This window comes from Acidovorax sp. Root217 (genome assembly GCF_001428645.1).
Classification (GTDB): Bacteria; Pseudomonadota; Gammaproteobacteria; order Burkholderiales; family Burkholderiaceae_C; genus Acidovorax.
The window spans coordinates 177,868-289,747 of record NZ_LMIH01000005.1 but is presented as its reverse complement, the minus strand read 5'-3'; the positions used below and the strand labels follow the sequence as shown (position 1 = coordinate 289,747).

109 protein-coding genes and 2 tRNA genes (1 of these 111 cut by a window edge) are annotated in these 111,880 nt (G+C 67.8%); 65 read left to right on the top strand and 46 right to left on the bottom strand.

Translation table 11 applies throughout. The features are described 5' to 3' along the window. From ASE31_RS02930 to ASE31_RS02905, 6 genes are all read right to left on the bottom strand, one after another. A protein-coding gene (locus ASE31_RS02930) for a M48 family metallopeptidase (RefSeq protein ID WP_057200241.1) crosses the window boundary here: on the bottom strand, positions 1–585 show its 5' portion. The gene continues 360 nt to the left of window position 1, outside the view; 585 of the gene's 945 nt are visible here — the first part of the coding sequence; the start codon lies at positions 583–585; its stop codon lies beyond the left edge, outside the window. Between the two features lie 18 nt (positions 586–603). Then, positions 604–1,362, bottom strand: coding sequence for a 1-acyl-sn-glycerol-3-phosphate acyltransferase (locus ASE31_RS02925; RefSeq protein WP_057200240.1), 759 nt, complete (start codon positions 1,360–1,362; stop codon positions 604–606). 69 nt (positions 1,363–1,431) lie between these two features. Continuing rightward, entirely contained in the window at positions 1,432–2,001 is a 570-nt protein-coding gene (gene gmhB, locus ASE31_RS02920; protein WP_057200018.1) for a D-glycero-beta-D-manno-heptose 1,7-bisphosphate 7-phosphatase, read from the bottom strand. Between the two features lie 35 nt (positions 2,002–2,036). Continuing rightward, positions 2,037–4,169: a glycine--tRNA ligase subunit beta gene (gene glyS / locus ASE31_RS02915; RefSeq protein WP_057200017.1), complete on the bottom strand. Its 2,133-nt coding sequence runs from the start codon at positions 4,167–4,169 to the stop codon at positions 2,037–2,039. Between the two features lie 23 nt (positions 4,170–4,192). Continuing rightward, positions 4,193–5,113 carry a glycine--tRNA ligase subunit alpha gene (gene glyQ / locus ASE31_RS02910; RefSeq protein WP_057200239.1) on the bottom strand — a complete coding sequence of 307 codons (921 nt, stop codon included), beginning with the start codon at positions 5,111–5,113 and terminating at the stop codon, positions 4,193–4,195. A 449-nt stretch (positions 5,114–5,562) separates the two neighbouring features. Beyond that, on the bottom strand, positions 5,563–6,633 hold the full coding sequence (locus ASE31_RS02905; RefSeq protein WP_057200016.1) for an asparaginase: 1,071 nt from the start codon (positions 6,631–6,633) through the stop codon (positions 5,563–5,565). Between the two features lie 154 nt (positions 6,634–6,787). On the opposite strand from ASE31_RS02905, the gene ASE31_RS02900 reads away from it, so the two are divergent. After that, positions 6,788–7,699: a LysR family transcriptional regulator gene (locus ASE31_RS02900; protein WP_057200015.1), complete on the top strand. Its 912-nt coding sequence runs from the start codon at positions 6,788–6,790 to the stop codon at positions 7,697–7,699. Between the two features lie 51 nt (positions 7,700–7,750). On the opposite strand, the gene fabB is transcribed toward ASE31_RS02900, so the two are convergent. The 9 genes from fabB to ASE31_RS02855 form a co-directional block, all read right to left on the bottom strand. Next, positions 7,751–8,965, bottom strand: a complete 1,215-nt coding sequence (gene fabB, locus ASE31_RS02895; RefSeq protein ID WP_057200014.1) for a beta-ketoacyl-ACP synthase I — start codon at positions 8,963–8,965, stop codon at positions 7,751–7,753. Beyond that, the gene (gene fabA / locus ASE31_RS02890; RefSeq protein ID WP_057200013.1) at positions 8,962–9,492 is read right to left on the bottom strand and encodes a 3-hydroxyacyl-[acyl-carrier-protein] dehydratase FabA; all 531 of its coding nucleotides are present in this window, start codon (positions 9,490–9,492) and stop codon (positions 8,962–8,964) included. The genes fabB and fabA overlap by 4 nt, the downstream gene beginning before the upstream one ends. A gap of 168 nt (positions 9,493–9,660) precedes the next feature. Then, positions 9,661–11,292: an apolipoprotein N-acyltransferase gene (gene lnt, locus ASE31_RS02885; RefSeq protein ID WP_057200012.1), complete on the bottom strand. Its 1,632-nt coding sequence runs from the start codon at positions 11,290–11,292 to the stop codon at positions 9,661–9,663. Beyond that, on the bottom strand, positions 11,292–12,167 hold the full coding sequence (locus ASE31_RS02880; RefSeq protein ID WP_057200011.1) for an HlyC/CorC family transporter: 876 nt from the start codon (positions 12,165–12,167) through the stop codon (positions 11,292–11,294). Before ASE31_RS02880 ends, lnt begins: the two co-directional genes overlap by 1 nt. 122 nt (positions 12,168–12,289) lie before the next feature. After that, positions 12,290–13,021, bottom strand: a complete 732-nt coding sequence (locus ASE31_RS02875; protein WP_057200010.1) for a GNAT family N-acetyltransferase — start codon at positions 13,019–13,021, stop codon at positions 12,290–12,292. Positions 13,022–13,299: 278 nt separating this feature from the next. Then, positions 13,300–14,256: a hypothetical protein gene (locus ASE31_RS02870; protein ID WP_057200009.1), complete on the bottom strand. Its 957-nt coding sequence runs from the start codon at positions 14,254–14,256 to the stop codon at positions 13,300–13,302. Beyond that, entirely contained in the window at positions 14,253–15,086 is an 834-nt protein-coding gene (locus ASE31_RS02865) for a hypothetical protein (RefSeq protein ID WP_057200008.1), read from the bottom strand. The genes ASE31_RS02870 and ASE31_RS02865 overlap by 4 nt, the downstream gene beginning before the upstream one ends. Continuing rightward, positions 15,083–15,982: an ABC transporter ATP-binding protein gene (locus ASE31_RS02860; RefSeq protein ID WP_235514241.1), complete on the bottom strand. Its 900-nt coding sequence runs from the start codon at positions 15,980–15,982 to the stop codon at positions 15,083–15,085. The genes ASE31_RS02865 and ASE31_RS02860 overlap by 4 nt, the downstream gene beginning before the upstream one ends. A 43-nt stretch (positions 15,983–16,025) precedes the next feature. Continuing rightward, entirely contained in the window at positions 16,026–16,508 is a 483-nt protein-coding gene (locus tag ASE31_RS02855) for an Lrp/AsnC family transcriptional regulator (RefSeq protein WP_057200007.1), read from the bottom strand. Positions 16,509–16,674: 166 nt separating this feature from the next. Here ASE31_RS02855 and ASE31_RS02850 point away from each other — a divergent pair, with 166 nt between their 5' ends. The 3 genes from ASE31_RS02850 to ASE31_RS02840 all read left to right on the top strand — a co-directional run bounded on the left by ASE31_RS02850 (position 16,675) and on the right by ASE31_RS02840 (position 19,730). Further along, a complete protein-coding gene (locus tag ASE31_RS02850) occupies positions 16,675–17,616 on the top strand; it encodes a triacylglycerol lipase (RefSeq protein ID WP_157412315.1) in 942 nt (313 codons plus the stop codon). 19 nt (positions 17,617–17,635) lie between these two features. Further along, on the top strand, positions 17,636–18,631 hold the full coding sequence (locus ASE31_RS02845) for a lipase secretion chaperone (protein WP_057200236.1): 996 nt from the start codon (positions 17,636–17,638) through the stop codon (positions 18,629–18,631). Between the two features lie 130 nt (positions 18,632–18,761). Then, positions 18,762–19,730 (top strand): tripartite tricarboxylate transporter substrate binding protein, encoded by a 969-nt coding sequence (locus ASE31_RS02840; RefSeq protein WP_057200006.1) that lies wholly within the window; start codon positions 18,762–18,764, stop codon positions 19,728–19,730. Here the strand turns inward: ASE31_RS02840 and ASE31_RS02835 are convergent, their stop codons facing one another. After that, positions 19,731–20,627 carry a triacylglycerol lipase gene (locus tag ASE31_RS02835; RefSeq protein ID WP_057200005.1) on the bottom strand — a complete coding sequence of 299 codons (897 nt, stop codon included), beginning with the start codon at positions 20,625–20,627 and terminating at the stop codon, positions 19,731–19,733. Positions 20,628–20,727: 100 nt separating this feature from the next. Between ASE31_RS02835 and ASE31_RS02830 the strand changes: the two genes are divergently transcribed. The 11 genes from ASE31_RS02830 to ASE31_RS02780 all read left to right on the top strand — a co-directional run bounded on the left by ASE31_RS02830 (position 20,728) and on the right by ASE31_RS02780 (position 33,969). Further along, positions 20,728–21,468 (top strand): hypothetical protein, encoded by a 741-nt coding sequence (locus ASE31_RS02830; protein WP_057200004.1) that lies wholly within the window; start codon positions 20,728–20,730, stop codon positions 21,466–21,468. Between the two features lie 64 nt (positions 21,469–21,532). Further along, positions 21,533–23,221, top strand: coding sequence for an AMP-binding protein (locus tag ASE31_RS02825; RefSeq protein WP_057200003.1), 1,689 nt, complete (start codon positions 21,533–21,535; stop codon positions 23,219–23,221). Between the two features lie 283 nt (positions 23,222–23,504). Then, positions 23,505–24,458 (top strand): sugar ABC transporter substrate-binding protein, encoded by a 954-nt coding sequence (locus ASE31_RS02820; RefSeq protein WP_057200002.1) that lies wholly within the window; start codon positions 23,505–23,507, stop codon positions 24,456–24,458. Between the two features lie 39 nt (positions 24,459–24,497). Beyond that, complete coding sequence (locus tag ASE31_RS02815; protein ID WP_057200001.1) at positions 24,498–26,096, top strand: sugar ABC transporter ATP-binding protein; 1,599 nt, start codon at positions 24,498–24,500, stop codon at positions 26,094–26,096. Continuing rightward, positions 26,093–27,088 carry an ABC transporter permease gene (locus ASE31_RS02810; protein WP_057200000.1) on the top strand — a complete coding sequence of 332 codons (996 nt, stop codon included), beginning with the start codon at positions 26,093–26,095 and terminating at the stop codon, positions 27,086–27,088. The genes ASE31_RS02815 and ASE31_RS02810 overlap by 4 nt, the downstream gene beginning before the upstream one ends. 43 nt (positions 27,089–27,131) lie before the next feature. Next, complete coding sequence (locus ASE31_RS02805) at positions 27,132–28,145, top strand: LacI family DNA-binding transcriptional regulator (protein ID WP_057199999.1); 1,014 nt, start codon at positions 27,132–27,134, stop codon at positions 28,143–28,145. Then, positions 28,142–29,095 carry a ribokinase gene (gene rbsK, locus ASE31_RS02800; RefSeq protein ID WP_057199998.1) on the top strand — a complete coding sequence of 318 codons (954 nt, stop codon included), beginning with the start codon at positions 28,142–28,144 and terminating at the stop codon, positions 29,093–29,095. The genes ASE31_RS02805 and rbsK overlap by 4 nt, the downstream gene beginning before the upstream one ends. Then, complete coding sequence (rbsD, locus tag ASE31_RS02795) at positions 29,092–29,481, top strand: D-ribose pyranase (RefSeq protein WP_057199997.1); 390 nt, start codon at positions 29,092–29,094, stop codon at positions 29,479–29,481. Before rbsK ends, rbsD begins: the two co-directional genes overlap by 4 nt. A gap of 121 nt (positions 29,482–29,602) precedes the next feature. After that, positions 29,603–30,538, top strand: coding sequence for an MBL fold metallo-hydrolase (locus ASE31_RS02790; RefSeq protein ID WP_057199996.1), 936 nt, complete (start codon positions 29,603–29,605; stop codon positions 30,536–30,538). A 327-nt stretch (positions 30,539–30,865) separates the two neighbouring features. Then, the gene (locus ASE31_RS02785; protein ID WP_057199995.1) at positions 30,866–33,205 is read left to right on the top strand and encodes a catecholate siderophore receptor Fiu; all 2,340 of its coding nucleotides are present in this window, start codon (positions 30,866–30,868) and stop codon (positions 33,203–33,205) included. A gap of 86 nt (positions 33,206–33,291) precedes the next feature. Beyond that, positions 33,292–33,969 carry a Fe2+-dependent dioxygenase gene (locus ASE31_RS02780; RefSeq protein ID WP_057199994.1) on the top strand — a complete coding sequence of 226 codons (678 nt, stop codon included), beginning with the start codon at positions 33,292–33,294 and terminating at the stop codon, positions 33,967–33,969. 30 nt (positions 33,970–33,999) lie between these two features. On the opposite strand, the gene ASE31_RS02775 is transcribed toward ASE31_RS02780, so the two are convergent. Beyond that, positions 34,000–35,982: a lytic transglycosylase domain-containing protein gene (locus tag ASE31_RS02775; protein ID WP_057199993.1), complete on the bottom strand. Its 1,983-nt coding sequence runs from the start codon at positions 35,980–35,982 to the stop codon at positions 34,000–34,002. Positions 35,983–35,996: 14 nt separating this feature from the next. On the opposite strand from ASE31_RS02775, the gene ASE31_RS02770 reads away from it, so the two are divergent. Further along, on the top strand, positions 35,997–36,569 hold the full coding sequence (locus ASE31_RS02770) for a 5-formyltetrahydrofolate cyclo-ligase (RefSeq protein WP_057199992.1): 573 nt from the start codon (positions 35,997–35,999) through the stop codon (positions 36,567–36,569). A gap of 34 nt (positions 36,570–36,603) precedes the next feature. Here ASE31_RS02770 and ASE31_RS02765 read toward each other — a convergent pair whose 3' ends face one another. Together ASE31_RS02765 and ASE31_RS02760 are read right to left on the bottom strand one after the other, a co-directional pair. Beyond that, positions 36,604–37,788 carry a hypothetical protein gene (locus ASE31_RS02765; protein WP_057266405.1) on the bottom strand — a complete coding sequence of 395 codons (1,185 nt, stop codon included), beginning with the start codon at positions 37,786–37,788 and terminating at the stop codon, positions 36,604–36,606. Positions 37,789–37,901: 113 nt separating this feature from the next. Further along, a complete protein-coding gene (locus ASE31_RS02760) occupies positions 37,902–39,626 on the bottom strand; it encodes a diguanylate cyclase (RefSeq protein ID WP_235514235.1) in 1,725 nt (574 codons plus the stop codon). A 270-nt stretch (positions 39,627–39,896) separates the two neighbouring features. Between ASE31_RS02760 and ASE31_RS02755 the strand changes: the two genes are divergently transcribed. Then, entirely contained in the window at positions 39,897–40,583 is a 687-nt protein-coding gene (locus ASE31_RS02755; protein WP_057199989.1) for a glutathione S-transferase family protein, read from the top strand. A gap of 10 nt (positions 40,584–40,593) precedes the next feature. Further along, positions 40,594–40,902 carry an NIPSNAP family protein gene (locus ASE31_RS02750; protein WP_057199988.1) on the top strand — a complete coding sequence of 103 codons (309 nt, stop codon included), beginning with the start codon at positions 40,594–40,596 and terminating at the stop codon, positions 40,900–40,902. On the opposite strand, the gene ASE31_RS02745 is transcribed toward ASE31_RS02750, so the two are convergent. Next, the gene (locus ASE31_RS02745) at positions 40,899–41,354 is read right to left on the bottom strand and encodes a hypothetical protein (RefSeq protein WP_057199987.1); all 456 of its coding nucleotides are present in this window, start codon (positions 41,352–41,354) and stop codon (positions 40,899–40,901) included. The two genes, ASE31_RS02750 and ASE31_RS02745, sit on opposite strands and share 4 nt — an antisense overlap. Before the next feature lie 85 nt (positions 41,355–41,439). Between ASE31_RS02745 and ASE31_RS02740 the strand changes: the two genes are divergently transcribed. Then, positions 41,440–42,681 (top strand): multifunctional CCA addition/repair protein, encoded by a 1,242-nt coding sequence (locus ASE31_RS02740; RefSeq protein WP_057199986.1) that lies wholly within the window; start codon positions 41,440–41,442, stop codon positions 42,679–42,681. 9 nt (positions 42,682–42,690) lie between these two features. On the opposite strand, the gene ASE31_RS02735 is transcribed toward ASE31_RS02740, so the two are convergent. Both ASE31_RS02735 and ASE31_RS02730 read right to left on the bottom strand, forming a co-directional pair. Next, the gene (locus ASE31_RS02735) at positions 42,691–43,332 is read right to left on the bottom strand and encodes a DUF1109 domain-containing protein (RefSeq protein ID WP_057199985.1); all 642 of its coding nucleotides are present in this window, start codon (positions 43,330–43,332) and stop codon (positions 42,691–42,693) included. Beyond that, a complete protein-coding gene (locus ASE31_RS02730; RefSeq protein WP_082604000.1) occupies positions 43,329–43,874 on the bottom strand; it encodes a sigma-70 family RNA polymerase sigma factor in 546 nt (181 codons plus the stop codon). Before ASE31_RS02730 ends, ASE31_RS02735 begins: the two co-directional genes overlap by 4 nt. Before the next feature lie 205 nt (positions 43,875–44,079). Between ASE31_RS02730 and ASE31_RS02725 the strand changes: the two genes are divergently transcribed. From ASE31_RS02725 to ASE31_RS02710, 4 genes are read left to right on the top strand one after another with little or no spacing between them, the layout of a single operon-like run. Further along, entirely contained in the window at positions 44,080–44,367 is a 288-nt protein-coding gene (locus ASE31_RS02725; RefSeq protein ID WP_057199983.1) for a DUF2282 domain-containing protein, read from the top strand. A gap of 27 nt (positions 44,368–44,394) precedes the next feature. Continuing rightward, positions 44,395–45,234, top strand: coding sequence for a DUF692 domain-containing protein (locus ASE31_RS02720; protein ID WP_057199982.1), 840 nt, complete (start codon positions 44,395–44,397; stop codon positions 45,232–45,234). After that, on the top strand, positions 45,225–46,007 hold the full coding sequence (locus ASE31_RS02715; RefSeq protein ID WP_057199981.1) for a DNA-binding domain-containing protein: 783 nt from the start codon (positions 45,225–45,227) through the stop codon (positions 46,005–46,007). Before ASE31_RS02720 ends, ASE31_RS02715 begins: the two co-directional genes overlap by 10 nt. Beyond that, positions 46,004–46,486, top strand: a complete 483-nt coding sequence (locus tag ASE31_RS02710) for a DoxX family protein (RefSeq protein WP_057199980.1) — start codon at positions 46,004–46,006, stop codon at positions 46,484–46,486. Before ASE31_RS02715 ends, ASE31_RS02710 begins: the two co-directional genes overlap by 4 nt. A gap of 24 nt (positions 46,487–46,510) precedes the next feature. On the opposite strand, the gene trxC is transcribed toward ASE31_RS02710, so the two are convergent. Further along, positions 46,511–46,948: a thioredoxin TrxC gene (gene trxC, locus ASE31_RS02705; protein ID WP_057199979.1), complete on the bottom strand. Its 438-nt coding sequence runs from the start codon at positions 46,946–46,948 to the stop codon at positions 46,511–46,513. A gap of 236 nt (positions 46,949–47,184) precedes the next feature. On the opposite strand from trxC, the gene otsB reads away from it, so the two are divergent. From otsB to otsA, 3 genes are all read left to right on the top strand, one after another. Further along, the gene (otsB, locus tag ASE31_RS02700; RefSeq protein WP_057199978.1) at positions 47,185–47,922 is read left to right on the top strand and encodes a trehalose-phosphatase; all 738 of its coding nucleotides are present in this window, start codon (positions 47,185–47,187) and stop codon (positions 47,920–47,922) included. Beyond that, on the top strand, positions 47,919–49,739 hold the full coding sequence (locus ASE31_RS02695) for a glycoside hydrolase family 15 protein (RefSeq protein WP_057199977.1): 1,821 nt from the start codon (positions 47,919–47,921) through the stop codon (positions 49,737–49,739). The genes otsB and ASE31_RS02695 overlap by 4 nt, the downstream gene beginning before the upstream one ends. A gap of 61 nt (positions 49,740–49,800) precedes the next feature. Next, complete coding sequence (gene otsA, locus ASE31_RS02690) at positions 49,801–51,180, top strand: alpha,alpha-trehalose-phosphate synthase (UDP-forming) (RefSeq protein ID WP_057199976.1); 1,380 nt, start codon at positions 49,801–49,803, stop codon at positions 51,178–51,180. Between the two features lie 6 nt (positions 51,181–51,186). On the opposite strand, the gene ASE31_RS02685 is transcribed toward otsA, so the two are convergent. The 6 genes from ASE31_RS02685 to hisN form a co-directional block, all read right to left on the bottom strand. Then, positions 51,187–51,381 carry a DUF2905 domain-containing protein gene (locus ASE31_RS02685; protein ID WP_057199975.1) on the bottom strand — a complete coding sequence of 65 codons (195 nt, stop codon included), beginning with the start codon at positions 51,379–51,381 and terminating at the stop codon, positions 51,187–51,189. Positions 51,382–51,411: 30 nt separating this feature from the next. After that, complete coding sequence (locus ASE31_RS02680; RefSeq protein WP_057199974.1) at positions 51,412–52,287, bottom strand: ABC transporter permease; 876 nt, start codon at positions 52,285–52,287, stop codon at positions 51,412–51,414. Continuing rightward, a complete protein-coding gene (locus tag ASE31_RS02675; protein WP_057199973.1) occupies positions 52,284–53,297 on the bottom strand; it encodes an ABC transporter ATP-binding protein in 1,014 nt (337 codons plus the stop codon). The genes ASE31_RS02680 and ASE31_RS02675 overlap by 4 nt, the downstream gene beginning before the upstream one ends. A 9-nt stretch (positions 53,298–53,306) precedes the next feature. After that, entirely contained in the window at positions 53,307–54,347 is a 1,041-nt protein-coding gene (locus ASE31_RS02670; RefSeq protein ID WP_057200235.1) for an ABC transporter substrate-binding protein, read from the bottom strand. Between the two features lie 57 nt (positions 54,348–54,404). Continuing rightward, positions 54,405–55,331 carry a TauD/TfdA family dioxygenase gene (locus ASE31_RS02665; protein WP_057199972.1) on the bottom strand — a complete coding sequence of 309 codons (927 nt, stop codon included), beginning with the start codon at positions 55,329–55,331 and terminating at the stop codon, positions 54,405–54,407. 135 nt (positions 55,332–55,466) lie between these two features. Further along, positions 55,467–56,270, bottom strand: coding sequence for a histidinol-phosphatase (gene hisN, locus ASE31_RS02660; protein ID WP_057199971.1), 804 nt, complete (start codon positions 56,268–56,270; stop codon positions 55,467–55,469). A gap of 212 nt (positions 56,271–56,482) precedes the next feature. Here hisN and ASE31_RS02655 point away from each other — a divergent pair, with 212 nt between their 5' ends. Genes ASE31_RS02655 through eutC form a run of 6 tightly spaced genes read left to right on the top strand, consistent with a single transcriptional unit; the run spans position 56,483 to position 63,245 of the window. Beyond that, a complete protein-coding gene (locus ASE31_RS02655) occupies positions 56,483–57,508 on the top strand; it encodes an ABC transporter substrate-binding protein (RefSeq protein WP_057199970.1) in 1,026 nt (341 codons plus the stop codon). Positions 57,509–57,562: 54 nt separating this feature from the next. Further along, positions 57,563–58,561, top strand: a complete 999-nt coding sequence (locus tag ASE31_RS02650; RefSeq protein ID WP_057199969.1) for an ABC transporter ATP-binding protein — start codon at positions 57,563–57,565, stop codon at positions 58,559–58,561. A gap of 20 nt (positions 58,562–58,581) precedes the next feature. Next, positions 58,582–60,207 (top strand): ABC transporter permease subunit, encoded by a 1,626-nt coding sequence (locus ASE31_RS02645; protein WP_235514234.1) that lies wholly within the window; start codon positions 58,582–58,584, stop codon positions 60,205–60,207. Positions 60,208–60,235: 28 nt separating this feature from the next. After that, on the top strand, positions 60,236–61,012 hold the full coding sequence (locus ASE31_RS02640) for a DeoR/GlpR family DNA-binding transcription regulator (RefSeq protein ID WP_057199968.1): 777 nt from the start codon (positions 60,236–60,238) through the stop codon (positions 61,010–61,012). A 23-nt stretch (positions 61,013–61,035) separates the two neighbouring features. Beyond that, a complete protein-coding gene (locus ASE31_RS02635) occupies positions 61,036–62,436 on the top strand; it encodes an ethanolamine ammonia-lyase subunit EutB (protein WP_057199967.1) in 1,401 nt (466 codons plus the stop codon). Next, positions 62,433–63,245, top strand: coding sequence for an ethanolamine ammonia-lyase subunit EutC (eutC, locus tag ASE31_RS02630; protein WP_057199966.1), 813 nt, complete (start codon positions 62,433–62,435; stop codon positions 63,243–63,245). The genes ASE31_RS02635 and eutC overlap by 4 nt, the downstream gene beginning before the upstream one ends. Before the next feature lie 3 nt (positions 63,246–63,248). Here eutC and ASE31_RS02625 read toward each other — a convergent pair whose 3' ends face one another. Beyond that, positions 63,249–64,364, bottom strand: coding sequence for a class I SAM-dependent methyltransferase (locus tag ASE31_RS02625; RefSeq protein ID WP_057199965.1), 1,116 nt, complete (start codon positions 64,362–64,364; stop codon positions 63,249–63,251). Positions 64,365–64,372: 8 nt separating this feature from the next. Here ASE31_RS02625 and ASE31_RS02620 point away from each other — a divergent pair, with 8 nt between their 5' ends. Next, positions 64,373–65,161 carry an SDR family oxidoreductase gene (locus tag ASE31_RS02620; RefSeq protein ID WP_057200233.1) on the top strand — a complete coding sequence of 263 codons (789 nt, stop codon included), beginning with the start codon at positions 64,373–64,375 and terminating at the stop codon, positions 65,159–65,161. Between the two features lie 28 nt (positions 65,162–65,189). Then, positions 65,190–65,567, top strand: a complete 378-nt coding sequence (locus ASE31_RS02615) for a dihydroneopterin aldolase (protein ID WP_057199964.1) — start codon at positions 65,190–65,192, stop codon at positions 65,565–65,567. A gap of 92 nt (positions 65,568–65,659) precedes the next feature. On the opposite strand, the gene ASE31_RS02610 is transcribed toward ASE31_RS02615, so the two are convergent. From ASE31_RS02610 to ASE31_RS31415, 5 genes are all read right to left on the bottom strand, one after another. After that, complete coding sequence (locus tag ASE31_RS02610) at positions 65,660–66,274, bottom strand: HNH endonuclease (RefSeq protein ID WP_057199963.1); 615 nt, start codon at positions 66,272–66,274, stop codon at positions 65,660–65,662. A gap of 166 nt (positions 66,275–66,440) precedes the next feature. Further along, on the bottom strand, positions 66,441–66,626 hold the full coding sequence (locus tag ASE31_RS02605) for a hypothetical protein (protein WP_057199962.1): 186 nt from the start codon (positions 66,624–66,626) through the stop codon (positions 66,441–66,443). 59 nt (positions 66,627–66,685) lie between these two features. Continuing rightward, positions 66,686–66,756: transfer RNA gene (locus ASE31_RS02600), tRNA-Gln, on the bottom strand. 132 nt (positions 66,757–66,888) lie between these two features. Then, a tRNA-Trp gene (locus ASE31_RS02590) sits at positions 66,889–66,964 on the bottom strand. Positions 66,965–67,421: 457 nt separating this feature from the next. Then, on the bottom strand, positions 67,422–67,652 hold the full coding sequence (locus ASE31_RS31415; RefSeq protein WP_157412313.1) for a hypothetical protein: 231 nt from the start codon (positions 67,650–67,652) through the stop codon (positions 67,422–67,424). 140 nt (positions 67,653–67,792) lie between these two features. Between ASE31_RS31415 and ASE31_RS02585 the strand changes: the two genes are divergently transcribed. The 6 genes from ASE31_RS02585 (at position 67,793) to ASE31_RS02560 (ending at position 73,703) form a co-directional block, all read left to right on the top strand. Further along, positions 67,793–68,215 carry a hypothetical protein gene (locus tag ASE31_RS02585; RefSeq protein WP_057199961.1) on the top strand — a complete coding sequence of 141 codons (423 nt, stop codon included), beginning with the start codon at positions 67,793–67,795 and terminating at the stop codon, positions 68,213–68,215. Positions 68,216–68,379: 164 nt separating this feature from the next. Further along, entirely contained in the window at positions 68,380–69,366 is a 987-nt protein-coding gene (gene ttcA, locus ASE31_RS02580) for a tRNA 2-thiocytidine(32) synthetase TtcA (protein ID WP_235514230.1), read from the top strand. Between the two features lie 56 nt (positions 69,367–69,422). Continuing rightward, positions 69,423–70,046 carry a DUF4136 domain-containing protein gene (locus tag ASE31_RS02575; RefSeq protein ID WP_057199960.1) on the top strand — a complete coding sequence of 208 codons (624 nt, stop codon included), beginning with the start codon at positions 69,423–69,425 and terminating at the stop codon, positions 70,044–70,046. Between the two features lie 10 nt (positions 70,047–70,056). Next, complete coding sequence (locus ASE31_RS02570; RefSeq protein WP_057199959.1) at positions 70,057–70,695, top strand: histidine phosphatase family protein; 639 nt, start codon at positions 70,057–70,059, stop codon at positions 70,693–70,695. Beyond that, positions 70,679–71,851 carry a DSD1 family PLP-dependent enzyme gene (locus tag ASE31_RS02565; protein WP_057199958.1) on the top strand — a complete coding sequence of 391 codons (1,173 nt, stop codon included), beginning with the start codon at positions 70,679–70,681 and terminating at the stop codon, positions 71,849–71,851. The genes ASE31_RS02570 and ASE31_RS02565 overlap by 17 nt, the downstream gene beginning before the upstream one ends. A 37-nt stretch (positions 71,852–71,888) precedes the next feature. Continuing rightward, positions 71,889–73,703, top strand: a complete 1,815-nt coding sequence (locus tag ASE31_RS02560) for a lysoplasmalogenase family protein (protein ID WP_082603999.1) — start codon at positions 71,889–71,891, stop codon at positions 73,701–73,703. Here ASE31_RS02560 and ASE31_RS02555 read toward each other — a convergent pair. Together ASE31_RS02555 and ruvB are read right to left on the bottom strand one after the other, a co-directional pair. Continuing rightward, a complete protein-coding gene (locus tag ASE31_RS02555; RefSeq protein WP_057199957.1) occupies positions 73,636–74,544 on the bottom strand; it encodes a hypothetical protein in 909 nt (302 codons plus the stop codon). The genes ASE31_RS02560 and ASE31_RS02555 overlap by 68 nt on opposite strands. Positions 74,545–74,563: 19 nt before the next feature. Then, complete coding sequence (gene ruvB, locus ASE31_RS02550) at positions 74,564–75,625, bottom strand: Holliday junction branch migration DNA helicase RuvB (protein ID WP_057199956.1); 1,062 nt, start codon at positions 75,623–75,625, stop codon at positions 74,564–74,566. A 116-nt stretch (positions 75,626–75,741) separates the two neighbouring features. Here ruvB and ASE31_RS02545 point away from each other — a divergent pair, with 116 nt between their 5' ends. Further along, on the top strand, positions 75,742–76,881 hold the full coding sequence (locus ASE31_RS02545; RefSeq protein WP_057199955.1) for a carbonic anhydrase family protein: 1,140 nt from the start codon (positions 75,742–75,744) through the stop codon (positions 76,879–76,881). A 14-nt stretch (positions 76,882–76,895) separates the two neighbouring features. Here the strand turns inward: ASE31_RS02545 and ruvA are convergent, their stop codons facing one another. Further along, positions 76,896–77,471: a Holliday junction branch migration protein RuvA gene (ruvA, locus tag ASE31_RS02540; RefSeq protein WP_057199954.1), complete on the bottom strand. Its 576-nt coding sequence runs from the start codon at positions 77,469–77,471 to the stop codon at positions 76,896–76,898. 82 nt (positions 77,472–77,553) lie between these two features. On the opposite strand from ruvA, the gene ASE31_RS02535 reads away from it, so the two are divergent. Both ASE31_RS02535 and ybeY read left to right on the top strand, forming a co-directional pair. Continuing rightward, positions 77,554–78,510 (top strand): PhoH family protein, encoded by a 957-nt coding sequence (locus tag ASE31_RS02535; RefSeq protein ID WP_057199953.1) that lies wholly within the window; start codon positions 77,554–77,556, stop codon positions 78,508–78,510. Positions 78,511–78,538: 28 nt separating this feature from the next. After that, a complete protein-coding gene (gene ybeY / locus ASE31_RS02530) occupies positions 78,539–79,036 on the top strand; it encodes an rRNA maturation RNase YbeY (RefSeq protein WP_057199952.1) in 498 nt (165 codons plus the stop codon). Here the strand turns inward: ybeY and ASE31_RS02525 are convergent. Further along, positions 79,033–79,629, bottom strand: a complete 597-nt coding sequence (locus ASE31_RS02525; protein ID WP_057199951.1) for a histidine phosphatase family protein — start codon at positions 79,627–79,629, stop codon at positions 79,033–79,035. The two genes, ybeY and ASE31_RS02525, sit on opposite strands and share 4 nt — an antisense overlap. Before the next feature lie 211 nt (positions 79,630–79,840). Here ASE31_RS02525 and ASE31_RS02520 point away from each other — a divergent pair, with 211 nt between their 5' ends. The 6 genes from ASE31_RS02520 (at position 79,841) to ASE31_RS02495 (ending at position 87,544) form a co-directional block, all read left to right on the top strand. Then, positions 79,841–82,393, top strand: a complete 2,553-nt coding sequence (locus tag ASE31_RS02520) for a hypothetical protein (protein WP_057199950.1) — start codon at positions 79,841–79,843, stop codon at positions 82,391–82,393. A gap of 77 nt (positions 82,394–82,470) precedes the next feature. Then, positions 82,471–83,346, top strand: coding sequence for an AEC family transporter (locus ASE31_RS02515; protein WP_057199949.1), 876 nt, complete (start codon positions 82,471–82,473; stop codon positions 83,344–83,346). A 150-nt stretch (positions 83,347–83,496) separates the two neighbouring features. Further along, positions 83,497–85,866: an ATP-binding protein gene (locus tag ASE31_RS02510; protein WP_057199948.1), complete on the top strand. Its 2,370-nt coding sequence runs from the start codon at positions 83,497–83,499 to the stop codon at positions 85,864–85,866. Continuing rightward, entirely contained in the window at positions 85,863–86,588 is a 726-nt protein-coding gene (locus tag ASE31_RS02505; RefSeq protein ID WP_057199947.1) for a methyl-accepting chemotaxis protein, read from the top strand. Before ASE31_RS02510 ends, ASE31_RS02505 begins: the two co-directional genes overlap by 4 nt. Positions 86,589–86,598: 10 nt before the next feature. Beyond that, positions 86,599–87,153: a hypothetical protein gene (locus ASE31_RS02500; protein ID WP_057199946.1), complete on the top strand. Its 555-nt coding sequence runs from the start codon at positions 86,599–86,601 to the stop codon at positions 87,151–87,153. Positions 87,154–87,175: 22 nt separating this feature from the next. Further along, positions 87,176–87,544, top strand: a complete 369-nt coding sequence (locus ASE31_RS02495; RefSeq protein ID WP_057199945.1) for a response regulator — start codon at positions 87,176–87,178, stop codon at positions 87,542–87,544. Between the two features lie 6 nt (positions 87,545–87,550). On the opposite strand, the gene dtd is transcribed toward ASE31_RS02495, so the two are convergent. Then, the gene (gene dtd / locus ASE31_RS02490; RefSeq protein ID WP_057199944.1) at positions 87,551–88,009 is read right to left on the bottom strand and encodes a D-aminoacyl-tRNA deacylase; all 459 of its coding nucleotides are present in this window, start codon (positions 88,007–88,009) and stop codon (positions 87,551–87,553) included. Next, positions 88,006–88,941: a cation diffusion facilitator family transporter gene (locus tag ASE31_RS02485; protein ID WP_057199943.1), complete on the bottom strand. Its 936-nt coding sequence runs from the start codon at positions 88,939–88,941 to the stop codon at positions 88,006–88,008. Before ASE31_RS02485 ends, dtd begins: the two co-directional genes overlap by 4 nt. Before the next feature lie 60 nt (positions 88,942–89,001). Here ASE31_RS02485 and ASE31_RS02480 point away from each other — a divergent pair, with 60 nt between their 5' ends. From ASE31_RS02480 to ASE31_RS02465, 4 genes are all read left to right on the top strand, one after another. Further along, the gene (locus tag ASE31_RS02480; protein ID WP_057199942.1) at positions 89,002–90,546 is read left to right on the top strand and encodes a sensor histidine kinase; all 1,545 of its coding nucleotides are present in this window, start codon (positions 89,002–89,004) and stop codon (positions 90,544–90,546) included. After that, positions 90,543–91,175 (top strand): response regulator transcription factor, encoded by a 633-nt coding sequence (locus ASE31_RS02475; RefSeq protein ID WP_057199941.1) that lies wholly within the window; start codon positions 90,543–90,545, stop codon positions 91,173–91,175. The genes ASE31_RS02480 and ASE31_RS02475 overlap by 4 nt, the downstream gene beginning before the upstream one ends. A gap of 117 nt (positions 91,176–91,292) precedes the next feature. After that, positions 91,293–91,784 carry a heme-binding protein gene (locus ASE31_RS02470; protein WP_057199940.1) on the top strand — a complete coding sequence of 164 codons (492 nt, stop codon included), beginning with the start codon at positions 91,293–91,295 and terminating at the stop codon, positions 91,782–91,784. A gap of 28 nt (positions 91,785–91,812) precedes the next feature. Next, positions 91,813–92,535 carry an ankyrin repeat domain-containing protein gene (locus ASE31_RS02465; RefSeq protein WP_157412310.1) on the top strand — a complete coding sequence of 241 codons (723 nt, stop codon included), beginning with the start codon at positions 91,813–91,815 and terminating at the stop codon, positions 92,533–92,535. On the opposite strand, the gene dbpA is transcribed toward ASE31_RS02465, so the two are convergent. Then, on the bottom strand, positions 92,525–93,928 hold the full coding sequence (dbpA, locus tag ASE31_RS02460; protein ID WP_057199939.1) for an ATP-dependent RNA helicase DbpA: 1,404 nt from the start codon (positions 93,926–93,928) through the stop codon (positions 92,525–92,527). The two genes, ASE31_RS02465 and dbpA, sit on opposite strands and share 11 nt — an antisense overlap. A gap of 127 nt (positions 93,929–94,055) precedes the next feature. On the opposite strand from dbpA, the gene ASE31_RS02455 reads away from it, so the two are divergent. The 4 genes from ASE31_RS02455 to ASE31_RS02440 all read left to right on the top strand — a co-directional run bounded on the left by ASE31_RS02455 (position 94,056) and on the right by ASE31_RS02440 (position 100,038). Then, positions 94,056–96,137: a bifunctional diguanylate cyclase/phosphodiesterase gene (locus tag ASE31_RS02455; RefSeq protein WP_057199938.1), complete on the top strand. Its 2,082-nt coding sequence runs from the start codon at positions 94,056–94,058 to the stop codon at positions 96,135–96,137. A 111-nt stretch (positions 96,138–96,248) separates the two neighbouring features. Next, positions 96,249–97,730 (top strand): AMP nucleosidase, encoded by a 1,482-nt coding sequence (locus ASE31_RS02450; RefSeq protein ID WP_057199937.1) that lies wholly within the window; start codon positions 96,249–96,251, stop codon positions 97,728–97,730. 33 nt (positions 97,731–97,763) lie between these two features. Further along, on the top strand, positions 97,764–98,897 hold the full coding sequence (locus tag ASE31_RS02445; protein WP_057199936.1) for a GGDEF domain-containing protein: 1,134 nt from the start codon (positions 97,764–97,766) through the stop codon (positions 98,895–98,897). A 199-nt stretch (positions 98,898–99,096) separates the two neighbouring features. Continuing rightward, positions 99,097–100,038, top strand: a complete 942-nt coding sequence (locus ASE31_RS02440) for an ATP-binding cassette domain-containing protein (protein WP_057199935.1) — start codon at positions 99,097–99,099, stop codon at positions 100,036–100,038. A gap of 6 nt (positions 100,039–100,044) precedes the next feature. On the opposite strand, the gene purT is transcribed toward ASE31_RS02440, so the two are convergent. Then, on the bottom strand, positions 100,045–101,247 hold the full coding sequence (gene purT / locus ASE31_RS02435) for a formate-dependent phosphoribosylglycinamide formyltransferase (protein WP_057199934.1): 1,203 nt from the start codon (positions 101,245–101,247) through the stop codon (positions 100,045–100,047). Between the two features lie 138 nt (positions 101,248–101,385). Between purT and ASE31_RS02430 the strand changes: the two genes are divergently transcribed. The 8 genes from ASE31_RS02430 (at position 101,386) to ASE31_RS02395 (ending at position 109,459) form a co-directional block, all read left to right on the top strand. After that, positions 101,386–102,999: a sigma 54-interacting transcriptional regulator gene (locus ASE31_RS02430; RefSeq protein WP_057199933.1), complete on the top strand. Its 1,614-nt coding sequence runs from the start codon at positions 101,386–101,388 to the stop codon at positions 102,997–102,999. Positions 103,000–103,234: 235 nt separating this feature from the next. Next, positions 103,235–104,134 (top strand): sulfurtransferase, encoded by a 900-nt coding sequence (locus ASE31_RS02425; RefSeq protein ID WP_057199932.1) that lies wholly within the window; start codon positions 103,235–103,237, stop codon positions 104,132–104,134. A gap of 69 nt (positions 104,135–104,203) precedes the next feature. Further along, positions 104,204–104,773, top strand: coding sequence for an OsmC family protein (locus tag ASE31_RS02420; protein ID WP_057199931.1), 570 nt, complete (start codon positions 104,204–104,206; stop codon positions 104,771–104,773). A 56-nt stretch (positions 104,774–104,829) separates the two neighbouring features. Continuing rightward, positions 104,830–105,984 (top strand): acyl-CoA dehydrogenase family protein, encoded by a 1,155-nt coding sequence (locus ASE31_RS02415; protein ID WP_057199930.1) that lies wholly within the window; start codon positions 104,830–104,832, stop codon positions 105,982–105,984. Further along, positions 105,981–107,261 carry an FAD-dependent oxidoreductase gene (locus tag ASE31_RS02410; RefSeq protein WP_057199929.1) on the top strand — a complete coding sequence of 427 codons (1,281 nt, stop codon included), beginning with the start codon at positions 105,981–105,983 and terminating at the stop codon, positions 107,259–107,261. Before ASE31_RS02415 ends, ASE31_RS02410 begins: the two co-directional genes overlap by 4 nt. 141 nt (positions 107,262–107,402) lie before the next feature. After that, entirely contained in the window at positions 107,403–107,981 is a 579-nt protein-coding gene (locus ASE31_RS02405; RefSeq protein WP_057199928.1) for a DUF3455 domain-containing protein, read from the top strand. A gap of 159 nt (positions 107,982–108,140) precedes the next feature. After that, entirely contained in the window at positions 108,141–108,707 is a 567-nt protein-coding gene (locus ASE31_RS02400; RefSeq protein WP_057199927.1) for a sigma-70 family RNA polymerase sigma factor, read from the top strand. Further along, on the top strand, positions 108,704–109,459 hold the full coding sequence (locus ASE31_RS02395) for an anti-sigma factor domain-containing protein (RefSeq protein WP_057200230.1): 756 nt from the start codon (positions 108,704–108,706) through the stop codon (positions 109,457–109,459). Before ASE31_RS02400 ends, ASE31_RS02395 begins: the two co-directional genes overlap by 4 nt. A gap of 27 nt (positions 109,460–109,486) precedes the next feature. Here ASE31_RS02395 and cynS read toward each other — a convergent pair whose 3' ends face one another. The 3 genes from cynS to ntrB form a co-directional block, all read right to left on the bottom strand. Continuing rightward, positions 109,487–109,930 carry a cyanase gene (gene cynS / locus ASE31_RS02390; RefSeq protein ID WP_057199926.1) on the bottom strand — a complete coding sequence of 148 codons (444 nt, stop codon included), beginning with the start codon at positions 109,928–109,930 and terminating at the stop codon, positions 109,487–109,489. 105 nt (positions 109,931–110,035) lie between these two features. After that, positions 110,036–110,911, bottom strand: coding sequence for an ABC transporter ATP-binding protein (locus tag ASE31_RS02385; RefSeq protein WP_057199925.1), 876 nt, complete (start codon positions 110,909–110,911; stop codon positions 110,036–110,038). Beyond that, on the bottom strand, positions 110,901–111,770 hold the full coding sequence (gene ntrB / locus ASE31_RS02380) for a nitrate ABC transporter permease (protein ID WP_057199924.1): 870 nt from the start codon (positions 111,768–111,770) through the stop codon (positions 110,901–110,903). The genes ASE31_RS02385 and ntrB overlap by 11 nt, the downstream gene beginning before the upstream one ends. Positions 111,771–111,880 lie beyond the last annotated feature (110 nt).

Genomic DNA, 111,880 nt, shown 5'->3' with positions numbered 1-111,880 from the left:
GCTGTGCGGCAGGCCGATGTGCAGGCGTGAGGCCATCGGTGCATCCGGGTCATCGGCCGCGGCCATGGTTTTGAGTTGCCCACCACGGCCGCTGAAGCCGTGCGCGGGGTCCAGCACCACAGTGACCGGCCTGCCCAGGTAGGGCAGCACGGCGCCGTCGGCCCAGACGATGCGCCCGCCTTCCATGCGCTGCTGGCGTTCACGCGCCTCGCCGAGCTTGCGCACGATCCACTCGGACTTTTCGCGCAGCGCCGCGTCGATGGCGCCCAGGGTGACCCAGCTGGGGGCGCGCACCGAGAGGCCGTCTGGGCCCACGCTGAAGCCGATGGTGCGCCGGCGCGCGCGCTGCAGCGCATACGCCACCACGGCGTCACCCAGCAGCAGTTCGCGTTTGGCCTCGGGGTGGCGGAATTCGGCGGGAGACAGCAGCGAAGGCAGCGGGACCGCAGGCGGACCCACGGGCCGGGGCGGTGCGGCCACGGGAACCCTGGCCGCCGGCGGTGGCTCGACCGCCTTGGGCGCCGGTGCGGGGCTGGCAGGCGGAGTGTCGAAGAAGTCCAACGCCAGTTGCACGAGCCGCTGCATCATGGGAATGGGGTCCGATCAGGGCGCCGTCAGTGCGGCTGCGGGATAGGCCTCGGGGTCGAGGCGGCGCATTTCGGCCTCGATCCAGTCCTCGACCTCGCGCATCAGCTCTTCCGGCTCGCGCCCCACGCTGGAGATCGGCTTGCCGATGGACACATCCACCACACCGGGGCGCTTGACGAAGGCCTTGCGCGACCAGACCTTGGCCGAGGTCACGGCAATCGGCACCACCGGTGCACCGGTGTCGATGGCCAGGCGGGTGCCGCCGGTCTTGTAGGTGCCCTTCTGCCCGCGCTCGATGCGCGTGCCTTCGGGGAACATGATGATCCAGATGCCCTTGGCCAGCAGGTCCTTGCCCTGCTCCACGACCTTGTTGAAGGCCTGGGCGCGCTGGCTGCGGTCGATGTGGATCATGTCCAGCCGGCCGATGGCCCAGCCGAAGAAGGGGACGTACAGCAGCTCCTTCTTGAACACGTAGGCCAGCGGGTGCGGCATGATCGTGGGCATCAGAAAGGTCTCGTAGGTCGACTGGTGCTTGACCAGCAGGATCGCCCCCTCGTGCTCGCCCTGCGGCAGGTTCTCCATGCCCGTCACCCGGGTGCGGATGTCCAGCAGCACGCGTGCGCCGCTGATGCACAGCGACAGCCATGCGGCCGCGATGCGGTACAGCGGCAGGCCGCGCACGCCGAAGAGCGTGCCCAGCATGATGGCCAGCGCATAGGGCATGACGGTGGTCGCCATCCAGAGCAGGTGAATGATGGAGCGGATCAGGGCCATGGTGAAAAGGTCTTGCGATGGGTGCCGCCGCAGCAAAGGCGTGTGGCAGGCACCAAGGGGCGCTGAGGGTCAGACCGCCATCAAAGGGATGGCGGCCGGCAGCAGCTGCTCGACGAAGGCCGCCAGGCTCGCATGCACCTGCGTGCCGGGGGGATAGCCGGGCGGCAGCGCCTGGCCCGGCACCACGCCGGCGGAGCTGCCCGTGCACACCAGGTGCAGTTGCGCACCGAGCGCGGCGCCGGCCTGCAGGTGTGCCAGGCAGCTGCCCACCACCTGCACGTCATTGCGCTCCACGCCATAGCGGTCGCTGATCTGCTCAAGCAGGCCCGGGCCGGGCTTGCGGCAGGCGCAGTCCTCGTCGGGGGCATGGGGGCAATAGAACACGGCGTCGATGCGCCCACCCACGGCCGAAAGCTGTTTGTGCATCTTGGCGTGGATGGCATTGAGCGCCACCACGTCGAACAGCCCGCGCCCCAGACCCGGCTGGTTGGTGGCCAGCGCCACATGCCAGCCGGCGTGGTTCAGGCGTGCAACGGCCTCGAGCGCGCCGGGAACGGCCGTCCACTCCTCGGGCGAAGTGACGAAGTCCTCACCCAGCGGGTTCAACGTGCCGTCGCGGTCCAGGATGGCGAGTTTCATGGGGGTCCCCTTGTGACAGACGCCAGCCTAGCAGGTCAGGCCGCCAGGCGGGAGAGGTCGGCTACCCGGTTCATCGCATCGTGCAGGCTCTTGAGCAGGCCCTGGCGGTTCAGGCGCAGGTCCATCTGCTCGGCGTTCACCATCACGTCGTCGAAGAAAGCGTCCACCGGGGCGCGCAGCACGGCCAGGGTCTGCAGCGATGCCGTGTAGTCGCCCGCGTTGAACTGCGCGTTGGCTTCGGGCACGAAGCGCTGCAGCGCCGCATACAGATCCTGCTCGGCCTTTTCCTGCAGCAGCTCGGGGTTGACGTGGGCGTCCACCTCGCCGGCCTTCTTGAGGATGTTGGCCACGCGCTTGTTGGCGGCGGCCAGGGCCGGGCTTTCGGGCAGCGCGGCAAAGGCACGCACGGCGGCCAACTGCTTTTCGACCAGTGCCAGGCGCTGCGGGCGCAGGGCCAGCACGGCGTCGACTTCCTGGGCGCTGTAACCCTGCTCGCGCAGGCTGCCGGCCAGGCGGTCATAGATGAAGTCGGCCAGGGCGGCCGAGGCATAGGTGATCTTGTCGCCGAAGGCCGGAACGGCGCCGGCCAGCAGGGCGTTCAGGTCCAGCGGCAGATTCTTTTCGACCAGCATGCGGATCACACCCAGCGCGTGGCGGCGCAGCGCGAACGGGTCGCGGTCGCCCGTGGGCAGGTTGCCGATGCCGAACATGCCGACCAGGGTTTCAAGCTTGTCGGCCAGGGCCACCACCACTCCAGCGGTATTGCGCGGCAGCGTGTCGCCGGCAAAGCGCGGCTTGTAGTGGTCTTCGATGGCATCGGCCACTACCTCGCCCAGACCGTCGTTGAGCGCGTAGTAGCGGCCCATGGTGCCCTGCAGCTCGGGGAACTCGCCCACCATGTCGGTCACCAGGTCGGTCTTGGCCAGCATCGCGGCCTGGTCGGCCTGCGCCACCAGGGTGGCATCGCCCAGTTGTTCGGCAATGGCCTTGGCGATGGCGCGCACGCGCTCCACGCGCTCGCCCTGCGTACCGAGCTTGTTGTGGTAGACCACCTTGGACAGGCCGTCCACGCGCGAGGCCAGGGTCTTCTTGCGGTCCTGGTCGAAGAAGAACTTGGCATCGGCCAGGCGCGGGCGCACCACGCGCTCGTTGCCGCCGATCACGAAGCTCGCATCCTCGGGGCTGATATTGCTCACCACCAGGAACTGGTGCGTCAGCTTGCCTGCGGCGTCCAGCAGCGGGAAGTACTTCTGGTTGGCCTTCATGGTGAGTATCAGGCACTCCTGCGGCACGTCGAGGAACTCCCGCTCGAACGCGCAGGTCAGCACGTTGGGGCGCTCGACCAGGGCGGTCACTTCGTCGAGCAGCGCATCGTCCTCGATGGGGCGGGCACCGTTGCCCACATTGGCGGCGGCGGCCGCCAGTTGGCGCGCGATCTCGGCCTTGCGCTCGGCGAACGAAGCGATCACCGCTCCGTCCTTGTGCAGCGTGGCGGCATAGCTGTCGGCGTCCTCGAACACCACGGGCGACACGGCCGCCTCGAAGCGGTGGCCCAGGGTGCTGTTGCCGGCTTTCAGGCCCAGCGCCTTCACGGGCACCACGGTGCTGCCATGCAGCGCCACCAGGCCATGCGCGGGGCGCACGAAGTTCACGCTGGTCCAGCCGGGCAACTCGCAGTCGGACTCGAGCTGGTAGCTCATGACCTTGGGAATGGGCAGCTTGGCGATGGATTCCAGAAGTGCCTTCTGCAACCCCTCTTCCAGCGTGGCGCCAGGCACCACGCTGTCATAGAACAGCGCCTCGGCCTTGCCGTCGGGGGCGCGCTTCAAGGCGGCCACGGCCGCTGCCGGGTCGGACAGGTCCGCGCCCAGGGCTTGCAGCTTCTTGAGCAGTGCGGGCGTAGGGTTGCCGCTGGCATCCAGGCCCACCGTCACGGGCATGAGTTTTTGCTGCACGGCCTTGTCGGCGGCCTTGCCGGCCACGGCCGTCACGTGCGCGGCCAGGCGGCGCGGCGAAGCGAATGCCGTCACGGCGGATGCGGGCGTGGCCAGGCCCAGGGCCTTGAGCTGCTCGGCCAGCACGCTGGCGAAGGCATCGCCCAGCTTCTTGAGCACCTTGGGAGGCAGCTCTTCCACAAACAGTTCGACCAGAAGATTTTGCGTTGTCATTTTTCAGGGGCTCCGGCGGTGGCTCAGGCGGCTTTCTTGGGCATTTGCTCCACCCATTCGCGGGGGGCCATGGGAAAGCCCAGGCGCTCGCGGCTCTCGTAGTAGCTTTGCGCCACGGCGCGCGCCAGGTTGCGGATGCGGCCGATGTAGGCAGCGCGCTCGGTCACGCTGATGGCACCACGCGCATCCAGCAGGTTGAAGCTGTGCGCGGCCTTGAGCACCTGCTCGTAGGCCGGCAGGGCGAGTTGCTGCTCCATGAGGTGCTTGGCCTGCTTTTCATGCGCATTGAAGGCGGTGAACAGGAAGTCGGCGTCGCTGTGCTCGAAGTTGTAGGTGGACTGCTCCACCTCGTTTTGCTTGTAGACGTCGCCATAGCTCAATTTCGAGCCGTCCGCTCCCTCGGTCCAGGTCAGGTTGTAGACGTTGTCCACGCCCTGCAGGTACATGGCCAGGCGCTCCAGGCCATAGGTGATCTCGCCGGTGGCGGGCTTGCAGTCGATGCCGCCCACCTGCTGAAAGTAGGTGAACTGCGTCACTTCCATGCCGTTGAGCCAGACTTCCCAGCCCAGGCCCCAGGCACCCAGGGTCGGGTTCTCCCAGTCGTCTTCGACAAAGCGGATGTCGTTCTTCTTGAGATCGAAACCCAGCGCTTCGAGCGAGCCCAGGTAGAGCTCCAGGATGTTGGCCGGTGCGGGCTTCAGAACCACCTGGAACTGGTAGTAGTGCTGCAGGCGGTTGGGGTTCTCGCCATAGCGGCCATCCTTGGGGCGGCGGCTGGGCTGCACGTAGGCGGCCTTCCAGGGCTCGGGGCCGATGGCGCGCAGGAAGGTGGCGGTGTGCGATGTGCCAGCGCCCACTTCCATGTCGTAGGGCTGCAAAAGGGCGCAGCCCTGCGCGTCCCAGTAGGACTGCAGCTTCAGAATGATTTGCTGGAATGTCAACATGGCGTCTGTGGCGCTGGCGGACCAGGGCCGGGCAAAGGGGGATGAAAAAGCCGAAGGCGCAGCGGACAGGCCCGGGGGGCTTTGCAGCATGCGCGCAAAACCCGTGATTTTACGGCGCTGCAGCAAGCCTTCGCTCACAAGGCTCCAGTAAGCCACGGCAGAGCAACAAAACCCCGCACCAAGTACAAAGGCCGGGGCCCTTTTGGAGCCCCGGCCTTTCCAACCAGTTGCGCGGGCAGTCTGCCGGTGCGCACCGGTGGCCGCCCCTTGGGGCGACCGGTCGGCGCACGCGTGGTGCGCCAAGTCAAGTATCAGCACTTCAATGCCGCGCCACATCCCAGGCTGCGAAACTGGCACGGCGAAAGCCAGCGCCCCCGCGCAAGGGCCGCCCCGCCGCGCTGGGGGCGTCCCCCTTCCAGGGGGAAGACGCGAAGCGGCTCAGGGGGTTGTCAATATTCCCAGAAGATGCGTTGCAGCTCTTTGCTGTCGTTTGTTTTCGTCAAAGCGACCATGGCCAGGATGCGGGCCTTCTGTGGGCGCAGGTCGTGGGCCACCACCCAGTCGTACTTGTCGTCGGGCTGCTCGGCGTTGCGCAGCACAAAACCATCGGGCACGCGGGCCGAACGCACGATCTGCACGCCCTGGGCGCGCAGCGCCTGCAGCGAGGCCACGGCCTGCGCGGCCACCGAGCCGTTGCCGGTGCCGGCATGGATCAGCGCCTTCACGCCGGCCTTGCCGTAGGCCTCGATGCCGGTGCTGTTCATGTTGCCGTAGCCATAGACGATGTCCACTGCGGGCAGGGCCTGGATCTCGTCGATGTTGAACTCGGACGCCGTGGTGTGGCGCTTGACCGGCGCGCGGAACCAGTAGTTCTTGCCTTCCACCACCATGCCCAGCGGGCCCCACTGGCTCTTGAAGGCCTCGGTCTTGATGTTGATGGTCTTGCTGACGTCGCGGCCGCTCTGGATCTCGTCGTTCATGGTGACCAGCACGCCCTTGCCGGCGGCGTCCTTGCTGGCGGCCACGCTCACGGCGTCGTACAGGTTCAGCGCGCCGTCGGCCGAGAGGGCCGTGCCGGGGCGCATGGAGCCGACGACCACGATGGGCTTGGCGGTGCGCACCACCAGGTTCAGGAAGTACGCCGTTTCTTCGAGCGTGTCGGTGCCATGCGTGACGACGATGCCGTCCACGTCGGCCTGCTTGGCCAGGGCCGAGACGCGCTTGCCGAGTTGCAGCAGGTGCTCGTTGGTGAAGCTTTCCGAGGCGATCTGGAACACCTGCTCACCCGTGACACGGGCCACGCCCGTCAGTTCGGGCAGGCCGGCCAGCAGCTTGTCCACCGGCACCTTGGCCGCCGCATAGGTGGCGCTGTTGGCCGCCGACGCGCCGGCACCGGCGATGGTGCCACCGGTGGCCAGCACCACGACATGGGGGCGGGCGGCCTGGGCCATGGCCACAGCCGAGGCAGCGGAGAGCAGCAGGCCGGCAAGCCAGCGGTGCATGGGGTGGGAAATGCGCATGACGGAAATCTCCAGACAGTTGTTTTGAAGAGGCTTGCCAACAGACTTTGCTGCTGCGCCCTCACCCGCTCGTTGGCGGTGCCGGATCGTATGAGAGACTTGCGCACACCAACAGGGAATAATCAGTCATTCCTTGTGAATTTCACTCATACCCATGAACCTGCGCCAACTCGAGGTGTTCCAGGCCGTGCTGCAAACCGGCAACATGAGCGCGGCAGCGCGCCTGCTGTGCATCACCCCCTCGGCCGTGAGCAAGGCCGTGGCGCACACCGAGCTGCAGCTGGGCTACCGCCTGTTCGTGCGCACGCCGGCTGGCCTGACGCCCACACCCGAGGCCCAGGTGCTGGCAGCCGAGTCCAGCGGCATCCACCGCCAGCTCGACGCATTGCGCCGCACCGCGCGCAACCTGGGCACCAGCGACACCGGGGACGTGCGCCTGGCGGCCATTCCCTCCATCACGCACGAATTCCTGCCCCTGGTGCTGCAGGAGCACGCGCTGCGCTACCCGCAGGTGGGTGTGGAGGTGCGCACCATCCACCAGGACCAGATGACGCAGGCGCTGCTCACGCGCAGCGTGGACTTCTGCCTGGGCTTCTACAAGCACCCGCATCCGCAGGTGCGCAGCGACCTGCTGGTCAGCGGCCGCATGTACCTGGCCGTGGCACAGTCGGTGTGGACGCGTGCGCCGCGCGCTGTGACGCCCGCAGCCCGGCTGGCCCAGGTGCCGGTGATCCGGCTCGTGGGCGACGATCCCATGCGCCAGTCCATCGACGAGATCGCCCAGCGCCTGGGCACACCCGCCGGCCCGGGGCTGCAGGTGCAGACCTCGCGCCTGGCGCTGGACCTGGTGCGCCGGGGCATGGGCTGGACGGTGGTCGACTTCCTCACCGCCACCCAACTCGACCCAGAGGCCATGGTGGCCGTGGAGCTGCACGAACTGCCGCCCATGTCGCTGTACTGCTACCACGCACGCGCCCTGCCCCCAGGCCTGCAGGCCACGCGCATGCTGGCAATGCTCCCCGGCTTGTTGCACCAAGCCCTGTCATCCCAGAACCAGAGGGCATGAAAAAACCCGCCCATCCCTTGCAGGATGGCGGGCTGCCGGAGATCGCGCGGATCAGTTATCCCACCGGCGCAAAACGAGGCTGGCGTTGGTGCCACCAAAGCCGAAGCTGTTGGACAGCGCGGTGCGGATCGGCGCATCGCGCGTCTCGCGCACCAGGGGCATGCCCTCGGCGGCGGGCTCCAGGTTGTCGATGTTGGCCGAGCCGGCGATGAAGCCCTGGCGCAGCATCAAAAGGCAGTAGATCGCCTCCTGCACACCGGTGGCACCCAGCGAGTGGCCGGTGAGCGACTTGGTGGACGAGAACGGGGGAATGGCGTCACCGAAGACTTCGCGGATCGCACGCAACTCGGGCACGTCGCCCACGGGTGTGGAGGTGCCGTGGGTGTTGATGTAGTCGATGGAGCCGTCCACCGTGGCGATGGCCTGGCGCATGCAGGCGATGGCGCCGTCACCCGAGGGGGCGACCATGTCGGCGCCGTCCGAGGTGGCGCCGAAACCGACGATTTCGCCCAGGATGGTGGCGCCGCGTGCCTGTGCATGTTCCAGGCTTTCGAGCACCACGGCACCGCCGCCGCCCGACAGCACGAAGCCGTCGCGGTGGGCGTCATAGGCGCGCGAGGCTTTTTCGGGCGTGGCGTTGTAGGCGCTGGACATGGCGCCCATGGCGTCGAACAGCAGGCCCATGCCCCAGCTGACTTCTTCGCCGCCACCGGCGAACATCACGTCCTGCATGCCCCAGGCGATCTGCTGGGCGGCTGCGCCGATGCAGTGCGCCGAGGTGCTGCAGGCCGAGGTGATGGAGTAGTTGATGCCCTTGATGCCGAAGTTGGTCGACAGGCAGGCGGACACGGTGGAGCTCATGCAGCGCGTGACCTGGTAAGGCCCCACGCGGCGGATGCCCTTGCTGCGCAGGATGTCGGCGGCCTCGATCTGGTTGGCGGGCGAGCCGCCCCCCGAGCCCATGATGAGCCCGGTGCGCGGGTGCGAGACCTGCTCGGGCGTGAGGCCCGATTCGGCAATGGCGTTGGCCAGCGAAATGTGGGCATAGGCCGCCGCATCGCCCATGAAGCGCAGCTGCTTGCGGTCGATCAGCTCTTCGAGGTTGATCTGCGGCACGCCGGCCACCTGGCTGCGCATGCCCAGCTCGGTGAACTGGGGCATGGCGCGGATGCCCGGACGGCTCTCGCGCAGCGACTCGGTGACGCTGGCATTGTCATTGCCAATGCACGAGACGATGCCCGTGCCCGTGATGACCACGCGTTTCATGCTGCCTCCCCTGGGGCTGCGCCGGCTTCCTCGCGCTTGAACAGGCCCACGCGCAAGTCGCTGGCCACGTAGATTTCCTTGCCGTCAGCATACAGGCGCGCGTCGCCGATGGCCATGACCAGTTTGCGCTTGATCACGCGCTTGATGTCGATCTCGTAAGTGACCAATTTGACGTCCGGGCCCACTTCGCCGGTGAACTTGACTTCGCCGGCGCCCAGGGCGCGGCCCTTGCCCGGCAGGCGCAGCCAGGTCAGGTAAAAACCGATCAGCTGCCACATGGCGTCCAGGCCCAGGCAACCGGGCATGACCGGGTCACCCTGGAAGTGGCAGGCAAAGAACCAGAGGTCAGGACGCACGTCCAGCTCGGCGCGGACCTTTCCCAGCCCGTGCTCGCCACCATCGCTATCGATGTGCGTGATGCGGTCGAACATCAGCATGGGCGGCAGCGGCAGGCGCCCGCTGTCAGCGTCGAACAGCCGGCCCTCGCCCGAGGCGATCAGTTGTTCGTAGGAAAAGGAATCTGCCATTTTCAGTCGTGCTCCAGAACAGCGGCCACACCGCTTCAAATCATCGTTGTATCCAACACAAGCCCCCGCTTGCGGGCTCTATTATCAAGGCACGGCGAGCCTGTGCCGCGCATTGGCCTGCCAGGGCACTGGGGCACCCCTGCCGCAGCTGACCAGGATCAAGGCCCGCTACTCCCGAAAACCACCGTTTTTCGACCGCACCGCCCGGCCACGCCGACCCGCCCCGAGGGCCGCCACCAGCACGATGGCGGCCGCCAGCAGTGCCAGGGGAACCAGGCCCCAGCGCGACACCCAGAAGGCGTAGGGCGTGATGGCCCAGCCCTGCTGCGCATCCATTCCCCGGCCGTGCACCGCGCCCAGCAGCACGCCACGGGTGTGGCGCTCCAGCTGGTGCGTGACCACGCCCCGATGATCGATGATGGCCGTGGCACCGGTGTTGGTGGCGCGCACCATCGGGCGTTCGAACTCCAGCGCGCGCATGCGGCTGATGTGCAGGTGCTGGTCGATGGCCACCGTATTGCCGAACCAGCCGATGTTGCTGAAATTGACGAACACCGTGGGGGCGCCGGCCGGATCGGCAAAGCGCGCTCCCAGCTCCTCGCCAAACAGATCCTCGTAGCAGATGTTGGGGGCGATGCGCTGGCCCGCAAAGGCAAACGGCGCCTGGCCCAAGCCCCCCCGGTTGAAGTCCCCCAGGGGGATGTTCATCATCTGCGTGAACCACTTGAAGAAGGGCGGGATGAACTCGCCGAACGGCACCAGGTGGTGCTTGTCGTAGCGGTAGGGTTCGGCCAGCCCCGCCCGTGCACCCAGCACCGAGTTGGTGTAGCCCTCGCGCTCATCCCCCAGCGGAATGCCCAGCAGTACCGCCTGCGAGCCGCTGGCGTAGCGCTGGGCGATGCCTTCGAGGTAGCCCGGTATCAGCTGCTGCGGCAGCAGGGGAATGGCCGTCTCGGGCGCCACGACCAGGGGCGCGGTGGCACGCTCCAGTTGCTCGCGGTACCACTGCAATGCCATGGGAACACCCGAGCCCGGCTGGAATTTCTCGTCCTGCGGGATATTGCCCTGCAACAACGCCAGTTGCAGCGGGGCCGGTGCGCGCGCCGCAGGGGTGTGGCACAGCTCCACGGCGCAGTGGCGGTCCACCGTGGCCAGACCCAGCACCGCCAGCCCGCCCGCCACCAGGGCCCAGGCGCGCAGGCGGAGCAGATCGCTGGCGCGCGCCTGCACGAGCAGCATGGCGATGGCGGCCGCGACGAAGCACAGGCCGTAGACACCCACGTAGCGCGCCAGCGCCGCCAGCGGGCCATCCACATGGGCATAACCGCCGGCGCCCCAGGGAAAACCGGTCCAGAGCCAGCCGCGCGCCATCTCGGCCAGCGTCCAGAGCGCTGCGAACAGCAGCGCAGCGCCTACACGGTGCACCACGGCCAGCCGGCAGAAGACGCCGAGCGCGAGCGCGTAGTAGCTGGCCAGAAAGGCCGCCAGCCCCAGGATGGCAGCCACCGTGAGCGGCGCAGCCAGCCCGCCATAGGTGTGCATGGAGATATAGAGCCACCAGAAGGTGCCGCACAGCCAGGCGGTGGCAAAGGCAAAACCCAGCAGCGCGCCACGGCGCCCCGTGGGGACTCCCGCGCGCACTTGCCAGGCCAGCACGGCCAGCGATGCGATCTGCAGCCACCATTGGGGCTGCCCATTCCAGGGCAAGGCCAGCGAGGCCGCCTGCGCGAGCCCCGCCAGCACGGCGATCAGCACGGGCAAGGCAAGTCCGGATCCCTGCGTTCGGCGCGCCAACCCCATCAAGCGCCAGCCTGGCTCTCTTCGATCCGCGATACCTTGAACCAGCGCACGGCGCCGCCCTTGGTATGCAGCACCACGAAGTGCAGGCCACCGAGCTCCAACTGTTCGCCACGCTTGGGCACATGGCCCATCTCGTGGGCGATGAGGCCGCCGATGGTGTCGAATTGTTCCTCGGCATCGCTGCCCTGCAGCGTGACCTCGAAGGACTCGGCGACGCGTTCGATGGGCGTGTCGCCGCTCACGCGGTAGGTGCGGTCGGCCAGGGCGAAGATGTCGCCCGCATCCTCGGGGATGTCGAACTCGTCCTCGATCTCGCCCACGATCTGTTCGAGCACGTCTTCGATGGTGACGAGCCCTGCCACGCGGCCGAACTCGTCGATCACGATGGCCAGGTGGTTGCGATTGCCGCGAAACTCGCGCAGCAGGTCGTTGAGGCCCTTGCTCTCGGGCACGAACACGGCCGGGCGCAGCAGCGCGCGGATGTTCAGCTCGGGCGCCCGCTGCAGCTTGAGCAGGTCCTTGGCCATCAGGATGCCGATGATGTTCTCGCGCTCGCCCTGGTACACCGGAAAGCGCGAGTGCGCCGTGTTGATGACCAGGTACAGGAGCTCATCGAACGGCGCATCGATGTTGACGAGGTCCATGCGGGGCGCGGCCACCATCACGTCGCCCGCCGTCATGTCGGCCATGCGGATCACACGCTCGAGCATCACGCGCGACTCGGCGCCAATGACGTCGTTGTCCTCGGCCTCGGCCAGCGTTTCGATCAGCTCTTCGGTCGAGTCCGGTCCGGGGTGGATGAACTCGGCGACTTTCTGCAGGAAGGTGCGCTTGTCTTCCTTTTCGGGCAATCGCCCGGGGTGCGGGTCAGACACTGTCTTGGAGTGCAGGACGTGCGGTAGTGGAACAGGCCCCTAGGATAGCGGATTGTTGTGACATCGCCTGTCGTCCTGAGGCCAATCGGCGGTTGCAGGACCGCCTGCCCACGCTGTCCGGCCTATTCGGCGGACTGGTGGCGCGCATGCTGCACGCCGCTGCGCACTTCCTGCACGCTGGCCAGGAAGTCCCAGAACTGCTTGGCCTGGCGCTTGAGCTGGTAGTCCACCTCGGCGAACTGCTGCTCGACCAGTTCGGCCATCCGGGTGTCCAGGCTGGCCGGTGCGATCTGCAGGTAGGCCTCGGACTCCGAGCCGTCGCGGCGCACCTGAGCGCCGGCATTGCGGGCGATCTTGAGCATGGCGGTGTTTTCGGACAGCGCATGGATGAACACCATGTTCACCCCCTCGTTGCGGGCGTGCATCACGGCGCGCTCGAACAGGCGTGCACCGAAGCCTCGGCCCCGGGCCTGCTTGAGCACGGACACGCCGAACTCGGCGCAGTGCTTGTACTCAGGGTGCTCGGAGAACGCCAGATGCGCCATGGCGATGAGCTCCAGGCGCCGGTTGTAGATGCCGAAGATCTCGTCGCGGTTGAAGTCGAGCTGGTCCGCATAGCGGCGGATCTGCTCGTCGTTGGCAGCGTAGCCGAAGCGCAGATAGCGGTCAGCGGGCTCCAGCTGCAGCAGGTGGGCCGTGATGCGCTCGCGGTAAGAAGGGCCGAGCGAACGGATGGGAACCATCACCGGTGGAGACATTTTGTCCTCGCTCTCATGCGGACGCCCCGTGACCGGGCGCAGCATTCCCCGGCCTGCGTCCCAGGATGCCTTGAGCCAGTTTTTGGTAGCGGTCATGCTGCAAATATAAGGGTTTTCCCTAGGAATTTCCAGTGATTTTTGCTGCATTGCAGCAAAATAGTGAGGTGCGTCGAATTCCTTCGAAAAGTGGGATGACATGAAACACAGCCGGCACGGGATGCTCTCCATTTAATAGCAAAACGACCGGCATGCCGGTTGCGCACCAGCCCTGCGAGCCATCCGCCCGGCAGCGCCACGTTAAGCCTGTGGCGCACAGGATGCAAGAGCAACACCCCTGGCCACACGGGGACTGCCCGCTGTTGGCAGCTCGCCGTTCAAGGCATTTGGCGGGCCGGTGTGTCCTCGGCCTGCGATGTATAGGCCGACGACACGGGCACGGGCCTGGGCGCCGCAGCCGGCACGCCGCAGGCGTCAGGCAGGCCAAGGGCATCATCCCTGGCGCTGCCGCGCGCCTTCTCCAGCACGCTCGCACGGTCGACCGACACTGCGACGGAGTCCCCCAGTTGCAGAACCGCGCTTTGCAGGCCCTGGGTCTCCGATAGATCCAGTTTCCCGGCGAGGGCGTCCACCCGCAGTGAACGCATGCCGGCCGCTTGCACCTCCATCGACGCCGTGCCCCGGCGGGTGCGTTCCGCGCACTGGGCCGGGTCCTCGGCCACTGCGGGCACCACCCAGGTGCCACAGGGCCGGCACTGCGTGGACCACAGGTCCAGGTGTGTGACGGTGCCGCGTACGGCGATAGCCTGCCCGGCCACTTCCAGCCGCTCCACGGGGGCTTGCGCTTCGATACGGGCGCGTGCGAGTGCCAGGTGCCTGAACTGGGTGGGCAGAACGATCTGTTCCATCCACACGGCGGGTTTCCCAGGCCGTCTGGGCTGCGCACCGGCAGGCGCCGGCACGTCAGTCCAGTGCAGGACCAGCGTGTCGCCTTCGCGGGTGGCGGTGAGCCCCGGGAATTTTCCGGGCAGCGTCTCCGGACCATCGCCGTCCCCATGGCGCGACTGCACTGTGATCCGCACATCGGGCACATCGTCCAGCACCACGCGCACCGACAACCGCGAGGCATTGTCGCCCGCCTCCTCCAGCCGCAGACCGTTCACGCCCACCAGCGCCCGGGCCTCGACGGTGTAGGCGACGGCGGTGGGCTCCGGCCTCTTGAAGCGATCCATGCCGCTCGTGAACAGCAGCGTCCAGAACAGCAGCAGGGTTCCCAGAAAAAGCCAGCGCCCGCGCCGGGGCGGGGCACGCCGTGTGGCCACGGGGGTGCTCACCGCAGCTCCTTTTCTTTCAGGTGCACATAGGCCTGCAGCCACAGCAGCGCGGGCAGGCCGATCCACAGCAACGCGTTGATGGCATGGACGCCCGCATCCCGGGGCACGGCCCCGCTCGAAGACCACCAGGCAAACAGCACCTCACCCCGCACACCCGCCACGGAGCACACCAGCGCCGTGAGCACGAACAGCGCAAAGCCCAACGCCAGGGTCTTGAGCAAAGAGGCGCGCGCATAGTAGAGCGAGCCCGCCACGGCAAAGGCCTGCAGGGCCCAGAAAGCGACCAGAAAGCCTGCCTGCTGGGGCACCGGCATGGCCTGCCGGGCGGCCATCTTCGCCAGCGGCACGAAGAGCGCATAGTCCTCGGGCTTGAAGGTCTGCGGCTCCAGGGCCGAGCGCACTGCGATGACCATCTGCTGCACGGGCCAGGAGATCGCCAGGAACAGCAGGCTGTAGGCCAGCGGGTAGGCCATGGCCACCACCACGGCGCACAGCAGCCATTTCTCGAACACCGACGCGGGCCGCATCAATGCCAGCAAGGCCGACTCGCGCTGCGCCATGGCCCCGAAATAGCGCCCGGCGAACACGAAGCCCGTGAGAAACAAGCCCCCAAAGTACAGCGAGACCTGCACCGCGGTTTGGAACGCAGAAAAGCCTGAAACCCCCAGCAAGAACAGCAGCAGCGCGATGTAGAGCATTCCGCACACCAGCAGGTGCGCCAGGTACTGGGGCCGCTGCTCGGCCCACTGGGCCCGCGCAAGGCGCCACCAGCGCGCCCACGAAAAAGTGGGCGATTCCGGGGCGCGCACAGGGATGAATTCGATGTTCATGCCTGCTCCACGGACAAGCCCGTCTGCTGCGCCGGCACCAGCGCCGCCAGCATGCCATCGCGGTTGAGGCTCAGTGCCTTGTAGAGCAGCTCCAGCTGCATCGCCCCGCCAGCCAGCGGAGCCTCTGCATCGGATCGGGAATGCCGCGCCACATAGGCAGTCTGCTGGCCGATGCGCTCCTGGTACAGCAGGTCCTGCGCGGCAGGCAAATCCTGCGCGCCGCTCGCCACGCCGGTGCGCAGCACGCCGGCGAGATCGGCCATGCGCGCCGACAGGGCCAGTTGCCCCTGGTCAATGAACCAGATGTGGCTCAGTATGCTTTCGAGGTCGTGCGCCTGGTGGGTACTGATGAGCACGGCGCGCTCGGCATGCTCGGGGCGCTGCATCAGACGACGGAACTGGCCGCGGCCGACGATGTCCAGCCCGTTGGTGGGCTCGTCCATCAGCAGCAGCGGCGTACCCGTCGCCAGCGCGAAGGCGATCGCCGCCTTCTTCCTCTGCCCCAGGCTCATGGCCTCGAAGCGACTGGCGGTGGGCACCTCGAGCTCGGCCAGGTATTCGCCGAACAGAGCCGTGGAAAAGCGCGGGTAGAACACGCCTTGCGTGTCTGCCAACTGGCCCGTGGTCAGATTGGGCAGGTGGAATTCCTCGGGGACGATGTAGACACTGGCCAGGAAGTCCGCCGCTCGCTGGCGGGGCACCTGGCCCATCACCCGCACCTGCCCGCCCCAGGGCGTGAGCAGCCCGCACAGGAGCTTGAGCAAGGTGGACTTGCCACTGCCGTTGCGCCCGAAAAGGCCGTAGATGCCGGGCTGGCGCACCTCTGCGCAGAACCCCTGGTAGAGCGCGTTGCGGCCGTAGCCGAAGTGCAGGTCGTCGATGGCGATCATGGGCATCCGTGAAACACCTCCCTCGGCATGGGAGCAGGCCCGCGGATTCTCACACGGGCACGGCCGTGGTCGCCTTCACACGGTCCAGCACGAAGCTGGTCTTGCAGTCCTGCACGCTGGGGTGCTTGAGCAGCGTGTCCATGATGAAGCGGCTGTAGTGCGCCATGTCGGCCACCACCACGCGCAGCAGGTAGTCCATCTCGCCCGTGAGCGAGGCACATTCGACCACTTCGGGCCAGGTCTGCACGCTCGCGCGGAACACGTCCATGGGGTTGCGCTTGTGGCTCTCGGTGTGCTTTTCCAGGCGCACGTTGAGGTAGGCGGTGAGCCCCAGGCCCACGGCCTCGGGCGGCACCAGGGCCACATAGCGCGCGATCACGCCGCTGTCTTCGAGCCGCTTGACCCGGCGCAGGACGGCGCTGGGCGACAGGCCCACCTGCTCGCCGATCACGTCGTAGGTTTCCCTGCCGTTTTCCTGCAAACGGCGCAGGATTGCTCGATCCAGCTTGTCAAGTGCGTTGAAAGCAGTCATGGCGCAGGATTCTACGAAATTGGCGTCGACCGCGATGGCCCTTCACCAAACTCGGGTATGTCCCGATAGTGACACCAGGGGCTGCCAAAGAACAATGAATACCGCAAAAACGAACGGTCGTTCTTTTTTGTGAGAACCAAAAATATCCATCAACGGAGACAAGCACATGACAGGTTTCTTTGGCCGCCTTCTGCGGCGACTGGCGCTCGCCGCCACGGCATCGACACTGCTCCTCGGGGCCAGTGCCCACGCACAGGCCGGGTACACGCAGACGCGCTACCCCATCGTGCTGGTGCACGGCCTTTTCGGCTTCGACTCGGCGCTGGGCGTGGACTACTTCTACGGCATTCCCGACGCGCTGCGCCAGGGCGGCGCCAAGGTCTACGTGGCCCAGGTTTCGGCAGCCAACAGCACCGAAGTGCGCGGCGAGCAATTGCTGGCCCAGGTGAAGAACATCCTGGCCATCACCGGCGCAGCCAAGGTGAACCTGGTGGGGCACTCGCATGGCGGCCCCACCGCGCGCTACGTGGCCGGCGTGGCCCCGGGCAAGATCGCCTCGGTGACCTCGGTGGGCGGCGTGAACCGCGGCTCGCGCGTGGCCGACATCCTGCGCGGCGTGGCGCCGGCGGGTTCGGTGTCCGAAACCGTCGCCAGCGGCGCGGCATCGGCCCTGGTGGCGCTGATCAACCTGACCTCGGGCGGCTCAGGCCTGCCGCAGATGCCCACGGCTGCGCTCGATTCGCTCACCACCGCCGGCTCGGCCGCGTTCAACCGCCGCTTCCCGCAGGGCGTTCCCACGGCCGGCTGTGGCAATGGCGCCGAGCTGGTCAACGGCGTGCGCTATTACTCCTGGACGGGTACCAAGACCCTGACCAATGTGCTGGACGCCAGCGACGCGCTGCTGGGCGTGTTGGGCCTGGTCTTCGGCGAAGCCAACGACGGCCTGGTCTCGGCCTGCTCTTCGCGCCTGGGCACCCACCTGGGCGACTACCGCCAGAACCACCTCGATGAAGTGAACCAGCTCGTGGGCCTGCGCGACTGGTTCTCGACCGACCCGGTCACGCTGTACCGCCAGCAGGCCAACCGCCTCAAGGCGGCCGGCCTGTGATTTTGCGATGATCGCCGCCATGGACCGTTTCCCCCGCCCTGCCGTAACCGCTGCCATCGTGCTGGCGTTGCTGGTCGCGGCCGTGCTCGGGTGGCGGGCCTGGCGTGCCGAGGCGAGCCAGGACACCGGTCCTGGCGCCATCGCGGCCTTGCCTGCGGCAGGCGCGGCGGCGCCCCCCGGCCGCACGGCATCGGCAGCGCTCACACCGGCTTCCGCAGCCCTCGCCGCTGCCCCGGCCGCCTCTTCGACAGCCGGGGGGGCCGACCCCTTGCTGGTGCCCGGCCTGCGCAACACGCTGGAGGCCCTCCTCTTCGAAGCCGGCGAAGCCAGCGATCCCGAAGCGCTCAAGCAACGCCTGGCGCAACTGGTGGGCAAGCATTTCCCCGCCGAACTGGCCACGCGCGCCCTGGCCCTGACCGAGCGCTATGTGGACTACCGCGTGGCACTGGGCGCCTTGTCGGCCCCCCGCGACCCCGGTGATCCGCGCGCATTGCGCGAGGCCATGGAGGCGCGCCAGAAGATCCGGCAGCAGCACTTCCAGGACGAAGAGTACGACGCCCTGTTTGCACAGGAGGCCGAACTCGACCGCTACACCCTGGCGCGCCTGGAGATCGCGCGCAATACCCAGCTGACGCCGCAGCAGCGTGACAGCGCGCTGCGCGCCACCGAAGCCGAACTCGCTCCCGAGCGCCGTGCCGAGCGCGCTGCAGCCACGGCCCACATGGATGCCGCCGCGCAGACGGCCGCCTTCAACGCCCAGGGCGTGGGCGATTTCCAGCGCCACACGGCGCGCAGCGCACAGTTCGGGGAGCAGGCCGCCCATGCCCTGGCGCAACTGGACCGCGAGGAGCAGCAGTGGCAAAGCCGGCTCGACGAACTCAGCCAGGCGCGCACCGGACAGGGTGAGGCGGCGGCTCAGGCACTGCGCCAGCAGCTGTTCACGCCGGAAGAACTGCAGCGCGTGGATGCCGCCCTGGCGTTGCGTGCACTCCAGGGCGGAATTCCCGTCCGCTGAAGCGGGGCACAGCCAATCGCCTCTTGAGCGCGTTCCACCTGCACAGGCGGTTTGACCACTCGGTAAGTAACAAAGGGTAAACCCTGTACACGTGCATATACTGCGCACTCCGGAAATCAAGAGGATCCCGATGTCGCTCCGTAGCACCTTGTTCAGTGTGGCCCTGGCCATGGCGGCCACCGCCGCCATGGCCCAGACCCCTTCCGCCCCGATGACCATCGTGGTGCCCTACCCTGCGGGCGGCCCTCTGGACACCTCGGCCCGCATCATCGCGGAAGGCGCAGCTGCGCAACTGGGAGCCATCAAGGTGGAGAACAAGCCCGGCGCCGGCGGCGGCACCGGCGCCGACCTGGTGGCCAAGTCACCGGCCGGCAGCAACCAGTTGCTGATGGGCGCCGTGGCTACCCATGCAGTGAACCCCTGGCTGTACAAGAACTTCCCGTACAACGCCATCAAGGACTTCAAGCCCATCGCACTTGTGGCCCGCACACCCAACGTGCTGGTCGTGAACGCGGAGCAGGCAGCCAAGCTGGGCATCAAGACCACGCCCGACCTGGTGCAGTACCTCAAGAAAAACCCCGACCAGGCCAAGTACGGTTCGGGCGGCAACGGCAGCATCGGCCATATCTCGGCCGAGATGTTCAAGTCGCTGACCAATACCAAGATGGGCCACACGCCCTTCCAGGGCTCGAACCCGGCGCTGGCAGCGCTGCAGTCTGGCCAGGTGCTGATGGTGTTCGACAACCTCGCGTCGGCGCTGCCGCACATCCGCTCGGGCAAGCTGCACGCGCTGGGCGTGACCACCCTGAGCCGCAGCGACGCGCTGCCGCAGGTTCCCAGCATCAACGATGCCGTGCAGGGCTTCAACGTCTCGACCTGGTTCGGGCTGTTCGCACCGGCATCGCTGCCGCAGACCGATGCGCAGCGCTACGCGGCGGCCTTCACGGCCGCCATGCAGTCGGCGGCCGGCAAAGAGAAGTTCAAGCAGATGGGCATCACCCCCGAGGAGCTCACGCTGGACGGGTTCGCGCAGTTCGTGCGCTCGGAAAACAGCAAGTACGAGTTCCTGATCCGGGCCGCGAAGATCAAGATCGAATAGTCAGTCCCTGCCGATCTCGGTCAGGCAGGCGGCCATCACTTCGGGGTGCAGTGCCATCTGCACATGCGCCAGGCCGTCGAGGAAGCGGTTGTCCGCCCCCGCAAGGGTCGCGGTGCTGGCCGGGAAGACGATGTTGTCGCAGTTGGAATACCAGCAGGTGAAGCGCTGCGCCCGCCCCTGCGGCTCCACGCTCAGCAGGCCCTTCACCCAGTCGCCCGCCAGGCTCATCTGGCGGCCGTTGACGGCGCGGCTGAAGCGCCCGAGCCACGTGCCGCCGTGCGGCGTACCCAGGGTCAGGATGCGGTGCACGCGCGCATCGGCCGCATGCACGCGCAGCCAGGCGCGCACCGCCAAGCCACCCATGCTGTGGCACAGCAACACCGGTGCCATGCCGGTGGCAGCCGTCACGCGCAGCACGGCGTCCTCGATGATCGCGGCATAGTCGTCGATGGAGCCCATCACCGGCTCCAGGTTCACCGCCACATGGGCATGGCCCTGCGCCTGAAGCGGCGCATACCAGGGTAGCCACAGCCCCCGGTTGCACATGAAACCGTGCACCAGCACCACGCCGCGGCGGCCCGTCGCCTGGCCCGGCAGCCAGTCCCCCACCGCCTGATGGCGAAACGGCTGGCGCCAGCAGAACACGGCCAGCGATACCCATATCTCGGCCCACCAGGCGCCGACCACCTGGGACAGGCGCGCCCGTGGCGCGGGATCGCGCCGGTTGAGCCGGTGCATGAGCACGAACTCGATGGCCATCACCAGCCAGAACAAGGCCAGGGGCAACAGCGCACCGGCCAGCGCCCGCGCGGGGGATTGTGGCCACTGCCAGGCCAGCCAGGCGGCTTCAGCCAGCGCAAGAATCAGGAGAAGGATTTTTTGCCCGTGCGCAATCATGATTTGAATGGAGTTGTTTCCCGTCAACGACGCTGTGCAAGACCATTTTGAACAGGTTCTAATGGCGTCGCTGCATTGTGCGGCCTCAGGAGACGGACCTATGGACGCGGCCCAGACCATCCGCGACAGCATTGCCGATGTCAACGCGCTGCGCCTGCACCGCACGGGGGATGCGCCCCTGGGGGCAGTGGTGGCCACCGTCAAAACGCTGCAGGCGCGCCGCTTTGCCGGCACCTATGCCGACCTGATGGCGTCGCCCGCGTTTGGTCCGGCAGCGCGCTTCTTTCTGGAGGAGCTCTACAGCGACAAAGACTACACGGCCCGCGACCAGCAGTTCGCCCGCATCGCAGGGACACTGCAGACCATGTTTCCCCGCCCCGTGGTGGACACCGCCGTGGCGCTGGCCGTGCTGCATGCCCAGACCGAGAACCTTGACCAGGACATGGGCCGCGCCTGGCTGCAGGCCGATGCCGCCGCACCCGAAGCCCCCCGCTACGCCGCCGCATGGCGCGCCGTGGGCCAGCGCACCGGACGCGAGCAGCAACTGGCGCGGGTGCTGGCCATGGGGCGCGACCTGGCGCGCCTGACCCGCACGCCCGGCCTGCGCACCATGCTGCGCATGATGCGCGGGCCTGCCACGGCAGCCGGCATGGGTGCCTTGCAGCAGTTTCTCGAAGCCGGATTCGACACCTTCGGCCAGCTGGCACGCCAGCGCGGCGCGGTCGAGCAGTTCCTGGCCACCATCGAGCAGCGCGAGCAGGCACTGATGCACCTGCTGTTCGACGGCGATGCTGTCACCTCGGGGACCGAACTGGCCCGCACCCTAGGACAAGCCCGATAGCTGATTGCCCCCTCGCGCTTTGACAATCTGTGCCCAACACTTACTGGCGAGCAAGGAAAAGCGCATGGAAAAGATCTGGCTCAAGAGCTACCCCCCGGGCGTCCCGCACGACGTGAAGCCCGAGCAATACCGCTCTGTGGCCCATATGCTGGAGGAGTCCTTCCGCAAGAACGCATCGAGCCCCTTCTCGGTCTGCATGGACCAGTGGATGACCTACGGCGAGCTCGATCGCCTGTCCGGCGCCATGGGCGCCTACCTGCAGGGCCTGGGGCTTGAGCCCGGGGCCCGTGTGGCCATCATGCTGCCCAACGTGCCCCAGTTCGGCGTGACCATGGCCGCCGTGCTGCGCGCCGGCTACACCTGCGTGAACGTGAATCCGCTGTACACCGCGCGCGAGCTGCAGCACCAGCTCAAGGACTCGGGTGCCACGGCCATCGTGATCCTGGAAAATTTTGCCCACACGCTGGCCGAGGTGATCGACAACACGGCCGTGAAGCATGTGGTCATGGCCTCGATGGGCGACCTGCTCGGCCCGTGGTTCGGCCGCTGGATCACGTTTGCCGTGCGCCACCTGGCGAAGATGGTGCCGGCCTACGAGCTGCCGCTGACCAACGGCCGCAAGGTGGTCCCGTTCAAGAAGGCACTCGCCCTGGGCGAGCGCCGCACGCTGGCGCCCAGCCAGGCCACGCTCGACTCGATCGCCTTCCTGCAGTACACGGGCGGCACCACCGGCCTGTCCAAGGGCGCGGTGCTCACCCACCGCTGCATCGTCGCCGCCACGCTGCAGGCCGAGGCCTGGTTCACCCCCGCCCTGTCCAAGGTCGGCGACCTCAGCCGCGCCAACAGCATTGCTGCGCTGCCGCTGTACCACATCTTCGCGCTCACGCTGTGCCTGCTGGCCATCCGCCAGGGCTCCAGCCTCACGCTGATCCCGAACCCGCGCGACATCCCCAAGTTCGTGGCTGAGCTCAAGAAGCGCCCCTTCCACATGCTGCCCGCCGTGAACACCTTGTTCAACGCGCTGCTGCAGAACCCGCAGTTCCGCACACTCGACTTCTCGCACCTGTGCGTGTCGCAGGCCGGGGGCATGGCCGCGTCGGAGGGCACGGCCAAGCAATGGCAGAAGCTCACGGGCAGCACCATGATCGAGGGCTGGGGCATGAGCGAAACCTGCGCCATCGGCACCAACAACCCGGTGACCAACACCGAGTTCAGCGGCAGCATCGGCTTGCCGCTGCCGGGCATCGACATTGCCATCAAGGACGACGCAGGCAACAGCCTGGCGCAGGGTGAGTCGGGCGAAATCTGCATCCGCGGCCCGAACGTGATGACCGGCTACTACAACCAGCCCGAGGAGAACGCCAAGGCCTTCACGGCCGACGGCTTCATGCGCACGGGCGACATCGGCATCATGGACGAGCGCGGCTACACGCGCATCATCGACCGCAAGAAGGACATGATCCTGGTCAGCGGCTTCAACGTCTTCCCCAACGAACTCGAGCAGGTCGTCTCGCTGTGCCCCGGCGTGGTGGAGTGCGCGGCCATCGGCATCCCCGACGAGAAGCAGGGCGAGGCGATCAAGATCTTCGTCATCAAGAGCGACCCTGCCCTGAGCGAGGAAGACGTGGCCCGCTTCTGCCAGGAGAACCTGACCGGCTACAAGCGCCCCAAGTACATCGAGTTCCGCGACGAACTGCCCAAGAGCAATGTGGGCAAGATCCTGCGGCGCGAGCTGCGCGCGCCCACGGCATAGCACCTCGGCCGGCGCTGGCCACCCCATTTTCCAGGGCGCTTCGGCGCCCTTTTTTTCGGCTCCCCGGTATGCCCAGTGGATGCGTCCCGAGGCACCTCGACTGCGCTTCGCGCATCGCACTTTTTAGGGTAATCCCCGATTAGCAATCGTTTGCGCAAACGATTGCGGGCGCTATGATTGCCAGGCGACACAGCACTGGCTTGGTACGCCACCGGGGCTCTCGCGCAATTTCGCGCGGCTTTTCGGTGGCCGTGCCTTGCCCACCATTCCAACAGGAGACACCATGCAGTTCACCCGCCGTTCCGTTCAGACCGCCGCCACCATTGCCGTGCTCGGCGGCATGCTTGCCAGCCCCGTCTGGGCGCAGGACAAGCCCAAGATCGCGCTGGTCATGAAGTCGCTGGCCAACGAGTTCTTCCGCACCATGGAAGACGGCGCCAAGGCGCACCAGAAGGCCCACGCCACCGAGTACACGCTGGTGGCCAATGGCATCAAGAACGAGACCGACACGGCTGCGCAGATCAAGATGATCGAGCAGGCCGTGGCGCAGAAGGTCAGCGCCATCGTGCTCGCCCCGGCCGACTCCAAGGCCCTGGTGCCGGCCGTCAAGGCCGCCGTGGACAAGGGCATCATCGTGGTCAACATCGACAACCGGCTGGACGGCGATGCCCTGAAGGAAAAGAACCTGACCGTGCCCTTCGTCGGCCCGGACAACCGCGCCGGCGCCAAGCTGGTGGGCGAGCACCTGGCCAAGTCCCTCAAGTCGGGCGACAAGGTGGGCATCATCGAGGGCGTGTCGACCACTTTCAACGCGCAGCAGCGCACCCTGGGCTACAAGGACGCCATGCAGGCCGCCGGCATCACCGTGGTGGGCGTGCAGTCGGGCCAGTGGGAAATCGAGAAGGGCAACACCGTGGCCGCCGGCATGCTGCGCGAGCACCCCGACCTCACGGCCCTGCTGGCCGGCAACGACAGCATGGCGCTGGGCGTGGTCGCCGCCGTCAAGGCCGCGGGCAAGGCGGGCAAGGTGCAGGTGGTGGGCTATGACAACATCGGCGCCATCAAGCCCATGCTGGCCGATGGCCGCGTGCTGGCCACCGCCGACCAGTACGCCGCCAAGCAGGCCGTGTTTGGCATCGAGCTGGCGCAAAAGGCGATTGCCGCCAAGACGCCCCAGGCCCAGTTGCCCGCCGAGGTGAAGACCGACGTGGTGCTGGTCACCAAGGGCAGCAAGTAAACGGCCGCTCTCAGCCGCCACTCCCAGCCGCTGGACGATATGAACAGACCTGCCTCCCAAGCCCCTGCCGCGCCGCTGCTGTGCATCGACGCAGTGGGCAAGGACTACACCGCCACCGTGCTCGACAGCATCACGCTCGCGCTCAACGCCGGCGAGGTGCTGGCGCTCACGGGGGAGAACGGTGCGGGCAAGAGCACCCTGTCCAAGATCGTCTGCGGGCTGGAATCGGCCACGCGCGGCGGCATGCGCCTGGCCGGCGAGACCTACGCCCCTGCCTCGCGCCGCGAGGCCGAGCGCCTGGGCGTGCGCATGGTGATGCAGGAGCTGGGCCTGGTGCCCACGCTCACCGTGGCCGAGAACCTGCTCATGGGCCGCCTGCCGCACCGCGCGGGCTGGTTGCGGCGCGATGCACTGCATACCGCTGCGCGCGCGCAACTGGCCAAGATCGGCCTGGACAGCATCGACCCCGCCACGCCCGTGTCGCAACTGGGCATAGGCCAGCAGCAGATGGTGGAGATTGCGCGCAACCTGCAGGACGACACACGCATCCTGGTGCTCGACGAGCCCACCGCCATGCTCACCCCGCGCGAGACCAGCTACCTGTTCGACCAGATCGCGCGCCTCACGGCGCGCGGCGTGGCCATCGTCTACGTGTCGCACCGGCTGGAAGAGCTGCGCCGCATTGCCGACCGCGTGGCCGTGCTGCGCGATGGCCGCCTGGTGGACGCGCGCCCCATGGCCGGCATGAGCGAGGACGACCTGGTGCAGCGTATGGTGGGCCGCTCCGTCAGCGACCTGGAGCACCGCCCGCGCCGCGCCGCCGGCCCGGTGGTGATGAGCGCCCAGGGCATCGGCCGGGGCACGGCGGTGCAGGACGTGAGCCTGGAGCTGCGCGCTGGCGAGGTGTTCGGCATTGCGGGCCTGGTGGGCTCGGGCCGCACCGAGCTCGTGCGGCTGCTGTTCGGCGCGGACCGCGCCGACCGGGGCAGCGTCATGCTGCACCCCGATCCGAACACTGCGGCAGGCGCCACCCCGAGCGTGCTGCCGCGCGGCTTTGCCTCACCGATGCAGGCCATCGCGGCCGGCGTGGGCCTGGTCACCGAGGACCGCAAGTCCCAGGGCCTGCTACTGGGCCAGTCCATCCGCATCAATGCCACGTTGTCCGACCTGTCCGCCATCTCGCGCGCAGGCTGGCTGCAGCGCGCCAAGGAAAACCGCTTGGTGCAGGGATTCGTCCAGACACTGGGCATTCGCTGCCGCAGCCCCGAACAACCCGTGGGCACGCTCTCGGGCGGTAACCAGCAGAAGGTGGTGTTCGCACGCTGGCTGCACCGCGAAGGCCGGGTGCTGCTGCTCGACGAACCCACGCGTGGCGTGGACGTGGGGGCACGCGCCGAACTCTATGGCGAACTCGACCGCATGGCCGCCAGCGGGCGTGCACTGCTCATGGTTTCGTCCGACCTGCGCGAGCTGATGGCCATGGCCGACCGCATCGGCGTGATGAGCGCCGGCCGCCTGGTGGCCGTGTTCGAGCGCGGGCAGTGGTCCGAGCAATCGCTGCTGGCCGCTGCATTCTCCGAGCCCGGTGGCCGCGAAGCCCCTGGCCATTCATCCTCTTCCAGTCCCGCCACCGTATGAACGCCCCCGCATCCCCTGCCGCTGTCGCTGTTGCAGCACCCCGCCCCACGCCCGCCTGGCGCAGCCAGCTGGGCACCTACCTCGGGCTGATGGCCGTGCTGGCGGGCATGGTGGCGCTGTTCTCCACCCTTTCCGACTACTTCTGGAGCGTGGAGACTTTCGTCACCATCGCCAACGAGATCCCGGCGCTGGCCGTGATGGCCGTGGGCATGACCTTCGTGCTGATCATCGCCGGCATCGACCTCTCGGTGGGCTCGGTGATGGCGCTGGCCGCCGCCACCTCGGCCGCAGCCATCGTGCAGTGGAAATGGAGCGTGCCTGCCGCCGCGCTGCTGGCGCTGGCCACGGGCCTGATTTGTGGCACCGTGACCGGGGCCGTGTCGGTGGCGTGGCGCCTGCCGTCTTTCATCGTCTCGCTGGGCATGCTCGAGGCCGTGCGCGGCGGGGCCTACGTGGTGACCGATTCGCGCACACAGTACGTGGGCGACGCGATCTCATGGCTGTCCGCGCCGATGCTCGGCGGCATCTCGGTGGCCTTTCTGATCGCGCTGGCGCTGGTGGTAGTGGCGCAGTTGGTGCTCACGCGCACGGTGTTCGGCCGCTGCGTGGTCGGCATTGGCACCAACGAGGAGGCCATGCGCCTGGCCGGTGTGGACCCACGGCCCATCCGCGTCATCGTGTTTGCCGTGACCGGTCTGCTGGCCGGCCTGGCCGGGTTGATGCAGTCGGCACGCCTGGAGGCGGCCGACCCCAATGCCGGCACGGGCATGGAGCTGCAGGTGATTGCCGCCGTGGTGATCGGCGGCACCAGCCTGATGGGCGGGCGCGGCTCGGTGGTGAACACCGCCTTCGGCGTACTGATCATTGCAGTGCTGGAGGCCGGCCTGGCGCAGGTGGGTGCCAGCGAGCCGAGCAAGCGCATCATCACGGGGGTGGTGATCGTCGCGGCGGTCATCGTGGACACCTTGCGCCAGCGGCGCGCGGCGGCCTGAACCTTCCATCTCCCCACGAATTCCCTGTCTCACCATTTTCTCCATGGCTACTATCAAGGACGTTGCGCGGCATGCCGACGTATCGGTCACCACGGTGTCCCACGTGGTCAACGGCACGCGCCATGTGAGCCCCGAGGGGCGCGAGCGCGTCGAAAAAGCCATCCGCGCCCTGGGCTACGTGCCCAGCGCCATCGCCCGCAGCCTCAAGAGCAACAACACGCGCACGCTGGGCATGCTGATCCCCAACAGCTCCAACCCCTACTTCGCCGAGATCGTGCACGCGGTGGAAGACCGCTGCTTCGGAGCGGGCTACAACCTCATCCTGTGCAACACCAACGACGAGGCGCACCGCCAGGGCAGCTACCTGCAGGTGCTGGCCGAACGCCGCATCGACGGGCTGATCGTCGTCTCCACCGGGCACGACGCCACGCTGCCCACGCAGCTGGCGGGCCTGTCCATCCCCACGGTGCTGGTGGACCGCGAGATCGAGCTGGCCGAGCAGCAGCCCTGCGACCTGGTAGAAACTGCCCACATGCAGGGCGGCCTGCTGGCCACGCGCCACCTGCTGTCGCTGGGCCACCGGCGCATCGCCTGCATCGGCGGGCCCGAGGGCATCGCGCCCAGCGAGCAACGCATCGCCGGCTGGCGCGCCGCGCTGGCCGATGCCGGCTGCGGCACGAGCGAAGGCCTGCTGTGGCACGGCAACTTCACCAGCCAGGGCGGCTATGAGGCCATGCATGCCGTGCTGCGCGCACAGCAGCCGCCCACCGCCGTGTTCGTCTGCAACGACCTGATGGCCATGGGCGCGCTGTGCGCAGCGCACGAGCGTGACCTGCGCGTGCCCGAAGCGCTGTCTATCGTGGGCTTCGACGACATCGAGCTCACCGCCTTCACCAGCCCGCCGCTGACCACCGTGGCCCAACCCAAGCAGCGCATCGGTGCGCTGGCGGTGGACATGCTGCTCGAACGCATCGACGGCAAGCGCCAGGATGCGCGCAAGGTCATGCTGCAACCCGAGCTGCGCGTGCGTGCTTCCACGGCACAGGTCCAGCCATGACGGCCGCGGCAAAGCACGGCACACCCAACATCGCGGTGGTGGGCAGCCTCAACATGGACCTGGTGCTGCAGGTGGCACATGCGCCAGGCCCGGGCGAAACGGTGCTGGCCCAGGCACTGCACCTGGTGCCTGGCGGCAAGGGCGGCAACCAGGCCGTGGCCTGCGCACGCCAGGGCGCCCGCGTGCACCTGTTCGGCCGCGTGGGCGGCGATGCCTATGGGCATACGCTGCGCACCAGCCTGGCACAGGACGGCATCGACCACAGCGGCGTGCAGACCGACCCCACAGAGACCACAGGTGTGGCGGCCATCACCGTGGAAGCCACCGGGCAGAACCGCATCGTCGTGGTACCCGGCGCCAATGGCCGCTTCGAACTCGACACACAGGCCCTCGGGGCTGTGCTGGCCCAGGCCCACAGCCTGGTTGTGCAGTTCGAAACCCCCCTGTCCCAGGTACTGGCCGCCGCGCAGCAGGCGTTTGCAGTCGGCTGCCGCGTGTTGCTCAACCCCTCGCCCATCCAGCGCCTGCCCGAGGGCCTGTGGCCGCTGGTGCACACGCTGGTGGTCAATGAGGTGGAGGCTGCGGCTTTGGCAGGCACTGCCGTGGAAACCGTGGCCGACGCCGCCGTGGCCGCACAGACGCTGCGCGGCCTGGGGCCGGCGCAGGTGGTGGTCACGCTGGGCGCAGCCGGCGCCGTGGCAGCCGACACCCTGGGCAGCACGCACCACCCGGGTATGGCCGTGAAGGCCGTGGACACCACCGCCGCAGGCGACACCTTCCTTGGCGCACTGGCCGTGGCCCTGGCGCGCGGCGAGCCGCTGAACGCCGCCGTGCGGGATGGCATTCGCGCGGCCGCGCTGTGCGTGACGCAGGCGGGGGCCCAGCCCTCCATCCCCACCCGGGCCGCCGTGGCGGCAAGCCCGCAACCACCCGACTGGATCCCGCTGTGAAACGCACCACCTTGCTGCACGCCGAACTCTCCCACGCCATTGCCTGCCTGGGCCATGGCGACATGCTGGTGATCGGCGACGTGGGCCTGCCGATCCCGCCCGGCCCCCGGCGCATTGATCTGGCGCTGACGCCGGGCATCCCGGCGGTGGCCGACGTGTTGCAGGCAGTATTGGCAGAAATGCAGGTCGAGCGTGCCCTGATCGCCAGCGAGGCCGTGGAGCGCGCCGCAGGGGCATTGCCCGGCTGGTGCACCCTGCCCGTGGCACCCGAGGCAGTGCCGCACGAGGAATTCAAGCGCCTGTGCCGCGAGGCCCGCGTGATGGTGCGCACCGGGGAATGCACGCCCTATGCGAACGTGATTCTGTGTGCCGGTGTGACGTTCTGATGCAATCTGCGCGGTAACGCACGGGTTTTGGATAACCCGGCAGACGCTTGCGCTGGGTTAGGCTGGCAGATCGCAGCAGCGGGTCACCCGCTGCGCCACGTCATCTGCCAGTCCCCTCCTGATGCCCACGCCCGCCTCTGCCGCGCCCTTTCTGCCCCCTGAAATCGCCGTGCTGGAACGCGGCTGGCTATCGGCCAACAACATCCTGTTCATCGGCCATTACGACACCGCCGTGGTGGACACCGGCTACTGCAGCCATGCCGAGCAGACCGTGGCCCTGGTGCAGGCGGCCCTGGGCGGCAGGCCGCTGGACCGGGTGCTCAACACCCACCTGCACAGCGACCACTGCGGCGGCAACGCTGCACTGCAAAAGACCTGGCCGCGGGTGCTCACTTCCATCCCCCCCGGGCAGGCCCGCCACGTGCGCCAGTGGGACGCCTACGCGCTGAGCTACACCCCCACCGGCCAGCAGTGCCCTCCATTCCGTGCCGACTGCCTGCTGGACCCCGGGTCCTGCGTGCTGCTGGGCGACCGTACCTGGCAGGTGCATGCCGCGCCGGGGCACGACACGCATTCCATCGTGCTCTTCGAGCCGCGCGATGCGATCCTGATCTCGGCCGACGCGCTGTGGGAGAACGGTTTCGGCGTGGTCTTCCCCGAACTCGAAGGCGAGGATGCATTCGCCCAGGTGGGCGCCACGCTCGACCTGATCGAGCGCCTGGCGCCGCGCACGGTGATCCCGGGCCATGGCCCGGTGTTTGCCGACGCACCGCGCGCCATCGAGGGCGCACGCCGCCGCCTGGACGGTTTCGTGCGCAACCCGCACAAGCATGCGCTTTACGCCGCCAAGGTACTGCTCAAGTACAAGCTGCTCGAGTGGCAGCAGATCAGCCTGGCCGACCTCACGGCCTGGACGCTCGCCACACCCTACTTCGGCATGCTGCATGCGCGCCATTTTGGCGACCAGGGCCAGGACGACTGGCTGCAGGGCCTGATGGACGACCTGGTGCGCTCGGGCGCAGCCGTGCGCCGGGGCGAGTTGCTGCACAACGCCTGAAATAGACGCCTGGGTCACGTCGCACCCCGTTGCCTTTGCCAGAGGGGCGGCTTCTCAAGCCCTTCTGTGCCCCTGCGCGTCACGCTGTTGCTGCATCGCCACATTTCTCGACCATCTTCAGGTGCCGTGAGGACTGGATGCTGCCATATGTAACCACAATTAAATGATAATTGTTATCATTTGATATTCCTGCAAGCCATCGGTACGTTCGGCTGCGCGGGTTCTCAGCCAGCCACCATCGACCGACATTGCCACGCCGCATTCTCCGCGTGCCTGTTGTCCCTGCAGCCAGCCAAGTTCCGGTTTCTCACTCCTACGGATACTTTCATGGCGCACAACACCACTTACATCAAGAGCCGCAAACACCCCGTCGGCATGGCGGCTACGGCGGCCCTCGTGGCCCTGGGCATGCCCGCCCAGGCACAGACCGCCGCCACCGGCGGCACGCTGCAGGAGGTCAAGGTCGAATCGGCCGCCGACAACTACAAGGCCAATGCCGTCTCCTCGCCCAAGTTCACCCAGCCGCTGCTGGACACGCCCCAGACCATCTCGGTGGTCAAGGAGCAGGTGCTGCGCGAGCAGGCCGCCTCGACCCTGACCGAAGCCCTGCGCAACACCCCCGGCGCCGGTACCTTCTATCTCGGAGAGAACGGCAACACCAGCACCGGCGACGCGATCTACATGCGCGGCTTCGACAGCTCCAGCAGCATCTTTGTCGATGGCGTGCGCGATCTGGGATCGGTCTCGCGCGACGTGTTCAACATCCAGCAGGTCGAAGTGGTCAAGGGCCCGGCCGGTACCGACACGGGCCGCACCTCCCCTACCGGCGCCATCAACCTGGTGAGCAAGCAGCCCACGCTGGAAAACAGCTTTGCGGCATCGCTGGGCGCGGGCAGCGCCTCGTACAAGCGCGGCACGGTGGACTGGAACAAGGCCCTGGAGGCCTACCCGGGGGCCGCCTTCCGCCTGAACGTGATGAGCGAGGACTCCGGCGTCGCCGGGCGCGACCTGGTCAAGAACAAGCGCTGGGGCATCGCGCCCTCGCTTGCCTTGGGCCTGAACTCGCCCACGCGCGTGTTCCTGAACTACCTGCACGTGAACCAGGACAACGTGCCCGACGGCGGCGTGCCCACCATCGGCCTGCCCGGCTACACCTCACCGGACGCCCTGGCCCTGGCCAACCGCCGCACCTTCCTGAACACCGCAGGGCGCGTGGATTCGAGCAACTTCTACGGCACCACCTCGGACTATGCGAAGGTGGAGATGGACATGGTCACGGCGCGCATCGAGCATGACTTCGCCTCGGGCATGAAGCTGCGCAACACCACGCGCTTTGGCCGCACGCACAACGACTACCGACTGACGGCCTTCATGGGCGGCGGCTTCCCCGCCACCGGTGCGCTCACCGCCGCGTCGGCCCTGCTGGCCACGCCCAACCCGAACGATCCCTCCACCTGGACGGTGACGCGCAACCTGCCGACCAACGTCAACCAGACCAACAAGATCGCCATCAACCAGACCAGCCTGACCACCACGGTCAACACCGGTTCGGTGCAGCACGATCTCGCAGCAGGCCTGGAGCTGTCGCGTGAAGAGCAGAGCAACCTGGGCTACTACGGCCAGGGCTTTGCCAGTGTAGGCACCACGTACGCGCCCGCAGGCTCCATGCCCGCGGCCAACCTGTACAACCCCAATCCGAACGTAACCGGCTTCAACCGCATCGCCAACGGCGCGTGGTCCAAGGGCGTGACCAACACCGTGGCGGCCTACCTGTTCGACACGGCCAAGCTGTCGCCAGAGTGGCAGATCACGGGCGGCCTGCGCGTGGACCGGTTCAAGACCGACTTCGATGCCGTGACGCAAGGTGCGCTGCCGGCCGGCGTGCTCACCCCGTCGGCGGTCAGCCTGTCCGACACCCTCATCGGAGCCAAGGTCGGCGTGGTCTACAAGCCCGCCAGCAACGGCAGCGTGTACGCCCTGTACGCCACGTCGGCACAGCCCCCGGGCGGCGCCAACAACCAGCTGAGCGTGGCCGTCAACAATGCAGCCAACCCCAAGTTCGACCCGCAGAAGGCCAAGACCATCGAGGTCGGCACCAAGTGGGAGGTGCTGGGCAACCGCCTGGCCCTGGCCGGCGCGCTGTACCGCACCGATGTCACCAACGACATCGAAACGGACCCCACCAACGCTGCCAACTTCGTGCAGACTGGCAAGAAGCGCGTGCAGGGCATCGAGCTGACCGCCATCGGCGCGATCACCAACGACTGGTCGCTGAGCGCGGGCTACACCACCATGGACACCAAGGTGCTCAGCGGTGTGCCCAAGACGGCCGATGGCAGCACGGCACTGGCCTACACGCCCAAGAACGCCTTCACGCTGTGGTCCACCTACCGCCTGCCCTTCGGCCTGACGGTGGGCGGCGGCGCGCGCTATGCCGGCAAGCTGCTGCGCGGCACCGACGGCGCCGTGGGCACACCCGCCTACACCGAGGCCTACTGGGTGTTCGATGCCATGGCCTCCTACCGCATCAACAAGAACCTGGACATCCAGCTCAATGTGTACAACCTGGCCGACAAGGACTACGTGGCGGCCATCAACAAGAGTGGCTACCGCTACACGCCGGGCATCCCCCGCTCGGCGCGCCTGACGGCCAACTTCACGTTCTGACCCAGCGCAAGGTGACAGGCTGAGTTCTGTCTACCATCAAGGCCCCGGCAACCCCGGGGCCTTCCCATTTTTGGAGACCTATCGCGATGATGCTGCACATCCCCAACGTCCTCACGCCCGAGCAGGTGCGCGCCATGCGCGCGGCCATCGATGCCGCCGACTGGGTGGACGGCCGGGCCACCGTGGGCGCGCAAGGGGCGCAGGTCAAGAACAACCGGCAGTTGTCCGAAAACTCCCCCGTTGCGCTGGAGCAGGGGCGCACCGTGCTGCAGGCGCTGGCCGCGCATCCGATGTACTTCAGCGCGGCGCTGCCGCTGCGCACCGTGCCGCCGCTGTTCAACCGCTACGCGGGCGGAGAGACCTATGGCCTGCACGTCGATGGCGCCGTGCGCCCCCTGCCCCACGGGGCGGCGCTGCGCACCGATCTGTCGTGCACGCTGTTCCTGTGCGAACCCGCGGACTACGAGGGCGGCGAGCTGGTGGTGGTGGACACCTATGGCACGCACGAGGTCAAGCTGCCTGCGGGCGACATGGTCCTCTACCCGTCCACCAGCCTGCACCGCGTGGAGCCGGTCACGCGCGGCGAGCGCGTGTGTTCGTTCTTCTGGGTGCAGAGCCTGGTGCGCGACGATGCACGCCGCGCCATGCTGTTCGAGATGGACCAGACCATCCAGAAGCTGCGTGCGCGCCTGGGCGAGACCGAAGAGACCGTGTCCCTCACCGGGCAATACCACAACCTCCTGCGCATGTGGTCGGAGGTATGAAGTGAAACAGCCCCTTCGGGGCTGTTTCGGTCAGGGCAGGTCCTTGTTCACCTCGGGGGCCGCCGCATCGCGCGGGCCGATGGTGCCCAGCCGGCTCTTGAGCGACTGCGGCTGGCCGGTGAGCATGGCGGCGTAGTTGGTGGTGTTGGCCAGCACCTTCTTCACGTAGTCACGGGTTTCGCCGAAGGGCACGTTTTCGGCCCAGATGGCGGCATCGAGCACGGGGCCGTTGCGCCAGCTGCGCGGGCGGCCGGGGCCGGCGTTGTAGGCCGCAGCGGCCATGGGCATGGAGCCCGCGAAATCGTCGAGGGCCAGCTTGAGGTAGGCCGTGCCGATGGCGATGTTGGTATCGCGGTCGTTGATCTGCTCGGCCGTGAAGTTGTTCATGCCGATCTTCTTGGCCGTCCAGCGCGCAGTGGCGGGCATCACCTGCATCAGGCCCGAAGCGCCCACGTGCGAGCGCGCGTCCATGATGAAGCGGCTCTCCTGGCGGATCAGGCCGTACACATAGGCCGGGTCCAGGCCGATGCCATTGGCGCGCTCCACCACGGCGTTGCGAAACGGCGTGGGAAAGCGCTGGCTGGTCTCGATCAGGCTGCGCGTGCGCTCGCTGGTGTTGATGCAGCGGTCCCAGACCTCGCGGGCGCAGGCGAAATCGGCGGCGGCCAGCAGCTCGCGGTCCGGCATGCCGCCGGGGATGTGCAGGTTGGTGGCGTAGTTCCACTCGCGCACGCCCTCGGTGCGCAGCCCCATGAAGATGGCATACAGCCCCCGGTTGAGCCCGGGGTTGGCGCGCGCAGCCGCCTTTTCCTCGGCCGTGAGCGGCGCAGGTGCTGGCGGCATGGTGATGCGCTGGCCCAGTTCTTCGGTGGCCAGTTGCTCGTAGAAGCCGCGCGTGCTGGCAATGCCTTCGAGCAGCTGGCGGGCTTCGGCGCGCTCGGCCTCGCTGGGCTTGCCGGCCAGCAGGGAGCGGGCCTTCCAGTACACCCAGGTGCTGTCCTGGCGGCCTTCCTCGCTCATGGCGTCGATGGCCTTGCGCACCACCTTCCACTGGCCGGCACGCAGGGCCGCGCGCACCTTCCAGCCGAGCAGGTCGTCGTTGAGATCGGCGTCCCGGGTGATCTTGGCGAAGTGGCCATTGGCGTCGGACGACAGCTTCTGGGCCAACTGCTTGCCGATCACGCCCCAGACCCAGTTGCGCTCCTCGGGCGAGAGGTGCACGCTCCATTTGCTGTCGAGCTGGGCGGCAGCGTTGTCCGGATCGCCCGAGGCGAGCTTGACGAGGGCTAGCGTCACCAGCTCCTGGCGCACCTGGCCCCGGGCCGTGGCGCGGCCCGTGAGGTACTTGGTGGGCGCGTCCATCAGCTCCTTGACCTGGGCCACGGCATCGGGTGCGACGATCTCCACGGCATTGCGCACCACGCGCGGCCGGTTGGCATCCACCGCGAAGCGGGCCTTGCGCCAGACGTCGAGCGCGCTGAGCTTCTTGTTGGCGTACAGCTGGCTGGCAGCGTGGGTGCAGCCGTCGTCGTTATCGCGCAGGGCATACCAGTTGCGCTTGACGTCTTCGGCCGCAGCCGCCGGCGCGCTGCCCTTGATGTCGTCGATCAAGAGGGCGTAGCAGCGCACCTCGCGGTCGTCGGACATGCGGTAGCTGGGGTGCTGCTCGGCAAACTGGGCCCAGTCGCGCCGCTGTCCCAGCAGCAGCAGCCAGTCGTTGCGCATGCGGTCTTCCTGGTAGCTGCCGGCATAGCGCTGCATGAAGGACTGGATTTCCGAGGGCGAGGCCTCGGCCAGGCGCAGCCTGAGCTCCCAGTAGGCGGCCCAGGGTTCCAGCACGTGGCCGCGCGCGGCGGGCAACAATTGCTCTAATTTCTTGCGGTCGCCCCGCTTGAACGCCTGCTGCATCTCCAACAGGGTATCGTCGGCCTTGGTTTGCGCCTGGACCAGGGGCGCGGCGGTGGCCAGCACGGCGCTGACCAGCAGCGGTGTCAAAATCTGAAGCAATTGCATGGGGGAATTATCTGATGGACAAAGCAGCCCTGCGGCGCGCATTGATAGAAGAACGCCTGAACCTGCCAGATCGCCTACAACGGGCCGACCTGTTACAACAGGTGATGCGCATCTGGCTCGTGAACCGGCCCGACACGGTGATAGGCGCCTACTGGCCCATCAAGGGTGAGTTCGACCCGCTTCCTGCCCTACACCGCTGGAAGGAAGACGGAGAGCTGCTGGACGAGCCCCAGTTGCGCCGCATCGGCCTGCCGGTGGTCAACAAGCAGCACAAGACCCTGACCTTCCACGCCTGGTACCCCGGCTGCCCCATGGAGGAGGACGCCTACGGCATCCCCAAGCCCAAGGACACCGAGGTCATCGTGCCCACCCTGCTGTTCGTGCCCTGCATAGGCTATGCGCCCGGCGGCTATCGGCTGGGCTATGGCGGGGGCTTCTATGACCGCACCCTGGCCACGCTGCAGCCCAAGCCCTTCACCGTGGGGCTGGGCTTCACCAATGGCTACCTGGACGATTTCGAGCCGGAGTCGTACGACCTGCCGCTGGATGCGATCCTGAATGACAACGGGGTGGTCTGGCCGATTTGACCACCGCGGAAACACTGAGCCGTCGAAAAATGGCTCAGTAAAAGCCGCCGAACTGCATCAGCAGGGACGCATCGTCGCGTTCCTGCTTGCGGGCCAGCGCTGCCTGCTCGCGCAGCCAGCGCTTGAGTTCGGCCTCATCGCGCACCCGCTCCAGATCGTGCTGCATGACCAGCAGGGTGTCGGCCAGATCGTTCTGCAACAGCTTCAGCCGCAGCTGCAGCAAGGGTTCATTCATCCTGGCGGAAACCGCAACGCCCAGCTCATCGCCCAGGCGCTGCTCCGCGATGGCCAGCTCCTGCTCCAGCGACGCCACCTGCTCCTTCAGGAGCAAGGTCAGTTCGGCCAGCTTTTCGTCGGCCAGGCGGGAAATACTGTCCTCATCCATCCGATTGGCCTGCAACTGCAGGCGCAGCAAGGTGGTCAGGTCCCCACGTTCATACGCAGCATTGGCCTGGCCCATCAACACCGTCTTGCGCTCGCGTTCCGCCGCGTCCGGCTCCCGGTCGGGGTGCAAGGCACTGGCCAGTTGACGATAGATGCTGCGCATCGCGGCCTTGGCATCCTGCATCTGCTGGTCCACCTTGCGCTGCCGGGCCTGCTGCCCCGGCCGAGGGCGCGGCGGCTCCTGCTCGGACTGCATACGGCGCATCACGGCCTCCAGCAACTCCTGCGGAGAATCCGCGTGGTCAAAGGTTTCCCGGTCCAGGGGGCGCCCCAGAAAATCCTCCACTGCATCCAGAACGTCGTCCCTGGCCTCCTGCAGCTGCTGCGCCTGTTGTGCTTGCATCTCGGGCGGAAAGTATTCCGCAAACAGTGTGTCCCACTGTCCGGCGTCCATCTCCCCTCGCACTTGCGGCAACAGGCTCTGCACGATGGCACGCGCGGATTTTTGCTGCGGCACCGTCAAACCCTTGCGCTGAAGGCGCTCATGCAGGAACAGCAGCATGGCGGACTGCGTCAGCGCCATGCCATGTTCGAGCTTCGACATTTCCTCCAGATGGGGCCCCCGCAGCCGGCCAGCGACTTGTTCCAGATCTAGGATCTGCCGTCCCAGGTTGTCCACCCTTGCCAGCAACTTGTTGAACCGCTGCTGCGCCGGGCTGAGCGTTCCCTTGGCTGTCTTCTTGACCTTCAGGCTCGCCGGGCTGGTTTTCGCTGGCGCGCAAGCCGGGGCGATCGGGACTTCACCGAACAGATCGAATTCGGGAGCGGGGTTCATTCGCATTCCATTCAAAAAGACAAGGACAGCGCCTGCCCGAAAATGCCATGGGCAGGCGGTGCATTAGTTTAACGGCCCTGCAGCACACCGTGCCCCGGGGCAGGTGCCGCAGGTCATGGACTACCCGCAAGCTCCGACGCAAAAGCGTAGCAGTCTCCCCCGGCTGCACGGCGCTTGCAGGTGTACATGGCGCTGTCGGCGGCGCGCAACAGCTCAGCCAGGGTGCGGCCATCCGCCGGGTGGCAGGCAATGCCCAGGCTCATGCCGACCACGAGCGAGCGGCCCTCGAAGACCAGTGGCTCGGCGGCGCTGGCCGCCATGCGCCGGGCCATGGCGGCCAGCATGTCGCGCGACGGGCTGCCTGCGATCAGCACGGCGAATTCGTCGCCACCGAGCCGTGCCACCAGGTCACCCGTGCGCAGTTGGGTGCGCAGGCGGCGCACCATGGCCACCAGCACGGCATCGCCTGCGGCGTGGCCATAGGTGTCGTTGACGCCCTTGAAGCCGTCCAGGTCGAGCAGTAGCAGCGCGAACGGCTGGCCGCCGCGCACGGCGGCTTCGCCATGGCTGGTGAGACCCGCACGGTTGGCGGCGCCAGTGAGCGCATCGGTGCCCAGCGCCTCGACCAATTCCTGGGTGCGCACGGTCAGCGCCTCCTCGGATCGGCGCAGCAGGCGAACCCGGGAGGCCATGGCCGCAGCAAAGACGATGGATTCGGCCACCAGCACGGTCTGCGTCATGTCCATCTGCTGGGGCGTCCAGGCCACCCAGCCCCAACTGGCCACGACGATGGCGCAGATGCCCAGCAGCAAGATGGTCACCCCCGCGCTGTACAGCACCGCCGGCCAGTAGCGCCGCCGCATCGCCATCACGGCACCGACCGTGAGCACCACGGTGGAAGCCACTACCGAGCCCTGCACCATGCGGAACAGCCACAGCGGATGCGAGCCCAGAAGGCCGTAGACCGCAGCCAGCGCGAGCGCCGCCACCATCGCCAGCACCACCTTGTCCACCCGGGGCGCATAGTCCGCGAGGCGCAGCAGGCTGCGGCCGAACATCAGCTTGGAGATGGCCCACAGCGGTGGCGCCAGGCTGTAGAAGAAGCCCGCTGCGGCCGGCCAGTGGGCAAAGGGGTAGCGCAGCGTGTGCCCGTTGAAGCCCGCGAGCGCCAGCAGCGCACCGATGCACGACACCAGGTACCAGGCGTAGATACTCTCGCGAAACACCATCAGCATCACTGTGCTGAAGATCGCCAGGCCCATGAGCAGCCCGTAGCACACGCCGTCGAACATGCGCTTGTCCTGGGTGTCCTGCAGGTAGTCGGCCAGGTCCCAGACACGGGCCGCGTAGAAGCGCGCAAAAGTCGATTCGACACGGAAGTACACCGTGTAGATCTGGTCGTCAGGCAGGCTGAAGCGCCAGGCCATCTGCTCCGAGTCCGCGGGTCGCGTGGCCCAGGGGTGGCGCATGCCTGTGACCACAGGGGCAGCCAGCGCGCCGCCCTGGGCGTTGTAGGGGCCGTAAAAGCGCAGCTCGTGGGTGGAGACGGTCGGCACCAGCAGCAAAAACTCGCGCAGGGCATCCGCCGGGTCGGCCAGTTGCAGGCGCACCCGAAACCACAGCACGCGGTCCGACTCGGCGCCCTTCAGCGGGTTGTCGGGGTAGGCGAAACGGGCCTCGTTCTCCGGGGTGCGCACCTGCTCGATGTCCAGCACACGGCCTTTGTCCTCGAACATGCCCATGAATGGCACGATCAGCATGCCCCCGGCCTTCGACGAAACGAGGGCCGGCACATCGCGCTCTGCCGCAGCCTGGGCGGCCAGGGGCAGCGTAGCCACCAGAGTCAACAGGCACAGGGCCCTGAAGAAAAAGTACAAAAAAGACGACGACCGCATCACCCGCGCCGATCCGGATGGATCGAAAGAGAAAACTGCCCGCAAAGCGGCCAATTGTGCCGCACCCCCCGTTGCTATATGCACAAAAAAGAGGGGCAAGACCGGCTTTGATGCACGAATCGCATCAAAAGCCCCTGTATCAGTCATTGATGCGGGCGCCTGCGCAGGGTTAGCATGGAAGTCTTGCCCCTATTGCCACCATCTGAGGCCACCATGCCCAAGCTCTACATCGGTAACAAGAATTACTCCTCGTGGTCCATGCGCCCTTGGGTGCTGCTGCGCCAGGCTGGCATTGCGTTCGACGAGGTGTTCGTGCGCTTCGACAGCTTCGACGCCGGCTCTGAATTCAAGCGCGCACTGGGCTCCGTGAGCCCCACCGGCAAGGTGCCGGTGCTGGTGGACGGCGACCTGGTCGTCTGGGACACCCTGGCCATCGCCGAGTACGTGGCCGAAACCCATCCCGACAAGAAGCTCTGGCCTGCCGACGCCAAGGCCCGGGCCCGCGCGCGCAGCGTGTGCGCCGAGATGCACAGCGGCTTCACCGCGCTGCGCGGCAACTGCCCGATGAACGTCGAGGCCGACCTGACCGAGACCGGTGCCCTGATCTGGCGCGACAAGGCCGGTGTGCGTGCCGACGTGCAGCGCCTGGTGGACATGTGGAGCGCGCTGCTGCAGGAGCATGGCGGCCCGCTGCTTTTCGGCGAGTTCACCATTGCCGACGCTTACTTTGCCCCGGTGTGCATGCGCCTGCACAGCTACGCCATTCCACTGCCCCCGCAGATCGCCGCCTATGTGCAGCGCGTGCGCGCCCTGCCCGGCGTCAAGGCCTGGATCGACGACGCCCTGGCCGAGAAGGATTTCCTCGATTTCGAGGAACCCTACCGCCTGCGCCACGTTTGAGGAGAAGCGCATGGCCGTCACCATCTACCTGCGCTACGTGCTCGACACCCGCAAGCTCAAGGAATTCGAGCACTACGGCAAGCTGTGGATCCCGCTGGTCGAGAAGTTCGGCGGACAGCACCACGGCTACTTCATGCCCAGCGAGGGCGCGAACAACATCGCGCTGGCGTTGTTCACCTTCGACAGCCTGGCCTCCTACGAGGTCTATCGCCAGCGGTCCATGGAGGATGCCGAATGCCAGGCCGCCTTCCGCTATGCCGAGGAAACGGGCTGCATCATGAGCTACGAGCGCAGCTTTTTCCGGCCGGTGTTTTCCTAGCGGAACTGTTTGCGCAACAGGGCCCGGTGCCGCGCAATATGCGCCAACTGGGCCGCGGCGATGGTGCCTCCCAGGTTCTCGCCATCGCCATTGAGCACGTCGGTGGCATGGCGCATGGCGCGGGCCACCACCTCCTCCTCGCTCACGCCCTGCTGCGCGGCCAGGTCCAGCGCCACGCGCTTCATGGCGCGCTGGGACAGCATCCACATGGCGCCGAAGGAGTCCCAGGCGGCAGCGGCGTCCTTGAACTTCTCGCGGTCGGCCAGGATTTCGGTGAGCGGCTTGGCCAGGATTTCCTGCAACTCCTCCACCTGGGTCTGCAGGGCCTCGAACTGCGCCTCGCGCTGCAAGGCCTCTGCGGCCGCATTGGCTGCCGCGTCGGGCGGCGTGGGCACCGGCACGCTGCCGTCGGGATTGAGCTGGGCGATGGTGAGGGAGGAGGAGATGGACATGGTGCGGGCGCCGGGCGGGTGAGGGGCGCACTATACGGCGTGGCGCGCCGTCTTCACAATGCCGGGCCCCGCTAAACTCCGGCGCATGCAAATCTATATGGTGGGCGGCGCCGTGCGCGATGCCTTGCTCGGACGCTCCGTGAACGACCACGACTGGGTGGTGGTGGGCGCCACGCCCGAACAGATGCTGGCCGAAGGCTACCTGGCCGTGGGGCGGGATTTCCCGGTCTTCCTGCACCCCACGACGCGCGAGGAGTATGCGCTGGCGCGCACCGAGCGCAAGAGCGGGCGCGGCTACCGTGGCTTCGTGGTGGAAAGCTCGCCCGAGGTGACGCTGGAGGAAGACCTCTCGCGCCGCGACCTGACCATCAATGCCATCGCCCAGAACCCCGAAGATCCGGCGACTCTGATCGATCCGTATGGCGGACGCAAGGACCTGCAGGCGCGCCTGCTGCGCCATGTGACCGAGGCCTTTCGCGAAGACCCGGTGCGTATCCTGCGGCTGGCGCGTTTTGCGGCGCGCTTTACCGACTTCACAGTGGCGCCCGAGACCCTGGAGCTGATGCGCCAGATGGTGGCAGACGGCGAGGTGGACCACCTGGTGCCCGAGCGCGTGTGGCAGGAGCTCGCGCGCGGGCTGATGGAGGAAAAGCCCTCGCGCATGTTCGAGGTGCTGCGCGACTGCGGCGCCTTGCAGGTGCTGCTGCCCGAGGTCGCGCGCCTGTGGGGCGTGCCCCAGCGCGCCGAGCACCATCCCGAGGTGGACACCGGCATCCACCTGATGATGGTGCTGGACATGGCGGCGCGGCTCGATGCCCCTCTCACCGTGCGCTTTGCCTGCCTGGCGCACGACCTGGGCAAGGGCACGACGCCGGCCGACATGCTGCCGCGCCACATCGACCATGAGCGGCGCAGCGCCGAGCTGTTGCACGACGTGGCCGAGCGCCTGCGCGTGCCCGTGGACTGCCGCGAGATCGCCGACGTGGTGGCGCGCGAGCACGGCAACATCCACCGCAGCGGCGAGCTGGCCGCCGCCCCGCTGGTGCGCCTGCTGGAGCGCTGCGACGCGCTGCGCAAGCCGGGCCGGCTGCCCGACATTTTGCAGGCCTGCGAATGCGACGCGCGCGGCCGGCTGGGCATGGAAGAAAACCCCTATCCCCAGCGCCCGCGCCTGCTGGCGGTGCTGGCCGCAGCCCAATCGGTGGTCACGCGCGAGATTGCAGCGAAAGCCGCAGCGAAGGGCCTGGCCGGCCCGCAGGTCGGCGACCTGATCCACCAGGCCCGGGTACAAGCCGTGGCGCAGTGGCTGGCCGCCAACCACGCCTGAGGGCCTGCGCTACCAGCGCAGCAGGCGGGGGCCGAGCACGGCGCCCAGCGCCGTGGGCAGGGCCATGCCGGCCAGGTACCACACGGCGAGGAAGGGGCTGGCCATCTCGGGGCAGTGCAATGCATAGACCAGCGCCCCGAGCGCCCCGGACAGCAGGCCGGCCCCCGCACCGGCCCAGGCCAGGCGCGTGGGGGCCGCCCCTTTCAGGGCCCAGAAGCTGGCGATGAAGGCCGGCACCGACAGCAGTGCGATGTTGAACGGGCAACTGCGCCAGGTGCTGCCCAAGATCAGCGCCATGCGCTCGGCCGGCTCGGCCTGCGACAAGGTGCCCGCCGCCATGGCCCACAGCACCAACGGCGGTACGGCCAGCAACGCGGCCGCATGGCCCACCGCCATGCCCGGCCGCGCCATGCGCCGCAGCAGCGCCATGCCGGCGGCCGCCAGCGCGGCGGCAAACACCAGCTTGCCCCAGAACATGGGCAGGCCCATGGTCTGCACCAAATCGTGGCGCACGCCGAACACCGCAGCCATCAGCACGCCGGCCCCTGCGATGCCGGCCAGCGACGCCAGCGCAAAGCGCTGCTCTATGTCCCGTGCAGGCACAGGGCCGGCATCCGTGGCCAGCAACTGGATCAATTCTTCGGTTCTCATGCCATTCCCCTGATCTTGGCGGCCAGGGCCTTGAGTCCCCGGTGTACGCCGATTTTGACTGCCGACTCCGACAGCCCCGTGAGTTGTGCGGTCTCCACCACCGACAGGCCCTCCAGCTTCACGTGCAGGATGGGCAGGCGCTGGCGGTCGGGCAGCGTCTCCAGCAGTTTCCCCAGGTCGCGCCGGGCTTCGGCCGCCTCGCTGTCGCTGGTGGAGAAGAGTTCGCCCGCCTCCTCGTCCAGCGTGTCATTCAACGCACCCTTCACCCGGTGCGAGCGCAGCCAGTCGATGAGCTTGTAGCGCGCGATCGCATGCGCCCAGGCCGTTACCGGCATGTCGGGCCGGTAGGTATGGCGCTGGTTGTGCACGGCCAGCAAGGTCTCCTGCACCAGGTCTTCCACCTCGTCGGGCCGCCGCGACAGCCGCCTGCGCAGAAAAGCCCGCAGGTGCGCGCTCAGCTCTTTCAAAAATCGCTGGTAGGCGACCGCGTCGGCATCCAGGCCCAGCAGCAGCAACCCACGCAGCCTCTCTTCGATCTCCATGTTTTCTCCCTCACAGGTATTCGCAATGCCAGACCTACGGGTTACAGCGGGTGCAAAAAAACTTTTTTTGATTTCTGATGCAGTTGGTGTAACCCGGCCGCCAGACAGCGCGAATTACAACGCAGATCGGTAGCCACGGCGCATCCGCACCCGGCGATCCATCCGGTCTGTTCCACAAACCCTTCAGCTTTACGGAGATTCCGACATGACCTCACGCACCCTCAGCCTTGGCGCCCTGGCCCTTGCCGCACTCGCATCCGGCGCAGCCATTGCACAGACCAAGCCCGCAGAAGCGGCCAAGCCCGCCATGGAGAAGTGCTATGGCGTGTCCATGGCCGGCAAGAACGATTGCGCCGCCGGCGCCGGCACCACCTGTGCTGGCACCTCCAAGGTGGACTACCAGGCCAATGCCTGGAAGTTCGTGCCCGCCGGCACCTGCGCCTCGATCAAGACGCCCAAGGGCATGGGCACGCTGACGCCCATGAAGAGCTGATCTTCGTTCACCACCAGACCCGCCGCCATGGCAGCCGCACACCTCACCGCCGGCCTGGGGCTCAAGCCCCAGCACTACGCGCAGGCCGTGCAGTGCACGGACCCGGGGCTGTGGTGGGAAGTGCACCCCGAGAACTACCTGGCCGACGGCGGACCGCGCCTGGCCTGGCTCGAAGCCATCCGTGCGCAGCACCCGGTGGCGCTGCACGGCGTATCGCTGTCGCTGGCAGCCGATGCGCCGCCCGACGAAGCGCACCTGGCACGGCTGGCCGCGCTGGCAAGGCGCATCGAGCCGGCCATCGTCTCCGAGCACCTGGCCTGGTCCACGTGGCGCGGACACTACCTGCCCGACCTGCTGCCCTTTCCGCGCACCCATGCGGCGCTGGCGCGCATTGCCGCCAACATCGCCCGCACGCAGGACGTGCTGCAGCGCCCCATCGCCGTCGAGAACCCCACGCACTACCTGCACATCGATGGCCATGACTGGGCCGAGACCGACTTTCTGGCCGAGCTGGTGCGGCGCACCGGCTGCCAGTTGCTGCTGGACGTGAACAACGTCTACATCAGCGCCCACAACCTGGGCACCCTCGCCGAGGACTACCTCGGCGCCTTTCCCCTGCACGCCGTGGCCGAGATCCACCTGGCGGGCCACCATGCCGACCCCGAGTTGGGCGAGGCCCTGCTGATCGACAGCCACGATGCCCCGGTGGCCGATGCCGTATGGGCCCTGTACCAGCGCGTGATCGCCACCACCGGCCCGCTGCCCACCCTGATCGAACGCGACGACCAGTTGCCGGCGCTTGAGGTTCTGCTCGCCGAGCGCGGCCGCGCCCACGCGGCGCTCACCGAGGCCCTGCCATGCAGCTGAGCACCTTCCAGGATGGCCTGGCCGCCGCACTGATGCCCCAGGGCGCCCACCCAGCGGACACCGCACCCTGGCTGTCCGCCCTGCGGTCCCAGCCCGGCTTCGCCGTGTACCGCAATACCGTGCACAAGGCCTGCATCGATGCGCTGCAGGCCAACTACCCCACCGTCTGCGCGCTGGTGGGCGAAGAATGGTTCCGCGCGGCCGCAGGCCTGTTCGTTCAGGCCCGGCCGCCGACGGATGGCCGGCTCATGGCCTATGGCGAAGGCTTTGCACACTTTCTGCAAGGCTTCGAAGCGGCCGCCGGCCTGCCCTACCTGCCCGCCGTGGCACGGCTGGACCGCTGCTGGACCGAAAGCCACCTGGCGGCCGATGCCCCCCTGCTGGACGCCGCCTGGCTGGCCCGGCAGTCCCCCGAAGCCCTGTCCGGCCTGTGCCTGGCCCCACATCCCGCCGCGCGCTGGGCCTGGAGCGAGGAGCACCCGGCCAGCACCCTGTGGCAGCGCCAGCGCGAGGGCACGCCCCTGGATGCCGAGTTGCGGTGGCAGGGCGACGGCGCCCTGCTCACCCGCCCCGAGGGGGCCGTGCAGTGGATGCCGCTGGCACGCGCGGGCATCGCCTTCCTGGACGCCTGCGCTGCGGCACTGCCCCTGGAGCTGGCTGCAGCCCATGCCCAGCAGGCAGAACCCGGCGCCGACCTGGGCGCGCTGATGGCGCAGCTGCTGCAGGCCGGCGCGCTGTGCGCCCCACCCCACCTTGACGAGGACACCCCATGAACACCACCCCCTTCCCCCAGGTCACGCCCACCGTATCCGCCACCGGGCCGCGCCACTGGCTGGGCCGGCTGGCCGATGCGCTGGCCTGGCTCACGCCCCACAGCCTGCTGGCCCTGGTGAACCGGGTGGGCATCGCAGCGATCTTCTGGATGTCGGCACGCACCAAGGTGGAGGGCTGGTTCACCATTTCGGACAGCGCCTACCTGCTGTTCCGCGAGGAGTACAAGCTGCCCCTGCTGCCGCCCGAGCTGGCGGCGCAGATGGCCACGGTGGCCGAACATGTGTTCCCGGTGCTGCTGGTGCTGGGGCTGTGCACACGGCTGTCGGCCCTGGCGCTGCTGGGCATGACACTGGTGATCCAGGTCTTTGTCTATCCCGATGCCTGGCCTACCCACCTGTCGTGGGTGGGGCTGCTGCTGTACATCGCAGGGCGCGGCGCGGGCAACATCTCGCTGGACCGGGTGCTCGGCATCCGCTGATGTCGCACCCCCGGCAGGGCAGGGTCAGCTGACGCTGCGCACCCAACGCGCAATGTCGCTGGCGTTCATCGCGCCGGAAATGCGTGCCGCCTCGCGGCCCTCCTTGAACACGATCATGGTGGGAATGCTGCGGATGCCGAAGCGACCCGCAATCGCCTGGTGGGCCTCGGTGTCGAGCTTGGCCAGTTGCACCTGGGGCTCCAGGTCACGTGCTGCCTGGGCGAAGGCCGGCGCCATCTGCAGGCAAGGGCCGCACCAGGGGGCCCAGAAATCCACCACCACTGGCAGGTGGCTGCGGCCCACATGCCTGTCGAACGAAGCCGCATCCAGCGCCACGGGCGCCCCGGCAAAAAGGGGCTGGTGGCAGCTGCCGCAATCGGGGGCTTGCCCCAAGTCGGCGCGCTGGACGCGGTTGGTGGTGTGGCAGTGGGGGCAGACGATGTGGGGGGCTTCTTCGGTCACGCAAAATCTCCATGGGTACGCTCAGCGTGCGCTGGCAACGGGGCACTTGCTTGTAAGACAAACACCCTTTTCATCTTGTGACAATGGGGCCCGAAAGCGCTCTTTGCAAGCCCCTGGTAGCTGAACACCCCAATGCTGGCGCGGGTTTTCGGGCACTCTCTCAGGCCATCAGGTCCCTGCACACGCCACCCCCACGCGCTGGCAGGCCACCCAGCTGTCTGCTAAGGTGCCGCCACATGCAGCTGCTTCCCTTTTTGACAACGGCCCATGCGCTCTTTCTGGATTTCGATGGCACGCTCACCGAGATGGCACCCCGGCCCGAGGCCGTGCGCATCTCTGCGGGGCTGGTTCCCACCCTCGCTGCCCTGAGCACCCACCTGGATGGCGCATTGGCCATCGTGACGGGGCGGCGCGAGACCGACATCGACCACTTTCTCGACCCTCTGGTGCTGCCCCTGGCGTCCGAGCATGGCTCTCAGTACCGTCTGGCCGACGGCTCGCGCCCTGCCGTGGTGCCGCCGGACCTGGCGCCCGTGCTGCAGGCGGCCACCCAACTGGCCGTGCAGCACGCCGGCCTGCTGGTGGAGCCCAAGCGCGCCAGCGTGGCACTGCACTATCGCCTGGCACCGCATCTGGAGGACCTGTGCCGCGGCACCTTGCTGGCCGCCATGCAGCAGGTGCACGGCGTGGAGATGATGGACGGCAAGTTCGTGCTCGAGGTCAAACCGCGCGGCGTGCACAAGGGCCAGGCCATCACCGATTTCATGACGCTGCCGCCGTTCGCAGGGCGCATCCCGGTATTCGCCGGCGACGACGTGACCGACGAATCCGGCTTTGCCGCCGTGACCGCCTTGGGCGGCTGGGGCATCAAGGTGGGCGAGGGCCCGACGCTGGCACAACACCGCTGCATGACACCAGCCGCATTGCGTGGCTGGCTGTCGGCGGCACGAACCTCGTGGGAACGCGCACGATGACCACCGAACACCCCAACACCTCCGCCGTGGACCCGCAACAGGGCTCGCTCAACCTGGGCATGATCGGCAATTGCGCCATCAGCGCCCTCATCGACAACCATGCGCGCATGGTGTGGTGCTGCCTGCCGCGCTTTGACGGCGACCCGGTCTTCAACGCCCTGCTGCAGCCGGGGGACGAAGGCAGCCACTTCGCCATCGAGATCGAGGACATGGCCTCGGCCCACCAGTGGTACGAACCCAACACCGCCATCCTGCGCACGCAGCTGTTCGACAAGGCCGGGCATGGGGTCGAGATCACCGACTTCGCCCCGCGTTTTTACAGCCGCTCGCGCTACTTCAGGCCCATGACGCTGGTGCGCCGGGTGCGCCCCATCCAGGGCTCGCCGCGCATCCGCGTGGCCGTGAAGGTGAAGTACGACTGGGGCCAGACCGAGCCCCACATCACGCGCGGCAGCAACCACATCCGCTACGTGGGCGGCAGCATGGCGCTGCGCCTGTCCACCGACGCACCGGTGTCGCATGTGCTCTCGGGCCAGCCCTTCGTGCTCACGCGCGAGCACAACTTCATCCTGGGAGCCGACGAGAGCCTGCTCGACGGCATTGCCGACACGGCGCGCCTGTTCGAGCAGGAGACCACCGCCTACTGGCGCGGCTGGAGCCGGGCCCTGGCCGTGCCGCTGGAGTGGCAGGACGCGGTGATCCGCGCTGCCATCACCCTCAAGCTTTCGCTGTACGAAGACACGGGCGCCATTGTGGCGGCCATGACCACCAGCATCCCCGAATCGGCCCACAGCGGGCGCAACTGGGACTACCGCTACTGCTGGCTGCGCGATGCCTTCTTCGTGGTGCGCGCGCTCAACAGCATCTCCGAAGTGGGCACCATGGAGGACTACCTGCGCTGGCTGAGCAACGTGGTGGTGGATGCGGGCAGCGGCCACATCCAGCCGCTGTATGGCATTGGCCTGGAGCGCGAGCTGCCCGAATCGATGATGCCGCAGCTGGCGGGCTACCGCGGCATGGGCCCGGTGCGCGTGGGCAACCAGGCGGCCGAGCATTTCCAGCACGACGTGTACGGCAACATCGTGCTGGGTGCGGCCCAGGCCTTCCACGACCACCGGCTGCTGCACCGCGCAGGCCTGGGCGAGTTCACCCGGCTTGAACAGGTGGGCGAGAACGCGGTGCGCGTCTACGGCCAGCCCGATGCGGGCATGTGGGAGCTGCGCACGCGGGCGCGGGTGCACACCTCCTCGGCCCTCATGAGCTGGGCCGCCTGCGACCGCCTGGCCAAGATCGCCACCGCCCTCAGCCTGCCCGACCGGGCCGCCTACTGGCACGGCCATGCCCAACGCATGCGCGAGGAGATCCTCGCCAAGTCGTGGAGCGAATCGCGCCAGGCCTTTGCCGAGAGCTTTGGCGGCAACGAGCTCGACGCCAGCGTGCTGCTGATGGCCGAGGTCGGCCTGATCGACCCCAGGGACCCGCGCTTCGTGAGCACGGTGGAAGCCATGGAAAAGAGCCTGTGCGACGGCCCCTACATGCGCCGCTACGAGGCGGCCGACGATTTCGGCAAGCCCGAGACGGCCTTCAACATCTGCACCTTCTGGCGCATCGATGCGCTCGCGCGCATCGGCCGCAAGGACGAAGCGCGCGCCATCTTCGAGACCATGCTGGCAGCGCGCAACCCGCTGGGCCTGCTCTCGGAAGACACCCACCCCGAGACCCAGGAGATGTGGGGCAACTTCCCGCAGACCTACTCGATGGTGGGCGTGATCAACGCCGCCGTGCGCCTGTCGGCCCCATGGGACAGCGTGATTTGACGCACCAGTTCGCGGCCCTGTCCGACACGGCCCGCCGGCGATCTGCACGGATCATCGGGTGATGAGCCGTCTTGTTGTCATTTCCAACCGCCTTGCCGATCCCCGCAAACCCGCCGCCGGAGGCCTCGCGGTCGCCCTGGGCGAAGCCCTGAACCAGACCGGAGGGCTCTGGTTCGGCTGGAGCGGCACCGTGGTCGAGGGGGGCACGCCTGGCGAGGGCGAGATGCACACCCGCAGCGCCGGTGCCGTGACCCTGGCCACCGTGGACCTGTGCCGCGAAGACCACGATGCCTACTACCAGGGCTACAGCAACAGCGTGCTGTGGCCGGTGTTCCACTACCGGCTGGACCTGGCCGACTTCAACGCCAGCTACATCGCCGGCTACCGCCGCGTGAACCAGATGTTCGCGCGCAAGCTGCTGCCGCTCTTGCGCGACGACGACGTCATCTGGGTGCATGACTACCACCTGATCCCGCTGGCCGCAGAGCTGCGCGCCATGGGTTGCCGCCAGCGCATCGGCTTCTTCCTGCACATCCCTATGCCGCCGCCGCTGATCATGGCGGCGATACCGCAGCACGAGTGGTTGATGCGTTCGCTGTTCGCCTATGACCTGGTGGGGCTGCAGAGTGAGGCCGATGTGGCGCATTTCACGCGCTATGTACGCAACGAGGGCAGTGCCGAGGAAGTGGGCGCCCAGCGACTTCGTGCGTTTGGCGCCACGGTGCAGGTGCAGGCCTTTCCCATCGGCATCGACGTGGATGAGTTCACGCGCCTCGCCGAGGCCCCCGACGCCGTGGAAACCTACGAGAACATCCGCGACGAGTATTCGCGCCGCCGCCTGCTGCTGGGCATCGACCGGCTCGATTATTCCAAGGGCATACCGCACCGCGTGCGCGCCTACCGCGAGCTGCTGGACCGCTACCCCGAAAACCGCAACAGCGCCACGATGATCATGATCGCCTCGCCCTCGCGCGATGACGTGCATGCCTATTCGGATTTGCGCCAGGAGCTCGAAGGGCTGTGCGGCTCGGTCAACGGCGACTACGGCGAACTCGACTGGATGCCGGTGCGCTACATCCACCGCACCGTGGCACGCAAGCGCGTGCCTGGCCTGTGCCGCGCCGCCGCCGTGGGCCTGGTGACCCCGCTGCGCGATGGCATGAACCTGGTGGCCAAGGAATACGTGGTGGCGCAGGACCCCGAGGACCCCGGCGTGCTGGTGCTCTCGCGCTTTGCCGGCGCGGCCGAGCAGCTCAAGGAAGCGCTGCTGGTGAACCCCTACGACACCCAGGGCACGGCCGACAGCATCCAGCATGCCCTGCAGATGCCGCTGCCCGAACGGCAGGCACGGCACCAGAAGCTCATGGCGCGCATCCGCGAGCATGACGTGCATTGGTGGCGCAAGGCCTTCCTTCAAGCCCTGCAGGAGGCAGGGGACTGAGGGCAATCAGATGAATTTGGCGATCAGGCTGACGATGAAGCTCAGCAGCAGGGTCGACGCAAGAGGTATGTCCCACTCCCGTCCCCGCCATGTGAAGCGCAGGTCGCCCGGCAGCCTGCCGAAGCCGATGCGCCGCAGCATGGGCGACAGCCAGCTGATGCACATCAGCGCGAGAAAGACGACGAGGAACCAGCGGAGCATGCCCCGAGTGTAGGGTGGCCGGCGCTAACTTCAGCGCTGTACACCCCAGCGGCGCACGGTCAGGCGTTCGAGCGTATGAAAGCCCAGGCTCTCCACCGCCAGGCCGATCAGGATCACCAGCACCAGGCCCGCAAACACCTTGTCGGTATAGAGCTCGTTGCGGTTCTGGAAGATGTACCAGCCCAGCCCTCCCTTGCCCGACGACGCGCCGAACACCAGCTCGGCCGCGATCAGCGTGCGCCAGGCAAAGGCCCAGCCAATCTTCAGGCCCGACAGGATGGACGGCAACGCGGCGGGCACCAGAATCTGCAGCACGTAGCGGATGCCCGTGAGGCCGTAGTTGCGCCCGGCCATGCGCAGCGTCTCGGGCACGGACTGAAAGCCCGCGTAGGTGTTGAGCGCCAGCGGCCACAGCACCGAGTGGATGAGCACGAACACCAGGCTGCCCTGCCCCAGGCCAAACCACAGCAGCGCCAACGGCAGCAATGCGATGGCCGGCAGCGGGTTGAACATGGAGGTCAGCGTGGACAGCAGGTCGCGCCCGAACTGGGTGGACACGGCCAGTGTGGTGAGCACAAAAGCCCCGAAAATGCCCGCGAGGTAGCCCTTGAGCAGCACCGACAGCGATATCGCCGTCTTGGCCACCAACTCGCCCGAGGCCAGGCCCTCCACCAGCGCCTTGGCGGTCTGCAGGAAGGTGGGCAGCAGCAGGTCGTTGTCCTGCCAGCGCGCCACCACCTCCCACAGCACGGCCAGCACCGCCAGGATCACCAACTTGCGCACCCACGCCTGTTGCCAGATTCGCGCCGCCAGCGGCAAGGGCTGCACGGGCGCGATGCCGCCCAGCGGCTCCAGGCTGCGCTCGAAATCGGGGCGCACGGGAGGGGTCAGCAGGGAAGCGCTCATACGGAAATCTGGAAAGGCAGCGAACCCGCAGGCCGCTGTGGGGCAATGAGCGGCACGCCATCGCGGCGGCCAGGTGCCAGGGCCTCGGCATCGGCCTGCACCGAGCCCGGCACGGCCCCAGTGACGGGCTCGTCGAACAGCAGGCGGTGGATGCGCTGCGCCGTGGCCTGGAAGTCGGCACCGCCCAGGCTGTGCAGCCCGAACTGGTGGCTGTTGAGCTCGGCGCGCAGCCGCCCCGGATGCGGCGAGAGGATGGCGATGCGGTTGCCCACCACCAGCGCCTCTTCGATGGAATGGGTGACGAAGATCAGCGTGAAGCGAAACTCGTCCCACAGCGAGAGCAGTTCCTCCTGCATGCGCCGGCGCGTGAGGGCGTCGAGCGCGGCAAAGGGCTCGTCCATCAGCAGCACCTGGGGCTGCATGGCCAGCGCGCGCGCAATGGCCACGCGCTGCTTCATGCCGCCCGACAGCTGGTGCGGGTGCACGTCGGCAAACTTTGTCAGCCCCACCTTGTCGATGTAGAGCGCTGCGCGCTCGGCGGCTTCCCTGCGGCCCACGCTGCGTGAGGCCAGGAGCGGGAACATCACGTTGTCGCGCACCGTCTTCCAGGGCGGCAATTGGTCGAACTCCTGGAACACCACCACCCGGTCGGGCCCGGGCCGCGTGACGGCGCGGCCGTTCAGCAGGATCTGCCCCTCGCTCGGCGCAATGAATCCGGCAATGGATTTCAGCAGCGTGGACTTGCCGCAACCCGAGGCACCGAGCAGCACGAAGCGGTCGCCCGCATGCACGTCGAAACCCACGCGGTGCGTAGCACGCACCACGCGTTCGCGGGTGCGGTAGTCGATGCTCACGCCCTGCACCTGCAGCAGTGCGGCAGGCAGCCCGGCAGCGCCCACCCCAACCGGCTCGGCATGGGTACCAAGGCCTTCAGCCGCCTCCTGCAGCGCGGCCCGCTCGCTCTGCAGCGGCGGCGAAAAGGGCCCCAGCCGGATGGCGTGCTCGTTCATGGTCTGGGCTCAGTTGCCAGACGCCGTGAGGGCGTCTTCAAAGAAGTAGTCCTTGAGCGCGGTCGGCTGGTTCTTGATGGCGCCCACGCGGTGCAGGAACTGGCCCATGCCCAGTGTGTTCTCCGGGCGCACCTTGAACTGCACCTCGGGGTTCTGGATGATCTTCAGCAACAGCGCGCGGTCGGTGTTGCCGCCGGCCACCTTGAGGTAGATGTCGGCCGCTTTCTCGGGGTTGGCGGCGACGAACTTCGCGGCTTCATCGAGTGCATCGACGAAGGCCTTGTAGGTCTTGGGGCTCTCGGCGCGGTATTTCTCGGTGGCGTAGAGCACGGTGGCCGATGCCGGGCCGCCCAGCACATCGTACGAATTGAGCACGATCTTCGCCTTGGGGTTGCCGGCCAGTTCCTGCTCCTGGAAGGGCGGGTTGCCGAAGTGGCCCGTGATCTCGGTGCCGCCCTTGATGATGGCCGCCGCCGCATCGGGGTGCGGCAGGGCCACCTGGTTCTTGTCCAGGCGGTTGAACTCCTTCTCGCCCCAGAGCTTGGCCGAGGCCATCTGCAGCACGCGCGACTGCACCGACACACCGACGGCCGGCAGCGCGATGCGGTCCTTGTCGGTGAAGTCCGCAATGGTCTTCACGACCGGGTTGTTGCTCACCAGGTAGTACGGGAAGTTGCCCAGCGAGGCCACCCCCTTGACGTTCTGGCGCCCCTTGGTGCGATCCCACAGCGTGAACAGCGGCCCCACGCCGGCACCGGCGATGTCGATGTTGCCCGACAGCAGCGCATCGTTGACGGCCGAGCCACCCGAGAGCTGCAAAAACTCGACCTTGATGTCCACGCCTGCGGCCTTGCCGTGCTTCTCGATGAGCTTGTTCTCCTGCGCCACGTTGAGCAGCAGGTAGACGATGCCGAACTGCTGCGCAATGCGCAGCTGGCCTTCGGCCGCGTGGACGCTGGTGGTCAAGCCCAACCCTCCAGCCAGCAGCCCGGCGGTGGCCAGGGCGGCGATGGTTTTGCGCACGATGCGGCGGCGGGTGGTCTGGAACATGGTCATGGAGTCCTGTGCGGTCAAGAAAAAGGAAGGGGCAAAACTGAGAGGGGTCGATCAGAACGGGCGATCACCCTCGATCGTTGTCCGATACAGCTTGCGGCGCTCGGTATCCGGCGTCCCCGCAGCCAGATGCGTGACCGAGCGGTTGTCCCAGAACACCAGGTCGTGCGGCTGCCACGGGTGGCGGTAGGTGAATTCGGGGCGCACGCTGGCGGCGAACAGTTCGGCCAGCAGGGCCTGGCTTTCGTCCTCGGGCAGGCCGACGATGCGCGTGGTGAAGTGCTCGCTCACGAACAGTGCCTTGCGGCCCGTTTCGGGGTGGGTGCGCACCACGGGGTGGATGGAAGGCGCCACCTCGTCGATCTGCGCCTGGGTGAGCTTCGGGCGCCAGGGGCTGCGGGCGCGCAGTTCCTCGTACTTGGCCAGGTAGCTGTGCTCCGCCTGCAGCGGCGCGATGCGCGCCTTGAGCGCCTCGGGCAGGGCATCGTAGGCGGCATGCTGGTCGGCGAACAGGGTGTCGCCGCCCTCGCCCGGCAGCTCCTGCGCGTGCAGCAGCGAGCCCAGGCTGGGCTTGTCCTTGTACGACAGGTCCGAATGCCAGTAGTGGCCCGCATCGCCCAGACCGATGGGCTGGCCAGCGGCGTCCTTGATGTTGGAGACGATCAGGATTTCGGGATGGTCCGCAAGCTGGAAATTCTTGAGCACGTGGATCTGCAGCGGCCCGAACAGGCGGCTGAAATCGATGTGCTGGCGCGGCGTGATGCGCTGGTCTCGAAACACCAGCACATGGTGGTCCAGGTGCGCGCGGTGGATGCGAGCGAAGTCCTCCCGGCCCAGCGGGCGCGCCAGGTCCAGGCCCAGCACCTCGGCACCCAACGGGCCTGCGGAGCCGGCCACGGTGCGGATCACCAGACCTTGCGGTAGCGCATCGCCGGCTATGGCGGGCGGAGGATTGGAAGCGGGTGAAAGGACGGCCGACATGGGAACCTCGTGGGGAATCTGGGCATATGTGCCCCTGAGACCTTCACTCTAGGTCGCGCCGCTTGTTCTGGGAACGAATGTTTTCTCAGTTATTAACAACCAAAACAGCTAAGCATCGGCCGCCTTGAACCACCTTCAAGCACCCTGGAGGCGCTGGAGCGCCAGCGCGTGCAGCGCCGGGGTGGCAGCCGCCACTACCCTGCCGTCCGAGTCGACCGAGAGCGCACGTCCCTGCCAGTCGGTGATGCAGCCGCCGGCCCCCTCGACCAGGCACACCAGCGCGAGGTAGTCGTAGGGCTGCAGGCCGGCCTCCACCACCAGGTCCACATGCCCTGCCGCGAGCTGGGCGTACGAATAGCAGTCGCCCCCGAACCGCCGCAGCGCACATTCGCGGCTCAGCGCATCGAAGCGGCGCCATTCATCGGCCGTGAAGGCATCGGGCGAGGTGGTGTAGATGCGCGCCAGCGCCAGTGCCTGGCAGGTGCTTGCGCGCACCGTGTGGCCGTTGCATTGCGTTTCCTCACCAGCCACGCCCACCCAGCGCTCGCCCAGCGCAGGCATGTCCATCAGGCCCAGCAGCGGCCGGCCCTGGTGCAGCAAGGCCACCAGCGTGCCCCACAGCGGGGAGCCGGTGATGAAACTCTTGGTGCCGTCGATAGGGTCGATCACCCACAGATGGGGCGCCTCCAGCCGCTCGCGGCCATGTTCCTCGCCCAGGATGCCGTGGTCCGGGCACTGCGCGTGCAGCACGGCACGCATGGCGGCCTCGGTCTCGCGGTCGGCCACGGTCACAGGGCTTTCATCCGACTTGGTGAGCACGTCCAGGGGCGTGCGGAAGTAGCGCATCGACGGGGCGCGCGCCGCATCCGCCATCGCCAGCGCGATGGGCACGAACGAGGCTCCGCCGAGGACGGCAGGGGAAGAAATGGTGCTGTTCATGGGAGTCCGGTCAGGGCAAGGGAGGTTGGACGGAGCCCATCGACGGACCTCAGCACGCAGCGCGAAGGATCCATCGGTTGGCATATTTAGTGCTTGTGTATTTTCGTGCAAAAACAATAATTAGCACAAGTGCAATAAAACGCACAAATATGGTGAGAGTCCTGCGGCCCGCCGCCCCAACTTCTTGCAACGCACCGTTCTGGAGAAAATTCATGCTGACCCACTCCCCCGCTCTTTCGGCCTTGCAGTTTCTTGCGCTGTGCAGCGTGCTCGCTGGCGGCCTGCCCGCAGTGCATGCAGGCACCGTCACGGCCTACACCGCCCTCGAAGAGGACGAAATCAAGGAATACGTCGCTGCCGCAAAGAAGGACATGCCCGACGTGGACGTGAAGGTGCTGCGCCTGTCCACCGGCGACCTGGGTGCGCGCATCCTGGCCGAGGCCAGCAACCCGCAGCACGACGTGATCTGGGGCTGGGCACTGACCAACACATTGGACCCACGCATCACTGCGCTGCTGGAGCCCTACACCGCCAAGGGCAGTGACAAGCTGGCCGCCAAGGACAAGGCGGCCGACGGCAAGTGGTTCACCACCACCGGCTACATGGCCGCCTTTTGCGTGAACACCGAAGTGCTCAAGGCCAAGAACCTGCCCATGCCCCAGTCGTGGAAGGACCTGACCAACCCCGTCTACAAGGGCGAGGTGGTCATGCCCAACCCGGTGTCGTCGGGCACGGGCTACCTGCAGATCGCGGCGCTGCTGCAGTCCAAGGGCACGGACGAAGGCTGGAAGTTCCTCAAGGCGCTGGACGGCAACGTGGCCCAGTACATCAAGTCGGGCTCGCGCCCCTGCAAGGCCGCGCGGGCGGGCGAGTTCGCCATCGGCACCTCGCTGGCGTTCGCCGCCATGCAGTCGGTGGAAGAAGGCTTTCCGCTGAAGATGGTCATCCCGACCGACGGGGCGGGCTATGAGCTCGAGGCCTCGGGCCTGATGGCGGCGTCGAAGAACAAGGCCGATGCCAAGCGCTTCCTCGACTGGACGCTGTCGCCCAGCGCCGCGGCGCTGTACACCAAGTACAAGGAAATCGTGACCATCCCCGGCGCGCCCCAGTCCAAGGCGGCCAAGGCAGCCGGCCTGCCGGTGGACCTGTCCAAGACCCTGTACCCGATGGATTTCGCCAAGTCGGCCAAGGACCGCGACACGATTCTCTCGACCTGGCAAAAGACCATCGGCCGCTGAGCCACGAGCACCGTTTCGACGACCACCCCAGAACCAGAAGGCGCGCGCACCACCATGTCCCTGCAGATCACCGACCTGCACAAGAGTTTCGAGGGCCAGGTGGCGCTCGAACGCATCACGCTCACCGTGGGCAGCGCCGAGTTCGTGTGCCTGCTGGGGCCCAGCGGCTGCGGCAAGACCACGCTGCTGCGCATCGTCGCAGGGTTGCTGCCGGCAGACGGTGGCGCCATCACGCTGGGTGGTCGCAACCTGGCCACGCTGCCGGCGCGCGAGCGCGGCTTTGGCATCGTGTTCCAGTCGTACTCCCTGTTCCCGCACATGACGGTGGCGCAGAACGTGGGCTACGGCCTGGCCATCCGCAACACGCCCGCAACAGCCACCAAGGCGCGGGTGACCGAACTCCTGGACATGGTGGGCCTGGCCGACTTCGTCGGGCGCTACCCGGCGCAGTTGTCGGGTGGCCAGCAGCAGCGCGTGGCGATTGCGCGTGCGCTGGCGGTGAACCCCTCGCTGCTGCTGCTCGACGAGCCCCTGTCGGCGCTGGACGCGCGCGTGCGCGCCGACCTGCGCCATGAGTTGCGCGAAGTGCAGCGGCGCCTGGGCATACCGACCATCATGGTCACCCACGACCAGGAGGAGGCCATGGCCATGGCCGACCGCGTGGTCTGCATGCACCAGGGCCGCATCGAGCAGGCCGGTACGCCGCGCGAGCTGTACCTGCGCCCGCGCACCCGCTTCGTCGCCAACTTCATGGGGCACAGCAACCTGCTCACCCCGGCGCAGGCGCAGACGCTGCATCCAGCACTACCTGGCTCAGCACCCGATGGCATGGCCCTGCTGTGCGTGCGGCCCGAGCGCCTGCGCATCGAGGCGCGTGCCGACGCACCCGGGCGGGTGCTCGGCACCACCTTCCTGGGCAGCATCCAGCGCATACAGGTGCGCTGGCACGACCTGGACCTGCTGGTGGAAACCAGCAGCGCCCAGCCGCTTCAACCCGGCGATGCCGTGGCCCTGGGCCTGAACGCCGACGATTGCGCCTGGGTGCAGGCATGAGCAGCGCCGCCCTGCCCCCCATGAGTGCAGGCGAACGCTGGCTGCTGCGCGCCTGCCTGTGGCTGCCGCTGGCGGCGCTGGTGCTGTTCTTCGGCATTCCCATGCTGTCCATCGCCTGGCGCAGCGCCATGCAGGACAGCGGCGGCATCGGCTGGGGCAACTACGCCGCGCTGCTGGACACGCCGGGCGTGTGGCGCGCCCTGTCCAACAGCCTGCTGCTGGGTTTGGTGACCACGGCCGTCACCTTGCTGCTGGCCTTCGTGGTGGCCTACGGGATGGAGCGCACCTGCATGCCGGGGCGCAATTTCGTGGGCATGGCGCTGGCGCTGCCCATGCTGGCCCCTTCGCTGGTGCTGGGCCTGGGGCTGATCTTCCTGCTCGGGCGCAACGGCATCGTGGGCAAAATGCTCGGTATGCGGCCCGATATCTACGGCTTCTGGGGCCTGCTGATTGCCGACGTGCTGTACGCCCTGCCCCAGGCGGTGCTGATCGTGCGCACGTCCCTGCGCCAGGGCGACGCGCGCCAGTACGATGCCGCCGAGGTGCTGGGTGCCACGCCGTGGCGCCAGTTCCGCGATATCACCCTGCCGCAGGCGCGTTACGGCCTGCTGAGCGCAGCCTTCGTGGTCTTCACCATCACCATCACCGATTTCGGCAACGCCGTGGTGATCGGCGGCAACTTCCCCGTGCTGGCCACCGAGATCTACAACCAGGTCAGCGGGCAGATGAAGTTCGGCATGGGGGCGGTGGTGGGCCTGCTGCTGCTGGCGCCTGCGGCGCTGTCGATCTTCATCGAGCGCTTTGCGGCCCGGCGCGCGGGCGCCGGGGCCGAGTCGGCCCTGCCGCCCACACCCGCACGCCGGGCAGGCCGCGACACCGCGTTCTTCTTCGCCAATCTGGTTATTGCCGGTTCCATCGTGGCCGTGGTGGCCACCGTCGTGCTCGCCAGCTTCATCCGCCTGTGGCCCTACCGGCTGGACCTGTCGCTCAAGCACTACGACATCACCATCGCAGGCGGCTATGCGCCGCTGTGGACCTCGCTCTGGGTATCGGCCCTGGCCGCCATCATAGGCACCGCCCTACTGTTCCTGCTGTGCTTTGGCATACGCCGCCTGCCGGGGCCTGCGGCACGCGCCGCCACGCTGCTCTCGGCCCTGCCGGTGGGCGTGCCGGGGCTGGTGCTGGGCCTGGCCTACGTGTTCACCTTCAATGCGGGCAGCATGCCCTGGGGCTTGTTGTACGGCACGGCCATCCTGCTCGCGCTGTGCAATTACTATCACTACCACACGCAGGGCTTCGTGACCATGATGACCGGCATGCGCAACGTGCCGGCCACGCTGGAAGACGCCACCACCGTGCTGGGCGGCGGCACCTGGCGCGTGCTGCGCGACGTGGTGCTGCCGGCCCTCATGCCCACGCTGCTGGCGGTACTGGTGTTCCTGTTCATGCGCTCCATGGTGACCCTGTCGGCCGTGATCTTCCTGATCACCCCGTCGCTGCCCATGGGTGCGGTCACGGTGATGCGGCTGGACGAGGCCGGTTTCACCTCGCAGGCAGCGGCGTTCTCGACCTGCATCATGGCAGTGGTGGGATCGCTGACACTGGCACTGCACCTGCTGGCGCTCAAGCGCCGGCCCACCGCATGACGAACACACCCGACAGGACCTGAAGGACATGCTGCAGGAAGAACGATTCATACGCATCCGCACGCTGCTGTCGACGCTGTCGCGCGTGAGCACCGAGCGCATCGCGCAGGAACTCGATGTATCGCGCGAGACCGTGCGCCGCGACATCGTCGAACTGGAGGCCCAGGGCGTGCTGCGCCGCGTGCATGGCGGTGTGGTGGCCCCCGGCCCCGAGCCCGAGCCGCCCCTGTCGGTGCGCCAGGCCGTGCGTGAGCGCGAGAAGCGCGCCATCGCCCGCGCCGCGCTGCAGCAGTTGCAGCCTGGGCAGACACTGTTTCTGGATGCCGGCAGCACCACCACCATCCTGGCCGAGGAGCTGTCGGCCCTGTCCGGGATGACGGTGGTGACCAATGGCCTCAATGTGGCACTGCGGCTGGCCGGGGCCGATGCAGGACGGACGGCGCGCAACGAGGTGATCCTGCTGGGTGGGCGTACCGATCCCGGGGTGCAGGCCACCCATGGCGACACCACGGTGGCAGAGATCCACCGCTACCGCGCCGATGTGGCGCTGCTCTCGCCCGTGGGCATCCACGGCCAGCACGGGGCCACGAGCTTCGAGCACCGCGAGGCCGCAGTGGCGCGCGCCATGGCGGGACAGGCGCAGCGCCTCATCGTGCTGGCCGACCACAGCAAGATCGGCCAGGCCAGCCGCGTGGTGTACGCCGGCCTGGCCGACATCGACACCATCATCACGGATGCGGGCGCGCGCGCCCTGCTCGCCCTGTCGGCCTTGCAGGCGGCGGGCAGCCACGTCATCATTGCCTGACCCCCAACCGCCCTTACTCGACCATGCACGCGCCGGCCCCCCACCACCACACCGTGAGCGGCACCCGCTGGCTGTTTGGCGACCTGCGCGAACTGATGGCCAAAGCCACGCCAGCGCGGTCCGGCGACGCATTGGCCGGCATCGCGGCGGGGTCGGCGGTGGAGCGCATGGCCGCGCGCATGTGCCTGGCCGACGTGCCGCTGCCGCGCTTCCTGAGCGAAGCGCTGGTGCCTTACGAGAGCGACGAGGTCACCCGCCTGATCATCGACACGCACGATGCTGCGGCGTTTGCGCCCATCGCCCACCTCACCGTGGGCGGCTTGCGCGACTGGCTGCTGGCGGCTGATACGGCCACTCTTTCGGCTGTGGCCCCTGGCCTCACGCCCGAGATGGCCGCCGCCGTGAGCAAGCTCATGCGCAACCAGGACCTGGTGGCCGTGGCCCGCAAATGTCAGGTGACCACGCGCTTTCGCAACACCATCGGCCTGCCGGGCCACCTGGCCGTGCGCCTGCAGCCCAACCACCCGACCGACGACCTGCGCGGCATCGCGGCATCCATGGTCGACGGCCTGCTCTATGGCGCGGGGGACGCGGTGATCGGCATTAACCCGGCCACAGACAGCATCGCCGCCCTCACCGGCCTGGTGCACATGCTGGACGAGGTCATCACCAAGTTGCAGATCCCCACGCAATCGTGTGTGCTGACCCACGTGACCAACACCGTGCAGATGATCGAGCAGGGCGCGCCGGTGGACTTGGTGTTCCAGTCCATCGCGGGCACCGAGAAGGCCAACACCGGCTTCGGCATCAACTTGGCGCTGCTGCGCGAAGCACGCGAGGCGGCCCTGTCCCTCAAGCGCGGCACGCTGGGCGACAACGTGATGTATTTCGAGACCGGCCAGGGCAGCGCCCTGTCGGCCAATGCCCACCACGGCGTGGACCAGCAGACCTGCGAGGCGCGGGCCTACGGCGTGGCACGCGCGTTTTCGCCGCTGCTCACCAACACGGTGGTCGGCTTCATCGGGCCTGAATACCTGTACGACGGCAAGCAGATCATCCGCGCGGGCCTGGAAGACCACTTCTGCGGCAAGCTGCTGGGCGTGCCGCTGGGTTGCGACGTCTGCTACACCAACCATGCCGAGGCTGACTCGGACGACATGGACACGCTGATGACGCTGCTGGGCGTGGCGGGTCTGACCTTCATCATGGGCGTGCCGGGGGCCGACGACATCATGCTCAACTACCAGAGCACCTCGTTCCACGACGCGCTGTACCTGCGCGAGGTGCTGGGCCTCAAGCGCGCGCCCGAGTTCGAGGCCTGGCTGCAGCGCATGCACCTGGCCGACGGCGCGGGGCGGCTGCTGCCCGCCGCACAACAGCAGGCCGCCATCGCGCAGCTGCGGCAGATCGGTATGCGGGCATGAGCGATTCAACGCCCTTCACCGGCCCGCCGCCCGACCCCTGGGGCGACCTGCGCGCCCATACTGCCGCGCGGCTGGCCTTGGGCCGCGCGGGCACGGCCATCCCCACGCGCGAGCTGCTCGACTTCGGCCTGGCCCATGCCCAGGCGCGCGATGCCGTGCACCTGCCGCTCGACGCCGACGCGCTGGCGCTGCAGCTCACCGGGCTGGGCTGCACCACGCTGCGCATGGCCAGCGCCGCGCCCGACCGCGCCACCTACCTGCTGCGCCCCGACCTGGGCCGGCGCCTGGGCGATGCCGATGCGCAGCGGCTGCGCGGCCAGGCGGATAGCGATGGTGCGGGCTGCGACCTGCTGCTGGTGGTGGCCGACGGCCTGTCGGCGCTGGCCACCGAGCGCAATGCCTTGCCGCTGGTGCAGGCCATTTTGCGCACGGCACCGCCGGGCTGGCACATCGGCCCGGTTGCCATCGCCACCCAGGCGCGCGTGGCGCTGGGCGACGAGGTGGGCGCGCTGCTGTGTGCGCGCATGGTGGCGGTGCTGATCGGCGAGCGCCCGGGCCTGAGTTCACCCGACAGCCTGGGCATCTACCTCACCTGGCACCCGCAGGCGGGCCGCAGAGATGCCGAACGCAACTGCATCTCCAACGTGCGGCCCGAGGGGCTGGCGCCGGCCGCTGCGGCGGCGCGCCTGTGGTGGCTGTGCGCCGAGGCGCGGCGCCTGGGGCTCACGGGCATAGGCCTCAAGGACCGCAGCGATGCGCTGACCCTGAATGCCGGGCCGGCGCCGGGCGGCGCGCTGCCCGGCGGCTGACCGCTACAGCCGGTGCGAACGGTCGCCCTGGGCAAAGCCCACGGGCTCCCAGGGCTCGCCCGCGCCCAGGGCCAGCACCTTGAACAGCTCGCCCATCTCGTGCTCCATGATGAGTTTGGCGGCGGTGGCGCGCTCCAGGGGGGGCAGTTCCACCATGCGCTGGGCCAGTCCGCAGTTGATGAGGAAGTGCGCCTGCGTGGTGTAGCCCAGCACCTGCAGGCCGGCCTCCTGCGCGGCCAGCGCCATGGCGGTGAAGTTGACGTGGGCGGTGATGTCCTTGCGGCCCACCTCCACCAGCGGGTCGCTGTCGGACAGATGGCCCTGGTGGCACATCACGGTGCCCATGTGGCGCTGGGGGTGGTAGTACTCACTCTCGCCAAAACCGTAGTCCAGCAGGAAGGCCGCACCGCGCTGCAGGCAGTCAGCCAGCATGCGGATGAAGCCCTCGCCCTGGGGATGGATCTCGGTCAGGTAGTCCTGCGGGCCCTCCACCTCCACCGGCGGGCGCAGGTCGGTGGCTTGGTCTGCCCAGGTGACGGCGCCGTCGTGCAGCGCTACGCCGCGCTCGTGCCACACGCCCCCGTGCTGGCCACCATGGCGGGCCAGCAGCTTGACGGGCATGGCGTCGAGCACCTCGTTGCCCACCACCACGCCTTCGAACCGTTCGGGCAGCGCATCGACCCACTGCACCTTGTGCGCGTGCGCTGCCAGCAACGTCTGCTGGCGCGCGCGCAGGCTGCCCGAAAGGTCGACGATGGTGTAGCGCTGCACGCGCTCGCCCAGGGCGTCGAGCAGCTGCAGCGCCAGCGCGCCGGAGCCGGCGCCGAACTCCCAGACCTGGCTGGTGCCGGTGCGCTCGAAGGCCTCGCCCACCTGCACGGCCAGGGTCTGGCCGAACAGCGGCGTGAGCTCGGGCGCGGTCACGAAATCGCTGCCCGATTCGGGCAGCAGGCCGAACTTGGCGGAGTCGTTGGCGTAGTAGCCCAGGCCGGGCGTGTACAGGGCCAGGGCCATGAACTGGTCGAAGCCGATCCAGCCGCCAGCGGCGGCAATGGCATCGGCAATGTGCGCCGTGAGGGCGGTCGTTAAACTGTCGGGTGTTTTCTTCACGGCCAGCATTGTCCCTCATGCCTTCTTCACCCCGCCCCCGTACTGTGCTTGTCACCGGCGCCGCCAGGCGCCTGGGCCGCAGCATTGCGCTGGCGCTGGCCGCCGGCGGCTGGCAGGTGGCCGTGCACTACCGCAGCTCCGAGCAGGACGCCATCGACACGGTGGCAGAGTGCGCACGCCTGTGCTCGGGCCAGAGCGCGCATTTCGATGGCGACTTCGATGACGAAGCCGCCGTGCGCGCCCTGGTGCCGCGCGTGGTGGAACGTTTCGGCGCGCTGGATGCCGTGGTCAACAACGCCTCGCTGTTCGAGCATGACAACGCCGCCACGCTGGGCTTTGCCAGCCTGGAGAAGCACCTGCGCAGCAATGCCGGCGCCCCGGTGCTGCTGGCCCAGGCCCTGCACGAGCACCTGCAGGCCCGCGCAGCGGCCGGCGAGGCCGATGTCCAGGGCGCGGTGGTCAACCTGCTCGATCAGAAACTGTGGAACCAGAACCCCGACTTCATGAGCTACACGCTGTCCAAGGCGGCGCTGGAAGCCGCCGGCACCATGCTGGCGCTGGCGCTGGCGCCGAGGGTGCGGGTGATGGGCGTGGCCCCGGGCCTCACGCTCACGAGCCACATGCTCAGCGACGAGAAATTCGCACAGCTGCACGCCCTGAGCCCGCTGGGCCGCTCTTCTACCCCCGAAGACGTGGCCGCCACTGTGCGCTTTGCGCTGGAGAACCGCTCCATCACCGGCACCACGCTGATGGTGGACGGCGGCCAGCACCTGATGAAATTCGAGCGCGATTTCTCGTTGATGTGAGCACCCACCCGCTCACACAGGAAACACCATGACGACCACCCACGCCACAGGCACCCAAATCCTCACGCTCAGCGGTTTGCGCTTCGACGCCAACCTGGGCATCCTCTCGCACGAGAAGACCGACCCCCAGCCCATCCAGGTGGACGCCGAACTGAGCCTGGGCGCCCAGCCGCTGTCGCCGCGCGACGACGACATACTGCACGTGCTCGACTACCGCAAGGTGCGCCAGATCATCATCGACGAGTGCCGCGCCGAGCACGTGAACCTGCTCGAAAGCCTGATCGGCAAGCTCGCCAACCGGCTGATGCAATTGCCCGGCGTGCTGGGCGTGCGCGTCAAGATCGCCAAGCTGGAGATCTTCGACGACTGCGAAGTGGCGATCCGCATAGAAACCGGGGAGTGGTGAGCGGCTGCCACGGCTGAAAACCGGGGAAGAAAAAAGGGCCGTGGTCACTGACCACGGCCCTTTCACATTCGGTTTGCAAACCCCAGGCGTTCTCAATGAAGCCTGGAGCCCTTGGGCAGCCTCTTGGCCAGCCACTCGTGCACATCCGCGCGCACGTTGCGCCCGTCCAGCAGGAAGGACTCGTAGCGGCTGGGCACGTAGGGCAGGTACAAGAGGCGCATGCCGGCCTCCTCGGGCAGGCGGTCGGCCTTGTAGCCGTTGCAACCGGCGCAGGCCGCCACGAGGTTGGTCCACGAGGTGGCACCACCGCGCGACTGCGGCACGATGTGCTCGCACTGCAGCAGCTCTTCGCCGAAGACGCCGCCGCAGTAGGCACAGGTGTGGCGGTCACGGCGCAGCAGACGGCGCTTGGTGAGCCCAGGCACCACGTCAAAGAGGTTGATCCGGGACACACCGCGCAGGGCGATGATGGGCGCGATCTGAAGCACAGACTGCCGGCCGGTCGCTGCGTTGTGCCCGCCACGCAATGTGGCCAGGGCATCGAGGCCGGCATCCCAGGCGACGGCACCGCTGGCGTAGTGCACGGCGGCTTGCTCCAGCGGCATCCAGGATTGGGGCGTGCCGTGCAGATCCAACTGCAGCACGCGGGGCGTGGGCGTGGGTGCCAGGCGCTTTCGGTAGAGGGTTTCGGGTTCGGTGCGGGGCATGGGGCGTCCTTTCTTGCTTGGCAATGGAGGGCGCAGCCGCCCAGCCAAGCGCACGCCCCGTTTCAACAACAGTCAGTCAATGGCAAAAGCGGGCATCCATCGGCAATCGATGGAGGCCCTGGTGGATGCGGTGAGGCTGGCAGCGGGCGCACGAACGCACACGCCGCTACCACTCGCCGACCTCGCGCACGCGCTGGTCGAGGTCCAAGTGCTCAAGCCTGCGGGCGGCAGGAGCAGCGCGGACGGCCGTACGGGGCAGGCGGGCGCGCACGGATACCAGGCGGGCCAGCCAGCCGGCGAAGCCGGAACGGCGCCGCTGGGCGCCAAGAAAGAAGGATTGCTGAATGGCCACAGTGGTCTCCTGAAGGGTGATTGGATAAATGGACGAGGTGGGTGGGTTGAAAAATTGGGCAGACCGGGGAGGGATCGAACCTCCGAATGGCGGAATCAAAATCCGCTGCCTTACCACTTGGCGACCGGTCAACAAAAGGGAAAAGGGGGAAAAGGGAAGGAGCCGCAGACAGGAGTCGAACCTGCAATCCCCGGCACGAAGACCAGGCGCCCCAATCCGACAGGGCTGCTACGGCATGCCTGGCCATGGCCAGGAAAAAGATTGGCACGCGCGTAAGGAGTCGAACCCTCAAGCGTCGGATTTGGAGGCCGGTGCTCTGCCAGTTGAGCTACACGCGTAGAAAGCAAAAAAAAGCGAAATATCGGGCACTCCTGCCGGAGCGCATCTCCATTTCGGTTGTGTCTTCACGCGACCGCGGTTCCGATGAAACCGCGCATGCACGTCGCTGCACTGGGTGATCAATCCCAGCACATCCCGCCGGGCCGCGCATGCGGCCGGTTCCGGCGGTGAAAAGCAAAGGCACACCCGAAATGGAGAGGGGTTGGGTGGGGCGCGGTGCGCCCCTTCCCTCTGATTTCGATAAGCAGGCCGGCCATTGCTCCCGTGGAGCCAAGCCGCCTGCAGCAAACTGTTAAAGAACCGAGGTCCCCGGCGGGTCGATGCCTGCGGGGGCAGCGGCTGGCGCTGCGGGAAAAGAAGGGGAATTGAGAAAAACAGCCGGCAATGAAAAAGGCCCGGAACCACCTGGTTGCCGGGCCTCTTGATCAAGAGATCGGGAGGGAGAGCGCCTGTGGGCTACTGCCCTGCGCTGCAACCTCCGCCCGGTGGTGGAGCGGTGTCCTCGAAACCATTGCCCAGCCACTGCGGCTGGCTGCCATTGCCCTGCAAATACGCTGTGCGCTGCTGCGATGGCAGTCGCTTTGCATGGGATGGCATGGACGACAACGTGCGCGCAATCAACGCCCCGCGCACGGCCACGGCACCCTGGCGGGAGCGGTGGAGGATGGCGGTGCGGCAGGCGTTCACGGTGGTCTTTCGGCGGTAGGTCGGTTCGGTGGTGAATTCAGGGAGGACAGGAAGTCCTGATGGGAATGGACTGTAAATAGTCTTTACTTACCCGTCAACACCCTGCACAATCTTTTTTCTGCGTTTGTTGTTTTTCTTCTGTGACTCCGCCTCCCCTCACCGTCATCCGCCGCACCAACGTGCTGGCGCTGCACCGCCTGTTCCTCGAAAAAGAGATCGCTGCCGGCAAGCCGGCCAAGGGGCTGGACCAGGCCTTTGCCGCCTCGCTGGAGATATCGCCCAGCATGTGGAGCCAGATCAAAAGCTCGCGCCCCATCGGCGACACGCTGGCGCGCCAGATTGAGCGCCATGCGCGCGTGGACGTCGGCTGGCTCGACGCCGAGCACGCCACGCAGCACCCCGACCCCGCCGAGGAGCGCTTCCTGGCGCTGGCACGCGAGGCCTGGCGCCGGGCCAATGCCAAGGGCAAGCGCGACATGCGGCTGTGGGCTGCAGAGCGGGCCGCCCCCCTGCAACAAGCCGTTGCGGCCCCTGGCGGCGAGCCCCCAGAAGCGGAAAAATAGCACTTTGGGCGGGCATCGCCCCCACTGGAGAGCCCGCTCCAGTCCATGGGCGGGCGGTTTCACCGACAATTGGGGGATATCTCCGTCTTTTTGGCCCCAGCGCGAGCGCACCCTGTCCGGGCGCCCGGTGGACCCCGCTTTCACCAGACCCCAGAGCCCCTTCCATGAGCGCAGTGATGAACGAAACCCAACGGGCCGGCTGGACCGCCGAGCCCCCCGAAGTGGCAGACACCGGCGCCGATGCGGCCGCGGCTGCATCGGGCCCTGCGCGCCTGAAGATCGAACGCGAGGCGCACAAGCTCGAAAAGCGCCTGTGCCGCGAGGTCGGCAAGGCCATCGTCGACTTCAACATGATCGAAGAGGGCGACAAGGTCATGGTCTGCATGTCCGGCGGCAAGGACAGCTATGCCCTGCTGGACATTCTGCAGAAGCTCAAGGCGCGCGCGCCCATCCATTTCGACCTGGTGGCCGTGAACCTGGACCAGAAGCAGCCCGGCTTTCCCGAGCATGTGCTGCCCGAGTACCTGGCCAGCACAGGCGTGCCCTTCCACATCGAGAACGAAGACACCTACAGCATCGTCAAGCGCCTGATCCCCGAGGGCAAGACCACCTGCAGCCTGTGCAGCCGTCTGCGCCGGGGCATCCTGTACCGCGTGGCCGACGAGCTGGGCTGCACCAAGATCGCGCTGGGCCACCACCGCGACGACATTTTGCAGACGCTGCTGCTCAACATGTTCTTCGGCGGAAAGATGAAGAGCATGCCCCCGAAGCTGGTCAGCGACGATGGCCGCCACGTGGTGATCCGCCCGCTGGCCTACGTGACCGAGAAGGACACCACGCGCTGGGCCGCGCAGCGCAATTTCCCCATCATCCCCTGCAACCTGTGCGGCAGCCAGGAGAACCTGCAGCGCAAGCAGGTGGGCGAGATGCTGCGCGAGTGGGAGAAGAAATTCCCCGGCCGCGTGGAGAACATGTTCAACGCGCTGCAGAACGTGGTGCCATCGCACCTGCTGGACGGCAGCCAGTACGATTTCAAGAACGCGCGCGCCACCGGCGTGGCCAGCGAAGACGGCGACAAGGCCTTCGACAAGGAAGAGTTTTCAGCCCCAAGCCCGTCGTTACCAGGTGTGCAGGTGGTGCAGCTGTCGTGAACCTCGGCGGCAGGAGCACACTCCAAGGTGGATTGACCCCATCCCTGGAGACAACCATGACCCGTCGCTGGATTCCCGCCCTGCTGCTGTGCGCAGCAGTGGCCACCCTGGCCGGCTGCAGCACCACCCGCGTGGTGGAAGGCCAGGTGCAGAGCTTCTCCACCCTGGCCGCCGTGCCCAGCCCGGCGACCTACCGCATCGACCGCCTGCCCTCGCAGCAGACCCCGGCGTTCGACGCCATTGCCGCGCTGGCCGAGCAGTCGCTGGGCCGCATTGGCCTGCAGCGCGACGATGCCGCGCCGAAGCTGCTGGTGCAGATCGGCGTACAGGCCGGCACGGTGCCGCGCTATGACCCCTACTGGCCCTATGGCCCCCATGGTTTCTACGGCCCTTACCGCGCCTACGGCGGCTGGTATGGCCGCAGCTGGCATGGTGGTTGGGGCGGGGGCGGTCTGTGGCGCATGGGCGAGCCCACACCACTGCACCGCCGCGCGGTGAGCCTAGTGATGCGCGATGCGGCCACGCAGGCCAGCGTCTACGAAACCTCGGCCGTGCACGAGGACGTGTGGGTGGCCGACCCCGCCGTGTTCGGCATCCTGTTCGATGCGGCACTTACCGGCTTCCCCAAGCCCTCCGGCGGCCCACGCCAGGTGCGCATTCCCTTCGCGCCCCCACCCTGATCCCACCTGAATGCAAGCCACCCGAATCATTGCCGTACGCCATGGCGAAACCGCCTGGAACGTAGACACCCGCATCCAGGGCCACCTGGACATTCCCCTGAACGAGACCGGCCAGTGGCAGGCGCAGCAGTTGGCGCAGGCGCTGGCCGACGAGCCCATCGACGCCATCTACGCCAGCGACCTGCAACGCGCCTATGCCACGGCCCAGGCCGTGGCCGATGCCACGGGCGCACCCATCACGCCCGAAACCGGCCTGCGCGAGCGCAGCTTCGGCCATTTCCAGGGACGCACCTTTGCCGAGATCGAGGCCGAGATGCCCGAGGACGCGCGGCGCTGGCGCAAGCGTGACCCCGAGTACGTGCCCGAGGGCGGCGAATCGCTGGTCATGCTGCGTGAGCGCATCGAACGCACGGTGTTCGCGCTGGCCGAAAAGCACCCCGGCGAGCAGGTGCTGATGGTGGCCCACGGCGGCGTGCTCGACGTGCTGTACCGCATGGCCACGCGCCAGGAGATCCAGGCACCGCGCACCTGGCAGCTGTCCAACGCGGCCATCAACCGCCTGCTGTGGACACCCGACGGCCTCACGCTGGTCGGCTGGGCCGATACCCAACACCTGGACAACGCGGCCCGCGATGAAACCCTTACCTGAAGCCCTGCGCGCCAGCATCGGCGCGCGGGTGGACCTGATCGACACGCCCGCGCTGGTGGTGGACCTCGATGCCATGGAACGCAACATCCAGCGCATGGCCGACTTCGCCCGCAAGCACCGGGTGCGCTGGCGCCCCCATGCCAAGCTGCACAAGAGCGCCGAGCTGGCACTCCTGATGCAGCAGGCCGGCGCCCAGGGCGTGTGCGTGCAGAAGGTGGCCGAGGCCGAGGCCCTGGCCGCCGGCGGCGTGACCGACATCTACATCAGCAACCAGGTCGTGGCCGGCCCCAAGCTGCTGCGCGTGGCGCGGCTGGCGGCTCAGTTGGCCGCGCGCGGCGGGCGCCTGGCGCTGGCGGTGGACCACCCCGAAGGCATCGAACGCCTGGCCGAGGCCATGGCGCTGGCCGGCAGCGATGCCGGCATCGACGTGTTCGTGGAGATCGACGTGGGCCAGGGCCGCTGCGGCGTGCCCCCGGGCGAAGATGCGGTGCCGCTGGCCCAGGCCATCGTGCGCCACGCCCAGCGCCTGCGCTTTGCCGGGCTGCAGGCCTACCACGGCCGCGCCCAGCACCTGACGGGCACGGCCGAGCGGCGCGAGACCATTGCTGGCGTGGTGCGCGCAGCGGCCTACACCCGCCACTGCATCGAGGCCGCAGGCATTCCGGTGCCCCTGATCACGGGTTCAGGCACGGGCACCCTGGTGCACGAAGCGGCCAGCGGCGTCTACGGCGAGCTGCAGGCCGGCTCCTTTCTGTTCATGGATGCCGACTACGCGCGCAACGAGCGCGAGCCGGCGCAACCCACGTTCGAGCACTCCCTGTTCATCAAGACGCAGGTGATCTCCGTGCGCGACACCCATGCAGTGTGCGATGCCGGCCACAAGAGCCATGCCATCGACTCGGGCCTGCCCCTGGTGGCCATGCTGCCGCCCGAGCGCGCGCTGCGCTACGGCAATGGCGGCGATGAACACGGCCTGCTGTACACCGAGAGCCCCAAGGCCCGGCTGCCCGCCCTGGGCCGCATGCTGTGGCTGATTCCCGGCCACTGCGACCCCACGGTGAACCTGCACGACCACCTGATCGGCGTGCGCGGCGGGCTGGCGCTGGGCACGGTGGAGCGCATCATCAGGGTTGATGCCAGAGGCGCGCTGACCTGATTGGGGCAAGAATCGGCGAAACACTGCATTCGCCCCAATGAGCCCCAGCCAGATCATCGTCCTTGCCACACCCGTCTTCTTTTTGCTGATCGCCATCGAACTGGCGGTGGGCTACAAGCGCCAGCGCGTGACCTACCGCATGGCCGATGCCATCAGCAGCATCAGCCTCGGGATGCTGAGCCAGACCAGCGCGGTGTTCACCCGGCTCTTGCGCGTGGGCATCTACACCGCCGTGTTCGAGCACTTGGCGCTGTGGCGCAATGACGCCTTCTGGCTCAGCGTGCCGGGCTGGCTGCTGGCGCTGGTGTTCTACGATTTTTGCTACTACTGGCTGCACCGCATGGGCCACGAATCGGCCGTGCTCTGGGCCGCGCACGCGGTGCACCACCAGAGCCAGGACTACAACCTCTCGACCGCGCTGCGCCAGACCAGCTCCGGCGCACTGCTGGGCTGGGTGTTCTACGTGCCCATGGCGCTGGCCGGCGTGCCGCCGCTGGTGTTCGCCATCGTGGCGCTGGTGGACCTGCTCTACCAGTTCTGGGTGCACACCGAGCAAGTGGGGCGCCTGGGCTGGTTCGACCGCTGGTTCTGCAGCCCCAGCAACCACCGCGTGCACCACGCGGTGAATGACGTCTACCTGGACAAGAACTACGGCGGCATCCTGATCCTGTGGGACCGGATGTTCGGCACCTTCAAGGACGAGGACGACCAGGAAAAGTGCGTCTACGGCACGCGTGGCTTGCTCAACAGTTGGGACCCGCTGTGGGCCAATGCCCAGGTGTATGCCGGCCTGGCGCACGACAGCTGGCATGCACGCAATTGGGCAGACAAGCTACGGGTCTGGATCAAGCCCCCGGGCTGGCGGCCGGCCGACGTGGCCGAGCGCTTTCCCAAGCCGGCCTTCGACATTGCCCGGATGCCGCTGTACCACCCGCCCATGTCGCGCACGCTGAAGTGGTTTGCGGGCGTGCAGTTCGCGCTCATGCTGGCCGGTGTGGCGGCCTTCCTCTGGCAGGCCGACACGGCGCCGCTGGCGCACAACGCCATCTGGTTCGCCACGCTGCTGGCCATGCAATGGGCACTGGGTGCGGCGGTGCAGGGGCGCATCGGCATGGGCATGGCGCTGCTGGTCGAATCGGCAGCCCTTGCCACGGCGACCAGCGTGCTCGGGCTGCAGGAGTGGCATTGGCTCTTCAAGCCGCTGACCATGGTGATTGCCATTGCTGTGGTCGCCGGGCATCTGCGCACGGCGGCCCCTGGCAACCGCCTCGACAGGACCGAAGGCCGCTGGCTCATCGCTGCGCTGGCCGGCTCGCTCGCGGGCGATGTGTTCCTGATGTTCGGCGGCTTCTTCATTCCCGGGCTGGTGAGCTTTCTGCTCGCCCACCTCTGCTACATCGTGTTGTTCCGCAAGGGCGTGCCCTGGTTTGCGCGGCGCGGCGCGTTGGTGGTCACGCTGGCCATCGGCGTGGGCATGTATGCCTTCCTGTGGCTGGGCGGGCTGCCGGCCGCTTTGCGCGGGCCGGTGGCGGCGTATGTGCTGGTGATTGCGCTCATGGCCGCCCAGGCCATCGGCCGCGCCGCTGTGCTGGGTGGACGCGGCGCCTGGCTGGTCGCCATCGGCGCCGGGTTCTTCATGCTCAGCGATGCCACGCTGGCCACCAACCGCTTCGTGCAGCCCCTGCCGCTGGCGCAGTTGTGGGTGCTGGCCACCTATTACATCGCGCAGGTGCTGATCGTGGCGGGCATGCTGGACGGTGCCCGCAGCCAGCGCCGGGCTCCCGTCACTGAGGAGGAGCCTGCGGCGAGCGCTGCGCTGCCGCCGACGGGATATGCAACGCCCCGGCCATGAGCACGGCGCCCAGGGCCAGCGGGAACCAGGCGCTCAGCAACCACAGGAAGGTATCGGCATTGCGCTGGCCCGGATGGGACTGCAGGTTCAGCGCCGCCACCTCCTCGACCACCCCGGCAAACCCCCTGCCCGCCACATAGTGGTAGGCCGCGCCGCCCAGCGCCCACAGGCCGATGAAAATCAGCGCCAGGGCCATGCAGGCCAGCCCTGCGCGCGGCCGCCGACCCACGCAGAGGCACCATGCCGACAGGCCGCCCACCACCGCCGCCCCGCACAGCCACCACAGCTGCAGGTCATCGCGCGCCAGGGGCAGCACCCATTCCCATGCCCAGGGCAGCGGGGCCAGCAGCCACTCTGATTGCGGCGCCAGCCCGGGCCAGGCCCCCAGGGCGCCCCACATGCCCGGCGCGCTCAACAGCCACAGCAGCAAGGTGATACCCGCCAACACGGCCGTAGCCGCGTAGGCCCGCAACCGCCAGCGTTGGCAACGCTCGGACGCCATGGCGGGCCAGTGGCGCCCCGCCAGGCAGGTGGCCCACGCCGCGGCCAGGCACCACACGCTGGCCGCGCCACACACGGCCACCCCGCCGGGCAGATCCTCGAAGCCCTCGAACATGAACACGGTGAGCTGGCCATAGACCACCCCGCCCAATCCGTAGAGTAGCAGGGTGCCAACGACCAGGGCCAGGCCGCAGGAACCCATGAACCTGCGCCCGGGCGCGAGGGCCTCCCATTGGGCCCGCAAGGCCGGCGTCCAGTTCACCCCAGGGCCCCGGCGCACGGGCGCCGCCTTGGCGGCGCTCTCGCGCGGGTTCTTGCGGCGGCGGTTGGAGCGGGCCATCGGACAGCTCCCTTGTGCTTCAGGCTTCGAACAGGTCCTGCCCGCCGGTCTTGGGCGGGGTCACGCCCAGGTGCCGGTAGGCGGCCAACGTGGCCACGCGGCCGCGCGTGGTGCGCTGCAGAAAGCCTTGCTGGATCAGGTAGGGCTCGATCACGTCCTCGATGGTGCCCGCCTCCTCGCCGATGCTGGCGGCGATGTTGTCCAGGCCCACCGGGCCGCCATCGAAGCGGTGGATCACGGCCTCGAGCAGCTTGCGGTCCATCACGTCGAATCCCTGCGGGTCCACGTCGAGCATGGCCAGGGCGCGGTTGGCGATATCCAGGGTGATGCGGCCGTCGCCCTTGACCTCGGCATAGTCGCGCACGCGGCGCAGCAACCGGTTGGCGATGCGCGGCGTGCCGCGCGAGCGGCGGGCGATCTCGAAGCCACCCACTTCGTCCATGGGCACGTCGAGCAGGCCGGCGCTGCGCTGCACGATGCGCGCGAGCTCCTGCGCGGTGTAGAACTCCAGCCGCGCGACGATGCCGAAGCGGTCGCGCAGCGGGTTGGTGAGCATGCCGGCGCGCGTGGTGGCCCCCACAAGGGTGAAGGGCTGCAGGTCGAGCTTGATGCTGCGCGCGGCCGGCCCCTCGCCGATCATGATGTCGATCTGGTAGTCCTCGAGCGCCGGGTACAGGATTTCCTCGACCACGGGCGAGAGGCGGTGGATCTCGTCGATGAAAAGGACGTCGTTCTTTTCCAGGTTGGTCAGCAATGCGGCCAGGTCCTTGGGCTTTTCGAGCACGGGGCCGCTGGTCTGGCGCAGGTTCACGCCCAGCTCGGCCGCGATGATGTGGCTCAACGTGGTCTTGCCCAGGCCCGGCGGGCCGAACAGCAGCACATGGTCCAGCGCCTCGCCGCGCTTGCGCGCCGCGCCGATGAAGATCTCGAGCTGCTCGCGCGCCTTGGCTTGGCCCACGTACTCCTGCAGCAGCTTGGGGCGCAGGGCGCGCTCGATGGCCTCCTCCTGCGGCGAGGCGGGCGCGGCGGACACCACGCGCTTGGGCGGTATGGGGGCGAAGTCGTCGGTCTGGATGGTCACGGTGGTTCTGTCCGGGGTCGAATACCCGCGCGGGCGGGCCGACTGGAACTATATAGCCCGGGCGACCCCCCAGGGGGTAAAGTAAGTGGGTACTGTGCCGATACATGAAGCACACCATGAAACAGATGCTGCCCGCGCCCACCCGCCTGCCACGGCCGCTGCAATTGCTGGCCGCACTGGCCGCCAGTGGCGCAGCCGCCCTGACCGCGACTGCCCAGACCGCGCCCCCGCCCGCCCGCACCGCCAGCGGCGCCATCCGCATCGAGAACCCGCAGGACAAGGCCACCCTGGCCACCCGGATCGACGAGGCCATCCAGCGCGCCAAGGACAAGAACGCCACGCCGGCCAAACCCGGTGCGCGCAAGAACGCCGGCCCTATCCCCAGCGTGGAAGTGCGCGTGCCACCCGACCGCCCGCGCAAGCCGGCCCAGGCTGAAGCCCTACCGCCGGCACCGCCCCGGCAGACCGTGCGGGACCCTGAGGCCAGCCGCCGCTACATCCAGTCGCGTGCAGCCGAACTGGCCGCCGCAGCACCGCCTGCACCCCTACCACCGCCAGCCGACCCGCGCACGGTGCGCTGGGACCATGCCAGCGGCGACAAGGGACCCGAGGCCTGGGGCAGCCTGCACCCGGATTTTTCGGCCTGCAGCCAGGGCACGCGCCAGTCGCCCATCCACATCACCACGCAGGACGTGGCGCTCGGCCCGGCCGACCCCTTGCCGTTCGGCAACCAGTTCTTCGGCGGCACGGTGTGGAACACGGGGCATGGCCTCGCGCTGGAGGTGGAAGGCACCAGCATCCTGCCCCTGCGCGGAGCCCCCTGGCGGCTCATGCGCCTGCAGTTCCGCCACCCCGCAGAGGAGCGCGTGCACCTGCAGAGCTACCCCATGGCCACCGAGCTGGTGTACCAGGGCCCGAGCGGCCAGATGGCCGTGGTCAGCGTGCCCATGCAACTGGGCAGCCCCAATGCCTTCATCACCCGCCTCTGGACGCACATGCCGCTGGACGCCCAGGACCGCGTGCGCCTGCCGCAGCCGGTGCTCTCGGTGGGCGAGCTGCTGCCGCAGGACCGGCACTACTACCAGTACGCGGGCTCGCTGACCTCGCCGCCCTGCACCGAGGGCGTGCTGCGCATCGTGATGAAGACCCCGGTGAGCGTGGGCCTGGAGCAGCTGCGCCTGCTGGCGCGCATCTCGCCGCCCAATGCGCGGCCGGTGCAGCCGACCAATGGCCGCCTGGTGCGCGAGGCCCAGTAGGCGCCCGTTCGGACCTACCTGGCCAGCGACTTGAGCGCGAGCTTGATGCCGTCGCTCACGCCCACGTCGGCCGGCAGGGCCTTGAGGGCAGCGGCCGCTTCCTTGTCGTTGTAGCCCAGGGCCAGCAGGGCCTGCAGGATGTCGGCCTGTGCATCACTGGTGGCGTGGCTGCGCGCCCCCCCCATGTCGGCGCCCAGCTTGCCCTTGAGCTCCAGCAGCAGGCGCTCGGCGGTCTTCTTGCCGATGCCGGGCACCTTGACCAGGCGCCCCGCCTCCTGCAGCGTGATGGCCTGTGCCAGGTCGCCCACGCCCATACCGCTCAGGATGGACAGCGCCGTGCGCGGGCCCACGCCCGAGATCTTGATCAGCTCGCGAAAGGCCTGGCGCTCCTCGGAAGTGGCAAAGCCGTACAGCAATTGCGCATCCTCGCGCACAATGAACTGCGTGAGCAGGCTCACGCGCTCCCCCACGGAGGGCAGGTTGTAGAAGGTGCTCATGGGCACATTCACCTCGTAGCCCACCCCGTGGCAGTCCAAAAGCACCTCGGGGGGATTCTTCTCCAGCAGGGTGCCGGTCAATTTGCCTATCATTGATGTCCTTTGCCGTCGCTGGCGTGACAAGCAGCGCCGTCGCTCTTGCGTTCTGTTCCATTGCCTGACGGGAATTATCAGCGTGATCCTGCGCCACACCTTCACTCCCCACAACAACACCCGGCTCACGCACCTGTGCGGCCCGGCCGATGCGCACCTGCGCACCATCGAGGTGGCGCTGCAGGTGAGCATCGCGCACCGGCACGAACAATTCAAGGTGGACGGCCCCAAGGCCAAGGCCATGCAGGCGATGGAGTTGCTTCAGGCCCTGTACGAGATGGCCGAGCGCCCGATCCCCGAGGACCACATCCAGCTCATGCTGGCGGGCGACAGCGAGCTGCTGGAGGCACCGGACGACGCCATCGTGCTCAGCACGCGCCGCCCGGACCTGCGCGGGCGCACGCCCACGCAGAACCTGTACCTGCAGAACATCGCCACGCACGACATCACCTTCGGCATCGGCCCGGCCGGCACCGGCAAGACCTACCTGGCCGTTGCCTGTGCGGTGGATGCCCTGGAGCGCAGCAACGTGCAGCGCATCGTGCTGACGCGCCCGGCGGTGGAGGCCGGCGAGCGCCTGGGCTTCCTCCCCGGCGACCTGGCGCAGAAGGTCGACCCCTACCTGCGCCCTCTGTACGACGCGCTGTACGAACTGATGGGCAACGACAAGGTGCAGAAGGCCTTCGAGCGCAACGCCATCGAGATCGCGCCGCTGGCCTTCATGCGCGGGCGCACGCTGAACAATGCCTTCGTAATCCTCGATGAAGCGCAGAACACCACGCCCGAGCAGATGAAGATGTTCCTCACCCGCATCGGCTTCGGCGCTCGCGCCGTGGTCACGGGTGACGTGAGCCAGGTCGACCTGCCCAAGGGTGCCATGAGCGGCCTGGTCGATGCCGAGCGCGTGCTCAAGCGCGTCAAGGGCATCGCCGTCACCCACTTCACCAGCGCCGACGTGGTGCGCCACCCGCTGGTGGCGCGCATCGTGGACGCCTACGATGCGCCCCGCCGCGCAGTGGCAACACGCACCCGCGCGTGACCAAGTCCCCTGACAAATGCCTCGCTCCATGCCTCTGAACCAACTTTCCCTGTCGCTGCAGTTCGGCCGTTTCGACGGCGCTGCTGCGCACCGCGCCGTGCTGCAGCGCCACAAGGTCACGCGCTGGATACGCCACGCCCTGGCCACCGACGCCGAGATCACCGTGCGCATCGTGGACGCCGAGGAAGGCCGGCAGCTCAACAACGACTACCGCCGCAAGGACTATGCGACCAACGTGCTGACCTTCGACTACACGCAGGAACCCCTGGTCACGGCCGACCTGGTGCTGTGCGCCCCAGTGATCGAGCGCGAAGCGAAGGAGCAGAACAAGAGCCTGGAGGAACACTACGCCCACATGCTGGTGCACGGTGCCCTGCATGCCCAGGGCTGGGACCACGAGACCAGCGCGGCCGATGCCGACGAGATGGAGGCCTACGAGACCGCCATCCTGCAGGAGCTGGGCTTTGCCGATCCGTACGACGCCAAGCCGGTGGCACCGAAGCCCGCCAGGGCACGCAAACGTTAGGGAGAGGGCCCGACTCCATCGACCGGCAGCCACCACGACAACGCGCGGGGCTCTGGCCCCCACTGGATGCTGAAGTAGTTGCCACCGCCATTGGCGGGCTGGTCCCATTGCCGCGAGATGGGTTGCCCGGTGAGGTGGCAGTACAGCAGCGTACCCACCGCCCCATGCGACACGATGGCCAGTGCCCCGGCAGAGGTATCGGCTGCGGCGATGGATGCCACGGCCTCCACGATGCGCGCCTGGGCGTGCGCGGCCGTCTCCCACCCGCGCACGGACTGCTCCGGTTTCGCAAAGAAGGCGTCGGCCACGGTCTCGAACTCCGCCAGTGGCAGGTAGCCGGTGGCCGAGCGGTCGTTCTCGCCGAGCGCTGCCACCTGCGTGGGCGCCAATCCCCGGCGCTCCGCCAGTATCTGCGCACCATCGATGGCCTTTTGCTCGGTGCTGCAGTAGACAGCCGTGATCTCTGGCACCCAGGGCTGCGACAGGGCCGCCGCCATGCGCACACGCCCCCGCTCGGACAAGGGCCAGCGCGTGATCGGGACAAGGGGGCTGATCACCACGTCGGGGTGGCTGATGAAGTAGGTGGTGCGCATGGGCTCCGTGCGGGTGTGGACAGGGCAGCGCGGGCAGGGGCCTCGCTGTCGCTGTTTTAACGCAAAACGCCTTTGATCCGGCGCGAAGGCTGACGCATCCTCTTACAACATTGCGCCACACGACACACGCCGGGGTGATCCGCGTCACGCTGTCCGGCACGTGCGTTCCCCACAATGGAACGCATAAATGCACAGAGAGGAGAAACCAGACATGACGCGCCCCATATTCCAACGATTCACCGCCAGCGCACTGCTGCTGGCCCTGGTCTGCGCCAGCAGCGCACAGGCCCAATCCATCAGCAGCGGCAACCGCCACGTGCTGGCCTTGACAAAGGATGGCAGCGTGCTGGCCTGGGGTGACAACCGGGATGGGCAGTTGGGACTGGGGCCCATTCGGTCCGGTGCTACCGCCATCACCATCCCGCTGCCCGCACGCATCGTGAGCGTTCGCGCTTCTGCCAGAGACGTATTTGCACTGGACACCGACGGCAATCTGTGGAGCTGGGGCCGCAATACCTATGGCCAGCTCGGCGATGGGACGCGAACGGATCGCAGCGAACCACGCATCGTGCTGCGCAATGTCGTCCACTTCCCCGATGCCGACCAAAGCGAGCCCCTGGCGGTGGATTCCCAAGGAAAGGTGTGGTCATGGGGACTGATGTTCAGCTCTGACGCACCCAAGGTAATCGTGGAATACCCGGTGCGCATCGTCAAGGCATTTCGACAGGGATACAACGTCATCGCCATCGATGAAGACGGCGGTGTTTGGGGTCAAGGCCAGGGCGGCCCTTGTGTATTTTCAGAGGTAGCGCGTCCCAACAGCACAAGCCTTCCCGTCAAGATCCAGGGACTGCCACCCATTCGCGATCTGCAACTGGGCCGGCCTTACGTGGTATTTCCCATGTTCAATGGTATCGGCACGGTGACAGCAGTTGACACCACAGGCGTTTCCTGGACCTGGGGATCGCTCAACAACACCTTACCCATCTGCCAGCCGCGCAAGGGGCTGGCGATCAAGCCGTTTGCCCCCGGTTATGCACTCACGCAAGCCGGTGGCGTGGTCAACCAATATGACATCAACAGCGATGCACCAGCCCCCCTGCAGCCTCGTCTGCTAGCCAGTCTTCCGCCAGCGCGGGATTTGTCCATCGGGGAGATCTATGGCTATGCTTTGACGGCAGGTGGCGATCTCTGGCAATGGCAAAGAGCGTCAGAATCCCAGGCCGACGATGGCTCCGGCAGCTTGCTCCGGAAGGTCGCATCGGGCGTGGCCAGCATGTCGACCTATAGCAGCACCGGCGGACAAAGTGTGCTGTATTCCACCACGGATGGGCAACTCCTTGCGCTGGGAAGCGACTTCGATCTGCAGTTGGGTCTGGCCACAGACTCTTCTGCGCGCTCCAGCCCGGCGAGAGTGGTTGGCCTGTCCTCGATCACCAGCATCCAGGCGACGGGCGACACCGCCCTGGCCCTCACGCAGGATGGCAAGGTCTACGCCTGGGGCTGGGCGCCTATCTGGAATCCCGGTATCTACACACTCGAGGCCACCCGGCAGCCCAAGCCTCTTCCCATCCCACTGCCCGTACGCTCGATCGGGATGCACGGCTTCACCATGCTGGTCATCGGCAGCGACGGCACCACCTGGCATTGGGGCACCCCAGTAGGTGTCAACACACTATCGGACGCTGATTTCCGCCCGGCTACCAAGATTGCGCTCGGTAACGCCGAGGCCAAGACTTCGTCCATCTCGAAAGACAACGCACTCATCCTGGACGCCGACGGCAACATCTGGGGCCTGGGCACGTTCAGTACATCCAGCGGACTGGTCAAGTACACCCAGCCCTTCCAGCAGCCCAGCCTGCCCCCCGCCCAGCAGGTCGTCGCGCTCGGCACAGCCTCGCTGGCGCTGGACAACTCAGGCACCGTATGGGCCTGGGGAACCGATCCCGCAGGCTCGCTGTGGGACAACACGTCCACCGGTCAATACACCGCGCCCAAGCGCATCTTGGTGGGACAGACTGCAACCTCCATCCATGGCGGTGATGGGCATTTCTGTGCCGTACTGGCCGACGGCTCTGCGCAGTGCCATGGCAGCAAGCTGGGAGGCTCTGCGGGCAAAATCTTCCGCCTGCATGCTGCGATCAAGGAAGCCGCGCTGAGCAAGGGCAGTCCGTCGCAGCAACCCGGCAACGTGCACTTCAGGCTGGCAGACGGCACTGTGTGGGCCTACGGTGAAGGCCACAAGGGCCAGCTTGGCGTGGGAACCTACGGCAGCGTGCTGGAACCGACACCCGTCAACGCTCCTGCCGGCACGGCGGACCTCGACCTGGACCCTGACACCCCTACGGCCGTTGCCCCAGCCATGCGGCCACCCTTCCGGGTGCAGGCCACTTACTCAGGCGGCCTGGGCCAGTTGACGCTGTCTGGCGCGGTGTTCGGCGGCCCGACCAGCGCCACCGCGCCGGACGGCAAGTACAACGTCTATGTGGTGGCCATCGCCAGCGACGGCCCCGACGGCCCCCCCACCACCTGGTTCCAGCGCGACGACAAGGGCCAATGGAGCCCCGTGCAGTGGCCCATGCCCGCCTACGCCATCAAGGCCGACCTGGGCAGCGCCAACCTGTCCGTGCCGCTCGACATCTTCCGCAACTTCCCGGCGCAGGGCCTGCAGAACTCGCGCGTGTACGTGGGCTATGGCATCGACGCCTACGAGATGCTCGGCGCAGGCCGCTTGCGCGAAGTGCTGGTGATGGCCGACGACTGAGGCCACGGCGGTCGGCCCCCGCCAGGGTCGACGCCGGCAGTGCCTTAAGCTCGGCGGGGTCGTCCTTCACGTCCCCCATGCTGCTGCGCATCCTCTCCATCCTGTTTCCCCTGTTCGCCATTGCCGCCCTGGGCTATGCCGTCGGGCGGCGCATGAAGCCCGATCTCTCGACCGCCAACCAGCTCAACCTGGCGGTGTTCGTGCCCGCACTCGTGTTCGGGGCCATGGCGGGCAAGGACTTCCGTGTGCAGGACCACCTGCCACTGCTGCTGGCCACGCTGGCGCTGATCGCCGGCACGGGCGTGGTGGGCTGGCTTGTGGCCCGCGCGCTGGGCCTGGAGCCCAAGACGCTGGTGCCGCCGATGATGTTCAACAACTGCGGCAACCTGGGCCTGCCGCTGGCGGTGCTGGCGTTCGGCCAGGAGGCGCTGGCCCCGGCGATTGCGATGTTCGTGGTGTCCAACGCGCTGCAGTTCTCCTTCGGCATCTGGCTGCTGGACCACCAGGCGCGGCTGCGCACCATGTGGACCTCGCCCTCCATCCTGGCCGCCATCGCGGGGCTGGCGGTGGGCATGGGGGGCATGGCGCTGTGGCCGCCGCTGCTCACGGCCATCCGCATGGTGGGCGATGTGTCCATTCCGCTGATGCTCTTCGCGCTGGGTGCGCGCCTGGCGGATTCGCACATCCAGTCCGTCGGCTTCGGCGTCTTTGGCGCCGTGCTGCGCCCGGTGACGGGCATGGCCATCGCCTGGGCTGTGGCCTGGGGCATGGACCTGGCACCGCGCGAGCAGGGCTTGCTGCTGGTGTTCGGCGCCCTGCCCCCTGCGGTGATCAACTTCATCCTCGCCGAACGCTACCGGCAGGAACCCGAGAAGGTGGCCTCGATGGTGCTGATCGGCAACCTGGCAGCCCTGGTGTTCCTGCCCATCGCACTGGCGCTGACGCTGCAATAGCCGCAGCCGACCGCGCCACGAAAAGCGCAGACCGCGCAGGCCTGCGCCGCCTTGCCCCTCGAAGGCCCGGGGGAAATGTCATGAAGGCGCCACGGACGTCGCCGACAGTTGAATCAAATTGTTACATTGGTTCAGCAGCCAGTCCCTCCCATGACCGTTCGCCTGCGCATCATCCTGCTCATCACCCTCACCTTCCTGGCGATGTGCGCCATCGGTGGCTTCGCGCTCTACCAGTCGTCCCGCGGTGCGCAGCAGGTCAAGGCCGTGACCGAGGGGGTGGTGCCCAGCACCATCCAGTCGGTGGAAATGATGGGGCAGCTCAAGGACGTGCACATAGCCACCATGGCCATGGTGTCGGCACCCGACGGGGAGAGCGCCAAGACCACCTACGAGGCGCTGAGCTCGCGCAAAAGCGAACTCAAGGCAGCCCTGGCTTCGCAGATGCGCCAGGCCGACAGCGATGCGCAGCGCGGCCTGATCAAGGAGGCAGAGATGAGCTTGGAGAACTACTTCCAGGCCATCGACGACACGGCCCAATTCAAGCTCGCCGGCCAGCAGGAGGCCGCCGAGGCCACCATGGCCGCCACCGTGGACCAGTACCTGCGCGAGCAGGGCCAGATGATCGAGGCCGTGCAGGTCGAGAAGCGCCGCGGCAAGGACCAGGCCATCGCCTCGCTGAACGCCAACCTGACCCAGACCACGACGACGCTCACCACGATCACGGTCATCGCCGTGCTGGGCATGGCGGGCATCGGCTTCATGCTGTACCGCCAGATCGTGCGCCCCATCGGCGAGATGGAGCACAAGATGACCGAGATCGCCACCAGCCAGGACTTCTCGCACCGAGTGCCGGTCACCCGAATGGACGAGATCGGGCGCTCGCTCACGGCCTTCAACCTGATGGTGGAGAAGATCCAGCAAAGCACGGAACTCGTGCGCCAGAAGACGGCCGACATCCAGGTCATGCTGCACACCATCCCGCAGGGCATCATGACCCTGCAGGCCGGCGGCGTGATCCACCCCGAATACTCGGACCACCTGGCCAGCATCGTGGAAACCAGCGATCTCGCGGGGCGCAGTGTGACCGATGTGCTGCTGGCCCATACCGACCTGGGCGCGGATGCACTGTCGCAAGCGACGACGGCCATCGATGCCTGCATCGGCGAAGACGCCATGAACTTCGATTTCAATGCCCACCTGCTGCCGGGCGAGGTGAGCGTGCGCTTCGCGGATGGCAAGACCAAGGTGCTGGACCTCACCTGGTCGCCCATCGCCTCGGGCGACGGCAGCACCGAGCGCCTGATGCTGTGCGTGCGCGACGTGACCGAACTGCGCGAGCTGGCACGCTCCGCGCAGGCGCAAAAGCAGGAGCTGGCAATGATCGGCGAGGTGCTCGCCGTGCAACAGGAAAAGTTCCACGACTTCGTGGACAGCTCGGCCTCCTTCGTGCTGCACAACCAGCGCCTGCTGGATGGCTCGGCCACCGATGCGGCAGCCCGCGCGGCCGCCGTGGCAGAGCTGTTTCGCAACATGCACACCATCAAGGGCAATGCCCGCACCTACGGCCTGCTGCAGCTGGCCGACTTGGCGCACGCGGCCGAGCAGCGCTACGACGCGCTGCGCCAGGACCTCTCTGGCTGGGACAGCGCGGCACTGGATGCCGAGCTGCAGGCGGTGCGCGCATCGCTGGACAGCTACGCGCACATCAACGATACCAAGCTGGGCCGCAAGGGCCCCGGGCGCCGCGGCAGCGTGGAGAAGTACCTGATGGTGCCGCGCGAACGCATCGACGAACTGCTGCACGCGGCGGGCAGTGCCCTGCAAGGCAGCAAGGACCTGCATGCCACGCGTGCCATGCTGGAACAGGTACAGCACGCCTTGCAGCTGCTGGGCACCCACACGCTGCACAACGTGCTGGAGACGGTGGTGGACTCGCTGCCCGACCTGGCGCTGGAACTGGGCAAGCAGGTGCCCAGGGTCGTCATCGCCGATGGCGGCATCGTGCTGCGCACCCAGGTGACCGACGTGCTGCGCAACGCCTTCATGCACCTGCTGCGCAACGCGCTCGACCACGGCATCGAAGCCCCGCCGGGCCGGGCCGCGCAAGGCAAGGCGCCACAGGGCCGGATCGAGATCGCCATGGGCCAGGCGGATGGCCAGATCACGCTGCGGCTTTCCGATGACGGCCGGGGCCTGGACCTGGACCGCATCCGCGCAAAAGCCATTGCATCGGGCCTCGTGCAGGAAGACAGCGCTTTGGCTCCGGCAGAGACCGCGCAGTTGATCTTTGCACCCGGTTTTTCCACGGCCAGCGAAGTGACCGCCATCTCGGGACGCGGGGTGGGCATGGACGCGGTGAAGGCCTTCATCGAATCCGTGGGCGGCAGCATCGCGCTGGAACTCCAGCCGGCCGATGGGCAAGCAGGCCACGCACCGTTCCACACCGTGATCCACCTGCCCGCCCAGTACGGCGTGGCACGCCGCGCCCCGGCGGAACATGCCGAGAAGGAAGCGCAATGATGGAAGTGCTGATTCTGCTGTGCGGCTGCGCGCTGGGCGCCGTGGTCGGCTGGTGGCTGTGCGGCCGCACGCTGCGCAACGCAGCCTTGCAGACCGAGGACGTCGGCAACGATGCGCAATGGGAAGTGGAGAACGAGAATGCCCGGCTCCAGTCCCAGGTCGATCAGTTGCACGGCTCGCTGCAGCAGGCACAGGCCAGCATGCAGAACGCCATTGGGCAGTGGGAGCAGGAACAGCGCCAGATCGAGCACAGTGCCGGCCAGCAGACGCAAGCCGTGGTGCGGGCCGTGGTGCAGGGTGCCATGGGCCACAGCCAGACGCTGGCCAAGGCACTGGCCGATCTGCAGGGCATCAGCAAGACCTTCGAGCGCTGGCATGCCGACATGAGCAAGCTCGTGACCCACAACAAGGACATGCACGAGAAGAACGACGAGTTCGCACGCATCGTGCGCCAGATGGTGATCGTGGCGCTCAACGCATCGATCGAGGCAGCCCGCGCGGGCGGCGCGGGCCGCGGCTTCGCCGTGGTGGCCAACGAGATGCGCACACTGTCGGTGAACGCCGAGGCCCTGTCCAAGCACTACCGGGACAACCTCTACAAGAACGACCTGATCGCCACCACCACCTTCCAGGACATGCAGGCCGGCGGCAAGATGATCATCAATGCGTCCATGGGCCTGGAGCTGACCAATCGCAAGATCCAGGCCGCCCTGTCTGCCTGAGCCATCCGCCATGACGTTGAGCCAACGCGCCAGGGACAGCCTGGACAGCATGATGATCGCAGGCCTGCGCCAGGGCATGGGGCCGCAGCATTCGGAGATGCAGATCCGCACCGTGCCTGCGGTGGAGCAGGACTCGCTCACCCACATGGCGGTGCTGTCGATTGCCTCCTATTCGTTTCGCGTCATCGCAGCGCTGCACTTTGCGCACGATGCGCGCACGCGTGCATGGATTGCGGGCGTGGTCGGGCAGGACGAGCGCGAGATGGGCCCGCAGCCATTCATCGACGCCATCTGCGAGGTCGGCAACATGTGCTGCGGCGCCATGAACCGTGAGCTGGGCGCCTTCTACGATTGCCTGGGCCTGTCGACCCCACAGATCCTGGATATCCGCAGCCTGCCTCACATGGCGCAGATCGGCACCGACCACCTGCAGCATTTCCGCATCGACATGCCCGGCGGTCTGCCGCTGCATGCCACCCTGTGCGCCCGTGCCTACACGCCCATGGACTTCCATTGGAAGCCGCCCGAGGTCGAACAGGTCGCGGGCGAACTGGAATTTTTCTGACCACTTTTGAAGGACTCGCACCATGGCCAACATCCTCGTCGTCGACGACTCCAGCACCGTGCGCAACGAAGTCGGCGGCTTCCTGGGCAAGAACGGTTTCGACGTCGCTTTCGCCGTGGACGGCCGCGACGGCCTGACCCAGCTGCAGCAGGACCCGCGCATCAAGCTCGTGGTCTGCGACGTGAACATGCCCCACATGGATGGCCTGACCATGGCCGAGAAGGTGCGCAGCGAACTCAGGAACAGCGGCGTCAACATCGTGATGCTGACCACCGAGAACTCGCCCGCAATGAAGGAGCGCGGCAAGGCCGCCGGCATCCGCGGCTGGATTGTCAAGCCGTTCAACGGGCCCGCCGTGCTCGGCTCGTTCCAGAAACTCGTTGGTGCCTGACCCCGCCTATGCGGCGGGCGCTGCAGGCGCTATGCGCAGCGGTATGGTGATCGGCCCATCGTTGACCAGGTGCACCTGCATCTCGGTGGCGAAGCGGCCGGTGGCCACCACCGGGTGCAGCGCACGCGCCTGCTGCACCACGTAGTCGAACAGGCGCCGCCCGTCCTCGGGTGCTGCGGCCTGGGTAAAGCTCGGGCGGTTGCCGCCCGTGGTGTCGGCCGCCAGCGTGAACTGGCTCACCAGCAGCAGGCCGCCCGCCACGTCCTGAACGCTGCGGTTCATCTTGCCGGCATCGTCGGCAAAGATGCGCAGCTTGAGCAGCTTGGCCAGCAGTTTGTCGGCCTCGGCCTCGGTATCGCCGCGCTCGGCGCACACCAGCACCAGCAGGCCGGCGCCGATGGCACCCACGGTGGTTCCATCCACATCCACGCGGGCTTCGCGCACGCGTTGCAAGACACTGATCACGTCACATCCTTGGGGTCGTCAAAATGGGCTTCCACATCGGTGGGCAGCAGTTCGATGGTCGCACGCAGGCCAGGCACGGCGGCCATCAGCGCCCGCTCCACCTGGCCACGCAAGTCGGCAGCCTGGCCCAGGGTCCAAATGGCTGGCACATGCAGATGCAGATCGACGAACTGGCGCTGGCCGGCCCGGCGCGTGGACACGTGGTCAAAGCGCAGCACCCCCGGTGCCTGCCCCTGCACGAACTGCTGCAGGGTGGCTTCAATGCGTGCCTGCACCGCGGGCGGGGCGGCCTCGTCCATCAATCCCTGGGATGAGCGCCAGACCAGCGACACGCCTTCCTTGAGGATGTTGATCGCCACGGCGATGGCGGCCACGGCATCAAGCCAGAGCCAGCCAGTGAGCGCCGCACCGGCAATGCCGACCAGCACCCCGGCCGAAGTCCACACGTCGGTGACGAGGTGGCGGGCATCGGCTTCCAGCGCAATCGAGCGGTACGCACGGGCGGACCGGAACATGAACCAGGCCAGCAGGCCGTTGAGGCCGGAACTCACCGCCGAGAGCACCAGGCCCCAACCCACCTGCTCCAGGGGTTGCGGGTCGAACAGCCGATGCCCGGCCGCCCAGAAGATGCCCAACGACACGCCAACGATCAGGATGCCTTCGAAGCCGGATGAAAAATACTCGGCCTTGTGGTGGCCGTACGGGTGGTTGTCGTCCGCCGGGCGTTGCGCCACGGTGACCATGGCCAGGGCAAAAATGGCGCTGGCCAGGTTGACGAAGGACTCCAGGGCGTCCGACAGCAGCCCCACCGAGCCGGTCACGTACCAGGCCAGCGTCTTGAGAACGATGGTGACCAGCGCCACGGCCACGGACGCCCACAGCAGGTTGCGCGGCGTGAACCAGGGGTGCAGGGTGGAGGCAGTGGGGGGCATGGGCGGGTGGAGGCGTTCGGACAGGATTACAACAGACCGGGCCGTGCCAGAATCCGCCCCATGACCAAGGCATGGCGTCACCGCCTCGCAGGATTGCTGTTGTGGGCCCTCGTGGCGGCTGCCGGTGCCGGCTGGCTGGCGCATGCGCGCGTGGAACAGCTGCGCGCGGCCTTCGATACGGACGCGCGCATCGTGCACCGGCTGCTGAGCCAGCGCGTGGTGCAGCACGATGCGGTGATGGCCACGCTGGCGCTGCTGCAGCCCCCGGTGCCCGGCGCCGTGGCCGACACGGCGGCGGCATCGACCCTGCCTCGCCTGCCGTCCGTCTACCCCCAGATCCTGGCCGTGCTGCAGCGCCCGGCTGCGGGTGCCTGGCCCGCTGCGCAGAAGGCCGCGCTGGATGCAGCCGAGGCGGCCTCGCGCCGCTCCGGCCGCGCCGAAATGGCCCTGGCCGACCTGGGCGCCGGCCGCTACCACCTGGTGCTGGCCGGCACCCCGGCCAGCTATGCGCTGCAGATCGACCTGGCGGCCACCGTGCCGCTGGACGAATGGCCCATGAACCCGGTGACCAGCCCGGTGCGTGTGGCGCTGGAGCGGGCCGGCCAGTCCTTCGTCGTGCAGCCAGGGCGCCGGCTGGACCGCATGGGCTGGCACTTCAGCGTGCACAAGCTGCTGGCATCGCCGAGCCAGCCCCTGGACGTGGTGGCCGAGCGCACCGTGACCCCGGCCGAACTGCCCTGGTGGGCCATGCTGGGCTGGTGCGTGCTCACGGCAGCGCTCTGGGCCGGCGCGCTGGCCTGGTGGCGCCAGCGCGTGGCACGCCAGCGGGCCGAAGAGCTGCTGCGCCTGGGCCAGGTGGCCCGGCTCAATACCCTGGGCGAGCTGGCAGCCGGCATGGCGCACGAGCTCAACCAACCCCTCACGGCCTTGCTGGCCAGCACCCAGGCCGCCAAGCGCCTGCTGGGCGAATCGCCACCCGACCTGGACACCGCCTTCGACGCCATGGGCCGCGCCGTGGAGCAGGCGCGTCGCGCATCGGCCGTGGTGGGCCGGCTGCGCCGCCTGGTCGAGCGCCCCGACCTGGCCGGGCAGGCCCATCCGCTGGCCCTGCCCGCCGCCGTGCAGGACGTACTGCACCTGGTGGAGCCCGAACTGCAGCAGCGCGGCGTGGCACTGGTCCTGGAGGCGGAACCCGACCTGCCTGCGGTGCTGGCCGAACCCGTGGCCCTGCAGCAGATCGTGCACAACCTGGTGATGAATGCCCTGCAGGCCATGGAGCAGGTGCCGGCCGCCGAGCGCCGGCTGGAGCTGCACCTGGCCCGGCAGGACACGGGCCAGGTGGCACTGACCGTGCGCGACCATGGCCCGGGCATACCGGCCGAGGCGCGCGAGCGCCTGTTCGAGCCCTTCTACACCACGCGCGAAGGCGGCCTGGGCCTGGGGCTCACGCTGTGCGAAAGCCTGGCCCAGGCCATGGGTGCGCAGCTGTGGCTGGCACCCGCTGCAGGCCGGGGCGCGGCCTTCGTGCTGGTGCTGCCGGTCACGGCGCAGGCCCCCGCTGCAGCGCACCCGGCTGCCCCCCTCCACACCCCCGTGCTTCCATGACCGACCATGCCACGCCCCTGTCCCCGCTGATCCACCTGGTGGACGACGATGCCGCCGTGCGCGAGGGCCTCGCCCTGCTGATCGGCACCGTGGGCCTGCGGGTGCAGGCCTGGGCCGACCCGTTGGCCTTTGCCGCAGGCTTCGACCGCGCCAGCATCGGCGCCATCGTGCTTGACGTGCGCATGCCGGGCACCAGCGGTCTGGCCCTGCTGGAGCACCTGCTCAAGCAGGGCGTGGACCAGCCTGTGATCATGCTCACCGGCCATGGCACGGTGGACATGTGCCGCCGCGCATTCAAGGCTGGTGCTGCCGAGTTCCTCGAAAAGCCGGTGGACGACGAGGTGCTGCTCGAAGCGCTGCAGAACGCGGTGCGCCAGCACGTGCGCTCGCGCGAGCGCCACCAGGCCGACCAGCAGGCACGCGAGCGCCATGCCCAGCTCTCGGCGCGCGAACGCGAGGTGCTGGGCCTGATCGTCGAAGGCCTGACCAACAAGGAGATCGGCCGTGCGCTGGAGCTCTCGCCTCGCACCGTGGAAACCCACCGCGCCAACCTGTTCGCCAAGCTCGGGGCCGAGTCGCTGGCCCAGTTGATAAGGCGCTACGCCGCGCTGGTGGACGGCGCTCCGTAGTTCTACGGAGGCCCGCGCGTAGCCGCACGAATGGCGCCGGCGGCCCGCATTTTTTACAGTTCTCCCACGGCCTGACGACCTGCCAGGCCGGCCTTCCAAACCACCGGAGAACACACCATGCAACGCCACTTCAAGACCGCCGCCATCGCCCTCGCTTTCGTCGCCACCGCTGCCAGCGCCGAAGGCGTGCGCACCGAAAAGAACATCTCGCTGGACCTGGCCACGCAGATCGCCGCCCAGACCGTAGCCACCTGCACCGCCAACGGCTATGCCGTGACCGCCACCGTGGTGGACCGCGCCGGCACCGTGCGCGCCGTGTACCGCGCCGACAATGCCGGCCCGCACACGCTGGAAGCCAGCCGCCTGAAGGCCTACACCTCGGCATCGGCCAAGAACACCACGCTGGCCATGATGGAAGGCGCCCAGAAGAACCCCGCTGCCGCCAACCTGGTCAACATCCCCGGCTACCTGCTGCTGGGCGGCGGCGTGCCCGTGAAGGTGGGCAACGAAGTCATCGGCGCCGTGGGCGTGGGCGGTGCGCCCGGCGGCCACCTGGACGAGCAGTGCGCTGTGGCCGGCATCGCCAAGGTGCAGGACCTGCTCAAGTAAGCCACACCTGACCGACCAGGAAAGAGCCATGGCCCACCGCACCGCCCCTTCTTTTTCGAGCACGGCGCGTGCGCTGTGCGCCATTGCCGCCACCCTGGCCTTCGCTGCCCTGCAGCCGGCCCAGGCCCAGGTTCCGCCCAACCCGGCGGAACTGGCGGCCTACCAGGGCGTGCATGCCGCTGCGGCACAGGGCGACACTGCCGCCCTGCAGCGCCTGCTCGCAGGCCCGAGTGCCGCAGCACAGCTCAATGCCCGCGACGCCCACGGCCGCACGCCCCTGCACGTGGCCGCCTTCGCGCGCCAGCGCGAGGCCATCCGCTTGCTGGCCAGGGCCGGTGCTGGGCTGGATCTGCTGGAAAACGACCGCTACGACGCGGTGACGATTGCCGCCGTGGCCGACGACGAGGACACCCTGGCCCTGCTGCTCTCGCTGGGTGCCAGCGCGAAGCAGGTGACCAGCCGCTACGACGGCACGGCCCTGATCGCCGCCGCCCACCTGGGGCATGACGGCGTAGTGCGCCAGCTGATCGCGGCCGGCGCACCGCTGGACCATGTGAACAACCTGCACTGGACGGCGCTGATCGAGTCCATCGTGCTGGGCAACGGCGGGCCACGCCACCAGGCCACGCTCAAGGCCCTCGTCAAGGCGGGGGCCAGCCAGGCACTGACCGACCGGCAGGGCAACACGCCGCTGCAACTGGCAAAGCAGCGGGGCTACGATGCCATGGTGCAGATGCTGGTCAGTCGGTGACCAGGCGGGCCTTCACGGACTTGCCTTTGACCTTGCCGCTGTTGAGGCGGTCGGCCACCTGGCGGCCCACGGTGCGGTCCACCGCCACGTAGGTGGAGAACTCGTTGACGTTGATCTTGCCGATCTGCTCGCGGGTGAAGCCCATCTCGCCGGTGAGCGCACCGAGCACGTCGCCGGCACGGATCTTCTCCTTGCGGCCACCGATGATCTGGATGGTGGCCATGGGCGGCACCAAGGGGCCGCTGCCCGTGGGCGTGAGTTCGGCCAAGGGGTAAAAGCGTGATTCGCGGCCCTGCAGCTGCTCGATCTTGCCCACGCTGCCCATCTCGTCCATGCTGGCCAGGTTCAGCGCCAGGCCCTCGGCATCACCCCGGCCGGTGCGGCCAATGCGGTGGATGTGCACCTCGGCGTCGGGCGTCACGTCCACGTTGATCACCGCTGCCAGGTTGGCGATATCGAGACCGCGCGCGGCCACGTCGGTGGCCACCAGCACCGAGCAGCTGCGGTTGGCGAACTGCACCAGCACCTGGTCGCGCTCGCGCTGCTCCAGCTCACCATACAGCGCCAGGGCGCTGAAGCCCTGGGCCTGCAGCACGGCCACCAGGTCGCGGCACTGCTGCTTGGTGTTGCAAAAGGCCAGCGAGGACTCGGGCCGGAAATGGTCCAGGATCTGCGACACGGCGTGCAGGCGCTCGGAATTCTTCACCTCGTACCAGCGCTGCTCGATCTTGCCCTCGGCATGCTGGGCCTGCACCGTGATCTGCTCGGGCGCCTTCATGAACTGCTGGCTCAGCCTGGCGATGCCCTCGGGGTAGGTGGCCGAGAACAGCAGGGTCTGTCGTTCCTTGGGGCACTGGCGCGCCACGGTGGCGATGTCGTCGAAGAAACCCATGTCCAGCATGCGGTCGGCCTCGTCGAGCACCAGGGTGTTGAGCGCTTCCAGCGACAGGTGCTGGCGCTCCAGGTGGTCCATCACCCGGCCGGGCGTGCCGACCACGATGTGGGCACCGTGCTCCAGGCTCACGGTCTGGCCGCGCAGCGGCACGCCGCCGCACAGGGTGACGACCTTGATGTTCTCCTCGGCCCGCGCCAGGCGGCGGATCTCGGTGGTCACCTGGTCGGCCAGCTCGCGCGTGGGGCACAGCACCAGCGCCTGCACGGCAAAGCGGCGCGGGTTGAGGTTGGCCAGCAGGGCCAGGGCGAAGGCCGCCGTCTTGCCGCTGCCGGTGCTGGCCTGGGCGATCAGGTCCTTGCCCAGCAGGGCGGGCGGCAGGCTGGCGGCCTGGATAGGGGTCATCTGCGTGTAGCCCAGCTGCTGCAGATTGGCCAGCGTAGCGGGGCTCAGGGCCAGCGTGCTGAAGTCAGTGCCGGCTTGGTTTTCTTTGGAGGTCATGGCCCCGATTATCCGGGGCGAGTCGGAAAAGACCTATTTGCCCTGCCATGTGCATAGGGAGAACTACCTTACGCCTGCGTCAGGTGAATCGGCTATAACGGAATACAGCGCAGGAACCGGGTGGCACATGCCAGAAACGATCAACGCATCCAGCACCGCCGAGCAGGGCCGCTCCAGCGACCTGCTGCTGCGCCTGATCGCGGACTCCGTGCCCGCGCTGATGGCCTATTTCGACCTGCCCGGCCTGCACTGCCTGTTCGCCAACCAGGGCTATGCGGCCTACAACGGCCATTCCACCGAATCCATCCTCGGCCTCACGGTGCAGGAAGCCATTGGCGACAAGGCCTGGCAGGCCATACAGCCCCATGTGGAGCGCTCCACCCGGGGCGAGCACGTCAAGTACGCGCGCGAGCAGACCCTGCCCAATGGCGAAGTGCGCATGATCGAAGTGAATCTCATCCCGCACTTCGAAGGCGCGCAAAAGGATCGGCAACTGGGCTCCTTCGTGCTGATCACCGACATCACCGAGCGCTGGCGTGCCGAGCGCTCGGTGCGCGAGAGCGAAGAGCGCATGCGCAAGTTCACCGAAGCCACGGACGAGGCCATCGTGTTCCACCGCGACGGCCTGATCTCCGACGGCAACGAGGCCTTGTACCGGCTCACCGGCTATGCGCTGCACGAGGTGGTGGGCCTGTCCATCTTCAACTTCATCAGCCCCGAATGGCGCGCCGTGGCGCTCGACTACACGCGCAGCGGCCGCGAAGACCCCTACGAGGTCACCATACGCCACAAGGATGGGCATGCCATCCCGGTGGAGGTGGTGGGCAAGACCATGCCGTTCCACCATGCGGACTACCGCATCGTGGTGGTGCGCGACATCACGGCGCGCAAGCAGGCGCAGGAGCGCGAGGCCTTCAACGCCCTGCACGACTCGCTCACGCAGTTGCCCAACCGCCGCCACCTGATGGACCAGTTGGCCAAGGCGCTGGCCCGCCGCCAGGGCCAGGTGGCGGTGCTGTTCGTGAACCTGGACCATTTCAAGACCGTGAACGATTCGCTCGGCCACCACGCCGGCGACCAGCTGCTGCGCGAAGTGGCCGACCGGCTGCGCCACGCTGTGGGCGAAGCCGACGTGGTGGCCCGCCTGGGCAGCGACGAGTTCGTGCTGGTGCTCACCAGCATCCACGCGCCCGAGGATGCGGCCCGGGTGGCCGACGCCGTGCTGCAGGCCATGCGCACTGTCTTCACGGTAGGCCACCTGCCGCTGACCATGTCGCCGTCCATCGGCATCAGCCTGTTCCCGGACGATGGGGCCACCGGCGACGCGCTGCTGCGCTGCGCCGACGCGGCCATGCAGCAGGCCAAGGACAGCGGCCGCGGCAACCGCCAGTTCTACCAGCCCGGTATGGACCTGCGCGCCATGGAAGTGCTGCAGCAGGAGCGCCTGCTGCGCGAGGCCATCGCAGACAACGCCTTCGTGCTGCACTACCAGCCGCAGATCTGCCTGAAGGACGGCACGCTCCGGGGCTTCGAGGCCCTGGTGCGCTGGAACCACCCGGTGCGCGGTCTGGTGGGCCCCACCGATTTCATCGCTTTCGCCGAGTCGCGCGGGCTCATCACGCCGATTGGCCGCTGGGTGCTGCACGAGGCCTGCCGCCAGCTCAAGGCCTGGCAGGACGAGGGGCTGGCCCTGGTGCCGGTGGCCGTGAATTTGTCGGCCCTGGAGTTTCGCCAGCGCGATGTGGCCGGCGAGATTGCCGCGGCCCTCACGGCCACGGGCCTGGCACCTCAGTACCTGGAAATCGAGCTGACAGAATCGGTGCTGATGCACCAGACCGGCCAGGTGCTCGGTACGCTGCAAGCGCTCAAGGACCTGGGCGTGGGCATCTCCATCGATGATTTCGGCACCGGCTACTCGTCGCTGGCCTACCTCAAGCGCTACCCCATCGACAAGCTCAAGATCGACCGCTCCTTCGTGATGGACACCCCGGGCAGCGCCGACGACGTGGCCATCGTCACCGCCATCGTGCAGATGGGACGCAGCCTGCAGCTCAAGACCGTGGCCGAGGGGGTAGAGACGGCCGAGCAGATGGCCCTGCTGCGCAGCCTGGGCTGCGACCTGATCCAGGGACACCTGATCTCCGTGCCCCTGGACGCCCCGGCCATCCGCCAGTGGCTGCTGGGCCAGGGCGCGCAAACTGCGGCCTGAACGCCACACCGGCCCCGGGAGAGGGTCCGACAGGGCGGTTTCCCGTGAATTTCTGGTGCAGTGCAGGTAGCTGTCATCCCCACCACCCCGCCGCATGTGGACAATAGGGCCATGCCCCTGATTCCCGACTTCATTGCCCCCACCCGCCACACCGACCCGGCCGAGGCCCTGGCCCAGGTGCAGCGCATCTACCAGCAGCAGATCGGCCACCTGCGCGAGGCCATGCACCAGTTCGTGTCCGGCGATACGCCGGCGGGGCATGTACGCGCCTTCTACCCCTTCGTGCGCATCCACACCACCACGGTGGCACGGGCGGACACCAAGCTGGCCTATGGCTTCGTGGAAGGGCCCGGCCGCTACGAGACCACGCTGACCCGCCCGGACCTGTTTGGCCACTACTATGCCGAGCAGTTCCGCCTGCTGCGCAAGAGCCACAACGTGGAGCTGGAAGTGGGCACCAGCGCACAACCCATTCCGATCCACTTCTCGTTCGCCGAGCACGACCACATCGAAGGCACGCTGACGCAGGAGCGCCGCATGCTGATGCGCGACGTGTTCGACCTGCCCGATCTGGCCGCCATGGACGACGGCATCGCCAACGGCACCTGGGCGCCGCGCCAGGGCGAGGCACAGCCGCTGTCGCTGTTCACCGCGCCACGTGTGGACTACTCGCTGCACCGCCTGCGCCACTACACGGGCACGGCACCCGAGTGGTTCCAGAACTTCGTGCTGTTCACCAACTACCAGTTCTACATCGACGAGTTCGTGCGCCTGGGCCATGCCGAGATGGCCAAACCCGACAGCGAGTACGTGGCCTTCATCGAGCCGGGCAACGTGATCACGCGCCGCGTCGGCCTGCCGGCGGCGGAGGCCGACGCCCTGGGCGTGGCCCCGCCGCGCCTGCCGCAGATGCCCGCCTACCACCTGGTGCGCCAGGACCGCAGCGGCATCACCATGGTCAACATCGGCGTGGGCCCGGCCAACGCCAAGACCATCACCGACCACATCGCCGTGCTGCGCCCGCATGCCTGGATGATGCTGGGCCACTGCGCTGGCCTGCGCAACAGCCAGCAACTGGGCGACTATGTGCTGGCGCATGCCTACGTGCGCGAAGACCACGTGCTCGACGAGGAGTTGCCGCTGTGGGTGCCGATCCCGGCGCTGGCCGAGATCCAGGTGGCGCTGGAGCAGGCCGTGGCCGACGTGACCCAGATCGCCGAAGCCGACCTCAAGCGCATCATGCGCACCGGCACCGTGGCCAGTACCGACAACCGCAACTGGGAGCTCTTGCCCGACAACATGCCCCAGCGCCGCTTCAGCCAGAGCCGCGCCGTGGCGCTGGACATGGAAAGCGCCACCATCGCGGCCAACGGTTTCCGCTTTCGCGTGCCCTACGGCACCCTGCTGTGCGTGAGCGACAAGCCGCTGCACGGCGAGATCAAGCTGCCCGGCATGGCCAACCACTTCTACCGCGAGCGGGTGGACCAGCACCTGCGCATCGGCATGCGCGCCATCGAGATCCTGCGCGAGGGCGGCATTCACCGCCTGCACAGCCGCAAGCTGCGCAGCTTTGCCGAGGTGGCATTCCAGTAATACCATCCCCGCCACACGGCGGCGCACCCATCCATGCCACTGGACTTTCTGACACTGATGGCGGTGATGGCCGCCAACCTGTTCATGATCTCGGCCGCCCTGCCGCTGATCATGGGCCCCGGGGTGAGCCCGGCGGCCCGCTGCGTGCAGGCCAGCATGCTGCTGCAGGCCACGGCCTGGGCCGCCATCATCGCGGCTGGCTACTGGTGGGACCAGGCCCTGTCCACCCTGTCGGTGGCCTGCAACGCGCTGGCGCAGTGGATGCTGTACCGCGCCCTGGGCGAATGGCTGGGCGAGCGGCCCTTGAAGTCCCTGCTGCGGGTGCTGGTGGTGATCACCCCGCTGGGCTACACGCTCGCCTTTGGCGACTATGCCTGGCGCGTGGGCTGGGCCAACCTGCTGATGGCCGCCATCCTGCTCATCGTGGCACGCGCCACGCTCTACCCTGCACGCTATGCCGACCCGCGCTGGCGGCGCCTGCTGATGGCCTGCCTGGTCACCTCGGCGGCGTTCACCCTGGCGCGCGGCATGCTGGGCGCCTTCACCGACCAGTACCCGAGCTTTCGCACCCCCCACCCCGTGAACCTGGCGGCGGCCGTGGCCACCAATGTCTGCTTGGTGCTGGGCACCGTGGCCCTGCTGGTGGCCTGGCGTGCCGAGGCCGAGCAGAAGCTGCGCGCGCTGGCCATGACCGATGGGCTCACCGGCGTGCTCAACCGACGCGGCTTCACCAAGCAGGCCGAGAACATGCTCTCGCACGCCTGGCGCCACCACCTGCCGCTCACGGCACTGGTGCTGGACCTGGACTATTTCAAGCAGATCAACGACACCCACGGCCATGAGAGGGGCGACCGGGCGCTGAAACTCTTCGCCCGCCTGCTGGAAGAAACCTGCCGCACCGGTGACCTGGTCGGGCGGCTCGGCGGCGAGGAATTCGGTGTGCTGCTGCTGCACAACAGCGCGCCTGCGGGACTTGCCTTCGACCGCCGCCTGCGCACGCGCCTGCACGACGCCAGCTCTGCCGAACTGGGCTTTGCGCTTGACTACAGCGCCGGCATGGCCGTGCTGCTGCCTGCGGAAACGCGCCTGCCCGACCTGATGGGCCGGGCCGATGCCGCGCTTTACCTGGCCAAGGCACAAGGGCGCGGCCGGATGGTTGAAGCCTGAGAGGCTGAGAGTCTTTCGTCCATGCCCGCCTTGCACGCCAAAACACCCCGGCTCGTCGTTGCAAATGCGCGCCATAGCCCGAGCTATGGCTGTGCTTTGCGCCTAGATCCAGGGCGTTCTGGCGCGCCCCTCGGACACGGCCAAAAAACTCCCAGCCTCTGAGCGCACCCCGTATTCCGGTATCGCACACAATCGGTGCATGAAGGATCTATTCGAAGTGCGCGATCTGCGCAAAAGCTATGGTGAGACAACGGTGGTCAACGATGTCTCGTTCGCCATTGCCCCCGGTGAATGTCTGGGCGTGATCGGCCCCAACGGCGCGGGCAAGACCACCACCATCCGCATGTGCCTGGGCCTGGCCAACCCCGACAGCGGCAGCGTGCGCTTTTACCCCAGCGCTGGTGCTGCCCCGCTGCACATGCCGCACGACGCCCTGGCCATCAAGGCGCAGATCGGGGTGGTGACGCAGTTCGACACGCTGGACCCGGATTTCACCTGCTACGAAAATCTGCGCGTGTTCGGCCGCTACTTCGGCATCAAGGGCCCGGCCATGGACGAGCGCGTGCCCAAACTGCTCGAATTCGCGGCCCTCACGCACAAGGCCAACGCCAAGCCCGGCGAACTCTCTGGCGGCATGAAGCGGCGCCTGAGCCTGGCGCGCGCCCTGGTCAACGACCCGCGCCTGCTGCTGCTGGACGAGCCCACCACGGGCCTCGACCCCCAGGCCCGCCACTTGATGTGGGAGCGGCTGCAACTGCTGCTCCAGCAGGGCAAGTCCATCCTGCTCACCACCCACTTCATGGACGAGGCCGAGCGCCTGTGCTCGCGCCTGCTGGTGCTCGACCACGGCAAGAAGATCGCCGAAGGCCGCCCGCGCGAACTCATCGCCCAGCACCTGGAGCCAGACGTGGTGGAGGTTTTCGGGGTGGGCGCCGTGGCGCTGGCCGAAGATGCCGCGCTGCGCAGCCTGGCGGCGCGCGTGGAAGTCAGCGGCGAAACGGTGTTCTTCTACACCCAGAATGCCCAGCCGCTGCTGCACGCGCTGGGCGCGCACCCGCATCTGCGCACCCTGCACCGGCCTGCCAACCTGGAGGATCTGTTCCTCAAGCTCACCGGCCGGCAGATTCGCGAGGATGGTTGAACGGGATCAGGCCTTCCGTGGCTTGACTTTGCTGGCGGCCAGCTTTGCGTTGTCGCGCGCGGTGTGCACGTCCGCCGCACGCGCCAGGGCCACGCCCATGCGGCGCTTGGTGAAGCTCTCTGGCTTGCCGAACAGGCGCAGGTCGGTATCGGGCACGCGCAGGGCCTCTTCCACGCCGTCGAAGACGATGCCCACGGCGTCCACGCCGCCGTAGATCACGGCGCTCGCGCCGGGGTTGCGCAGGCTGGTGTCCACCGGCAGGCCCAGGATGGCGCGGGCGTGCAGCTCGAACTCGCTCTGGTTCTGGGTGCACAGGGTGACCAGGCCGGTGTCGTGCGGGCGGGGGCTCACTTCGCTGAACCAGACGTCCTGGCCCTTGACGAACAGCTCCACCCCGAACAGGCCCTGGCCGCCCAGGTTGTCGGTCACGGCTTTGGCGATCTGGCGCGATTTTTCGAGCGCTGCCGGGTGCATGGGGTGGGGCTGCCAGCTTTCCACGTAGTCACCGCTGACCTGCACGTGGCCGATGGGGTCGCAGAAATGGGTCTCGATCTGGCCATCGGCGCCCACGGCGCGCACGGTGAGCTGGGTGATCTCGTAGTCGAAGTCGATGAAGCCCTCGACGATGACGCGGCCGTGGCTCACCCGCCCGCCAGCCATGGCGTAGTCCCAGGCGGTCTTCACGTCGCCGGGGCCGTCGATCTTGCTCTGGCCCTTGCCCGAGCTGCTCATCACCGGCTTGACGATGCAGGGGTAGCCGATGCCGCCATCGATGGCAGCCTGCAGTTCTTCCAGCGAGTTACAGAATTGGTAGGGGCTGGTGGGCAGGGCCAGGGTCTCGGCGGCCAGCACGCGGATGCCTTCGCGGTCCATGGTCAGGCGCGCGGCGCGTGCGGTGGGGATCACGCGCACGGTACCGGCGGCTTCCAGCTCTTCGAGCATGGGGGTGGCGATGGCCTCGATCTCGGGCACCACCAGGTGCGGGCGCTCGGCCTCGATCAGCGCCTTGAGCTGGGCCGGATCGCTCATGGTGATGGTGCGGCGGTGGTGGGCCACCTGCTGGCCGGGTGCGTTCTCGTAGCGGTCGACGGCAATGGTTTCCACGCCCAGACGCTGCAGCGCGATCAACACCTCCTTGCCGAGCTCGCCCGAGCCCAACAGCATGACTTTGGTGGCATGGGGGGACAGGGGGGTTCCGAAGGTGGTCATGGCGGTGCTTTCGACAGGATGGGAGGGGTGGAGAAAAGGAATCGGGCAGGCGGCTGCCCGCTCCGGGTAGCGACTTTAATGCACCGGACCGCCCGGACACCCATCGCGGCGGGCGCAAAACTTGCAAGAAGCACCCACATGACCGCCCCGCCATCCCCCGGCAAGCCCCGTGCTCAGGACACGCCCGACTGGCATGCGCAGGAGTTGCTGCTGATGCGCGAGGTGATGCGCCTGATCGGCCGCAGCCTGGCGCCGGGCTTGGTACTGCGCGAGATGCTGCACCTGATGAGCGAACTGCTGGGCCTGAACCGCGGGCGGATCGTGCTGGTGGATGCACCGGCGGGCGCGACCGCTGCTGCTGCGCGCACCTCCTCCATCCAGCACGCCTATGGCCTCACGCAGGCCGAGGTGGAGCGCGGGCGCTACGACTGGGGCGAGGGCATCACCGGGCGTGTGCTGTCTACAGGGCAGCCGGCCATCGTGCAGGACATCGATGCCGAGCCGCTGTTCCTGGCGCGTGCGGTGGAGCGCAGCCACCTGCCGCCCGAGACGGTAGCCTTCATCGCCCTGCCCATCGAACTCAACCACGCGCCCATCGGCGTGCTGGCCTGCCACCGCATCCGCAGCCGCCAGCGCCACCTGAACGACGACTTGGCCGTGCTGCGCGTGCTGGCCACGCTGGTAGGCCAGTTGCTGCAGCTCGAGGCCTTGGTGGCCGAGCAAACGCGCCAGTTGGAGGCACGCAACGCCGTGCTGGCCAACGCGCTCAACACCAAGAGCGCGCGCTACGGGCTGATCGGCAACTCGCCGCCGCTGCTGCAGGCGCTGGGCGAGCTCGAACGCGTCTCGCAGACCCAGGCCACGGTGCTGCTGCTGGGCGAGTCGGGCACGGGCAAGGAACTGTTCGCGCGCGCCGTGCACCTGGCCAGCGGCCGGCGCGACCGGCCCTTCATCAAGGTCAACTGCTCGGCCATACCGGATGCGCTGTTCGAGTCGGAGCTGTTCGGCTACGAGCGGGGCGCCTTCACGGGCGCCAGCACCGCGCGCGCGGGCTGGTTCGAGCAGGCCGACAGCGGCACCATCTTCCTCGACGAGATCGGCGAGTTGCCGCTGGCTATGCAATCGAAGCTGCTGCGCACCTTGCAGGAGGGCACGCTGGTGCGCCTGGGCGGGCAGCGCGAGGTGAAGGTCAACGTGCGCCTGGTGGCCGCCACCAACCGCGACCTGGCGCGCGAAGTGGAGGTCGGGCAGTTCCGCCAGGATCTGTACTACCGGCTCAACGTGATCCCGATCCGCCTGCCCTCGCTGGCCGAGCGGCGCGAGGACATCCGCGCACTGGCGCTGCACTTTGTGAGCCGCGCCAACCAGGCCCACCAGCGCAACGTGAACCTGGCGGCAGATGCCCTGGCGCGGCTGGAGGCCCACCCCTGGCCCGGCAACATCCGCGAACTGGGCAACCTGATCGAACGGATGGTGCTGCTGGCCGAAGGCACGCTGGTGACCGGTGCGGAGCTGGACCGCTTCCTTCCTGGCGCCATGGCCACCCAGCCGGCCCCCGTGGCAGCCCCCCCGGCGCAGGCGCCAGCCGAGGCGCCCCTGGTGCGCGACTACGCCCCGGCGCATTCCCACAGCGCCCACACCCTGCAGGCGGCCCTGGCCGAGCACCACGGCAACCAGTCGCGCGCGGCTCAAAGCCTGGGGCTCACGTTGCGCCAGTTCAGCTACCGCCTGCGCAAGGCGGGCCTGCGCTGAGCCTGGCGGCAGGCCCGCCACTGTGTCGACAATTTGTCGACACAGTGTTCAGGGCAGTCGCCAACAGTCCATGCAATCGAGGCCATGAAGCCCATTTTTGCTATCTATTGAGTAGCACCTGAAATAGCATGGGAAACGATTTCATGGGATTTCACGCTGAATCGGCCGCGCTGGCACACCTGTTGCAGTAAGGGAAGCAGGCCATCCTGCCCACCACCGCATCGAAAGGTTTCCCATGAGCACCGATTCCGACGCCGTCCTGATCTCGCCCACCCAATTGCAGGCCCTGCAGGCCGCAGAGCCCGTCGTCCTGATCGACACCCGCGACGCCGACACCTATGCCCTGGGCCACATCCCGGGTGCGGTGAACCTGCGCGAGACCTTCACCTTCCTGGCCACCTCCAGCCCCGAAGGCCTGCAGGAACTCAAGGACACCTTTGCCGCGCACCTGGGGGCCATCGGCCTGTCGGGCGCCGAGACGGCGGTGTTCTACGAAGACGCACTGAACAGCGGCTACGGCCAGTCCTGCCGCGGCTACTACCTGCTGACTTGGCTGGGCTACCCCAAGGTCAAGGTATTGAACGGCGGCTATTCGGCCTGGAAGGCGGCCGAGCTGCCGGTTTCCACCGAAGCCGTGGTGCCCACTCCCGCGATCTTCCCGACCAGCCTGGCCACCGCCGATGTGATGCTGACCAAGGACAACGTCGCCGAGGCCCTGGGCACCGACACCGTGCTGCTGGACGTGCGCGACGTGGACGAGTGGATCGGCGAAAGCTCCAGCCCCTACGGCAAGGACTTCGCACCGCGCAAGGGCCGCCTGCCGGGCGCCAAGTGGGTGGAGTGGTACCGCTTCATGAAGCCCTCAGCGCAAGGCCCGGTCTTCAAATCGCCGGACGAGGTGCGCGCCGAGTGCGCCACCGCAGGCATTGCCCCGAGCGACACGGTGTACCTGTACTGCTTCAAGGGCGCACGTGCGTCCAACACCTTCCTGGCCCTTAAGCAGGCCGGCTTTGCCGACGTGCGCATGTACTTCGGCTCGTGGAACGAATGGTCGCGTGACGACAAGCTGCCCATCGAGAGCGGCTTGCCCCTGCTGCGCACGGCGCGCAAACCCGCGCTGGCCCTGGCCGCCTGAGGCACTGGCGGGCGCCTCCATGCGCCCCTTCTCATTTCTCCATCTTTCATCAATGCACCAAGGAAACCCATGTCCACCGACCTGCTGGAACCCACCGCCCCCGTCACCACCGTCCACACCGCGTTGCGTCCCATCGACCGCGATGGCCTGATGGCCTTTGCCGAAAAAGGCCGCAACAACCCCGCCAGCCGCGGCACCAACAAGGTCCACACGGTGATGGAGGGGCAGTACCGCTCGCTGAGCACCGTGGGCCAGCACACGCCGGTGGTGGTGGACGAGCCACTGCACCTGTTCGGCCAGGACACGGCACCCGCCCCGGGCGAGATCGTGCTCTCGGGCCTGGGCGGCTGCCTGGCCGTGGGCATCACCGCCGTGGCCACCTGGAAGCAGGTCCAACTCAGCAAGATCGAGATCTTCATGGAGGGCGACATCGGCAACCCCGCTGCCTGGGGTGCCGGGGGCGCGCTGCAGAAGCTGCCCCCCGAGATGGGCTTCCAGGCGATCCGCGTGAAGGTGCTGATCGAGGGCGACGCACCGCGCGAAGTGCTCGACGAGATCGTGCAGCACGCCAATTTCTACTCGCCCGTGGCCAACAGCATGCGCAACCCGATCCCGTTCGAGATCAGCCTGGCCGACTGAGCTACCCGCCCGTCCCCGTCTTTGCCCTGCCGCGCACACCCAAGGACCCTGCCCCCATGAAACCCGCCGACCTCCCTCCCCAACTCCACCTGGACGGCGCCCTGCAGGGCGACGCACTGCTCGCCGCCGTGCGCGCCATCGCCCAGGGCCCGCTGGCCGCGCAGGCCGAGGCCATCGACCGCGTGGGCTACTACCCGCGCGCCGAGCTGCAGCAACTGGGCGCCGTGGGCGCGATGGGCGTGCACCTGGACAGCACGGCCGGACCGGCGGACTATGGCCTGGCCATCCGCGCCATGGCCGAGGTCTCGCGCGTGTGCGGTGCCACCGGCTTCATGTTGTGGTGCCAGGCAGTGTGCGGGCTGTACCTGCAGCAGTCGGGCAACCCCGCGCTGATGGGGGAGGTGCTGCAGCGGCATGCCGCTGGCACGGGCCTGGGCGGCACAGCGCTGTCCAACCCCATGAAGAGCTATGCCCAGATCGAGGCCCTGCTGCTCAAGGCCACGCCGGTGGACGGCGGCTACCTGGTGAACGGCACCCTGCCCTGGGTCAGCAACCTGGGGCCGGACCACTACTGTGGCGCCGTGGCGGCCATCGCCCAGCCTGAAGGCAGCGCGCCGCGCGAGCTGATGTTTTTGCTGCGCTGCGGTGCGCCGGGCGTGGAGATGCGCGAGTGCCCGAGCTTTTCGGGCATGGAGGGCACGGGCACCTACGCGCTGCGCCTCAAGGACCATTTCATCGGCGCCGACAACACCATTGCCGACCCCACTCGGCCAACCATCGCGCGCATCCGCGCCGCCTTCGTCATGCTGCAATGCGGCATGGCCGTGGGCATCACGCAGGGGGCCATCGACTCGATGTGGGCGGTGGAGGGCCAGCTCGGCCACGTCAACCAGTTCCTCGAAGACCGGCCCGACGCCCTGCAGGCCGAACTCGACGCGCTGACCGCGCGCGTGATGCGGCTGGCCGAGACGCCCTTCGACACCCGCACCGATTTCTTCATCGACGTGCTGGACGCCCGCGCCCATGGCGCCGAGCTGTGCCTGCGCGCAGCCCAGTCGGCCCTGATGCACCAGGGCGCGCGCGGCTATCTCATGAGCTCGGACGTGCAGCGCCGGGTGCGCGAATCGCACTTCGTGGCCATCGTCACCCCGGCCATCAAGCACTTGCGCAAGGAGATCGCGCGCCTGTCCACCGAGGAGATGCCGGCATGAGCGCTGCCGCCATCACCCACTCCACGCTGGCCGACGACCCCTGGCTGCAGTACATCTGCCACGCCTGCGGCTACATCTACGATGAGGCACAGGGCGACCCCGACGGCGGCCTGCCGCCCGGTACACGGTTTGCCGACATCCCCGAGGACTGGGCCTGCCCGCTGTGCGGCGTGACCAAGGGCGATTTCGAGCCCTACCTGGCACCCAGCCTGGAGGCGCTCCAGGCCCAGGCCCGCAGCCGCACGGCCAGCGCCCCCGCGGTCAGCCGCCATGCGGCCCCTGGCGTGGTCATCGTTGGCGCGGGCCGGGCCGGCTGGCTGGTCGCCGAAGCCCTGCGCGCCCTGAACGCGCAGCGCCCCATCACCCTGGTGACGGACTGCAGCGGCGATCTGTACGACAAGCCGCAGCTGTCCATCGCCATGGCCAAGCACCTGCCCGCCGAGCGCCTGGTGCGCGAAACCGGCACCGCCGCGGCGGCGCGCCTGAACCTGCGGCTGCTGGCACACACGCATGCCGTGCGCATCGACACATCTGCGAACGGTGGCACGTTGCGCACCACGCGCGGCCCGCTGCGCTACCAGCACCTGGTGCTGGCCCATGGCGCGCGCGCTGCCCTGCCCCCGGGGCTGCCGGCCGCGCTGTGCTGGCGCATCAACCACCTGCAGGCCTACCAGCGCCTGCGCGCCGCACTGGGACACAGCCCGCGCCGGGTGCTCATCGTGGGCGCCGGTCTGATCGGCTGCGAACTGGCCAACGACCTGGCACTGGGCGGCCACAGCATCACCCTGCTCGATACCGAGCCCCTGCCGCTGGCGCGCTGCGCCGGCGAAGCCCGCGCCAGCGAACTCCTGGCGGCATGGGGCAAATTGCCCATCGCGTTCGTCGGCGGCGCTCGCGTGGCCTCGCTCGATGCGCTAGCGGTGCCCGGCCCCGGCGGCGCCCTGCAGCTGACCACCACCGACGGCCGGCAGTTCACGGCCGACCAGGTGATCGTGGCCGCCGGCCTGCAGACCCCGCCGCGCCTGGCCCAGAGTGCCGGCCTGGCCTGGGATGGCGGCATTGCCGTGACACCCGCGCAATTGCAGACCAGCGTCCAGGGCATCCACGCCCTGGGCGACTGCATCACCATCGGCGGGCAGGCCAGCCGCTTCATCGAGCCCATCGCCCGGCAGGCGCGCACCATCGCGGCGGCGATTGCCGGGGCGGGCGATGTGCCGTATGAGCCCCGGCCCGCCTCCATCCGGGTCAAGACCAGCTCCTGGCCCATGAGCCTCTGATCGGTGAAACCCGGGCACGCAAAAAATATTTCAACTATTTTTCTGCGGGCCTGCATCCAAACGGCGTCCTCGTGGGTAGTACCTGCAGCAGCCCACTTTTTTGCTGCTGTCCATCCAACCCATTTGAAGAAGAGGAACGCCATGACGACCACCCAGCCAACGATCTCCCGCCTCATCCCCCTGGCCGGCGCCCTCGCCGCCGCAGCCCTGCTGACGGCCTGCGGCTCGATGATGGGCTCCAGCAGCGGGCCCATGTTCTCGCAGGACAGCCTGCCCGACACCGTGAAGGTGCCCGGCGGCAACAAGGTCGCCATGGAAACCGTGGGCGTGGGCGAGATCACCTACGAATGCCGCGACAAGGCCAACGCGCCCGGCCAGACCGAATGGTTCTTCGTGGGCCCCAAGGCCGTGCTCAACGACCGCGCCGGCAAGCAGGTCGGCACTTACTACGGCCCGCCCGCCACCTGGGAATCGCAGGACGGCTCCAAGCTGACCGCCACACAGGTGGCAGTGGCCCCGGCCGGTGCCGGCAACATCCCCTACCAACTGGTCAAGGCCAACCCGGCCATGGGCTCGGGTGCCATGACGGGCGTGACCTACATCCAGCGCGTGGCCTTGAAGGGTGGCGCGGCCCCCGCTGCCGCCTGCAGCGCCGCCAACAAGGGCGAGCGCCAGATCGTGAAATACCAGGCCGACTACATCTTCTGGAAGGCAGCGTAAGACGCCGCCTGCCATTGCAGGCGTGTACGCAATCCCCTGGAACACAGGGGATTGCGCGTGGATTCAGTAGCTTCTCGGCTACGATGCATCCACGCTCTGGGCCCGCGCGCTGCGCGGTGCCCAGCCACCGAACCGACCGTGCCAAGCCCCTCGCAACCCGTGCCTGACACCCCTGGCGATTTTGACTACGAAGCGGCCCTGGCCGGCTGCGCTGCCGGCGACCGCCAGGCCATGCGCCGGCTGTACGAGCACGAGGGCCCGCGCATGCTGGGCGTGGCGCTGCGCATCGTGCGCCAGCGGGCATTGGCCGAGGACATCGTGCACGACGCATGCGTGAACATCTGGAGCCGGGCCACGGGCTACGACGCGGCGCGCGGCAGTGCGCGCGGCTGGATCTACAGCGTGGTGCGCCACCTGGCGCTGAACGCCGTGCGCAACGCGCGCCGCCACGTCGATATCGACGAAGAAACCACCCACACCCTGGAGGCCGACATGTCCGTGCAGGCCTTCCATGACGCCGCCAGCAGCTTCGAGCTGAACACCAGCCTGGGCCGCCTGCAGCACTGCCTGGAGGCACTGGAGCCGGCGCGCCGCAATTGCGTGCTGCATGCCTATGTCGAAGGCTGCTCGCACGGCGAGATCGCCGAACGCCTGGGCGCGCCCCTGGGCACCGTGAAGGCCTGGATACGGCGCAGCCTGACCTCGCTGCGGGAGTGCATGGCATGAGCACGCCCTACCCCGAAGACCCGAACGACGACCTGCAGGTGGTGGCCGGCGAGTACGTGCTGGGCACGTTGCCCGCAGCCGAGCGCCTGGCCGTCTCTCAGCGCCTGGCCACCGAGCCTGCGCTGCAGCAGGCGGTGAACGACTGGGAGGATCGGCTGCTGCCGCTGACCCAACTGGCCGAGCCCGTGCCACTGCCTGCGCACCTGGCTTCTCGCATCGAGGCATCGCTACAGGGCACGCGCCAGCAGGCCAGGGCGCCGGCCGCACCTGCAGCAACAATGCGCCCGCGCAACACTTCCGGTGGCTGGTGGAACCACCTGGGCCTGTGGCGCGCGCTCGCGGGGTCGGGCTTTGCCATGGCGGCCGTGCTGGCAGCGGTGCTGGTCACCCGCACGGCACCGGTGGCAGCACCACCGAAATTCATGGTCGTGCTGGTGGCGCCGCAGGACAAGGCGCCCGGCTGGGTGGTGCAGGCCAGCTCGACCCGGCAGATCAGCCTGATACCGCTGGGCGTGGCCGAAGTGCCGGCCGACAAGGCGCTCGAGTTCTGGACCAAGGCCGACGGCTGGAACGGCCCCGTCTCGCTGGGCCTGGTCAAGCCCGGCCAGCCGCTGCAACTGGCCCTCGACAAGCTGCCGCCACTGCAGCCCAACCAGCTCTTCGAGCTGACGCTGGAGCCACCCACGGGCTCGCCCATCGGCAAGCCAACAGGGCCTATCCAGTTCATCGGCCGGGCCGTCCAGGTACTCTGAGCGCTGCTGCCGGCGAAGCGAGCAGACTCAGTACTGCTTATAGGGAAGGAACTTGCCCGAGAGAACCACATTGACGCGGTCGCCCTTGGGGTCGGCTTCACGCGTGATGTCCATGCTGAAGTCAATGGCGCTCATGATGCCGTCACCGAACTCCTCGTGGATCAGCTCCTTGATGGTCGTGCCGTAGACGCTCACGATCTCGTACCAGCGGTAGATCAGCGGGTCGGTAGGCACGGGTGTAGGCAGCGAACCCTTGTAGGGCACGACCTGCAGCCACTTCTGCTCTTCGGCCGTGAGGCCGAAGATCTTGCCCAGCACCTTGGCCTGCTCGGGCGATGCGGTCATCTGCCCCAGGCACAGGGCGGTGGTCCACTCCTTGGACTGGCCGACCTTCTTGGCAATGGCATCCCATTGCAGGCCCTTCGAGACTTTGGTGCTGATGATCTTTTCGGTGACGTCGTTGCGGTTCATGTTGGCTCCTTTGGGTTTGGACGTTGGAACAGGGGGCAAAAATTCAGGGTGCAGATCTCCCCGGCCACCCATGCAGGCGACCCGGCGGGGTGGTCTCTGGCGAGGTCAGTGGGCCTTGGCCCGGGTCACGAGAAAGTCCACGATGTGGTTGCGCAGCGCGTAGTAGCCGTCCAGGTGGTGCAGGCTGCTGCGCGTGCGTTCGCGCGGCAGCGGGTTCACCACCACCTCGGCGATGCCGCCCGGGTGGTAGCCCGCGGGCGACTCGTTGCCGTTGCTCATGAGCAGAATGCGGTCGGCCAGCAGGATGGCCTCGTCCACGTCGTGGGTGATCATGAACACCGTCTGCTGCGTCTGGCGCACGATGGCCATCAGCTCGTCCTGGATGGTGCCGCGCGTGAGCGCATCGAGCGCGCCGAAGGGCTCGTCGAGCAGCAGCATCTTGGGCTGGATGGAGAAGGCGCGCGCAATGCCCACGCGCTGCTTCATGCCGCCCGACAGCTGCGAGGGCTTCTTGTCGATGGCGGGCGACAGGCCCACCAGCGCGACAAACTTCTCCACATGCGCGTCGACTTGGGGCCTCTTCCAGTCGGGCCAGCGCGATTTGACGGCAAAGGCGATGTTTTGGCGCACCGTGAGCCAGGGCATCAGCGCGTGGCTCTGGAACACCACGCCCCGGTCCAGGCTGGGGCCGGCGACTTCGCGGCCGTCCATGATGACGGTGCCCGAGGTGGCGGTGTCCAGGCCCGCCAGCACGTTGAGGATGGTGGTCTTGCCACAGCCCGAGTGACCGATGATGCAGACGAACTCGCCCTTGTCGAGCACGAACGACACGTCGGCGAACACCGGCTTGGCGGCCCCATAGGCCTTGCTGAGCTGGTCGATCTGGAGGAAGCCGGAGGTCACGGGGGAGGCCTTTCGTTGCGGGGCATCGGTGGCGATGGTCTGGGTAGCGGCGGGGCGCTGGGCGACATCACTCCACATAGGTCACCACCTTCTGCAGTTGGCCGAAGGCCAGGTCAAGCAGCATGCCGACCACGCCGATCACCAGGATGGCGAAGATCACGTTGGTGAGCGACAGGTTGTTCCACTCGTTCCACACGAAGTAGCCGATGCCCGTGCCGCCCACCAGCATCTCGGCGGCCACGATCACCAGCCAGGCGATGCCCATGCTGATGCGCATGCCCGTGAGGATGGTGGGCGCCGCCGCTGGCAGGATCACCAGGAAGGCCTTGCGCAGCGGGTTGACCTGCAGCGTGGCCGAGACGTTGAGCCACTCCCGCTTGACCGAGGCCACGCCGAAGGCCGTGTTCACCAGCATCGGCCAGACCGAGCAGATGAAGATCACGAAGATGCCCGAGATCGACGAATCCTTGATGGTGTAGAGCGCCAGCGGCATCCACGCCAGCGGGCTGATGGGCTTGAGCACCTGAATGAACGGATCGAACGCACGGCGCAGCAATGGCGACATGCCGATGATGAAGCCCAGCGGTATCGCCACCAGGCAGGCCAGGCCAAAACCCAGCGCCACGCGGCCCAGCGAATGCGCCAGCTGGATGGCGATGCCCTTGTCGTTGGGCCCGTTGTCGTAGAACGGGTTGGACACATGGCTCCACACCGTGGCGCCCATTTCGCCCAGCGAGGGGAAACCGCTGCTCTTGGTGCTGGCACCCGGGTCCTTGCCCATCATCTTGGCGTATTCGATCTGCTCCGCCGTCATGCCCGCCGTGCTGTTGGCGGGGCCCGACGACGCCGTGGCCGCATACCAGATGCCCAGAATGGCCAGGAAGATCAGCACGGACAACAGGCCCGCGCGCAGGTTCAGACTCTTGGAACTTGTCATGTCAAATCTCCGTGCGCTTCACAAATCCACCAGCCCGCGAACGGGCAGGGCCGAAGCCAGTGCCCCCGCGCAAGGGCCGCCACCCCGCGTAGGCGGCGCTTCGCTGGCGT

Excerpts from the sequence above, each read along its gene's own strand:
- ASE31_RS02475 (WP_057199941.1), top strand. The coding sequence starts at position 90,543 with ATGACCGACCATGCCACGCCCCTGTCCCCGCTGATCCACCTGGTGGAC.
- ASE31_RS02655 (WP_057199970.1), top strand. The coding sequence starts at position 56,483 with ATGCTGACCCACTCCCCCGCTCTTTCGGCCTTGCAGTTTCTTGCGCTG.
- ASE31_RS02755 (WP_057199989.1), top strand. The coding sequence starts at position 39,897 with ATGCCCAAGCTCTACATCGGTAACAAGAATTACTCCTCGTGGTCCATG.
- ASE31_RS02385 (WP_057199925.1), bottom strand. The coding sequence starts at position 110,911 with ATGTGGAGTGATGTCGCCCAGCGCCCCGCCGCTACCCAGACCATCGCC.
- fabA (WP_057200013.1), bottom strand. The coding sequence starts at position 9,492 with ATGGCAGATTCCTTTTCCTACGAACAACTGATCGCCTCGGGCGAGGGC.
- ASE31_RS02615 (WP_057199964.1), top strand. The coding sequence starts at position 65,190 with ATGACGACCACCCACGCCACAGGCACCCAAATCCTCACGCTCAGCGGT.
- rbsK (WP_057199998.1), top strand. The coding sequence starts at position 28,142 with ATGACGGCCGCGGCAAAGCACGGCACACCCAACATCGCGGTGGTGGGC.
- ASE31_RS02570 (WP_057199959.1), top strand. The coding sequence starts at position 70,057 with ATGCAAGCCACCCGAATCATTGCCGTACGCCATGGCGAAACCGCCTGG.
- ASE31_RS02515 (WP_057199949.1), top strand. The coding sequence starts at position 82,471 with ATGCTGCTGCGCATCCTCTCCATCCTGTTTCCCCTGTTCGCCATTGCC.
- ASE31_RS02560 (WP_082603999.1), top strand. The coding sequence starts at position 71,889 with ATGAGCCCCAGCCAGATCATCGTCCTTGCCACACCCGTCTTCTTTTTG.
- ttcA (WP_235514230.1), top strand. The coding sequence starts at position 68,380 with ATGAGCGCAGTGATGAACGAAACCCAACGGGCCGGCTGGACCGCCGAG.
- ASE31_RS02545 (WP_057199955.1), top strand. The coding sequence starts at position 75,742 with ATGAAACAGATGCTGCCCGCGCCCACCCGCCTGCCACGGCCGCTGCAA.
- ASE31_RS02635 (WP_057199967.1), top strand. The coding sequence starts at position 61,036 with ATGCACGCGCCGGCCCCCCACCACCACACCGTGAGCGGCACCCGCTGG.
- gmhB (WP_057200018.1), bottom strand. The coding sequence starts at position 2,001 with ATGAAACTCGCCATCCTGGACCGCGACGGCACGTTGAACCCGCTGGGT.
- ybeY (WP_057199952.1), top strand. The coding sequence starts at position 78,539 with ATGCCTCTGAACCAACTTTCCCTGTCGCTGCAGTTCGGCCGTTTCGAC.
- ASE31_RS02405 (WP_057199928.1), top strand. The coding sequence starts at position 107,403 with ATGACGACCACCCAGCCAACGATCTCCCGCCTCATCCCCCTGGCCGGC.
- hisN (WP_057199971.1), bottom strand. The coding sequence starts at position 56,270 with ATGAACAGCACCATTTCTTCCCCTGCCGTCCTCGGCGGAGCCTCGTTC.
- ASE31_RS02685 (WP_057199975.1), bottom strand. The coding sequence starts at position 51,381 with ATGCTCCGCTGGTTCCTCGTCGTCTTTCTCGCGCTGATGTGCATCAGC.
- ASE31_RS02825 (WP_057200003.1), top strand. The coding sequence starts at position 21,533 with ATGGAAAAGATCTGGCTCAAGAGCTACCCCCCGGGCGTCCCGCACGAC.
- ASE31_RS02780 (WP_057199994.1), top strand. The coding sequence starts at position 33,292 with ATGATGCTGCACATCCCCAACGTCCTCACGCCCGAGCAGGTGCGCGCC.
- ruvA (WP_057199954.1), bottom strand. The coding sequence starts at position 77,471 with ATGATAGGCAAATTGACCGGCACCCTGCTGGAGAAGAATCCCCCCGAG.
- ASE31_RS02820 (WP_057200002.1), top strand. The coding sequence starts at position 23,505 with ATGCAGTTCACCCGCCGTTCCGTTCAGACCGCCGCCACCATTGCCGTG.
- glyQ (WP_057200239.1), bottom strand. The coding sequence starts at position 5,113 with ATGTTGACATTCCAGCAAATCATTCTGAAGCTGCAGTCCTACTGGGAC.
- ASE31_RS02485 (WP_057199943.1), bottom strand. The coding sequence starts at position 88,941 with ATGCCCCCCACTGCCTCCACCCTGCACCCCTGGTTCACGCCGCGCAAC.
- ASE31_RS02480 (WP_057199942.1), top strand. The coding sequence starts at position 89,002 with ATGACCAAGGCATGGCGTCACCGCCTCGCAGGATTGCTGTTGTGGGCC.
- ASE31_RS02680 (WP_057199974.1), bottom strand. The coding sequence starts at position 52,287 with ATGAGCGCTTCCCTGCTGACCCCTCCCGTGCGCCCCGATTTCGAGCGC.
- ASE31_RS02495 (WP_057199945.1), top strand. The coding sequence starts at position 87,176 with ATGGCCAACATCCTCGTCGTCGACGACTCCAGCACCGTGCGCAACGAA.
- ASE31_RS02835 (WP_057200005.1), bottom strand. The coding sequence starts at position 20,627 with ATGATTGCGCACGGGCAAAAAATCCTTCTCCTGATTCTTGCGCTGGCT.
- ASE31_RS02665 (WP_057199972.1), bottom strand. The coding sequence starts at position 55,331 with ATGTCGGCCGTCCTTTCACCCGCTTCCAATCCTCCGCCCGCCATAGCC.
- ASE31_RS02470 (WP_057199940.1), top strand. The coding sequence starts at position 91,293 with ATGCAACGCCACTTCAAGACCGCCGCCATCGCCCTCGCTTTCGTCGCC.
- ASE31_RS02440 (WP_057199935.1), top strand. The coding sequence starts at position 99,097 with ATGAAGGATCTATTCGAAGTGCGCGATCTGCGCAAAAGCTATGGTGAG.
- ASE31_RS02720 (WP_057199982.1), top strand. The coding sequence starts at position 44,395 with ATGGCAGCCGCACACCTCACCGCCGGCCTGGGGCTCAAGCCCCAGCAC.
- ASE31_RS02455 (WP_057199938.1), top strand. The coding sequence starts at position 94,056 with ATGCCAGAAACGATCAACGCATCCAGCACCGCCGAGCAGGGCCGCTCC.
- ASE31_RS02420 (WP_057199931.1), top strand. The coding sequence starts at position 104,204 with ATGTCCACCGACCTGCTGGAACCCACCGCCCCCGTCACCACCGTCCAC.
- ntrB (WP_057199924.1), bottom strand. The coding sequence starts at position 111,770 with ATGACAAGTTCCAAGAGTCTGAACCTGCGCGCGGGCCTGTTGTCCGTG.
- ASE31_RS02520 (WP_057199950.1), top strand. The coding sequence starts at position 79,841 with ATGACGCGCCCCATATTCCAACGATTCACCGCCAGCGCACTGCTGCTG.
- ASE31_RS02815 (WP_057200001.1), top strand. The coding sequence starts at position 24,498 with ATGAACAGACCTGCCTCCCAAGCCCCTGCCGCGCCGCTGCTGTGCATC.
- ASE31_RS02415 (WP_057199930.1), top strand. The coding sequence starts at position 104,830 with ATGAAACCCGCCGACCTCCCTCCCCAACTCCACCTGGACGGCGCCCTG.
- ASE31_RS02730 (WP_082604000.1), bottom strand. The coding sequence starts at position 43,874 with ATGGAGATCGAAGAGAGGCTGCGTGGGTTGCTGCTGCTGGGCCTGGAT.
- ASE31_RS02765 (WP_057266405.1), bottom strand. The coding sequence starts at position 37,788 with ATGAACCCCGCTCCCGAATTCGATCTGTTCGGTGAAGTCCCGATCGCC.
- ASE31_RS02805 (WP_057199999.1), top strand. The coding sequence starts at position 27,132 with ATGGCTACTATCAAGGACGTTGCGCGGCATGCCGACGTATCGGTCACC.
- ASE31_RS02735 (WP_057199985.1), bottom strand. The coding sequence starts at position 43,332 with ATGAGAACCGAAGAATTGATCCAGTTGCTGGCCACGGATGCCGGCCCT.
- ASE31_RS02505 (WP_057199947.1), top strand. The coding sequence starts at position 85,863 with ATGATGGAAGTGCTGATTCTGCTGTGCGGCTGCGCGCTGGGCGCCGTG.
- ASE31_RS02395 (WP_057200230.1), top strand. The coding sequence starts at position 108,704 with ATGAGCACGCCCTACCCCGAAGACCCGAACGACGACCTGCAGGTGGTG.
- ASE31_RS02555 (WP_057199957.1), bottom strand. The coding sequence starts at position 74,544 with ATGGCCCGCTCCAACCGCCGCCGCAAGAACCCGCGCGAGAGCGCCGCC.
- ASE31_RS02675 (WP_057199973.1), bottom strand. The coding sequence starts at position 53,297 with ATGAACGAGCACGCCATCCGGCTGGGGCCCTTTTCGCCGCCGCTGCAG.
- ASE31_RS02565 (WP_057199958.1), top strand. The coding sequence starts at position 70,679 with ATGAAACCCTTACCTGAAGCCCTGCGCGCCAGCATCGGCGCGCGGGTG.
- ASE31_RS02855 (WP_057200007.1), bottom strand. The coding sequence starts at position 16,508 with ATGACTGCTTTCAACGCACTTGACAAGCTGGATCGAGCAATCCTGCGC.
- ASE31_RS02850 (WP_157412315.1), top strand. The coding sequence starts at position 16,675 with ATGACAGGTTTCTTTGGCCGCCTTCTGCGGCGACTGGCGCTCGCCGCC.
- dbpA (WP_057199939.1), bottom strand. The coding sequence starts at position 93,928 with ATGACCTCCAAAGAAAACCAAGCCGGCACTGACTTCAGCACGCTGGCC.
- eutC (WP_057199966.1), top strand. The coding sequence starts at position 62,433 with ATGAGCGATTCAACGCCCTTCACCGGCCCGCCGCCCGACCCCTGGGGC.
- lnt (WP_057200012.1), bottom strand. The coding sequence starts at position 11,292 with ATGGGGTTGGCGCGCCGAACGCAGGGATCCGGACTTGCCTTGCCCGTG.
- ASE31_RS02410 (WP_057199929.1), top strand. The coding sequence starts at position 105,981 with ATGAGCGCTGCCGCCATCACCCACTCCACGCTGGCCGACGACCCCTGG.
- ASE31_RS02860 (WP_235514241.1), bottom strand. The coding sequence starts at position 15,982 with ATGCCCATGATCGCCATCGACGACCTGCACTTCGGCTACGGCCGCAAC.
- ASE31_RS02510 (WP_057199948.1), top strand. The coding sequence starts at position 83,497 with ATGACCGTTCGCCTGCGCATCATCCTGCTCATCACCCTCACCTTCCTG.
- ASE31_RS02425 (WP_057199932.1), top strand. The coding sequence starts at position 103,235 with ATGAGCACCGATTCCGACGCCGTCCTGATCTCGCCCACCCAATTGCAG.
- ASE31_RS02810 (WP_057200000.1), top strand. The coding sequence starts at position 26,093 with ATGAACGCCCCCGCATCCCCTGCCGCTGTCGCTGTTGCAGCACCCCGC.
- ASE31_RS02500 (WP_057199946.1), top strand. The coding sequence starts at position 86,599 with ATGACGTTGAGCCAACGCGCCAGGGACAGCCTGGACAGCATGATGATC.
- ASE31_RS02575 (WP_057199960.1), top strand. The coding sequence starts at position 69,423 with ATGACCCGTCGCTGGATTCCCGCCCTGCTGCTGTGCGCAGCAGTGGCC.
- ASE31_RS02715 (WP_057199981.1), top strand. The coding sequence starts at position 45,225 with ATGCAGCTGAGCACCTTCCAGGATGGCCTGGCCGCCGCACTGATGCCC.
- ASE31_RS02775 (WP_057199993.1), bottom strand. The coding sequence starts at position 35,982 with ATGCAATTGCTTCAGATTTTGACACCGCTGCTGGTCAGCGCCGTGCTG.
- ASE31_RS02640 (WP_057199968.1), top strand. The coding sequence starts at position 60,236 with ATGCTGCAGGAAGAACGATTCATACGCATCCGCACGCTGCTGTCGACG.
- ASE31_RS02925 (WP_057200240.1), bottom strand. The coding sequence starts at position 1,362 with ATGGCCCTGATCCGCTCCATCATTCACCTGCTCTGGATGGCGACCACC.
- ASE31_RS02670 (WP_057200235.1), bottom strand. The coding sequence starts at position 54,347 with ATGTTCCAGACCACCCGCCGCCGCATCGTGCGCAAAACCATCGCCGCC.
- ASE31_RS02905 (WP_057200016.1), bottom strand. The coding sequence starts at position 6,633 with ATGCGCATTTCCCACCCCATGCACCGCTGGCTTGCCGGCCTGCTGCTC.
- otsB (WP_057199978.1), top strand. The coding sequence starts at position 47,185 with ATGCAGCTGCTTCCCTTTTTGACAACGGCCCATGCGCTCTTTCTGGAT.
- purT (WP_057199934.1), bottom strand. The coding sequence starts at position 101,247 with ATGACCACCTTCGGAACCCCCCTGTCCCCCCATGCCACCAAAGTCATG.
- glyS (WP_057200017.1), bottom strand. The coding sequence starts at position 4,169 with ATGACAACGCAAAATCTTCTGGTCGAACTGTTTGTGGAAGAGCTGCCT.
- ASE31_RS02740 (WP_057199986.1), top strand. The coding sequence starts at position 41,440 with ATGCAAATCTATATGGTGGGCGGCGCCGTGCGCGATGCCTTGCTCGGA.
- ASE31_RS02645 (WP_235514234.1), top strand. The coding sequence starts at position 58,582 with ATGAGTGCAGGCGAACGCTGGCTGCTGCGCGCCTGCCTGTGGCTGCCG.
- ASE31_RS02430 (WP_057199933.1), top strand. The coding sequence starts at position 101,386 with ATGACCGCCCCGCCATCCCCCGGCAAGCCCCGTGCTCAGGACACGCCC.
- ASE31_RS02620 (WP_057200233.1), top strand. The coding sequence starts at position 64,373 with ATGCCTTCTTCACCCCGCCCCCGTACTGTGCTTGTCACCGGCGCCGCC.
- ASE31_RS02770 (WP_057199992.1), top strand. The coding sequence starts at position 35,997 with ATGGACAAAGCAGCCCTGCGGCGCGCATTGATAGAAGAACGCCTGAAC.
- ASE31_RS02525 (WP_057199951.1), bottom strand. The coding sequence starts at position 79,629 with ATGCGCACCACCTACTTCATCAGCCACCCCGACGTGGTGATCAGCCCC.
- ASE31_RS02695 (WP_057199977.1), top strand. The coding sequence starts at position 47,919 with ATGACCACCGAACACCCCAACACCTCCGCCGTGGACCCGCAACAGGGC.
- ASE31_RS02445 (WP_057199936.1), top strand. The coding sequence starts at position 97,764 with ATGCCACTGGACTTTCTGACACTGATGGCGGTGATGGCCGCCAACCTG.
- ASE31_RS02465 (WP_157412310.1), top strand. The coding sequence starts at position 91,813 with ATGGCCCACCGCACCGCCCCTTCTTTTTCGAGCACGGCGCGTGCGCTG.
- cynS (WP_057199926.1), bottom strand. The coding sequence starts at position 109,930 with ATGAACCGCAACGACGTCACCGAAAAGATCATCAGCACCAAAGTCTCG.
- ASE31_RS02785 (WP_057199995.1), top strand. The coding sequence starts at position 30,866 with ATGGCGCACAACACCACTTACATCAAGAGCCGCAAACACCCCGTCGGC.
- otsA (WP_057199976.1), top strand. The coding sequence starts at position 49,801 with ATGAGCCGTCTTGTTGTCATTTCCAACCGCCTTGCCGATCCCCGCAAA.
- ASE31_RS02745 (WP_057199987.1), bottom strand. The coding sequence starts at position 41,354 with ATGTCCATCTCCTCCTCCCTCACCATCGCCCAGCTCAATCCCGACGGC.
- ASE31_RS02845 (WP_057200236.1), top strand. The coding sequence starts at position 17,636 with ATGGACCGTTTCCCCCGCCCTGCCGTAACCGCTGCCATCGTGCTGGCG.
- ASE31_RS02875 (WP_057200010.1), bottom strand. The coding sequence starts at position 13,021 with ATGACCGCTACCAAAAACTGGCTCAAGGCATCCTGGGACGCAGGCCGG.
- ASE31_RS02830 (WP_057200004.1), top strand. The coding sequence starts at position 20,728 with ATGGACGCGGCCCAGACCATCCGCGACAGCATTGCCGATGTCAACGCG.
- ASE31_RS02710 (WP_057199980.1), top strand. The coding sequence starts at position 46,004 with ATGAACACCACCCCCTTCCCCCAGGTCACGCCCACCGTATCCGCCACC.
- ASE31_RS02900 (WP_057200015.1), top strand. The coding sequence starts at position 6,788 with ATGAACCTGCGCCAACTCGAGGTGTTCCAGGCCGTGCTGCAAACCGGC.
- fabB (WP_057200014.1), bottom strand. The coding sequence starts at position 8,965 with ATGAAACGCGTGGTCATCACGGGCACGGGCATCGTCTCGTGCATTGGC.
- ASE31_RS02865 (WP_057200008.1), bottom strand. The coding sequence starts at position 15,086 with ATGAACATCGAATTCATCCCTGTGCGCGCCCCGGAATCGCCCACTTTT.
- ASE31_RS02840 (WP_057200006.1), top strand. The coding sequence starts at position 18,762 with ATGTCGCTCCGTAGCACCTTGTTCAGTGTGGCCCTGGCCATGGCGGCC.
- ASE31_RS02725 (WP_057199983.1), top strand. The coding sequence starts at position 44,080 with ATGACCTCACGCACCCTCAGCCTTGGCGCCCTGGCCCTTGCCGCACTC.
- ASE31_RS02650 (WP_057199969.1), top strand. The coding sequence starts at position 57,563 with ATGTCCCTGCAGATCACCGACCTGCACAAGAGTTTCGAGGGCCAGGTG.
- ASE31_RS02750 (WP_057199988.1), top strand. The coding sequence starts at position 40,594 with ATGGCCGTCACCATCTACCTGCGCTACGTGCTCGACACCCGCAAGCTC.
- ASE31_RS02790 (WP_057199996.1), top strand. The coding sequence starts at position 29,603 with ATGCCCACGCCCGCCTCTGCCGCGCCCTTTCTGCCCCCTGAAATCGCC.
- ASE31_RS02610 (WP_057199963.1), bottom strand. The coding sequence starts at position 66,274 with ATGCCCCGCACCGAACCCGAAACCCTCTACCGAAAGCGCCTGGCACCC.
- ASE31_RS02625 (WP_057199965.1), bottom strand. The coding sequence starts at position 64,364 with ATGCTGGCCGTGAAGAAAACACCCGACAGTTTAACGACCGCCCTCACG.
- ASE31_RS02450 (WP_057199937.1), top strand. The coding sequence starts at position 96,249 with ATGCCCCTGATTCCCGACTTCATTGCCCCCACCCGCCACACCGACCCG.